Consider the following 115,343-nt stretch of genomic DNA (forward strand, 5'->3'; position numbering starts at 1 on the left):
AGTGCAGCGAACGTCGTTAAGTCAATAAAAAATCCTCATCTGCCGGCAAGTGATTGGGGATGGGTGATCGACCCTACTGGTCTTCGTATCACGATGAATACCCTATATGATCGTTACCAGAAACCGCTTTTCTTGGTTGAGAATGGCTTAGGCGCTCGTGACACGTTAGATGACAAGGGTGAGGTGAACGATGACTACCGTATCGATTATCTCCGTCAGCACATTGTTGCGATGCATGAAGCAATGGAAGATGGCGTGCCACTGATGGGCTATACGCCTTGGGGTTGTATTGATTTGGTCGCAGCGTCGACAGGGGAAATGAGTAAGCGTTACGGTTTCATTTATGTAGACAGAGACAACCTAGGTAATGGTACGTTAAATCGTATTCCTAAAAAGTCGTTCCATTGGTACAAAAAAGTGATCGCAAGCAACGGCAGCGACTTGTCTTAATTGGTCTGTTTGATAGTGAGAGAAATGAATAATGAAAACAATTGAACAGCGACTCAGAGACACTCGAATTGTTCCTGTTATCGCCATTAATGACGTTGCCCAAGCGGTACCTCTTGCCAAAGTACTGGTTGAAAATGGTTTACCTTGCGCAGAAGTGACGTTTCGTACTGAAGCGGCAGCAGAGTCGATTCGTTTGATGCGTGAAGCCTACCCTGAGTTATTGATTGGCGCTGGCACTGTATTAACAACAGAGCAGGTGGATATTGCGATTGACGTGGGTGTTGATTTTATTGTGAGCCCTGGCTTAAATCCAACAACGGTAAAATATTGTCAGCAGCGTGGCGTTGTGATTGTACCTGGGGTTAACAATCCGAGCCTAGTCGAGCAAGCAATGGAAATGGGGCTTAAAACACTTAAGTTCTTTCCTGCAGAGCCATCAGGTGGTGTTTCCATGTTGAAAGCATTTACGGCTGTTTATCCAGTTAACTTTATGCCGACAGGTGGCGTGAGCCCAGCTAACGTAGATTCTTACTTAGCGCTAAAATCAGTCGTTGCCTGCGGTGGAACTTGGATGGTTCCTACCGACAAAATGGATAAGGGTGATTGGGATGGAATTGCTGAATTAGTTAGAGCGATCGGCTCAAGATAGTTCGGTAGATAGCGTCATAGATAAAATATGAAAGGGCCAGTTGATACTGGCCCTTTTTGTGGCTGCTCTAAATGACTTAAAGGTACTGGTTACCAAGCAAAAGTCTGGATCACGTTCTGTTTGGTGATCGGGTTATGCGCAATGTCTTGGTTAATCTTATCAAGAAACGGCTTGCGAGCTTGCGGCAACATGCCACGCATTGGTGAAATGTTGTTGCCATGGTCGCCCCAGTAGTAGCAATCGAAGTCTTCTAGGTTTTCGAGTAAGTACTTCTCTTCTTCCAGAATTTGTAATGGCGTTGGTAAAACAAATTCGCCACGGTTAACTTCTTGTTCTAATACCGACCCAGGTTGAACCGCCAAAGCCATAGGTGCAATCGCATCTGGCTGCATGATGTTCAGCAGGCTGGTGGTATTGATCGCATGCTCTCTAGAGCGCTCTTTGCCACCAAGACCAAAGATAAATGAAGCCAATACTTTTATGTCTGCTTCACGAGCTAGGTTCATACCTTCAATCGCATGCTCACGTGTCATACGCTTCTTAATACGTTCAAGCACAATTGGGTCTCCGGACTCCAAACCTGAATACGCCATGCTTAAACCTGCTGATTTAATCTCTTTCAGTTCAGACAAGCTCTTGCGACGGAAGTCATTGAAACCTGAGTACAGCGAAATATTCTTGATCTCTGGGAAGGTGATTTTGATGTAATCCAGAATCGAAATCAGCATCTCGGTTCGGATTGCCATCACGTTACCATCGACTAAAAAGATAGACTCTACATGCGGGTAGATCTTTCTTGCTGCATCAATATCTTCAAAGATGTCTTTGATGTCTCTTACTTTGAAACGCTTATCATCAAACATCGTGCAGAAGGTACATTGGTTATTGCTGCAGCCTAATGTTGTCTGGATGAGTACGCTCTCTGCTTCCATCCAAGGACGATAAACTTTGCCTTCAAAACGCATAAATGCTCCTCGGCCTTAGCCTGTATTGTTTCGACGGGGACAAGTCTAACAATCTGCATCTTGGGTGATAATTGGGCAAAGCAGGGAATCAGTATTAAAGAAATTTTAATAATCGAATAAGCACACAATTCTTTATTGAAATGGAAGAACTGTGTGCTCGGATTCGGTGGTGTTCGAGGCTATTTGTTGGGGGCTATCTACTAATGTGTTAGCGGAGCATTACGAGTGCGCTACGCACAACTTCTCTTCGAGTAATTGGTCAAGCACCGCGACCAGTTGCCGGTTTTTGGCAGGATCTAAAGCATCAGCGTGAGGGTCTTTGAATAACCCAGAATCATTGTCAAAATATTTCCCAGAAGCGTTGGCAAATTCTTCTGACAGTGCAGCACGACAAAGAATATCTGCACCAATCGCCAGATCGTTACCATCAACGCCATAAGCATCTTTTACTAACTTACTGCCGAGAAAAGAGGCTGGGTTCACAGGGATAACGGAGGGGCCATTCTCTAATCGAGAGTTAGATAAGGAGTTGGCTAATTCGATAGACCACATCGTTAGTGCGAGCTTACTTTGGGCGTAAACCGGGCCATCCAGTTCGCCTGCATTTGGGCTGGTTAGCGCGTCTAAATCTACGGATGATTGGGCTGCTGAAGATAGGTTTACGATACGACCTGTCGCATCAAAAAGAGGGAGCAGCTTCTGTGTCAGTAGATAGGGCGCAATGGTGTTGACCACAAAACGCACATCAAGATTATCAGGAGTGGTGACGTCCGACACCTTGTAGACGCCAGCGTTGTTGATGAGTATATCGAGTCGCTTATGGTTGCTTTTGATTTGGGTCGCGAGCTTATCAACATCGGAGAGAGTCGATAGGTCGGCGACGTAGCTTTCGATGATGGCGTTCTTAGACAGGCGAGATAAAGCCGTCACGACTTTATGGACTTTGGCTGGGTTGCGGCCATGAATGAGAACGTGGTGTCCTTGCTGAGTCAGCGCTTTTGCGGTCTCTAAACCAATGCCATCTGTGGCTCCTGTGATCAGAATTATTTTTTGCATTTTTGATCCTTCAAAAAATAGTTTGAACAACGTTATAACAAAGATTAATGACACATAGTTGCATTTGGCTCACAGGCTGAAGACTCAAATGTGAGTCTATGGGACAAAAAATGGCTAATTTGAAGATAAATGGGTCAGCTTTTGGCTGACCCAAATAAGAGAAGTGAACGAGCTATTTGATGTCTTGAACGTTCATAACCAGAGTTTCCCAGTTACGTTGGTTTTCGATATCGTGCTCTAAGCCTTGTTCATCGGCAATTTGGAAACGCTTAACCGCTGGGGTTTTGCTGGTTGCTTGGTACAGCCAGTATGCTTCCGCTTTTAGTGCTTCTTCGATAGGCTTGTCGATGGATTCGTACACCGCTTGCTTACATGCGTTGATCGATTCAGCAGGGAATTTTGAAATTCGTTTCGCTAGCGTATCAACGTATTCACCGATCTCATCTGGCTCTAACGCCTTGTTGATGGTGCCGTACGCTTCCGCTTCATCTGCGTCAAAGTCTCGAGCACTCAGGATGATTTCGAGTGCGCGACCTAAGCCAACTTGGCGAGCCATACGTTATGCGCCACCACCACAAGGAAGGATGCCCATGCCTACTTCCATTTGCATGAATTTATACTTACCACGGGCAGCGAATCGCATGTCACACGCCAGTGCAAATTCGTGGCCTCCGCCTCGTGCGAATCCTTCAAGTTTGGCAATGGTAGCTTGCGGGAGTTTGCTGATGCGCTCTAACACAGATTGCAGGTCGAGCAGTTTTGCTTCTTCACGAGACACAGCTTCTGTCGACATGTCTTTTAATAAATTGGTGTCGTAGTGACAGACCCAAATTTCAGGGTTTGCTGATTGGAAAACCACAACCTTGATGTCGCGATCGCGCTCCAGTCTCATCGCTAAGCCATTTAAATCGGCAAGCATCTCTTGCCCTTGAACATTCACAGTACCGAAGTCAAAAGTGGCGGTAAGAATCCCATCTTCGGCTTGAGCTTTAAACGTTGTATAACCTTGATATGCCATTTCCATATTCCTTCTGAAAGATTTCATTTCAGCCTATTCGGTGGTGAATGCGGCCTAAATTCAGGCTAGCTAGGGATGCTCAAACCAACAATTAACCATTAAACGAAACACTATTAACGAATTATTAAGAGTGATTCGTTGACTGAAAAATATCTAAAATTCAATGGTTTATTTTGATATTGTTGTTTTGGTGATGCTTACCAATTCGATTGTTAACCAAAACTAAAAACTCATTCAGCCTTTAGCGCTCTTATTATTTCACTCTGGCTTCGTATACTGCTCAACTAGGCCATTAATGCCCCACACAACAGATGAGAGTGAACCGACCTATGTTGATGCGATCCGCGACTTTGAAAACCATTATTGATAAAACGCTGCCCCTGACGTTAGGTGTGTTTGCGATCATGATGGTGCAATTGGTCGACTCGATTTTTATCGGTCAACTAGGGGTGAATGAGCTAGCGGTTCACGGTATTACGTTGCCATTTCAGGCGGCATTTACGGGTGTTCAAGTTGGGATTGGTGTGGCGGCAACGTCTATTATTTCTCAGGCGGTGGGGGCAAAAGAACAGCGAAAATCTACCTCAATCGCCACGCTATCAGTTGGCTTTGGTGTCACTATCATTGCCTTGATTTGTATCGGATTGGTGGTTTTTGGCGACTCTGTTTTTGCATCGTTCGTTAATGATGTGTCTGAGGCGCAATACCAATCTATGTTGTCGATTTTTAATGTGTATTGGCCGCTGTGGTTGTTCAGTGCACTGACTGTCGCAGCGCTTTATTTGGCAACCTGTGTTTATCGAGCGAACGGCGATACCAAAACGACAGGCAGCATGTTTTTAGCTGCCAGTGTGATTAACCTGATTCTCGACCCTATTCTGATCTTTGGCTTGGATATGGGCATTGCAGGCGCAGCAATAGCGTCCAGCATTGGTTACGCATTCGGTGCGATTTACATGTTAGTTAAATCACGTGGTAAAGGGTGGTTTGACTTTAATGGTGCGTGCAATGACCAGATCAGAGGCTATAGCTTTGAGTTAATTAAGACGGTCATTCCTACCACCGCAAATCAGATTTTGCCTGCGGTAAGCGCATTCGTTTCTGTGCTTTTGATTGCTCGAATCGGAACAAGTGAGATGGCTTTTTGGAGCCTGTTAGCACGTGTCGAGAGCTTTATGTTGGTGTTCTCACTTGCTTTGACCATGTCGATTCCTCCAATGATAGGCCGTTACTTAGGTGCGCAGCAGCGATGTAAAATCCCGGAGTTATTGAATACCACCGCTAAATTCCTAGTGATTTTCCACACCGCGATGGCGGCATTATTAGCCATTTTTAGTAGCTGGATTATTCCTGTGATTTCAGAAGAGCAGAGCATTCGAAGCTGGTTTGAAGTGACCTTGCTGTTCATACCATTTAGCTATGGGCCACTGGGGCTTTGCATGTTGGTGGCTTCGGTGTTTAACGCATTGGGTGTGCCTCGCAAAGCGTTGAGTGTGTCCTTCTCTCGTCTGTTTGTGTTCTACATTCCTGCGATATGGCTAGGGGCGCTAACCGGAGATATGATCAATGCGGTTATCGCAGCGACCATCGCCAATGTTTTAGCGGGCGCTTTTGCATGGTTTAAGCTTAATGCCTATATTAAAACTCACATTATTCCTCGTGCCGCTGCAGCCAATAAGCAGTGTGCACTCAGCGCAGGCTAATAAATATTGATGAATATTGAACATCTAAAATTGTTTGTGCGACTCGCATCGACGCACAATATCAGTCAAGCAGGACAAGAGTTGGGCTTGTCGCCTCCGGTTACCAGTATTCATATTGGTAAGCTGGAAGAGAGCCTTGGTGCTCGTCTTGTGCATCGCACCACGCGAAAGGTGTCTCTTACTGAAGAGGGCATGGCCTTTCTCCCTCATGCTAAACAAATTTTGTTGAGTGTGGAGGCGGGTGTTGCGTCGGTCGGAACCGGTAACGAACTGCCAAAAGGTGTATTACGAATATCGGCTCCATCATCGTTTGGTCGAATGCATGTTATGCCCGCGTTGAAAGGCTTCTTAGCTAAGTATCCTGATTTGTCGGTCGATATTTCACTGAGTGATTCAATCGTCGACTTGGTTGATGGTGGTTTCGATGTAGCAATTCGTAACGCTGAACTACAAAACTCAAGTCTGATCGCGCGTAAGCTTTCTACCGACAAACGCATTCTGTGTGCGTCGCCAGAATATTTGGCAGCTCATGGTTATCCTGAAACGCCAGAAGATCTCAAGCAGCATCAATGCATTAATCAAACCGGTTTGGAAGGTTGGACATTCGATACGCCAGAAGGCGATGTCACCATCAAGAAAAAGGGTGCGATTCGCGTCGATCATGGTGAAGCGGTAAGGGATGTGTGTGTTGATGGTTTGGGCATTGCGATGTGCGCGTCATGGATTGCTTACAAACAGCTAGCTGAGGGTACATTGGTCGAGGTGCTGCCAGATTACCCGTTAAAAGATGCAGCTGCGATTTGGGCGGTATACCCAAGTGCTCAATTGCTTGCGCCTAAGGTGCGTGTCTTTATCGATTATTTTGTTCAGTATTATGGTTCGCCATCTTATTGGGACTGTGAAGTAAACGGTCAAACGCAGTAAATCACCCAACTACGATGCAATAAACAAGAAAGCCCCGACCAAAGGTTGGGGCTTGTTTTTATGTTCTTTATAGAACGTTTTTTCTAGCTAACTGCTTGTTGTTTTTATTAGGTTTAATGTATCGGGCGTTTAATGAGCGTGCACAGCAGAATCTTGGTATAGCTCAGCGTCTACTTCTTCGCCTTTATTCGGACGTGGGACAATCTCAAAAGAGGTGTCAGCTTCTGTTAGTGAAGACAACAGCTTGTTCAAAGACGACTTGTCACCTTTCACGCCTGCTTGTCCTTTTTCTAAAAGCTGATTGAGTGTGGTTTTCTTCAACACGATGTCAGACACGTCTGATTTATTGATGATCAGTGTGGTGTCAGCCTCTTGTAGTTCGCTCACTTGAATGTTGTTTAGGTTGCCGTTCGACATCTCTACATAGTAGAACTCTTTCACGTCAGGCAGCTGAATGTTCATGGTGAAGGGAGTGTCTTGCGCCTTCAATGAATCCACTTTTACTGCTAAATAGTCGAGTAGATTTTCGATGGTCATGTTCGCCAAGACATCTGGAGATGCTGTTTTCGGTGCGCCGGGTTGTGTGCCGATACGCAGCTCTTGTGCACCTGTCAGGTAGATGTTTCTCCAACCTGCACCTTCAGATTGATAACCCAGTTGCTCGTAAGTATCGGCCAGTAGGCCACGCGCGACTTTGTTTTCTGGCTCAGCTTGAACAACCTTGTTCAATGCCGTTGCGACAAAGCGGTATTCACCTTGTTTAAAGTCTTTTTGCGCTTTTTCAATCACAGCATCGCTGCCACCCATGTATTCCACAAACTTAACCGACTCCGGGTGAATTTGTAGCGGGTTCAGGTTCGCAGGGTTCATGTCGAAGTAGCCAAGGTACATGTTGTACACGGCGCGAGCGTTATGCGAATAAGTACCATGGTAACCATTGGTGTGCCAAGATTGTTGAATGCTGTCTGGCATCACTTTGTAGATCTCGTCACCGATGTCTTGCAAAACTACGCCATTATTCGCTAAACGAAGGGTTTGGTTGTGAGTAAAACCGTACGCGTCACGCTGCATCTTTAGGTAATCAGAGATCTCTTGCTCGCCCCAAATAGGGGATGAGTGAGAAGCAAACAACACCTCGGTTTCTTCGCCCCAAGTCACCAACATTTCGTTGATTTTCTTAGACCACTTCAAACCATCACGCACCTTTGCGCCGCGCAAAGTATAAAGGTTGTGCATGCCTTGGTAAGTCAGTTCGCCCGTCCAAAGTGCCTTCATGCTTGGGATATACGTCACCATTTCAGAGGCGGCTTCAGTGCCCGAGGCATCCATGAATTGCATCTCTAGGCCGTCGATAACCAGCGTCTCAATTTCTTCGTTATGGTTCAGTTCGTAATCTGGCAATACGTAAGTAATGGTGCCAGTTGACAAGCCTTTCGCGAGTGCTGCATCCACAATACCGTGTTCATGGCGATTCAGTGTCGCACCATATTGATAAGCAGTACGGCGAGACATTGCGTTACCTGCTAATACGTTTTCATCTACGATTTCTTTAGTGATGTTTTTAGAGCCATACACTTTTACATCTGGATAGGCTTCTTTGATCGCTCTCGCGCCGCCAAAGTGATCGGCGTGTGAGTGGGAATAGATCATCGCGACGATAGGTAAATTACCGCCCTCAGGGACATTCTTTTGGAAGAAATTGAGTGATTTCTCCGCCGACTCTTTAGTAAGTAGAACATCATAAGCGATCCAACCGTTATCACTGCGGATGAAAGAGATAGACGCTAAATCGGCACCGCGAACTTGGTAAACCTTACCTGGGACAACCTCATACAGGCCTTCGGCAGCTTGGTTCAATACCGCTTGTCGCCACAATGATGGGTTGACGGAGTCTGGCGCTTTGTCTGCGTTGGTGACACTGGGTTCGATAAAGTTGAAGCTGTTACGGATGATATCGCCAGTTTCTTGGTCGAAGCTTGCGATCAGACCTCTGTTGTTATTGTCGAAGGCGCGCGTGTCTGAGTAGTTCAGCGTTTTCGCAAACTCTTGGTTGGCTTGTGCCGTCATCTCGGTCGCGTCTTTGCCACCTTGATCGCCAATCTCACTAAAGTGTGCATGGTCATGATTCGCTGCAATGGATGGGAATGCAAGAGAGATTGCAAGGAACAGGGATGCGTTCTTGAAAGTACGTGAAGTTGTCATTAGCGCCTCTTCAATTCTAATTTCGTTTCGATGAGGAAATTGTATGACTAACACATATAGCAAAAAATAAAGTAAGCTTTATTTAACACATCACGAACTGTTATGTGTTGTACGCTTTATCAGTGACCTATTGAAAACCGAACCTTGTCGTATGCTCGATACGACCTCAAGCGAACATGGAGAGTAGCCGTGAGTGATGTTGAAAAGTTAGACCTGAATTTACTGAGCGTGTTCTTGGAAGTGTATCGATTAAAGTCGATTACCTTAGCCTCGGAATCCCTTGGTATGACTCAACCTGGAGTGAGCGGTGCATTGAAGAGACTGCAATCTCAACTGGATACCGATCTCTTTATTCGCGAAGGGCGCGGGATCACTCCGACCAATGCGGCAGTGCAATTGGCAATCCGAGTTGAACCTGCCTTAGAAGGGATAACCAGCGCGGTCAGTACGCTAAAGCAGTTCGATAATCAGCAGCATCATGTGTTTCGTATTCTGGTTAACGAGATCGGTCTCACCAAGCTTCAACCTCTTGTCGAGCAAGATGATACGCTGGGTAATATCTCAATCGAGTTCAATATGGTGCCAAATAACGAAGAAGAGTTATTGCAGAGCTTGAGCATGCAGCAGGCGGATTTAGCGATTGATGTTCACTACCCGCAAGTGAATGGCTACATGAAACAACCTGTGATTGAAGATGAACTGGTACTCATTGCGAGAAAAGGTCACCCTAGAATCAATGGCTCGGTCAACGAAGAGCAGTATTACAACGAGAAGCACATTACTTTTCGGATGCGTCGTACTCGTTTGTATACGGCGGATTACTTCACCAAGTCGCCACTCAAGCAACGTAAGGTCAGCGCCGAGTGTGACTCGCTGATGACCATGTGTGTATTGGTGTCGGGCTCAGATTGCGTAGGCAGTACATCGCGTGATTTTGCTAATCAGTTTGCAGAAGCCTTCCAACTGCAAGTGCTAGATCAGCCGTTTGAAATTCTTCCAATGCAGCAATATATGATTTGGCATAAGCGAACCGATGTGAACTCGGCTCATCAATGGTTGCGAAACAAAATTCAGCAGTACATGAACAAGTCTGCAATCAATTAAATCTCTAGATAACACTAATAAAAACGGCCTCGAAAATGAGGCCGTTTCTGTCTCTGATTGTTCCACTTTTATTGCTTTAAAGGCGGAATTGATTCGAGTCTAACTCGCTTTTTGTCGGCGTTTTTCACGCGCGTTTTTGATCATCTGAGCTGGCGATAAGCCCGTCACCAACATAGTACCTGTGATAACGAGAATTGAACCAACCACTGTGTTGATACCAATCGCTTCATCTAAGAATAAGTTCCCCCAAAGGATACCAAACACTGGAATCAAGAAGGTGACTGACAGTGCCGAAGGCGCACCAAGTTCATTGATGAGGTTGAAATAAAGTAGGTACGCTAGCCCGGTACAAACAGCACCCAACAAGATGACCGACGTGGTAATCGTGAGATCGGGGGCTTCTCTCATCGGAATGAAGAACACAAATGGCAATACGATTAATACCGCCGCCCACATACTGCCGTGCGCGTTATTGAAGGCTTCTACTTTTGGCGCTGTCTTGGTGTAGTTAGAGGCAATACCGTAACTAAACGCCGCCATAACTGCGGCAAAAATAGGAATAATTGCTTCCTGCCCAATGTTCATCGCATCCCAACCGACCAATACGCATACGCCTGTGACGCCGATACCTAATCCGAGTAATACCTTGCTTTCAAGCGCCGTTTTTGTCCAAATCGCCCCGATGATCGCTGCCCAAATTGGCGCTGTGGAGTTAAGAATGGCAAGGGTCGACGCATTGAGTGTTTGAGCCGCATAAGCGAAAAACAGAAAAGGAAGCGCGGTGTTAAACAACCCAAGAATGAAAAAGTGCTTAGCGTGGGCATTAAAAGAGAGCTTCCTTTTCAGATAAAAAGAAACCAAGAGTAGGGTGATTGCTGCGCACAAAACTCGCGCTTCAATAAGGACTGCTGGGCCTAAAGGGTTAGCCGCAATTCTCATGAAAAGGAACGAGCCTCCCCATATTGCAGCTAGCATGATCAGTTTTAAAAAGCTCACAGTGTAAATCTCGGATTGTGTAAAAACCCGACTATGGATCAAAGCTATGTATTACACAAACTTAGATGTTAATACTGTGCAGCTAATTGTTGTTATTTTGCTAATTCAACCGTTCCTTAAATAGGAACATCTTTGATGCATTCTGTTCTGTTTATCCTTCCTTATTTGGCGAGTAATCTAGTGTCATACGTAAACATTAGGTGATAATAATGAAGATTGAACATATCGCGATTTGGACCAAACAACTCGAAGTACTTAAACGCTTTTATGAAGATTACTTTGGTGCGACATCTAACCAGAAATACCACAACCCAACCAAAGGTTTCTCGTCTTACTTCTTGTCTTTTGAGAGTGGTAGCCGCTTAGAGATCATGGAAATGGATTCGGTTCCTGAATCGAAAGATGACATCTATGACCAATTCACTGGTTTCATTCATATGGCGATTTCATTGGGTTCAGAGCAAGCAGTCGATGAACTGACTAGCCGCTTAGTTGAAGAGGGTTATGAGCGCTTAGATGGGCCAAGAAGAACCGGTGATGGTTATTATGAGAGCTGTGTACTCGATCCTGATGGTAATCGCTTGGAACTTACCGTTTAATGTAGAGACTTAATGGAGTTACTCATCTAAGAACGGAACTGAGGTATTACTATGATGAAGCGTGCTGTGACTTTTCTTTTTAGTCTTGGGCTTATGGGATGTGCTACCTCAGAACCGGTTTATGAGCCAGAGACTGACCCTAAGCCTGAACCATCACAGCCAATAGGCTACCTCGGCTTTAAAGCTCATCAAGAGTGGGCGATTAAATTCAATGACTGCACCGTTTATGATTTAACAAGCGCACAGCCCTACCAATGGTTTGACCGTACTTCAGAGTCTGTCAGCTGTTATACGTTTAAGCCAAGCGACGCTATCGAGCCTATGCTGGTTTATTCCAATGCTGACTTCAACAGCAACAAACTTACCCCGATTAATCGTTTCCAAGAACTGCAAGTATCAGAATCAGGTTGGGGCAGCTTTCCTATCGTCTATGAGACAAGCGGTACTAATTGGCTGAGAGTCAAAGAGGGTTGGATTCACCTCACTTTAGCCGATCAAACGCTCGTACAGTTCTATCCTGGCACTCAAGACCAATCAGCTAAATCACAACACGACCAGTATTTCGAGCAGCATTGATGTTGGGATAACAAATAGCCCCTATCAAATGTGAAGGGGCAAATTAAGTCGTGAATTACTGAGCTTTCTTTCGCTTGATTACAAAGGGCATAACCGCACTGAAAACGATCACCGCTGCGCCAATCAACGCCAAGCTGTTTGGTAATTCTGCGAATAGCAGATACCCAAGAATCATTGAGTAGATCATTTGTGAATATTCGACATTCGATACCACGTTCGCTTCTCCCCACTTGTAGGCAGTGACGCCAAACCATTGGCCGATGGAAGAAATCACGCCGACCAACACCAATAAAGCGAGTTCAGACCATGTTGGCCATTGCCATTCAATGATCGCAGGGATAAGGGTGACGGCTCCAACAAAGATCGCTTGATAAGCCAGCACCACAACCTTAGATTCGATATTCGCCATTTTTCTTACGCAGATAACGGCAATTGCTGCGCCTAACGCAGCCACCAAGCCTGTTCCAACGTAGAACAGAGATTCGCTCTCTAGGGTCGGCTGCACAACCAACATCACCCCAGTAAATCCGACTAATATGGTTGTCATTCGTGTCCAACCAACGTTTTCTTGTAGGAACAGACGGGAAATGACCGCCACAAACAATACCTTCATGAAGCCTAACGCCGTCGCATCGGCAAATGGAATGTTACTCACGGTTAAGAAGCTAAAGTATAGCGCGATGAACGCTCCAGTGACGCGCCATACATGCATCGACACCATCTTAGGGTTGAGCATCGCATTCATATTACTGACGATAGAAGGCATCAGTAGGGTGACAAAAACCAACTGCCGGAATAACAATATTTGGAAAATATCGATGGTCTGGCTGAGCTCTCGCACAATCACGCCGACTAAAATAAACAGCGCGTTTGAGATTAAAGCGAGTGCAATTCCTTTTGCGGGATCGGATAGTCCGTCGAAAAATGAAAGCAGCGGACGAGGCACTGCGAAGGAACGATGAATAGACATAACACACCTCTTGATGAATGGGTGCTGAGCATAAAGCCTACACTGGTAGACGGGTCAAACACGGTTTTCACTTTTTCGAACGCGCCAAATTTATCTTTTGGATCAAAAAAAGATCAAAAAGGCATTGTTGAAACCGGTTTCAATGTGTATCTTTGCTTTTATTGAAATCGGTTTCAGAGTTGAGGTTGCTTCTCTAATCCCGATCTTTTCACGAACAACTTGTAGCGAGTAATGGTATGAATAACGAATTTCCAAACGATTTTTTATGGGGTGGTGCGGTTGCGGCGCATCAGCTAGAAGGCGGCTGGGATGCGAATGGTAAAGGTGTGAGTGTGGTTGATGTGTTAACGGCAGGCGCTCATGGTGTTCAACGTCGAATCACCGATGGTGTGATCGACGGTGAAAACTACCCAAACCAAGTGGCGGTTGATTTCTACCATCGTTACAAAGAAGACATTAAGTTATTTGCTGAGATGGGCTTTAAGTGTTTCCGCACTAGTATCGCGTGGACGCGCATTTTCCCGAATGGTGATGAAGCCGAGCCGTGTGAAGCGGGCTTAAAATTTTACGATGACCTGTTTGATGAGCTATTGAAATACGATATCCAACCTGTTGTCACGCTGAGCCACTTTGAAATGCCTTACCATCTAGCCAAAGAATACGGTGGCTGGATGAATCGCAAAGTGATCGACTTCTTCGTTAAGTACTCCACCACGGTGATGGAGCGTTATCAGCACAAAGTGAAGTACTGGATGACCTTTAACGAGATCAATAACCAAATGAATACATCAGCAGACATCTTCGGTTGGTTATGCTCTGGCGTGAAGTTCCCGCAATGCGAAAAGCCGCAAGAGGCTATGTATCAAGCGGTTCACCACCAGTTTGTTGCGAGTGCGTTGGTGGTGAAGAAAGGTCACGAGATCAACCCAGAGCTTCAGATCGGTGCAATGTGTGCGATGGTGCCTTTTTACCCTCGTTCTTCTAAGCCAGAAGATATCATGGCGGCACAGCAAGCGATGCGTGATCGCTACTTCTTCTCGGATGTGATGGTTCGTGGTCACTACCCGAGCTACGCAAAACGCGATTGGGCCATCAAAGGCTTTAATATTGAAATGCAGCCTGAAGATGAGCAGATCCTAAAAGAGGGTAAAGCCGATTACTTAGGCTTTAGTTACTACATGTCGAACACCTTGGACTCGTCTTCTCACCAATCTACTGATGAAGCGATGGACGGCGGCCATGAAAACTCGGTTGATAATCCGTTCATCCAGTCTAGCGACTGGGGCTGGCCGATTGATCCAACAGGTTTGCGTTTCTGTTTAGCTTCTCTTTATGAGCGTTATGAAGTGCCATTGTTCATCGTTGAAAATGGTTTTGGCGCGGTTGATACCATTGAAGAAGATGGCAGCATCAATGATGACTACCGCATTGCTTACCTTGGCGACCACATTAAAGAGATGAAAAAAGCGGTTGCGATTGATGGCGTTGACCTGATGGGTTATACCCCTTGGGGCTGTATCGATTTGGTGTCGTTCACCACTGGTGAGATGAAAAAGCGCTACGGATTCATTTACGTAGATAAGCACAACGATCAATCCGGTTCTTTAGAGCGCAAACGCAAGAAGTCGTTTGAGTGGTATAAAGGTGTGATTGCATCTAACGGTGCCACTATTTAGAATGCGTTGTGCTGCGTAGTTACACGTAATATAAAGTTATACGCAATATGAATTAGCATTAAATTAGTCGGCTTATGTCGGCTAATTTTTTATATGAGGAAAAGAAGTAAATGGTCACAATGCTTGATGTCGCGAACCGCGCGGGTGTATCAAAGTCGACGGTTTCTCGTGTCTTAAACGGCAAGAATATCGTGCGCCCAGATGTGGTGAAAAAGGTATTTGATGCGATTCAAGAAACAGGCTATCGACCAAACCTGCTAGCTCAGCAATTGGCGACCAAGAAGACCAATTTCATAGGCTTTGTTATCACTAATGAGCTATTCAACGGACCTTACTTCTCTTCCTTGATGTATCACGCCGCTTCTTACAGCGAAAAATCGAACCACCAATTGGTGATCACCGATGGTAAACACAGCGCTGAAGACGAAAGAAAGGCGATCAATTTCCTACTCGATATGAAATGCGCTGGCATCATCATTTATCCGCAATGTCTAACAGAAAGCGAGATAGCTCAGATCATCGAAAGTACTGATACGCCAATTCTTGTGCTTAACCGAGAAATGCCGTCGAAGCCCAATCATGCTATTACCACCGACCACTATCAGAGCGCTTGTTTGATGGTTGAACACATCATCGAGCAGGGTCATACCGATATTGCTGTGATTCGTGGTAAAGCCGGTTCTTCGACTGATGAGTTGCGTTACCAAGCCTATCAAAATGTGCTAACTAAACAGGGTATTGCATTGGATGAGTCCAAGGTTGTTCAAGGTGATTGGACGATGGAAAGCGGCTATCACACGGCTCAGGCTCTGGTAAAAAGCAAAGCAAGCTTCACTGCGATCTTGTCTGAAAACGATGACATGGCGATTGGTGCGATTAAGGCGTTAACTGAACTGGGATATTCACTGCCTGAAGACATCTCTATTGTCGGATTTGATAACAGCAAAGTCGGTGCATTTTTAACGCCAAGCCTTACTTCGGTGAGTGTTCCATTAGAGCAAATGACGCAAAAAGCGATTCTGCAAATCGTCGGTGAAACTGAGAAAGCACAAGCCTTAGATACGACGGGCAGTTTAGTGATTCGTGATTCAGTCGCTCAGCGTATTTAAGCTCAATTAACAGAGAGTAGATTTCATAGTTAGCCTACAAAAAGTGATGGGCTACACATCTCTGAAATCGAGCTCAAACCTTGCTTACTCCGTTTTATTAGATGTGCGATATTGCGTTTTTTGGTCGATGTGTTGACCATTATTAGGTAAGCAATGTGAAAGAGTAGGTAAGTAACGTGAAAACAGAAAAACAAAAAATGCTAGCAGGTGAACCATATCAGGCTTGGGATGAAGAGCTTTATTCAGCTCGTATCGAATGTCGTAAGGTGCTTCAAAGACTCAATAACAGTATTCCTGACACACCTGAGTGGGAAGCAGCAACTCAAGAGCTGATTCCGGGCTGTGAAAATGCGCATTTAGAACCTCCATTTCGTTGTGATTACGGCTCGAACATCAAGCTGGGCAAGAACTTCTACGCCAACTTTAACTGCGTGATTTTAGATGTGGCTGAAGTCTCCATTGGTGACAATGTGCTGCTTGGTCCTAATGTACAAATCCTTACCGCAGGCCACCCACTCGATGTGAAAGGCCGAGTTGAAGACGGCGTTGAGTTCGGTACTCCGATTAACGTTGGCGACAATGTTTGGCTTGGTGGTGGTGTCATCATTTGCCCCGGCGTCACCATTGGCAAGAACAGCGTGATTGGCGCTGGAAGTGTGGTGACCAAAGACATCCCAGATAATGTGGTTGCGGTCGGTAACCCGTGTAAGGTTCTGAAAGCGATCGATAACGAGTAAGCATCAGATTTAAATGATAAAGCCCGAACTTAGATTCGGGCTTTGTTTTTTCTATTCTTGTTAGATGTTAGATGTTAGATGTTAGATGTTAGATGTTAGATGTTAGATGTTAGATGTTAGATGTTAGATGTTAGATGTAGCGACTTGTTGAGTCTGCTTCTTGTCTAATAGACCACTGAATCGAGTCAATCCAAGAGCAATTAAAACAATCACAGCGCCGACCCACGGGGTGTTCATTAATCCAGATTCTGCAACAATCAAGCCTCCGCCCCAAGAGCCTACAGCGATACCGACATTGAAAGCTGCAATATTGAGTCCAGATGCCACATCTACTGCGTCTGGTGTGTATTTCGCTGCCAGTTTAACAACATACACTTGTAGCCCCGGTACGTTGCCAAATGCGAATGCACCCCAAACCAAAATGGTAGCCACTGATGCGTATGGGTTAACTGCCGTGAAGTTAAACACAACCAGTACCGCAGCTAGACCAGAAAAGATAACCGTCAGCGCTTTGATTGGTCCCATTTTGTCAGCCATCTTACCACCCCAGATGTTACCTACCGCGACGGAAACTCCGTAAACCAACATGATTAGGCTGATAGAGCTGGAATCAAAGCCCGACACGTTTTCAAGTATTGGAGCAAGGAAGGTAAAGGCTGTGAATGTGCCGCCATATCCCAGTGCTGTGATTGCATAAACCAATAACAGTCTTGGCTGAGTCAGAACTTTTAGTTGAGCTGATAACTTAGCCGCTGGTGGTTGTTTTAGGTTGTTAGGTACTAATAATGCACTGCCAATCAAAGCGATTAAGCCTAGTAGAGCAACGATCAAGAAGGTCGCTTGCCAGCCAAAAGTCTGGCCAATATAAGTACCTAGTGGCACGCCTGTTACTAGAGCAACCGTTAATCCAGTAAACATGATTGCTATTGCGCTCGCGGCTTTGTCTTTTGAAACCAATCCAGTCGCGATGGTTGAGCCAATCGAGAAGAATACACCGTGTGCAAGGCCGGTGAGAATACGTGCGGCAATCAAGGTGTTATAGCCAGGAGCCTGCCATGCCAGTAAGTTCCCGACAACAAACAGAGACATTACGGTTAGCAGCACTGCTTTGCGATTCCATTTTCCCGTTAACACAGTGAGTACTGGCGCGCCAATCGCAACGCCTAGAGCGTACAAGCTCACTAATAATCCCGCTGATGGCAGTGATACATTTAAGTCGGCCGCCATCGTTGGTATAAAGCCAACAATAACAAACTCTGTGGTTCCAATGGCAAAGGCGCTGAGCGTCAATGCAAGTAAAGCTAGAGGCATGATTATTTCTCTCAAAGGTTATTCTTAAAGTGGAGCCGATTTACTGGCTCGTTTTGTTGGCGAGGATTATGAGAGAAATATCCTTTGCCAAAAACAGTGTGATTAACAAATTACTTTTGTTATAAATGCAATAGTTATTCTGTTCTTGGTGTAGGAGATTCCCGTGTTAACGCGATCGGATGATTTAGAAATTATGCTTACTGTCGTTGATAGCGGTGGCTTTTCTGCAGCGGCGCAGACGCTCGATATCCAAGTGGCTCGCGTCTCTCGAAGTGTCAGTCGAATTGAGAGTCAGTTGGGTGTTTCTCTCTTCAATAGAACCACTCGTCGAGTTGAACTGACGGAAGAGGGGCGACAGTTTGTTGATTCTGTTAGGTTGGGTTTGCAGATGATCCAGAGTGCTGAAGAGGAAATCGTATCGCGCGGTGAATTACCAAAAGGACGTTTGCGAGTCGATGCCGCTAGCCCATTTGTGTTCCACCAGTTAGTGCCGATAGTGGGCGAGTTTAATGAGGCTTACCCTGATATCGAGCTCGAGCTAACCTCAAATGAAGGATTTGTGGATTTAATCGAGAAACGAACCGATGTCGCTATACGCATAGGAAAATTAACGGACTCCACACTCCACGCTCGGCCATTGGGGAAGAGTCTTCTCTATATGGTGGCTTCCCCTGAGTATCTTGCTAAGCGCGGAATCCCTCAAAAGTTCGAAGAGCTTTCTAGTCATCATACTGTTGGCTTTACTGGTGCCAAGGTGTTGAATCACTGGCCACTGCCAAACCAAAACTTCGTAGAACCAACCATGACAGCAAGCAACGGTGAGACTGTGCGCCAATTGGTATTAGCAGGTAATGGTATCGCTTGTTTATCTGGCTTTATGGTGCAGCAAGATATTGCTGAAGGGCGATTGATTCCGGTATTGGAACATTTGAAGCTGAATGATACAGACCGAGAGCGAGTCAATGCGGTGTTCTACAAATCATCGTCGGTATCTAAGCGTATCTCTGCGTTTATCGATTTTATTCAGCCTAGGCTAACCCTTTGATTCACAGTTAGACGAAGTTAATCTCGCCACTTATTATTACTAATACGTAATAATTATTTCCAAAAACAGGGGATTATCAAAGCTGATATCCCTACCTATACTAGCCCCGACAAAACGAGAGAGCGATAACCAACAAGCTCAACGTTGACTGGCTAATATAGGAAATATCACATGACTATCGAAATCAAACCTGGTCAAACTCATATCCAATCTAAAGCTATGGTTGCTTGGAAAGCGGGTGAGCCGCTAAAGCGTGAAACGGTTGACGTTGAACTGCCAAAGGCTGGCGAAGTACTTGTTCGTATCGTTGCTACTGGTGTTTGTCACACTGACGCATTCACTCTTTCAGGTGACGATCCAGAAGGTATCTTCCCTTCTATCCTTGGTCACGAAGGTGGCGGTATCGTTGAAATGGTTGGCGAAGGCGTAACAAGCGTTGAAGTTGGCGACCACGTTATCCCACTTTACACAGCTGAGTGTGGCGAATGTAAATTCTGTAAGTCTGGTAAAACTAACCTTTGCCAAGCAGTTCGTGAAACTCAAGGTAAAGGCCTAATGCCAGATGGCACAAGCCGTTTCTCTATCAACGGTGAGCCAATTTTCCACTACATGGGTTGTTCTACTTTCTCTGAGTACACAGTACTTCCAGAAATCTCATTAGCGAAAGTAAACAAAGAAGCACCTCTTGAGGAAGTTTGTCTTCTAGGTTGTGGCGTAACCACTGGTATGGGTGCGGTACTAAACACAGCTAAAGTTGAAAAAGGCGACACAGTTGCTGTATTCGGCCTAGGCGGTATCGGTCTTTCTGCAATCATCGGTGCTCGTATGGCTGGTGCAAGCAAAATCATCGGTGTTGATATCAACGAGAGCAAATTCGAGCTAGCAAAACAACTTGGCGCGACTGACTGCATCAACCCAATGAACTACGACAAGCCAATCCAAGACGTTATCGTTGAGATGACAGACGGTGGTGTTGATTACTCATTCGAATGTATCGGTAACGTAAACGTGATGCGTCAAGCTCTTGAATGTTGTCACAAAGGTTGGGGTGAATCAGTTGTGATTGGTGTTGCAGGTGCAGGTCAAGAGATCTCAACTCGTCCGTTCCAACTAGTAACAGGTCGTGTATGGCGAGGTTCTGCTTTCGGTGGTGTTAAAGGCCGCTCTGAACTTCCAGAAATCGTAAACCGTTACATGGCGGGTGAGTTCGGACTACAAGAGTTCATCACTCACACTATGGGTCTTGAAGACGTAAACGAAGCATTCGAACTAATGCACAAAGGCGAGTCTATCCGTACTGTTCTACACATGGATAAATAGCCTTAAATCTTAAACCTCATCTGGTTTTCTTAAAGTCCGTTAGATCAAATCTAGCGGACTTTATTTTTTCCTAGGCATGCTTTACCAAGGAATATTTTTATTAAAGGTTGTTCCCTTTAATAAAGGTATCTGAATTGTCCTACAGGGTTACTGGAATTGTCCTTATGTTGACTAAACTTCGCCACTCTTTACCTCTACAGTTAATGCTAGCAGCTTTGCTTGCATGGCTTTTTGCACAACTTATTGCTTCAACCTCTGGCATTACCCAAACGGGGTGGTATCAGTTCTTAATGCTTGGCAAAACTACCTATATCGGCTTGCTCAAAATGGTCGTTGGGTTAGTGGTTTTATTCTCGTTATTGCAGGGCATAACAAGCATTGGCTCGATAACTCGATTGAAGCAAATTGGCCGCAATACCGTACTTTTTTATAGCTTCACGACGTTGATAGCCATCTCTTTGGGCTTGGGTGCTTCACTGCTGTTGCCTGCTTGGGAGCCTTTAACCAGCGTTGCTACGATTGGAGACGACGTTCAGCTTATAAGCGAAGATGCGGCAGGTGGCGCTGCGATTGCCAGCAAGCTTTTTAGTATGGCACTCGTGAACCCAGTAGCGGCGTTAACCAATGGTAACTTGCTCGCGATTGTCGTGTTCTCATTTATGTTGGGTATTGCTCTACTTTCTTCATTACCAGAAAAACACCCGATTTTTGAAGTGCTTAATGGCTTGAACAAGAGCATCAATACCATTGTTGGTTGGATAATTCGTTTAGCTCCGCTAGCGGTTTTCGCCATTGTTCTCGATTTTACCGTTCGTGGTGGTGAATCACTGTTTGAGCAATTGGCACTGTTTGCTTTGCTCGTGTTTGTGCTGACTTTGATTCACGGAGCGATTGTCTTACCGACTATTGCGAAGGTGATGACTGGGATTCGCAATAGCACCCTATTTAAAGGTATCTCGGCACCGATGGCGATGGCGTTCGCAACGTCATCAAGCTCTGCTACTTTGCCACTGGCGATGCAGAGCGCAGAAGAAAAGCTCGGCGTATCGCAAAGTACAAGTAGCATGGTGTTGCCACTTGGCGCGGTGATGAACATGGATGGTACGGCACTTTTCGAAGGTGTTGCAGCAATCTTCTTGGCTCAACTGTTTGGTGTTGACCTCACGACTTCTGGCTTGGTGATGATCTTTATTATGGCGATGGTCTCTTCTGTGGGTGCACCGGGTATGCCATCTGGATCTATGTCTGGCATGCAGCTGGTGTTATTGGCCGCAGGTATACCACTGGAAGCGATCGCGATTCTGCTGATTATTGAACGTCCGTTAGATACATTCCGTACGGCAGTTAATGTTGAAGGTGACATGATTGCTGCACTGGTCGTGGATAAATGGCAGAAACAACAAAAGACAGTGCTTGAGCCTACACTGAGCGAGTCTGTAGCTTAGGAATATCAAGTTCAATGAAAAAGCCCGTTCAGGTATTCCGAACGGGCTTTTTGTTGTTTGTTAATGTGCGCAGTCAATGACTAACCGATTTTCGTCATCTCATTCAGTGTGAATGACGCCACACAACCTTCCGTTGCAGCCATGTACTCAGCAAGGTGAGTATTACCCATGTGTGTTTGCCAAAGTTCGCGAGACGTCCAGTTTTCGTAGAAAGTGAAATGCGCAGGGTTTTCGTTGTTTTGGTGAAGGTCGTAGTTGATGCAACCTTCTTCAGCACGAGTGATATCAATCAGCTTTAGCAGTTCTGCTTTAACCAATTCAATTTTGTCTTCGTTAGCGACGATGTTTGCGATGATAGTCAGTTGAGTCATGTTCATTACCTATATTATTTGATTCACCGAGGTGGTGCTGTTCTTTGCCACAGGGGTTATTAGCTCAAGAGCGGGTCTATGCTTGTTGAACCCTAGTCTGTGTCGATGGATAAATAATAGTAGGAATAGTCAAAACGATAAACCGCGCTACGTTTGAATTATTATCAAAAATTAATTGATAATAAATTGAGGTTTGTAGTCTATAGGGCGTAGGTGAATGAAGATTAAAACCCGCCAGCCCAAGCATCAAAGTCATCAATGTTGTCGAGTTCTTGCTGGCTTCTTGGGGCAGGGTAATAAGGTAGTGCTAATCTCACAACAGAAGGAAGCAGTTCCCATTCTGGCGTCATCTTTAGGCGTGTCAATTCGTCATTAAGGCGCACAAACATGTAGTAGCCATCGCTGTGAGTATTTGCATAACTTGCGACTGTGGCGATATCTCCAGAAGGTAACTTTACATCTCGGCCGAGTGGGTAGAGTTGGTGTAGCGCAAAGCTCACTTTCGGGTCTTGCAGCATGCCTTGTTTAAAGCGCTCAAGGCCAATGGCAGTTGAGGTGGTGCGAGGCTTCCAGCCTGTGAGGAACAAGCCACTCAAGCTATCTTGGAATGGCTTACCTTTTCGATTACCTTCATTGCTAATGAATTGAACCGTCAATTTGTCTCCTGATTCTTCCAGAATCTCTAAAAACTGTTCACCAGTGCGATCGACTAAAAGCTTCATAAGACCCAGATACCTTTAAGAATGAGATACGACAAATGCTACTACTTCAGGGGAGGTTTGTGTAGGGACGATAAAGGTTATCCAGCGTGAACAATGTTTTCGGTGTTGATCGCTACATAACCGTTATATGAACAGCAGCTTAACGCTTACGCAAGTAGTGAGTTTGTACAATCTCATCAAGGTAAGTCGTGACGCCTTTCAGTGTAAAGTCGAGAGGAGAAACTAAGTCACCAAACAAAGGGGAGCCGCCACCAAGAACGACAGGAATCGTCGAGATGATCAGCTCGTCAATCAGGTCTTCTTTCATGAAGTTTTGAATGGTAACGCCACCATCAATGTAAAGGTTGTTCATACCTTTGCCGTTCAGATCCTCGATGATCTGAGTGAGCTCACCCTTCACCAGGAACACTTTACCTTCCAGTTCCTTAGGCACTTCCGTTAAGGTGTTACTCAGCACATATACCGGTTTACTGTAAGGCCAATCAATACCGAAGCTCAACACCATATCCATCGTGTTACGGCCCATGACCAAAGCATCAATGCGATCAGTATGGGCATTGTAACCCATGTCATCGCTCTCTGGATTTGGGATCGCGTGTAACCAATCTAGGTCACCTTGTTTGTCTGCAATATAACCATCAAGACTCGCGCCGATAAAGACAATATTTGACATTTTTAACTCCGAAATTGAACAGGAACTTGGCAATCACACCGTAATAAATTAAAATATTCTACAGTGTAGAATATTGAGTTTAAGAGGTGGTGTTATGACTGTCAAGGATCAAAAGCGAGGTCGACCAAAGAGTGGAACAAGCCAACTCTGTGCAGAGAAGATCTTAGATACGGCCAAAAGTATGATGCGTGAAAGTGGCAAATTACCGAGTATTCGAGGGTTAGCGACAGAGCTCGGCGTGGATGCGATGGCGATATATCATTACTTCAAGAATAAAAATGATCTCTTGGAATCGATCACTGTGTCGTTGGTAGGAGAAGTTGCGCAGCCCCAACAAAACCAAGTGTGGCAAGAGAACCTTTATCAGCTCAGCGTGAGTTATCTGTCGGTATTGAATGACTATCGTGGGTTGCTCGAAACCCTGCTGACGATGAAATCTCTTGGGCCTGTTGAGGTGTTTAGCGAGCGCTTTGAAGCGGTAATGAGCCCTTTGAATCTCACATCAGAACAAACGGAAGACGCCCTTCATTTGCTGGTGGACTATCTGCATGGCTATGCGCTAGCACTCAACTGTAATCCAGATAGAACGGAAATTACGGTTGAGATGGTGAGAAAGCCGTTAGGCCTTTACTGCTTAGGTATCGAACAGCTGAGAGCGCAGTAATTTCAGAACAAAGATGAAGGTTTCAGGGCGCGGTTTAGTGATGTGCTGCTCACGATGAAGTACTGATGTTTCATTTATAGTGAACAATTACCTATAAATTTCAGGCTTTAGCAGTAATAATCTATGAATAGACCTGAACAGCTTGTGAGTCGAACAGCTTTCGGGACAGTTTCTAAAGACGTCATCGTGAAAAGGAAGTCAGACACATGCCTGTGCTCCAACGCATCAGTTTAACCTTAATTTTGGCCGCTATTTTGGGCGGCTGTTCTTCATTACCTGAAGGCATCGACCACCCTGCAGAACCGTACACCTCTTATGGACCAAGCACTTTGTCGGTTTTAGCGGATGAATATCAACCACAAGCATCAGAGCTGGCAACTACCGCCGTTCGTTTACAAGAGTCCGGCTGGGATGCACTAGCACAGCGTCTGGCATTGGTTGAAAGTGCAGAACACACCATCGATATTCAATATTACATCTGGAACTCTGACGAATCTGGTAGGTACTTAGCGAGCCGTTTGTTAGCCGCAGCTGATCGTGGTGTTAAGGTGCGAGTCATGCTCGACGACATTAACCTCAACGAGCGTGAAGGCCTATTATCGGCACTGGATGCACACCAAAACGTCGAGATCCGAATCTTCAACCCAACACCAACACGCCGTGGTTTTAGTAAATGGTTGAGCTTCCTTGGTGATTTCTCTCGCCTAAACCGCCGTATGCACAACAAGTCGTTTACCGTCGATGGCACCTTGTCTGTGGTTGGTGGGCGTAACATTGGTGATGAATACTTCGACCTCTCTGACGAGATAAACTTCCGAGATCGTGATGTATTGGTGATGGGCTCAGTTGTTACCACGATCCAAACCAGCTTTATTGAATATTGGGACAGCCGTTGGTCTTACCCTGTCGCTATGTTGGGTGACGATGAGCAACCGGATCTGTCAAAAATTGACGATATCACCGTTCCACAATACAAAAACTCTCCAGAGTTACCATTAAATTGTGAAGCAGCAGATAGCTTGCTGAAAGAGGCGCTTGATGAGATGACTTGGGTGAATGCTCGTTTCGCTTACGATCGCCCTGTGCCTGTCGATTCAGACAATACTGATGAACCTAAAGCAACGGCGGTTCTGTTAGGCCAGCTAGCCAGTGAATCGAAACAAGAGATCTTGCTTGAGTCGGCTTACTTGGTATTCGATGACGGTCAGCTAGACGAGTGGCAAACGTTGAATAACGAAGGCGTTGAGATAAAGGCACTGACCAACTCAATGGCCTCTAATGACTTGGTGACCAATCACTCTGCTTACGCGGGTCGACGCTACGATATGTTAGAGCATGGCATCGACTTGTTTGAGTTAAAGCCAGACTCCAAGTTGTGTGAAGCATCTACCCAAGACGTGTCTAAATGTGCACCAGAGACAGCTTATGGCTTGCATGCTAAATCTGTCGTGTTTGACCGCAGTATTGCGAGTATTGGCTCATTTAACTTCAACCTGCGTTCGACCTACCTAAACACGGAATCGGTGCTAATCATCGAGAACAAAGCGATTGCTGAAACGCTAGCTGAAACCATCGAACAGGCGATGAGTGAAGATAACAGTTGGCGCTTGGAGCTGGAAGACGGTGACGTGTATTGGTACTCAGGTGACCAAAGTTGGGACAGCGAACCAGAAACCGGCAAGTGGGAACGCATGCAATCAGGCTTCCTACAGCTTCTCCCGATAGAGAAATATCTCTAAGAGAATCGACCTTATAGAAAAGAAAAATGTCAGCGCATAATACGCTGACATTTTTGTTTGTGATGACGAAAACGGAGCTCGTTCATCGGAATCTTTTTCTGTCTTTAGATCTGCTCTCGATCTATCGCTTAGTCAGCTGTTTACTGTTCAGGTAAGGCAGAATATGAGGGCGAGATTCACCAGACAGCTTTTGTGTGATCTGCTGTGACCAGCTGCTTTGCTTTTGATTGCTTGAGCGGTTTGCGTAGTAGCTCTGCATTGAGTCGTCGTAGCGAGAAATTTCGTCTAGGCTCAGCGGTTGGTATTGGTTTTCGTGCATGACTACGTGAGCAGGAAGGCGAGGTTTAACCTCAGGCTGCTGCGCAGGGTGACCTAAACACATACCAAATAGCACGGCCGTGTGTTGTGGAAGTTCCAGTAGCTCATCGACTTGTTGCGCGCTGTTACGCAAGCCACCGATGTATACGCCACCTAAACCAAGAGACTCCGCAGCCAGCATACAGTTCTGCGCCATGATGCCAGAATCGACAGAGCCAATCAGGGTTAGCTCGGTAAAGTCGGTTTTTACTTCTGGGTTAATCTGAGCGTGGCGTTGATAGTCGATACAGAACACCAAAAACTCGGCTGCACTCTCCACATAAGCTTGGTTGCCTGCATATTCTGCTAACAGTTTACGCTTCTCTTTGTTTGTCACTCTCACGATAGAAACAGCCTGCAATAAGCTCGATGACGACGCGGCAAGGCCTGCCTGAACAATTAAGTCGAGGTGCTGTTGTTCTATTGGTTGGTCCGTATATTGGCGAATGGAGCGATGCCCCAAAATGGTCTCAATCGTACTGTTCATAGCTCTCAGACTGTCCTTGTTTTTATGATGTCTTACAAATCACCATAACGACATTTGAGGTTGGGGTAAACCTCTACCTCAACAACAAGTTTGTTTTTGAACTAACCCTTGATGTTGGCTTTGCGTCGTAATACCAAGAGCAACATAAACACTGGTTATAGTGTTCATAAGTGGAAAATCAGAGTAGACCAACTAGGATGAATTACATTAAACCCGGTAATTAATTCAACAACATGGTAGTGCTATGAAGAAAATAACCCTTTTGTCCGTCGCGATTTTATCCAGTCTCTCTTTCTTATCTTTTGCTAAAGATTGTGACCCCAATTTGCTGCCATCTTGGAAGGACAGTGAGAGTAAATCCGCCATCGTCGACTTTGTGGGTCAAGCCACCAAAGCTGAATCTGATACGTTTGTGGCAATTGAAGATCGTATCGCAGTATTTGATAACGACGGTACGCTTTGGTCAGAAAAGCCTTACTACTTCCAATTGGCGTTTGCGTTGGACCGTGTAAAAGAGATGGCGCCAGAGCACCCTGAATGGAAAACGGAAGCACCGTTTAAGTTTGTACTTGAAGGGGATATTGAGAGCGTACTGGGCAGCGGTGAAGAAGGGTTATTGAAAATCATCATGGCGACACATTCTGGTATGACAGTTGAACAATACCAGCAAGACGTTAAGCAATGGTTAGCGGTAGCAAAAGACGAACGCTTTAATAAAGCGTACACAGATCTGACTTATCAGCCAATGAAAGAGATGCTGACCTACCTGCAAGATCATGATTTTAAAACTTACATTGTGTCGGGTGGTGGCGTTGACTTCATGAGAGCGTGGGCTCCGCAAGCTTACAATATCCCGCCAGAGCAGATTATTGGTAGCGCGCTTAAATACAACTACAGCTATAACGATGGCAAACCGACAGTAACGAAAGATTCGTCCATTTTGACGATTGATGATAAAGCCGGAAAGGTCACTAATATTCAGCATATTATCGGCAAGAAACCTATTCTAGCGGTCGGTAATTCAGATGGTGACCAAGCGATGATGCAATGGGCAACGAGCCAACCGAACTCAATGGCTATGATTGTTCACCATACCGATGCCGAGCGTGAGTGGCAGTACGATCGTAAGTCTCATGTTGGTAAGTTGGATAAAGCGCTAGATGAGGCGAATTCCAGAGAGGATTGGACACTGATCGACATGAAATCAGATTGGTGTGAGGTGTACTAACGCCAAGTTTTCCTTTGATAAAAGCACAAAGGCTCGGATTTTTGATTCGAGCCTTTTTTGTGAACGGAGGTTGAGGCTCGCTTTAAGCAAGAACGTACTATAAATTTTCAACGCATGACGCTTTAATCGGGATAGTCAGAAATTAAAGGAATAGAAAAATGAAAACGATCGGATTGCTTGGCGGCATGAGTTGGGAATCGACAATGAGCTACTATAAATCCATTAACGAGGGTGTAAAAGCCGCGCTTGGCGGGCTCAATTCTGCAAAGGTTTGTATGTATAGTGTGAACTTCGATGAGATAGAAAAGCTGCAGCACCAAGGTCGTTGGGCAGAGACTGCTGATATCTTATCGGACGCGGCTTTATCGGTAGAGAAGGGCGGGGCTGATTTCATTCTGATTTGTACCAATACTATGCATAAGGTCGTTCCTGAGATCGAAGAGAAGATCACGATTCCTATCTTGCACATCGCTGATACCACGGCGCAGAAGTTGCTTGAGCAGGGCGTGAAGAAAGTCGGATTACTCGGTACCGCTTTCACAATGGAACAAGATTTCTACAAAGGGCGCCTTAGCAATGAATTTGGAATCGATGTTTTCATTCCTGATGAGAGTGACCGAAAGCAAGTCCACAACATCATTTATCAAGAGTTGTGTCGAGGTGAAGTAAAAGAAGAATCTCGAGATGTATATCGTCAAATCATTGAGAAGCTAAGCCAACAAGGGGCTTGATTCTAGGATGTACTGAAATCGCGCTACTGATTCAACAGCAACACACCGATGTGCCACTGTTTGATACCACTGCCATCCATGCAGAAGCGGCAGTGCGTTTGGCGACGAGTGACTAGCTTATAGCGACTCATTTTTTAAATCCTCGTCATGGCTCCACAGCTATTCTTCTTTTACTTTGTGCGATTTTTATTCAGTTGAGTGAAAGTTTTTTGTACAAAAGCAGGTCGTTAATTAATGAAGCGATGCTTTGTTCATTAACCAAGGCTTTATCGGCAGGTAAGGCTTTTAGTTAATGGCTGAGGTATCCGCGCTTTTAAGCGCTATGCTTTAGTCATGACCAAAAGAGGATTTATTATGAAATGGCTTATCTTATCTGTAACGCTATTATTCGTGGCAGGATGCCAATCGACAGGGTCTCAAGAAGCACAAGTCGGTGACGACATGAACCGAGTTCATACTCAAGGGTGTAGTAGTTAACTCAACCTTGCCTGTGAGTATTTAATCGAGCTCTGTAGTTTTACAGAGCTTTTTATTGCTTAAATGGTGATGTGATGTGATGTGATGTGATGTGATGTGATGTGATGTGATGTTCATGTGCTTGTGAATATTAGGTTGGTTGTTTTATGTTCTATGCTGTGTACTGGATCTCATTTGTTATTTGAGTCCCTTGCTAAGGTAAATAATGAATATGTTTAATACCAATCACTTTACTCAACTTAAGAGGTTTCTATGCTAGGTGAAAATCATTCTCTTGTTCACGAATTTCCTGAAATGAAAGATAAAATTGCTGAGCTTGTTAAAACTGACGATGGCTTTGCAGCAGATATGAAGACGTACGACAACCTTGATAAAGAGATTCGTAAGCTTGAGTTGAAAGATTCACCCATTGATGACGGCTCGATGCACCAACTGAAACACGATCGTTCTGTACTTAAAGACGCACTGCACGCTCGCTTAACTGCTTAGTCAGTTGGCATTTGGCTTATCAGCTAAATGGCGAATTGCAGATTTAGATACTAAAAACTCCTTCGGGAGTTTTTTTCGTTTGGGCTCAATAATATGTCGACAATTAAACAGCGCTAATACGTTGTATTGTTATTTTAATAACGCATAATGAGGGTTACTGGTACACGATTTTTAAGATTTTATTGGTAATCACATGAATATTGAACACCTCAAATTGTTTGTTCGTTTAGCTTCCACACATAACATCAGTATGGCTGGCCAAGAGCTGGGTTTGTCGCCTGCGGTCGCTAGTTCGCACATCAGTAAACTCGAAGATAATTTGGGCGTTCGCTTAGTACACCGCACCACTCGTAAAGTGTCTTTAACAGAGGAGGGGGAGGCATTCTTACCTCACGCTGAAGAAGTGTTATCGAGTGTTGATGCTGCTAAATCGGCGGTTGGTGTGGGCTGTGACTCTCCAACGGGAACATTGCGCGTTACGGCATCTGCTTCTTTTGGGCGTTTGCACCTTGTTCCAACGTTGCCTGGCTTTCTTGAACGTTACCCGGGATTAAAAGTCGATTTCAGGCTCTCAGATTCTATGGTCGATCTTGTGGAAGGAGGTTTCGATATTGCGATTCGAATCTCCGAACTGAAAGACTCGACGTTGATCGCCCGAAAGCTCGCAACAGATAAGCGAGTGGTCTGTGCATCTCCAGATTATCTAATTAAATATGGTAAACCAGTCACACCTCAAGATCTCAACGACCATCAGTGTATTAGCTTGATTGGTTTAGAAAACTGGACCTTCAATACCGAAAGTGGGCCTAAGACGATTAAGGCATCTGGATCGTTCAGGGCTGATAATGGAGAAGCGCTTCGTGATGCTGCTATTGGTGGGATGGGTATCACGGTGACATCAAATTGGTGTGCTTATGAGCAACTTAAAAGCGGTCAACTGATTCAAATATTGGAAGACTACTCTTTAACATCAGAACCTGCGATTTGGGCTGTGTACCCAAGCACAAGGTTGCTTGCACCAAAGGTAAGAGCCTTCATTGACTACTTCTCTGAGTATTATGGTAATCCGCCATATTGGGAACAAAAGTAGAGACAAATCGATTTAACGAAAAAGCCCTGCATGACTAACGTATAACATAGTCACGCAGGGCTTAATTATATGGTCCGCCTCACTCTCAAGCCCTTAAGCTTAGAGTAGGCTCTCAGAATGAGGTGAACCATATGTCTTCTATTCATATTTTAGGTATCGACCTAGGTAAACACTGCTTCCATGCTATCGCACATAACCGTTGTGGGGTGGAGGTGCTTCGTCGTAAATTTAATCGCAATCAACTCTTAATCTTTCTTAGTAAAATAGAACCAACAACTATTGCTTTCGAAGCTTGTGGCGGTGCTCATTGGCTTGCTCGAAAGTGTGGTGAGCTTGGTCATCAACCCCGACTTATTCCTCCTCAGTATGTAAAGCCTTATGTCAAAGGCAATAAAAACGATTTCATCGATGCTTCAGCGATCGCAGAGGCTGCGAGTCGACCGACCATGAGATTTGTGGCTGTAAAAGTGAAGAGGCTCAAGTCATCGCAGCGATTCATCGAGTCAGAGATAGTTATATCAAGGAGAGAACCGCCACTATGTCGCGGATCGGCGCGATCTTACTTGAGTTTGGCCTTAGCTTTCCCAAAGGGCATGCAAAGATGAAGTCTCTGTTTCAATGGTTAGCAGAACAAACAGTATCACTACCAAAAGCTTGCTATGTGAATTGATATCTATCCATGAACACTACAAGTACCTCAATGAACAAATCAAAACCCAAGATATCAAACTTCAAACTATTGTTGATAATAACGAAAGTGCTCAATTATTAAAAACTATCCCTGGAATTGGCGATCTTACCTCCACATTGTGTATTGCTGATGTAAGCTCTCCGAGTAACTTCACCAATGGCCGCGAGATGGCGGCTTGGTTGGGACTTGTACCAAGGCAATTCTCAACGGGAGGAAATACCAAGCTACTTGGTATGAGTAAACGAGGAAATAAGCACCTCAGAACTCTGTTTATCCATGGCGCAAGAGCTGTACTCTCTAGGCTAGAGACGACAGGGAAAGTGTTTGGAGAGTGGCTTGTGAACCTACGAGCCACCAAACCATTTAATGTAGTGGTAGTTGCATTAGCCAACAAGCTAGTGAGGATAGCTTGGGCGGTGTTATACCACCGCCAAGCTTTTAAGGCTGTTTAGCTATAACCAAGTTTGCAACGCCAATGAACGTGATGACAAAAACGGTCAATCGGCCAGATTAAGAACCTGACACAAAAAATAGCAATCAATGCTTTGGGCTTTTTAAGGATAATCTGGCGCGGATATCATCGTGGAGCTGGGAAGCTAGTGCTCCCAACAAGGACTCCGAATACATTAGCGCAAACCAACTCCGTTATTACTTAATTGTAGTTGCAATAACGGGGCGGACCATACATTTTTCTTGGAATCAGAAAATCAATTGAGCGTCGCTGTCATTAAGAAAGTGTTGCTGCGATGATCTCTTCAATTTTAGCGACAACTTGTTGTGACTTATCGCCGTAAATCGCATCTGGGTGCGGATTAGCAAAGGTGTTGTTGTCGTTATCAAAGTATTGACCACCTGCTTGTGCGAACTCGTCAGACAATGATGCGCGAACAAGAATGTCAGAACCAATGCTTAAGTCGCCGCCGGCAATGCCGTACGCGTCTTTCACCATTTTACTGCCCAGTAACGAAGCTGGGTTTACCGCAACAACCATTGGTCCAGCCGAGCCTAACTCTTTCGTCATTTCACGAGTCCACATGGTAATCGCAAGTTTGCTTTGTGCGTAAGCCTCACCATCGGAAAGTGGCTTCTTACCTTCTAGCGCTTCGATGTTCACGGCTGCTTGTGCCGCTGAAGATAGGTTTACCACTCGGCTAGATGCACCTAACACTGGTAGTAGGCGTTTAGTTATGTGGTAAGGTGAAATGGTATTCACAACAAAACGAACATCCAAACCATCTTTAGTTATTGGGTGCGGAGTGTTAAATACACCTGCGTTGTTTATCAGAACATCAATTTTATCGTGCTCAGCAATCACTTCGTCAGCTAACGCATCTACATCAGACAGAACAGACAAATCTGCCACGTAACTTTGGATTTTCGCTTCGGTAGATATGCCTACAAGTTGCTGCTCTACGTCTTTGAGTTTGCTTGGGTTACGTCCATGCAATAAAACGTGGTGACCTTGTTGGACAAGTACTTTGGCTGTTTCGAAGCCGATACCATCGGTAGAGCCCGTGATCAAAATAACTTTTTGCATGGAATAGATTCCTTATTAAAGCGCTGACATTGCGAGCGTTTTTAAATGTGTTGTTTCGTTGAGATAAAGAATAGCAACCTTTTGTGAAATTGATAATCAACCGGATTACTAAAACACTATTTAGTTTTTGTTGAAAATGGAGATGTGAACACAGTCCCAGTCACAGTGAAATAGCAGGCAATAAAAAAGCTTAGCGCGGGGGACACTAAGCTTGATTGTAAACTATGTTCTTGAACCATGTTTAGGCTAGTTGGGGTTAGCCTACTTGAGAAAAGCTCACTACTTTGCTTTGTAGCTTCTCTTTCAGGTAATTTGTCACTTCTTGCTGCTCTGATTCGCTCATGTACAGGCCAAGCTTGGTTCTGCGCCACAAGATGTCTTCGTCGGTCATCGCCATCTCTTCATTGATCAAGTAATCGATTTCAACTTGATAAACGCCATGTGCTTCGTTTGAGAATTGGATGCCAAGGTCAGCTTCGCTGTTTGCGCCATCCAGTAGTTTCCACGTGTAAGTACCAAATTGAGTCACATAGCGAAGCAATAACGCTTCAGAGGCCCAAGGGTATTTAGTGTGGATCATCTTCGCAAGTTGCTCTCTGCTGCAGCTAAAGTTACCGCCTGGAAGTGTGTCGTTCGCTGTCCATGGTGCACCCATGTTGCTTAAGTGTGGCTCAAGCTTCTTGAGTGCCGCTTCGCCTAGCTTACGGTAAGTGGTTAGTTTGCCACCGAAGATCGAAAGTAGTGGTGCTTGATCCAGCTCTGCGTCTAATTCCAAGGTGTAATCACGAGTGATCGCTTGTGGTGAATCAGATTCATCGTCACAAAGCGGTCTTACGCCACTGTATGTCCAAACCACGTCTTCACGACCAAGTTGTTTCACAAAGTGTTGGTTAACGATATCAATCAAGTAATCCACTTCGACATCATCAATGGCTACTTTACGAGGGTCGCCTTTGTATTCAAGGTCGGTAGTACCGATGATCGAGAACTTATCTAGGTAAGGGATCATGAACACAATGCGATTGTCTTTGTTTTGCAGAATGTACGCTTGTGGTTCGTCGTGAATACGCGGCACAACAATGTGAGAACCTTTGATCAAACGAATATTACGAGGCGAAGCCTGCTCTAATCCATCATCAAAGAATTGCTTAACCCAAGGGCCTGCTGCATTCACTAGCGCTTTTGCTTTACGTTCAAAACGTTGGTTTGTCATGACATCAAGGATCGTCACATGCCAGATACCGCCTTCACGGTGCGCTTTTTCAACTCGGCAGTAGTTACGAACTTCTGCGTTGTTCTCTTTCGCCGCTAACACGTTGAGCAATACCATGCGCGCATCATCTACCCAGCAATCTGAGTATTCGAAACCTGTTTTCATTTCTGGCTTCAGTAAACCTGATTTCGCCAAGTTCACGGTTTTACTGCCAGGAAGCGTGGTGCGTTTACCCAAGTTATCGTAAAGGAATAGGCCACAGCGGATCATCCAAGCTGGGCGTAAAAATGGTCGATGAGGTAAACGGAAACGCATTGGTTGAGCAACGTGAGGTGCTTTTCTTAGCAAGACTTCGCGTTCTGCAAGCGCTTCCGAAACCAAACGAAACTCGTAATGTTCAAGGTAACGTAAACCACCGTGGATCAGTTTTGAACTTGCAGATGAAGTAGCAGAAGCAAAGTCATTTGCTTCGTATAAGCCAACGTTGAGACCACGACCTGCTGCATCTGCCGCGATGCCTGCACCATTGATGCCGCCGCCAATCACGATCAAGTCTAAAGTGGAAGATGTACTGTTGTTTGAATTATTTTGTTGAGCACTCATGATTTTGACCTCTTTCTGAGCGAACGAGCATTTTAGAACATAAGTGAATCCTATCTTAACTTTCGTTTGCGGTCATTTATTATTTTCGTTTATGCGCGTTTTATGTGATTTGAGCATAAAAAAACCTCTGCTTATGAAAGCAGAGGTTCAAATAAAACTTATTCGAGCATAGAAGTGACACGAACAGGGATCAAGTATTGTTGGTTCAGTTACTAAAAAAGCCAGCTATCGATAAGTGTTTATCAATAGAACTGGCTTTTGATTGCTCACGAATGCGAGTGCTTACCTAGCTCGACTCAAACCAATTTAATCTAACTTGGCTTCATAGAGACTATTCACTGAGTGTTGAAGGCTGAGCGGTATCGATGACTTCTAATGGAATGTCTGAATCTTTAAGGATGTTGAGAATCTCTTCCGGAGGCTGCTTATTAGTAAATACCATGTGTGCCTGAGAGATATTACCAAGCTTAACCATCGCATTACGGCCAAACTTAGTGTGGTCGACAGCTAAGAAGATACTGCGGCTGTTTTCTATGATGGCTTGTTTCACTCGAACTTCGTGATAGTCAAAATCGAGCAGTGAGCCGTCAAAGTCGATACCACTGATCCCTAATATACCGAAATCAAGGCGGAATTGCTTTACGAAATCGAGTGTCGCTTCACCGACAATACCACCATCGCGGTTACGTACTTCACCGCCCGCCAAGATAACCTTGATCTCTGGGTTCGGTAGAAGGATGCTCGCCACGTTAATGTTGTTGGTGACAACTCTTAACTGTTTGTGATTTTTGTTGAGTGCACGGGCAACCGATTCTGGCGTGGTACCGATATCAACAAACAAAGTCGCGCCATCTGGGATGTGTTTGACCAGTTCATCGGCAATCACGTCTTTTTCGTTGAAATTAAGCGCTTTGCGCGTGTTATACGAGGTGTTTTCTGAGCTTAAAGGAATCGTAGCACCACCATGATAGCGACGGATTTTGTTGCTATCGGCCAGTTCGTTGAGGTCTCGTCTGATGGTTTGTGGGCTGACATCGAACTTTTCAACGAGCTCATCGGTACTCACATATCCTTGTGTTTTAACCAGGTCTACAATCTGCTGGTGTCTTGGTATCTGCTTCACTTAACTTACCACTCCCTGCACGCCAAAGGCTCTAGCGTGTCAAAATCGAAAATATAAACTCGCGCTATTGTGCTCGAATTGACGAAGAGAGAGAAGTAATGATGGTAAGGAATCATGTCTAAACCGCAAAAACGGTGCTCGTAACGTAAGATTTGAGCCTGAAACGCAAAAAAGAGCACAAAATAGTGCTCTTTTTAGTTTCGTTTACTGAGGTTCGAACAATCTAATCAACTATGAAGGGATTATTCGTGCTCCTCTGTTAACTCTCGCTTAAATTACTCTTCGTCGTCATCGTGCAGTTCAGACCAAACCTGAGCACACTTGATAGCACGCTTCCAGCCTTTGTAACGGCGGTTACGCTTCTCTTCGTCGTGGTGTGGCATGAAGGTACGGTCTAGAACGGCTTTGTCTTGAAGCTCGTCGATGCTGTCCCAGAAACCAACCGCTAAGCCTGCAAGGTAAGCCGCACCCAGAGCTGTTACTTCCGTTACTTCAGGGCGGTGAACTTCAGTATCCAGCACGTCTGATTGGAATTGCATTAGGAAGTTGTTCGCTACTGCGCCGCCATCAACACGTAGGTTTGCTAGCTTGATACCAGAGTCAGCTTGCATTGCGTCAAGTACGTCACGAGTTTGGTAAGCAATACCTTCCAGCGTTGCACGGATGATGTGGTTAGAGTTGACACCACGAGTTAGGCCGACAATCGTACCGCGAGCATAAGCATCCCAGTAGGGTGCGCCTAGGCCAGTAAATGCAGGAACCACGTAAACGCCGTTTGAAGAGTCTACTTTGGTTGCGAAGTACTCAGAGTCTTCTGCGCCAGCCAGCAGCTTCATTTCATCACGTAGCCATTGGATTGATGCACCGCCCATGAATACTGCACCTTCCAGTGCGTATGCAGGTTCACCTTTAGGGCCGCATGCCAGTGTTGTTAACAGGCCGTTTTTCGAGGTTACTTTCTCTTGACCAGTGTTCATTAGAAGGAAACAACCCGTGCCGTAAGTATTCTTCGCTTGGCCAGCTTCTACACACATTTGACCGTAAAGTGCAGCTTGTTGGTCACCCGCAATACCCGCGATTGGGATACGAGTACCGCCTTTACCACCAAGGTTCGTTTGACCGTATACTTCTGAAGAGCGTTTTACTTCTGGCATCATGACTGCTGGAATGCCCATTTCATCAAGCAGCTTCTGGTCCCAGCATAGGTCGTTGATGTTAAATAACATAGTACGAGACGCGTTAGTGTAATCCGTAACGTGTACACGTCCTTGAGTCATCTTCCAAACCAACCAAGTATCAACCGTACCGAATAGCAATTTGCCTGCTTCAGCGTCTTCGCGAGCACCTTCAACGTTGTCTAGAATCCATTTTACTTTTGTACCTGAGAAATACGGGTCAAGGACTAAGCCAGTATTGTCACGTACGTAGTCTTCTAGGCCACGTGCTTTTAGGTCTTCACAGATGTCTGCTGTACGGCGACACTGCCATACGATTGCGTTGTAAACCGGTTTGCCTGTTTCTTTGTTCCAAACAATGGTGGTTTCACGTTGGTTAGTGATACCAATACCCGCTAGTTCGTCGCTGCGAATGCCTGCTTTAGCAAGTGCTTCAACCAATGTAGAGCTTTGAGTTGCCCAGATTTCCATTGGATCATGCTCAACCCAGCCCGCTTTCGGGTAGATTTGAGTAAATTCTCGTTGAGAAGAGCTTACGATGTTTGCATCGTGGTCGAGGATTACAGCGCGAGAGCTTGTGGTGCCTTGGTCTAGGGCAACAATGTATTTTTGCTCGGTCATGGTAAGAATCCTTTTTCTTTTGTTATTTATATTTTAGTAAATGTAGGGTCGCTTAGCGATTAAGCTTGAGCTTGTTCAGCTTCTTCTGTTGTTTCACATTGGTTTGGAATTGTGCAGCCTTGGCCTTCTACTGGTAGGTAAGCACCGATAACACGTGGGTACAACCAACCGCCAAAACACGCACCAGCAATTGGAGCAAGAATTGGAACGATGAAGTAAGGAATATCACGAGCACCGCTCAATGCGAAATCCCAACCTGCAAAGTAAGCGAAAAGTTTTGGTCCGAAGTCACGAGCAGGGTTCATTGCGAAGCCAGTTAGTGGACCTAAAGAACCACCAATTACCGCGATAAGAATACCGATCAGCAGTGGGTTCATCGCGCCGCGAGATGCGCCATTGTTCTCATCACCTAGCGCTAAAATGGCAAACATCAACACAGCTGTAATCACGAATTCCACAGCAAAAGCGCCGAAGAAAGAGAGTGAAGCATGTGGGTAAGTCGAGAAGATACCAGCGGTTGATAGTGCGTCTTGGCTGCTACGAACGAAGTTATGTGCGATTTCGTAGTCAGTGAATAGGTTGCTGTACAGGCTATAAACCAATGCCGCAGAACAGAATGCGCCAAGTAGCTGAGAAATGATGTAAGGCACAACTTTCGCCTTATCAAAGCCATGGAACATGGCCAGTGCGATGGTAACTGCAGGGTTTATGTGTGCGCCAGAAACGCCAGCTGTACAGTAAATTGCGATAGCGACACCGAAGCCCCAGATGATGCTGATTTCCCATTGCCCGAATGTTGCACCAGTGAGTACCAGTGCTGCCACACAGCCAACGCCAAAAAATATGAGTAGTCCTGTTCCTATAAATTCGGCCAAGCATTGCCCAAATAAAGAGGGGTGTTTGTTTGTTGTCATGTTCGAGTCCTTGTTAGTTTGCTTATCTAGCACATGTATTGTGCATAAATTTGCGAACTCGAAAATAAACGAACATTAAAAGTGAGCGTTTGAGCATAAAATTGTTAACTAAAGTCACTTGAAATGTTAATCCGAACACTTTTGTTCGAAAAAGAAGCTCGCATGAACGTCATTGCTCGAATTGATGTGTTTCGAGGCCGCTAAAATTACCTGTATGTAAACGGATGCACAACTGGTACGAGGAGTTTCTGTTTAGATTTGTGATGCTACTTCGTGAGTGGTTGATTATTAGACTTAATTAGGACGGGTTGTGTGATGTTTTTGCTATGTAACAAGGGCGTTAATCAATGAGCTTATATGCATAAATGAATAAACTGCCAACTAAGTTGTAGTTTGGCAGTTTCAATTTAGGTGTTTGTTCTAGTTACATGCTACGAACTGGAGCTCTAAACCAGAGCTGCAACCTTTCCTCTCGCAACCAACTGAGCTCGGATTGAGTCATATACCCAGTTGAACGCAATTGCGTAAAGCACGAAGAAGATAACAATCCCGATATCCATCATTAATACTGTCCAGAAATCGAGTTGAAGTACCCACATCAGTAGTGGGAACGACACCAACATCAAGCCTAATTCGAAACCTAAGCCGTGCAGAATACGTGTTTTCTTGGTTCGTTTGCTGCGGTCAGCGCCGTAAATCTTGTCGTAACCGTAGTTGTAGACGTAGTTCCATGTCATCGCAATCAGCGATAAAGACAGCGCCAAGCCTGCCATTTTTACTGCTCCGCCACCGACAATGTAAGTTGCCGCCACGGCCATCAAAATCAAAGCTGCTAATTCAAATAGCACCATGTGTAACATGCGTTCTTTATGTGACATCTCTTTACTCTCTTTATGTTTTTCTAGCCTCTATGGGCTAATGACTTGGCTAGATAATATCTATTTAAGTGATAATATAAAGATATTTAGCATCACATATAGTGATAGTAAGTGTTGGGAGACACCGAATGTACAACATTGAACAGCTAAAAATGTTTGTGTATGCCGTTGAATTAGGGTCATTTTCTGCCAGTGCTCGTCAACTGGGCAAAGTGCAATCGGCGGTGAGCCAAGGTATCAGTAATCTTGAAATAGATTTTAATGTTGAGCTTTTTGATCGTTCGACTCGAAAGCCTTCACTAACCAAAGCTGGCGAGCAGTTATTTAAACAGGTGAAAGCGATCGTGCTTCAGGTTGAAGATCTGAATGTGACGGTTAATGCGATGGGTAGCGGTGAAGAAGGGCTCATCAAAATTGCATTAGATGATTCATTATTGGTCCCGAACCTATCTAAAATCCTGAGTGAGTTCAGTCAACAATTCCCTGCGACCGAAGTAGAACTGGTTGCGTGTACCACGACAGAGGTCAATCCGTTAATTGTAGAAGAGAGGGCCGACATTGGATTGATGTTTACCAATTTGGCTTTTGATGTCGGTTCTGAGCCATGCTTTATCGGTCACTTACCGTTTATTGCTGTGTGTCATCCAAGTCATGCGCTCGCAAAAACAGGTGTTGCGAAACTCTCTGACTTACTCCCGCATCGTCAGTTAATGTTGAGGGGAGACAAAGGTAAGGTGATGGATCAGTTTCCGCTGATTGCCGGAAAGGTATGGTGGTCGAACAGCTTTATTGTTATCAAAGAGGTAGTGCTCGGCAGTGATATTGGTTGGGCATATTTACCTAAACACCTTGTCGAAGAGGAGTTGGATAAGCAACGTTTAGTGGAGATTAATGTCTCATTCGATCACAAAACATGGTCGCCACCCGTTGATCTTGTATTGTCTAAAACACGCTCAAAAGGACCTGCGCTACTTTGGCTTGAACAAGCTTTGAAAGGCTTATTGGACGAAACGTAAACTGGACGAAACTTAAATTGTACGAGATTTTATAAAGAAAAGGCTCACCGTTTAACGTGTGAGCCTTTCTATTTCAAGTGATGCCACTTTTTGTTCGCTGTAGCTCTAGATGCTAGGCTTTACGGTTTGACCGTTGTAATACTTGTCTTTCATCTTAAGCGCAACGTTCACTAGGTAGATCAGTACAGGTACTTCAATCAGTGGACCGATAACGCCTGCAAACGCTTGGTCTGAGTTGATACCGAATACAGAGATTGCTACGGCAATAGCTAACTCAAAGTTGTTACCTGTCGCTGTGAAGGCAATAGATGCGTTCTTGTCGTATTCAATGCCCATCTTTTTACTAATGAAGAAGCTGATGAAGAACATCGCTGTGAAGTAGATAGTCAGTGGAACAGCAATCAACAGTACGTCCATTGGCAGTTCAACAATCATCTCGCCTTTTAGGCTGAACATCAAAACGATAGTCGCCAGTAGAGCTATCAGTGTGATTGGTGAGATGCGTGGAATGAACACATCGTTGTACCACTGCTCGCCTTTCATCGACACAAGGATCTTACGGCTTAGGAAGCCCGCTAGGAATGGGATACCTAGATAGATAAGAACACTATGTGCAATATCGATCATCGAGATATCAACCATCATGCCTTCGTAACCAAATACTGGTGGAAGAACGCTGATGAATAGCCACGCCATGAAGCTGTAGCTCACTACTTGGAATGCACTATTTAGAGCAACCAATGCCGCACCGTACTCTTTGTTACCGCCGCCAATGTCGTTCCAAACCAGTACCATAGCCACACAACGAGCTAGACCAATCAGAATCACACCGACCATGTAACCGGGGTGATCACCCAAGAAAGTCAGTGCCAACACGAACATCAGAATAGGGCCAACAAGCCAGTTCAGGATCAAAGATAGCTTGATCGCTTTCTTATCTTTTACCACGGTGCCTAGCAGGTTGTAGTTAACCTTTGCCAGAGGTGGGTACATCATTAAGATAAGACCAATTGCCAGTGGAATGTTGGTTGTGCCAACAGACATTGATTCGTTCCACTGTTCGATTTGTGGGAACAAGGTGCCAAGTAATACACCAAGCCCCATCGCAATAAAGATCCACAGTGTTAAGTAGCGATCTAGAAAACCTAACTTTGGTTTCATGATATTTTCTCTTTAGCTGATATCGTCAATCGTCGAAAAACGATATTGAAGAATAAAAAAATACGCTTAGTTTATCCTGTATTCGACAAACTAAGCGCGATGAATCTATTTCAAAATGGTGTCGATTAGCGTCTCAAATTGCTGAATATTATCTCGATTAATGCGGTAGCACATTTTCGGTGGTATTGATTCAGCAGTGATGAAACCAGAGGTTTTCAAGATTCTTAGGTGCTCGGATACTGTTGATTGCGCCAAACCCAATTCACTCACCAAGTCGCTGTTCAAACAACCGCCCGATTTTTCTAACGTTGAAAGGATACTCAATATACGTACTCTTGCCGGGTGAGCGAGCGCTTTCGCTAACGCAGCCATTTCTTTTTCTGCTTCAGCGTTACTCGGCGGAAGAGGTAGAGAACAGCTTTCTGTTGCTTGGCATGTTGCAGTCATACTTAGGTGGCTCACTTACTATTAATCGTTAAAAGACGATTAATAGTAAGCCTATTTCTTTTGACGGTCAACGCGAATTTTAAAAGTCGTAAAACTTAAACATCAAGTATTCGATATTCACACCTATGATTAAGACCAATTTAGTGATCACTGCGCGAGTTAGAAATAAGTGCTCAGTTCTACTTTCCTACCCAATACAGCGGCCACCGTTGTTGTGTCGAGGTGTTATTGAGCATAGCGCCAACCAAAACGAGCGCGACACTGCCTACTAGAACGGGCGTAAACAAGAAGGTCCAATCGACCAGCGATGTGCCTGCTAACGCGATAACGATCGGGTTAGCGCCTGCTGGTGGATGAACCGCTCGAAAGTACAGCATCAAAAATATCGCGCTACCCACTGCTACCGACATCACTAAAAAGAATCACCGAAGCCATACAACGCCGCGAGCCCGACTGCGGCTGAAATGAAATGGCCCGCAATGATGTTGCGTGGTTGAGCAAGCGGCGAGGTTGGTACTGCAAACAACAGCACACAAGTCGCGCCGAACGGTGCCATCAACCAAGGCACTTGTGACTGTTCAGCCAGTAAACACAAGATCAATATACCTACCGAACCACCGATAAAGGCCTTCATTAGTTGGTTCAATGTTGCTTTTGGAGGTAGCTCTCCTCCACCGATCAGTTTTTTTATCATCACGAACTCCTCGCCTGTGAGTAGAAAATAAAAGTGTACAGATCTGTACTGTTTGATTTGAATGATACAGATCTGTACACTCTTTACAACGTGAAATTTTGCGACCCTAATTGAACGAGTGGATAGGATGAGTAAGAAAGAACTAATCTTGGATGTGGCTGAATCTTTGTTTAACCAGTTTGGCTATACCGCTGTTGGGGTGGATATGATCCGAGATGAGGCAGCGGTTTCTAAGACATCCATGTATCGTCACTTTGGTTCTAAAACCAAGCTGATTGAAGCGGTGTTGGAAAGGCGTCATCAGCGTTTTGAGTCGAGTTTAGAGGCGGCACTTGCATCCATTTCTGGATTGCAAAACCAATTGGATGCGCTGTTAGATTGGCATTTTGCATGGTTTGAACAACCCGACTTCAAAGGTTGCATGTTCATGCATGCACTCGCCGAATTTAAAGAATCGGAAGATGACATTGCGATGCTTGCACAACAGCACAAATCATGGCTCAAGAGCATTATTCTAAAGGTCGTTAGCGGTGGTGGAGAGGTAGGTACTGCAACATCTGATCTGCGCAGTGAATCGGTCATTACTTTCATTGAAGGTTTAATCGTAAGGAGTGAATTTGGTGTATTAGATTTAAGCTTAGATTCAACCAAAGAAGCTTACCGAAAAGCATTGCACTCACTGGCTACTCTAGCGATATAATCGAACGCAGAACCGTTACCCAAGATAACGAAAAATCATAATTTACAATTTTATTTATATTTATAGGTAAGCTCTGAAATGCCACAACAGAACATCAAATTTATCGCTGCTGATATGGACGGCACTCTGCTTAATGAACACGGAAAATTAGACCCGGAATTTTTTAACCTCTACGAGCGACTAGAAGTTCAAGACATTATCTTTGCTGCAGCGTCGGGTCGTCAGTATTACAGCTTAATGGAAACTTTTGCCCCTATTAAAGATCGCATGATATTTGTTGCTGAAAACGGCACATTAGTGATGCATAAAGGTGAAGAACTCTACAGCTGTTTACTAGATACAGATGCAATTAAAGACATTATCAAAGAAGCGCGTGCCATTGAAGGCGCTCATGTTGTGCTGTGTGGTAAGAAGTCGGCATACATCGAAACCAAAGACGAGCGTGCCCTAGAAGAGATCTCTAAGTACTATCATCGCCGCGAGCAAGTAGAAGATCTGTTGGCGGTCGAAGATGAGTTTATTAAGGTTGCTATTTGCCACTTTGACGGCTCACAAGAGAAAGTAAACCCAAGCATTGACGCTAAGTTTGGTGAAAATTACCAAGTGGTTGTAAGCGCAAAAATTTGGTTGGATGTAATGAATGCTGAGGCTTCAAAAGGGGCGGCAATCAAACATCTACAAAACACATTAGGTTTCACTTACGAACAGACCATGAGCTTTGGCGACTACCTAAATGATTACGAGATGCTTAAAGAAAGTTACCACTCATATGCGATGGAAAATGCACATCCAAAACTAAAAGAGATAGCTCGTTTTGGCGCGCCAAGTAATGTTGATGCGGGCGTATTCCAAGTGTTGGAGAAGCTTCTCGCGTAACGTTTGAAATCCTTTTTAGATTTTTATCAAAGCCGACTCACTAACATGAGCCGGCTTTTTTATTGGAAATTCCGAATTTGAAAACTCGCCTTAACATTGATTCGTGAAGGTACATTCAGGCTTGATTTGTTTGCTAAGTTTACCCATCCAAAATGTGGCAGCCAGAACCACGGCTCCAGCAATGGTAAAACCATAAATAATCGCATCGGCTTGCGCCAATACAGCAATCAACACATAACTTAAGCTCTGAGTTAAGGTAGCGAATAGCGCAAGCCCTCCATCTACTCTTCCTCTTTGTTTTATTGCTACCGCATGGTGCATCCAGTTGGTTCGGGCGATTCTATTGAGCGCGTTGAATGCACCGAAAATGAAAGTAAGAACAATAAGATATGCGGGATTCTCTGCTTGGCTCATCAACAATAGAGAGAGTCCGATGATGTACATCGCTATTTGGATGATTGTTTTGTGAGATGCGGACTTCAGGATCAGTGGTAAAGATACCCCAATAATCAGTGCCCCCATGCCGAGAGAGATATTGTAAAGTGCAAGCCAGTCTCCGGTGATATTCAGTTCTGAAAACCAAATCGGAATTAAGCGGCTTAAAAAGGTCACCATCGGATATGAGAGACAAGAAACAATCAGGAAACCATAAAATTGATGCGATTGAGAGAACACATCTTTAATTTCGATCAATTGCTGCTTGAATGGTGTATTCACACTCTCCGTGATTTGTCTTCTGTAAGGTGTCATCAAGTAACTTATCGCTGAAATACTCGAGGCAATACCTGCAAAAATCGCAAATTCAATAATGCTCCACTGCTCGAGTAATACAACGCCAAGAGCGCCAGCACCCAAAGTTGTCGACTGCAAAATAATCTCTTGATGACTCGAGATCTTGGCATATTCATGGTGATCGTAATTTTCTTGCGTAAAGGCATTGTTGGTGTGCCAGGCGAGGCTACTTGAAACCCAAAAAATGACTTGAGCAGCACCCAAGACGACAATAGAACCGACGCCAAACCAGTAAATTGCAGCGACAATAAATGCGGTTGAAGCCTGGATTACTTGCGCGATGATCAAAATATTTTTACGAGAATGGCGGTCGATCAACGCTGAAAAATAGGGCGTAGCGAGAAAAGTGGTGATCGTACAAACTAGGGCGGTGAGCGCAACAAAAGTCCCCATATTGGGCGTTGCTAGCATTAACCACGGAAGTGCTAGCATAAATAGCCCTGAGCTAATGCCATCAAAGAAGCGTCCGGTAAGGTAGGGTGGTGTTTTTCTTTTCATATATCTGTCTCATCGTCTCTGTTTCGTATCACTCTACAACTTAAAGTTAACTTTAAGTCAAAGGCTAATTGAGAGAAATCTGAGTTATTTGAGAGCGAATATGTTGATATTTGAACGAGTGTTCATTTTGTTGTAGTCTAATCCGAAAGATGGGTATTCACTGCGAATTGGATACGCCTTAGCAACGAGATTTGGAAAGATTATGAGCAAGAAACTTCAACTCGATATTATTTCTGACGTAATGTGCCCTTGGTGCGTGGTCGGCTACAAAAATCTAGAGCAAGCCGTCTCAGAACTTGGCTTAGAACAACCGATTGAACTTGAATGGCAGCCGTTTGAGTTGAATCCCGATATGCCGCAAGAGGGTGAAAACCTGCGTGAGCATATCATGAGAAAATACGGTTCTAGTGCAGAAGAAAGTCAGCGCTCACGTGAGCAACTGGCGGCTCGTGGTCAAGCGGTTGGGTTCGATTTCAATTTCTATGACAGTATGAGAATGGTGAATTCACGTCACCTACATGTGCTGCTTGATTTTGCTCTCGCTCACGGCAAACAAACTGAGTTAAAACTACGCTTCTTTACAGCTCACTTTTCAGAGCAGAAAGATCTGTCTGATCTTGAGGTTATCGCGCAAGAACTTGAAGCGGTTGGTTTAGACTCAACCAAGGCACTGAAACGCTTGGAGAACATCGACAACTTAAAGCAAATTGAAGCGCAAGAGTTTGAATGGCAACGCATGGGCATCTCTGCGGTTCCTACTGTGGTGTTTAACCGTAAGAGTGCAGTGACAGGCGCGCAAACGGTCGAAACGTATAAGCAAATCCTTCAAGAGCTTATTGCGGAATCATAAGCTGATCATTGCTATCAATTAGAGTCTGAATTTCATGGAATCACTTTCACTCGCTCAAGCACAAAAAATTGTACTGCTTTCGCAAAAATTGCCGCCCAAAAAGCAACGTAATGGGGGCGCTTTGGCGAATACTCTGTCTGCGATTGAAAACCTTGGCTATGTACAAATTGATACCATTTCCGTGATTCAGCGAGCTCACCACCACACGCTTTGGAATCGCAATCAAGACTACCAACTGAATCATCTGGATAAGCTGTTAGAGCGTCGAGAGGTGTTTGAGTATTGGTCGCACGCCGCCGCGTATTTACCCATGCGAGATTACCGGTTCAGCCTGCATCGAAAGAATGGGTTTGCGAGCGGTAAGCTCAAGCATTGGTATAAAAAAGACGATGCCCTCATGGCGCATGTTCTCAAGCGTATTGAGAGCGAAGGGCCATTGATGGCGAAAGACTTCGAAGGGTATAGACCCAACCCCGGCGGATGGGGGGGTAAACCTGCCAAACAGGCGCTAGAGACTTTGTTTATGCAAGGTGACTTAATGGTGCCAAGCAGAGTGAACTTTCATAAGGTGTATGACCTAACCGAGCGAGTTTTGCCGAGTGGCATTGATACCTCTGAACCAACGGAACAAAAGTATATCGAGCATCTGATCACGCGTTATTTAGAAGCGAACGGTGTGGGAATCGCATCGGAAATGAGCTATCTCCTTAAGAACACCAAACCACTGATACAGAAGACACTCCAGCAGATGTTTGAAGACAAACAAGTGATGAAAGTGAGTGTTCAAGGTTCTGATTACTACGTGTTACCTAATGCGTTTGAACTGCTAAATCAGCCTTTATCTCGAACCAAGTTAAAGATACTGTCTCCGTTCGATAACCTGTTGATTCAACGTAAGCGAATGCAATCACTGTTCAACTTTGATTATCTTCTTGAGTGTTATGTTCCAGAAGCCAAGCGCCAGTTTGGTTACTTTAGTTTGCCGATTTTGTGGCAGGGTGAGCTGGTGGCGCGAATGGATTGCAAAGTTGATAGGAAGAGTGGGCTACTCAATATTCGCAACTTGGTTGTGGAAGATCGAATCAAAAAACATGAATCATTCGTTCATGCCTTATGCGATGAACTTAAGCACTTCATGGTATTCAACCAATGCGATGAGATGGTCGTCCATAACACCACGCCCTCTGATCTTGGCAAGCGCCTGATGAGTCATTGGCAAATGATTTAACGTTCATCGCTGCTTAAACATAAACCATCCTGTTATTCAGCAAGCTCGGCCAACAAGAATTCGACAAAGGTTCTGTTCTTCAACGACAATTGCTTGGTTTTGTAGAGCAAGTGAATCGGCTTAGGCAAAGGTGCCATACCGGGTAGGATTTCTAATAGTGCTCCACGCTCTATCTCTTCTGACACTAAAATAGTTGGCTGCAATAACACGCCCACGCCTTGCAGGGCGGCATATCGCAACACATCCCCATTATTCGATATCAAACGCACTTGCCCTTTATTCACCGCGCTATGCGTTGCTTGGTGGTTCTGAGAGGTTAGGTGTTGCGTTTCAATGCTTTGCGCACTCCGCGTTTGTGCATCTCGGCCACTCACATCACGACGGCTGCTATAACTGAACCCAAGCGATGGGTGCTGTGTAAGGTCTTCCAATACGCGGATTTCTGTGTGTTGGTTAAGGTACTCTGGAGCTGCGCAGTAACACATCTCGTAATCCCCTAAATATCTGGCGACTAAACTGGAGTCAGACAGGTCACCAATTCGCACAATCAAATCAATATCGGAGGAATAAGGATCGACAAGATCGTTATTCAGCACGAGTTCGACATTAATCGTCGGATTATTGGCAAGGAACTTCGCCACGATTGGCGCAAGCACCTTGTTCCCATAGGTGACTGGGCAGTTTATTTTTACCGTGCCTTGAGGTTGGTTTTCTAAGGTTTGAATCAGGTTTTCAGCATTGCTGATGTCTTCGAGAATTCGCTTACATTCTCGATAATAAAGCTGCCCCGAGTCGGTTAGAGACTGCTTACGTGTAGTGCGATGAATCAGTTGAGAGTTCAGGCTCGCTTCAAGATGATGGACATGCTTACTGATCATGGTCGCCGACAGGTTGAAGTGGTTGGCGGCGCTACGAAAGCTGCCTTGTTCCACTACGTAAACGAAGACCTTCATGCTGGTTAACTTATCCATTGAACACTCTAGGTTGACAAATAATAAACAAAAGGTGAGTTTATCAATTATTAGGGGTTAATTATATTAATGACAAACCGATAATTAACTAAAATTAGAGCGCGAAATGCCTCAAACAAACGAAACCATCTTTGTTACTGCCGAACTTAAGATTAAAACCAACATTGAACGTGAGGCTGCAGTTGAAGCCATCGAACAGTTTTGCTTAGACATGCAGAGCGAATCGGGCTGCCTACAAGCAATAGCAACCTATGCTCAAAACCAAAGCGATCGCGTGATCTTGCTCGAGCAATACGTTAACCGCGAAGCGATTAATCAGCACTTTGTAATGCCTCATACGCAAGCGTTTATCGAGCGTGATATTACCGAGTTAGTTCAAGCGTTCGAAACGCAGCTTGAATCAAAAGAGCAGGAGAAGTAAGCCATGAAATGGGGAATCCTAGGAACCAGCTTTATCTCAGGCGTAATGGCGGATGCGATTAAAGGCGATGATCAAAGTGAACTGTATGCCGTTGCTGGTCGCACAGAGAAAACTCTCAATGAGTTTGCCGCGCAGTATCAACCAACACGAACTTTCAACAGCTATGAAGCCTTGATTGAAGACGAGTCGGTCGACATTATCTACATCGCTCTACCTAACCACGTTCACCACGAATACGTGATTAAAGCCGCTCAAAAAGGCAAAGCGATTCTGTGTGAAAAATCGTTATCGGTTGATATGGAAAAAACCGAACAAGCTCTACAAGCCGTAGAAGAAGCGGGTGTATTTTTTGCAGAAGGTTTGATGTACTTAAATCACCCATTGATCGCCAAGCTTCATCAAGAATTAGCTACAGGTGAGATTGGTGAAGTACGTTCAATTCAAGGCTCATACGTGGCGGCGATAGATCAGTTCGTGAACCCTGCGAGCAAAGGTGCACTGTACAACTTGGGTTGTTACCCAATGTCGCTGATTCACTCTGTCGCACAACACCAGTTTGGTGAAAGTGTGTTTAATGATCTGCAGATCTCAGCAATCGGTCGACGTGGTCAAGATAGCAATATCTGTGAATCATCGGCGATGATGCGCTTCAATGGCCAGTTCACTGCGCAAATCCATACTGCAGAAGACCACGGCTTAAAGCATGGCTTTACCATTTTAGGTAGCAAAGGCTGCATCACGCTCGACACCAACCCATGGCTACCGACCGAAGACAATACATTCACGGTTGAGATTTACGAAACGTCGACACGTGAAGTGAAAGTCGAAGCGCAAGGCGATGGATTTCATTATCAAGTGCGTAATATTCGCCAAGCAGTTGAGCGAGGTGACACACAACTGGCAACACCCATGGCGACTCACCAATACTCTCGCGTAATCATGAAGTTACTGACGGATTGGGAACAAGCGGCTAGCTAGTTTCTTTGCTAAATCCTGTACACACCTCATACTTGGTAGCCTCGTAAACTATCAAGCATGAGGCGTTTCTCTAACCCCTCTAGCCTATCATCCTCAATAAATACTTTGCATTTGAAACAGCCACAGTGTCCAATATCGGTTAAGACAACATTGACTGAAAAAAACCTTATTTTTTAAGGTGTTAAATAGGATTCTACTTCATGCGTAAATCAGATAAGAAGATCGAAAATCAGATCAGAGACGTGCTAACTGACGTGTGTGAAGATACGTTGAAAGGCTACGATGGTTTTCTTTGGGTAACTCATACGGTCAATTTATCTTCTTTTCCACAAAGCTTAAAAATCGTTTGTGTATTCGATTCCAATCAAGACAGGACGAATTTCCTGGAGGGAGAAGGCCAACAAGAAGTCTCTATGACCATCCAAAAGGCGTTCAGTAAGGTAGGAATTACACTGAAGAATGTCGATAAACACATCAGCTACGATACACAAGAAAATTGCGACCGTGACCATCAAGGGAAGTGGAACCATAGACTTTAAGAAGCTTTAGTTAACCAAAGGACGAAAGCCTACACGAGGTAGGCTTTGTTACTGTATTTACTCTTATTATTTAATTGCAGTGCAGAAGCTAACGTCTGAATGTTGAGTCTGTTGATCGTAGCTGTGGTAAAGCTCAAAGCAAGGTCGGTCTTCGGTTTCTAGGCCGGACTCTATAACCTTACTCATTAGGTCATCCCACGCTTTAGCATATTGGCTTGACTCGGTGATGGTTTGGCGCATTACGGCATATTGTCCGCCGGGAAAATCTTTCAATTCGATCCCACTTGGTACTTCAGTGTCTTCTGACACCATCAAGCAGATGTCAGTACGACATTTATCGTTTGGAGTGATTTCTGGATTGTCATGATAGATAAAGATGCAGCTGTTACCTGCTAACCCTTTCATTTCGGCCCATTGGTAAAGACGACCGCTTGGCTCTTCATAACCTTGTCCGTAAGGGCCAGTCACTCGTACATACGCTAGTTTTGATGGTTCGAATTGTTGCGTTTTCATTGTCATACTCCATGTTGTTCGTTCGGAGTCAGTATATGAATTGCTTGCCACTGCATCGTTTCCATTCTTGCGCAACGTGTGTCCAATCTTGCTATTTCGAGTGAGCTCGCTGAACGCTTGGTAATCTTCACAATCACGGAAGGCACTCGGTGTGACACCAAAGTGTTGTTTGAATGCTTTGGCAAAACTTTGAGAAGACGAGAACCCATAGTCCAATGCGATATTAATAATGGGTTGCTTGGATTTGAAGAGATCATTCGCTGCCGCTTCTAGCCTCAATCGCCGAATGAAATCAGCAAGGGTCTCGCCTTGAACGGCCTTAAAAGTGCGATGAAAGTGGTAGGGTGAAAAGTTGGCTAATGCCGCGACTTCGATTAGGTTGAGCGGCTCGTTAAAGTGCTTTTCTAGATAACGGACAACGGGAATTAGCCGCTTATGATAGTCAACGTACATTGCTTTATTTACCACTCTTTATTGCCATTAATCTTATATAGCTTCAGAGACTAACCTATCCCAATTGAGTTTCAATAGAGTGGCATTGAAACTGAGATTAGATGCAGTAAATCCAATTCCCGCTTTCCATTTTCCTTCGATCAATAAGATTAACTTCTCCCAAACTGAATTGCCTTTTTAGTCATCGTGCGTTCACTGTTCGTTCGATTTAATTCTCATAATGAGAAAAAGTGAAGCCGAGAATCGTGACTCTGGAATACTTAGCTTGTCAGCAAAATTAAGATTATAAGTTTTTAGCTTTCGTTCTAACGTGCTGACTTTACATATGTATTAGGAGGTATTTTTAGAGGTAAGAGACACTGAACCGATGAGGGCTTGATCAATACATGTTTCTAACCGATACTTTTTTCGTATTTTGATTCCTAAATTGACACGTAAGTTGGCTGACTTTTCGTCTCGTATTTTTGAGAAACGACAGTATCGATTAGGAAAACTGAATGATGAACCCCTACATTTTATGGTTACTAGCACTCATTCCATTCTACCTAACTGCTAGTAACGCTTTTGCTGCTGGTAAAGCGATTGTATTGCCCGGATCACATCAGCAAGGTGTCGACTTAAGCGATTCGCCAATGTCGGCAACGGATGTCATTGATTGGGAAATCACAAACAATGACATCGTGTTTGGCTCTTATGCAGACAAAACCGACAATGAGCGAATTACTGCGATTGGTTATATGTACAACCAAAAGTTGGAGATGAACTCTGGCTGGTTAGAAAACGATCTTCGCAATAACGCAGCGCTAAACGGTGCTAATTATGAAGACTTCTTTCTGCATTTCGCTGAAGACACGGTGATTGCTGAAGTCGACAAAAGCCACGGTGAAAATACCCTTCTTAATCGAAAACCTATGATCGTCGGTTACACAGCAAGTGAAGATCATGCCGGGTTTTGGCTCTATCAAGAACCGCCTTGGGATGCGGATGTGTTTGAAAACTTCGAGCAAGGTGGTGCGCTTTATGTGTATCACGCAGAGCAGTTCGATAGGCTGACATTGAAGTTCTCTCAGTTTGCCTCTGGTGGTCAATTTTGGCTTGAGTATCCAACAGAAGTTGATGCCCATGGGCAGGTATCACAATGGTCTACGTTGGAGCTGAAGAAAGACAAAACCCTCAATATGACCAAGAATCAATCTGTGTTGTGGAACCTTCCATCTGATTGGGTAAGGGCGACAACCCATGACGGCAGTGGCGCTAGCTATGGCGGAGGCCAATATTTCGGTTCTACTTTTGTGCGTGACGGTGGGCGTTTGTATGTGATGAGAATTCGTTGGCAAGGTGATAACGCCAATGACAGACCGCGCCTCAAAGAAGTGAAGCATAGAAACAGCTTTCCTGTGGTGAAGTTAACCGATGCACCTGAAACAACGCCTGATGGGAATGCTATCAGCCAGTGGCGTAAGATCCGTGGTTTTGATGTGTCTGCCGATTTGAATCAAGACAACTACTTGTCACAAAGTGAGTATAAAAATCGCACCAATAAAAATGCCACCGCTCGATTTCGTTGGGAGTCGCGCGTGGTGCCATTTGGCCGAATGTGGAGTCAGAGCTCGTCATGGGCGCTGGCTAATGTTGCCGATCTCAATTACCTATCGGCGGTTCACGCTTATTATCAGAAGAACTGGGCAGAGCAGGGGCTGAATGGTGCTTATAACGATGACACCAACAAGCTGCTTGGTGCAAATCAGTTTTATGTTCATTCTGGTGGCACGGTGCAAGAGCTAGGATTGGTGGCGGGTTCTACTGATGCCGATGACCTTTATAAAGCGCAATTCTCTGCTTTCTTAAAAAGCCTCGCAACTCTCAATCGTGATGCCTTGATAGGCTTGAATATTGGGACCGCCAATTTACTTGGGCGTAATGGTCAATCTCACCTTGTGGAGGCGGGTTCTTTATATTTCAGGGAGCACTACGTGTTCCCATCGACTGGTTTTAGCGGCTATTCGGGTATCTCAAAATTTTGGGATAACTCGGCATTGGCGTATGCCGATCAAAGCGTGATCTTTCAAGCGACAACGCGTTTCGGTCGTGTTCAGTTCTTTGGTGGTTCTGAACAAAACTGGCGACAAGACCAATACTCAGCATTGGCGATTTATTACTTGAATCATCATTCGCAACACAGCTATTTCTACCAGTGGAACAATGGTTATGTTTATGGGAGTGACAACACCACACAGGATAATTTCTGGAAGAGTGGCGTACCGAAAAATGTCGCTTATCAACCAAGTGCGTTATTGGCGGTCGATTTGGGCGAACCCAGCAATTTTATTCCCGAAGGCTTCGAAGCCATTCCCTTGATGCTTTCGACAACTACGCCTGTACCTGCGGATTACACCATTGTGGGTGATTCCTCGATGAATGAAATGGTACATGCAGACTTACCCGATGGAATCACACACGTATTGCCTACGTATACCTATTTCTTACATCAGTCTGAGCGAACAGTTGTGGCTGGTGGCCCTGAAGATATGGTGTTGGCGAGAGAGTTTGATAAGGGGCGAGTGTTGTACCGTACGGATTTCAACGGTAAGAACGCGAGTTATTATGAGGCAGAGAAACTGACGATTGTATTAGACGTACCGATGAAGCCTGTCGATGCAAACGGCAACATCGGAGAGTATGTCACGCAAATAGAGATAGGTGGCTATGAAGGGCTGTTCTTACTTTATTAGGCGGATATTGAAAGTGATTGCACTTGTTAAAAGGGCTTCTTTTCGGGGAAGCCCTGACCATCAAATCTAAGCTAGGTTCTTGAGATTAGCTTATTGTTTTTGCACTGCTTGAACTCTTTGGCGATCCATGACTTTTCATTCAAACCATTGTCGATTAGGGCAAAGAGATAACCATCAACCTTGCTTGAAGCGGTTGGGTATTCTTGAAATACATGCTTGGGATAGCCCGGGTAATTCGTCTCATATTTGCTGTCTAGTTTCTTGCCTAGCTCTCGCCATTTAACGAATAGTTCAGAAGATGAGGTTGGCTTTTTGTATTGGCCTAAAATCCGATGATGATGGACTAATGCTACTTTGGCGCAATGGTTGGTTTGTACTACCTTCTGTATGAGCTCAGCCTGTGTCTCGCTGATTGTTTTCGCTAATGCATTTTCTTGCTCGATGCGCTCTATTCGCTCACCAAAGGTTTCAGCGTGCGTAGAAAAGATAACAGAAATGGGTAAAACCAATGCCAAAAGGCGCTTGCAGAACATAACCTAACTCGTTGAATGGATTCGTGACTATTATGCCGTTGAGTAACAATATTATTAACGAATAAACACGCTTAATTGTAAGAATTATTTTTATCGAGTGGATTAATAAATGCTTTCTGTTTTGTTTTATTCGTTAGGTCAATGGTTTGCTTGTTCCGCTGGAATAACGGTTTTCAACGACCTTAATTTAATCGGAATATTATCGGTTAGAGATGTTGGATATCGATCGAGTGGTAAGGAAAACCGATCGCTTTTGCCGCATTCAACAGCGCCTGTTGAGTCTTAAATACTCTGGGTTGCATCTTTCTATCAGATTCAAGAAAACTGTTCACACCCCACTGATTGCTTTTCACCATTAAGTAATAGCCATTCGCACAAGGTGAAACAACCCCAATGGCTGCTTTCAAATCGCCACGACTGAAATGTTTTTTGAACTCACGTAATACCATATCAATATCCTTATTCGATGATAAAAAAAGGGAGCGCATTGCTCCCTAGTTAGTGCTTTTCTTAATGTTTATAAGAATGCGCGATATGGCAGTTCTGGGTCATTTGTGAAGATGTCAGCAAAGCCACGGAAGTGCTGGTAGTGCATGCGGCCTTTATCTGTTGGGTATGTGTATTTACCACCGACTTGCCAGAAGAAAGGTGCGAAGCCGTATTGAAGACGTTCTTTCTTCATGTTCCACAGCATTTCGATTTCACGCGGGTCATTTTGGAAGTTAGCCCAAATGTCGTGGTGGAACGGAACCACGACTTCACAGTTCAAAGACTCAGCAGCACGAAGAATATCTGAAGATGTCATTTTGTCTGTTACGCCACGTGGGTTCTCACCGTAAGAAAGCAGTGCAACGTCGATCTTGTGGTCATTACCGTGTTTAGCGTAGTAGTTAGAGTAGTGAGAGTCACCAGAGTGGTAAACTGAACCGCCGGTAGTTTCTACTAGGTAGTTCACTGCTCGGTCGTCCATTCCGTCTAGAATTTCTTTGTCTAGGGAAGACGTTCCTTCAGGAAGTGTCACTAGTGCAGTACGATCGAATGCGTCAAGAACCTTGATGTTGACGTCTTTGATCTTAATTTCGTCGCCAACTTTCGCGATAACACAACGATCTTCTGGTACACCCCATTTCATCCATAGATCAACACATGCTTTAGGACCGATAAACCTAACGTGCTCGCCACAGTTTTGTAGAACGGCTGCTGCAACATTGATGTCAATGTGGTCGCCGTGATCGTGAGATGCCATCACTGCATCGATCTCTTTAATAGCGAAAGGGTCCAGTGGGAAGATTGCTGTGCGTAGGTTTGGTTGAAGTGCTTCAACGCCACCCATACGCATCATTTGGTGCTGGTTTTTCATTTTTTGAACAGCTTGTGTTTTTTTACCAGTACCACACCAGAAGTCCATTGATAGGTTTGCACCACCTTCTGATTTTAGCCAAATACCCGTACAGCCAAGCCACCACATAGAAAATGTATTCGGTTGCACGACAGTTTGCTCGATCTCTTCATTTAACCATGTGCCCCACTCAGGGAATGTATTTAGGATCCAAGACTCGCGAGTGATTTCGTTTACGTTGCTCATGATAATACCTTTTATTTCAATAATTTGATTAATTTTGGATGTAGGGAGCCGAGCGCCTTAATTTTGATTAAGGCACTGAGCTTAATTTATTATTATTTGTGGGCTAGTCTGCCCTGAGATTTAAACTAGGATGACTTGCGTCCCTTGAGCTTCAATCCGCTTGACGACTTCGGGATTGGCATCTTTACCGGTGATGACGATGTCTATTTGCTTGGTGCTGCAAAAGAGCATTCCGGTACGTTGTCCAACTTTTGAACTATCGACCACTACGACAAGCTTATCGACCTGTTCTAGCATTTGTTGTTCGGCTACGGCCGTTAACATGTCGGCCTTGTATAGCCCGGCATCCGTTAAGCCTTTACCTGAGGTGAACATCCAGTTTCCCGCATAGCCGCCTAATGAATTAGGGGCAGGGTTTAGAAAGATGTTCTGCGCTTTGTTGTATTGACCACCAATGATGATGACATCGTCATGATCTTCGTTGATCAAGTAGCTTGCGAGTGGAAAGTAGTTCGTTACGATCTGAACATCTTCCCCACATAACTGTTGTCCAAGTAGGAACGCAGTAGAACCACAGTTGATCACAACTGTATCTCCAGCCTCGCAAAGTCCAGCTGCTGCTTGCGCAATCTCAGCTTTCTCTTCATAAAACTCAGTGCTGTTGATATTGAGTGGTGACCACTTTCTCTTCTGATTCTCTACTCGTTCAGCGCCATTTCGAACTTTTCTAAGTCGGCCAACTTCATCTAATTTAGCGATGTCACGTCTTGCAGTAGCAGGTGAAACACTAAATTTATCAATAATATGTGAGACGTTTATTGTCTGCATATCTTCTAATAGCGACACGATGCCGTTATGTCTTTGTACTTCATTCATATTTATCACTCTTTATGTCGTTGTGACAATTTGATGATTACTTTTGATTTGTTTTGATTCTAATAATCACCATCATGATTGTCAAACTACATTGCTATAAAAACTAGAGCTTAATCACAATGATTTATAAGTTATTGATTTTATTTAATTTGTTGTTTTTTGGTGTGATCCGAAGCTCAATTAGGCACATTCTGGGTGTGGTTAATTGATATAAATCAAAGTAATCACAAGTGAGCATTGAATGATTACTTTTGATTGGTAAAGTCTAGTTCGTGAGCAAAACTAGACATCATCACATCCTACATACCATTAAAATTAAAAATTAATCAGGGGTAAAGATATGGAATTCTTATATGATATTTTCTATATTTTTTACAGTCAGGTAATGACCAAAGCACCGTTGCTACTCGGTCTTGTTACTTGTCTGGGTTACATTCTACTCAAGCGTGACGCAACAACTATTATCTCCGGCTCTATTAAAACCATCGTTGGTTTCATGATAGTGCAGGTAGGTGCAGGAACATTGGTAGCGGGTTTTAAACCGGTTATCGAGAAAATGAGTGAAATACATGGATTGACAGGGTCGGTGATTGACCCGTACACATCCATGATGTCCACCATGGAAACTATGGGCGACAATTACTCTTGGGTTGGTTATGCCGTATTAATGGCACTTGGGCTCAACATTCTACTGGTTGCCTTCCGCCGTATTACTGGTATCAGAACCATCATGCTGACGGGACATATCATGTTCCAGCAAGCTGGCCTCATTGCTGTTTTCTACTTCGTGCTTGGCGCAGGTATGTGGGAAACCATTATCTATTCTGCAATATTGATGGCGTTGTACTGGGGTATCTCGTCAAACATCATGTTCAAGCCTACTCAAGAAGTGACTGGCGGAGCGGGTTTCTCTATAGGTCACCAACAACAGTTTGCATCATGGATAGCAACCAAGGTTGCTCCTAAGCTTGGCGACAAGAATGACAGTGTCGACCACATTAAACTGCCTAAATGGCTACACATTTTCCACGATAGCATTGCAGCGACAACGCTCGTAATGACGGCTTTCTTTGGCATCATTCTTCTTTCGTTTGGTCTTGATAACCTTCAAGACATGGCAGGTAAAACACACTGGTTTATCTACATTTTCGAAACTGGTTTGAAATTCGCAGTAGCGATTCAAGTTATCGTCACCGGCGTTCGTATGTTCGTAGCGGAATTGTCCGAGGCCTTTAACGGTATTTCTCAACGTCTTATTCCTAACGCTGTGTTAGCAATCGATTGTGCGGCTATTTACGCATACTCTCCAAACGCAATGGTGTTCGGATTCATGTGGGGTGCGGTTGGTCAATTCACCGCTGTTCTTGCAATGTTAGCGTTTGACGCACCAATCATGATCATCCCTGGCTTTATTCCAATGTTCTTCTCGAACGCAACCATTGGCGTGTTTGCTAACCACTTTGGTGGCTGGAAAGCGGTAATGAAGATTTGTTTCGTGATGGGCATCATCGAAGTGGTTGGTTCTGCTTGGGCAATCCACATCTTTGCTCAATCTGGTACTGAGTTTAACGGCTGGATGGGTATGGCTGACTGGGCTCTGGTATTCCCACCTATCATGCAAGGTATCTCAAGCTCTAGCATGTTCTTCTTTGTGATTTTGGCTATGGCTGGTGTCTATATGTTCTTCGCTTCTAAGCAACTACGAGCTGAAGAAGACGCAGAAGCTGCCGCTGAAACAATGACCGCAGTAACACCTGAGGGCATTGAGGTTGAAGTCGCGGTACCACAACAATCGACAGCAACAGCTCAAGCTCCATCTGCTTCTACAACGACAGCTTCTACAACATCCGAAAATCGAGTCTCACCAGCAGCTGATCAGAAACCAGTCCGTGTCTTAGTGTGCTGTGGTTCAGGGCAAGGTTCTTCAATGATGTGCTCTAAGAAAATCAAAGAGTACTTAGACAAGAAAGGCATCCCAAGCTCGACCTTTAACAGCGCTATCACCGATTACAAATCGCACCTTGGTTCATTCGACATCATCGTTACTTCAGTTGCTCTTGCAGCGAAGATCACGGGTCTGCCGGAAGGTAAGCAACAGTTAGCGGTTAAGAACATGATTATGGTGAAAACTTTCGGCGACGAGCTTGTTTCCATCATCGAGAACAACTTCCACAAATAATGAAAATGGCTCAGTGGCATAGCGCTACTGAGCCAATAAAAACAATTATATAAGTGAGCAATAACATGAACTTAAAAGAATCTCTTATCAAAAATAACTCTATCCTACTCAACGCAAAAGCCGCTGACTGGAAAGCGGCGATCAAGCTTGGTACTGATGCATTGGTGAAAGCGGGTATTGCGGAAGAGCGTTACTACGACGCGATTACCAAAGCGATTGGTGAAGAAGGCCCTTATATCTGTATTCACGATGCGTTCGCACTGCCGCATTGCCGCCCTGAAGATGGTGTGATTCGTACTGGGTTTGCTTTAACTGTGCTTGAAACACCAATCATGTTTGAAGGTGTTGATGAGCCTGTTGATGTGTTGATCACGTTAGCGGGTAAAGATTCAGAAGAGCACATCGAAGGCACCATGCAAGTGGCGAACTTGATTGAATTTGATGAAGACTTCTCAAAACTTCGCGCATGCAAAAGCCCAGAAGAAGTGGCGCGTTTAATTGATGCTGCGTTACTGCAAGCGGAAGCAGCGTAAGGAGACAACTATGTCTAAATATAGCCAACTGAAACAACGCGTCTTAGAAGCCAATTTGCAGCTTCCGAAGTATGGTTTGGTGACATTCACTTGGGGCAATGTCTCTGAGTTTGACCGTACTAATGGCGTGATAGCGATTAAGCCATCAGGTGTCGAATACTGCGATATGACAGCTGAAGATATGGTGGTCGTCGATCTAGAAGGCAACATTGTTGAAGGGAAACTGAATCCTTCAAGTGATACCGCAACTCATTTAGAGCTTTACAAAGCTTTCCCTGAGGTCAGTGGCATTGTTCACACGCATTCACGCAGTGCCACTATTTGGGCGCAAGCCGGCATCGATATTCCAGCCTTGGGCACCACTCATGCTGACTATTTCTACGGTGACATCCCATGTACACGTCGATTGTCTCACTCTGAAATTGCTGAAGAGTACGAGAAAAATACCGGCTTGGTGATCATTGAAGAGTTCAAGCAGCGTCGAATTGATCCAATGGCCGTTCCCAGCGTGATTGTTGCAGGACATGCGCCTTTCTCTTGGGGCAAAGACGCCAACGATGCGGTTCACAACGCGGTGGTATTAGAAGAAGTGTCTGCAATGGCGTTGGCAACGCGCACCTTGAATAGCGGCATCAAAATTCAGCCAGAACTATCCGACAAACACTACTTACGTAAGCACGGTGAAAATGCTTATTACGGCCAACAGTAAATCGGCTTTTCGTTTAAGTAGGCCGTTTAACGAGCTTCGGCTCTAAGTAGTTTCAATATTGATTAGGCCCGACTTCAGGGAATAAGTGAGAGGACTCTATGTATAAAGTGCTGGCGTTAGATCTCGATGGAACCGTGTTAAAGGATGATCACACGATTCATCCAGAACTGAAAAAGGCGATCCAAGAAGCCAAACAAAGTTGTCATGTCGTGATTGTGACTGGTCGACACCACACAGCAGCACGACCTTATTACTACGAATTGGGGTTAGATACGCCAATCATCTGCTGTAACGGCACTTATGTTTATGACTATCAAACTGAAACGGTACTGACTCAAAACTCGATAGATAAAGACAAAGCGCTGACCTTCATCGATATGGCAGATGAGTTTCAGCTCAAAATGGTCATGTACATCACGCATGCCATGACGTACTCACACTACAACCCATTTGCCTACATGTTGGCATTGGAAAGTTGGGCAGAAACGGCACCAGAGCAACATCGCCCTCAAATTTACCAAGTGGAATCATTCATTGAAACGGCTCAGCAAGCCGAACACGTTTGGAAGTTTGTGGTGGAAGGTAGCCAAGACTCAGTAGACCGTTTAATGCAACACCCATGGATAGAAGAGAACTTCAACGGTGAACGTTCTTGGTCAAACCGAATCGACTTTGCTGCAAAAGGTAACAGTAAGGGCCTACGCCTTGCTGAATACATCGCAGAACTGGGTTATCAAGCCGATGACGTGATTGCCGTCGGTGATAACCACAACGACATATCCATGCTTAAGTACGCCGGGTTAGGCGTAGCGATGCTCAATGCTGATGACATCGTCAAGTCATACGTTCAACGCGTGTGCTCAACAGATAACAACCATGATGGCTTAGCCCGTCTAATACGTGAACAAATTAAAGGATAACAACATGACTAAACCAATGATTCAGATCGCCCTAGACCAAACAAACCTTCCTGCTGCCATTGAAGTGGCAAACAACGTTGAAAGCTTTGTTGATGTGATTGAAGTGGGCACTATTTTGGCGTTTGCAGAAGGGATGACGGCGGTTTCTACGCTTCGTAAGAATCACCCAGACCATATCCTTGTGTGCGACATGAAAACAACAGATGGTGGCGCTATTTTGGCTCGTATGGCATTCGAAGCGGGCGCTGATTGGATTACCGTTTCTGCTGCTGCACACATCGCAACCATTGGTGCATGTAAGAAAGTCGCTGATGAATTTAACGGTGAAATCCAAATCGAAATTTATGGTAACTGGACAATGGACGATGCTCAATCTTGGGTCGACCTAGGTATCTCTCAAGCTATCTATCACCGTTCTCGTGACGCTGAACTAGCCGGTGTAGGCTGGACTGAAGAAGATCTAGTGAAGATGCGTGCCTTGTCTGAAATGGGTATCGAGCTTTCTATCACGGGCGGTATCGTGCCTGAAGACCTTTACCTATTTGAAGGCATTAAAGCGAAAACCTTTATCGCAGGCCGCGCACTTGCAGGCGATAAAGGTAAAGAGACAGCAGAAGCGCTAAAAGCTCAGATCGACCGTTACTGGAACTAGGAGGCGTTATGTATCAAAACCTGTTACGCCACCGTGTAGGGCTTTATGAAAAGGCCCTACCTAACGAACTCAGCTGGGAAGATAAACTTAAGCAAACCAAAGAACTCGGCTTTGATTTTCTTGAGATATCGGTAGACGAATCAGATGAGCGTCGCAGTCGACTAGATTGGAATGACGAAGAAGTGTATGCCTTGCGTCGCCTGTGTGAAAAGCATGGTGTACCGCTGCAATCTATGTGTTTAAGCGCGCATCGTAAGTTCCCATTTGGATCTGCAGATCCTGTGATTCGAGAACAAGCTGTCATCCATATGGAGAAAGCGATCTCGTTGGCTTACAAGTTGGGTATTCGTACCATCCAACTCGCTGGGTATGACGTCTACTATGAGCCAGCCGATAAAGTGACTCACCAGAGGTTTATTGAAGGCATGAAGCTTTCCGCGCAGTTGGCGGAAAGGTCGGGCGTTATGCTTGCTGTCGAGATCATGGATACCGATTACTTGAACTCTTTGAGCAAGTTTGAAGTACTGAGTCGTGAAGTCAATTCACCGTATTTCACGGCGTATCCAGATGTGGGCAATATCTCTGGTTGGAATTACGACATAGTGACTGAGCTCAAACTGAGTAAGCCTCATATCACTCAAATTCACCTCAAAGACACTTATAAAGTGACTGACGAGTACAAAGGGCAGTTTCGAGACTTAGTGATTGGTGATGGTGAGGTTGACTTCAATGCCATTTTTGAAACGTTGAAAGAGACTGAGTGCGTTGTACCACTCGTGATCGAGATGTGGGCTCAAGATGAACGCTGGAAAGATAATATACTCACGGCACAAAAACGCTTGAATGAAGTGTGTGTTCAAACGAGTGTTCCGATGCTGTTTGACCACTAGCTCTACTTAGAATGCTTAACGAGTTTCTCTTTGCGTTCTCCATGCTCCTAACGAAAAGAGAAAATGCAGCATATTGCCCCCAATATGCTGCATTTTTATATCAATATGTCGCTCTAAACTTTTGAAGCTGAGGTTATGTCAATTTTGAAATAGTGGCTGTGCTTAAACAGCGATCGTTACATGATCACGGCCCACTTCAGCCATCTGAATCAGGTAGTCCGTATGGTACTTCTTCTTGATGATGATTTGGCTACCGATTTCAGCAATAATCTTTACCACTTCCAACGCATCAGAAGGATGTAATGAAGAGTCTTTTGAAATTTCGATATTAACGCCTAAATTTGCCAATTTGATGATGTCGCTAGAATGCATGGTCGTGTCCAAGGTATTTGATTTTCGTGGACTATATCATCTTCAATTTATGCAACTCTACTTGGTTTAAGTAAAAATGGGTGAGATGTGCTCAAAATATGATTTCAATAGTAAAACAACGGCTTTTATTGCATCACTTCGGTTAATTGTCGGATTGTTGAATAAGATCATATTAAGAGGATCATGAATAGGTTTTATCTAGTGCGATTAGTACTATGAGTCTCAAAACAGACGAGAGATTGACGATGCCAAAGTTAGATAAATATAAAGGAATTATTTTTGATCTCGATGGGACTCTGGTCAATTCTATGGTGGCACATGCTCATGCATGGCAACAAACTTGTGAGAAGTTCGGTATTCCTTACGACAAAGAATGGTTAGACCAACTTGGTGGAATGCCATCGAGAAAAGTCACACAAGAGATCCTAAAGCGTTACGACCTAAAGCTAGATGCTCAGGAAATTACCTCGGATAAAATCGCCAACTTTGAAGCCATTGAGCACAAAGGTGACGTTATCCCAGAAACCTATGCGATCTTGCAGCAACAGTATCAATTGAAAAAAATTGGAATTGGCACTGGTGCGCAGGCAAAGCATGCAAGGGCGATTCTCAAGATGACGGACATCCCGTCAATGATACGCACAATAGTGACTTCGGATGACGTAGAAAATCATAAACCTAACCCAGATACTTTTCTGAAAGTCGCTAGGCAGTTAGAACTTGATCCTACGGATTGTGTGGTATTTGAAGATACGATCATTGGGCAATACGCTGCAACGGCTGCAGGTATGGATTGTTACATGGTCGAGGATGGGCGCATAACCCAGTTTGTTCCAGCGAGCTAAACAGAATTTAACGATACAAAAATAACTAGGAAAACAATGAAACAATATCTTATCGCACCTTCGATTCTTTCTGCTGATTTGGCTCGCCTTGGTGAGGACGTAGAACGCGTTCTGGCGGCTGGGGCTGATGTTATTCATTTTGACGTTATGGATAACCATTATGTACCCAACCTGACTTTTGGTGCGCCAGTATTAAAAGCACTACGAGATTATGGCATTACAGCGCCGATTGACGTGCATTTAATGGCGAAGCCTGTTGATCAACTGGTGCCTCAATTTGCAGAGGCGGGTGCGACGATGATTACGTTTCATGTAGAAGCCTCTGAGCATGTTGACCGTACTTTACAGTTAATTAAAGAGCACGGTTGCCAAGCCGGAGTGGTATTAAACCCTGCAACACCGTTGAGTCATCTTGATTACATCATGGATAAAGTCGACTTGATATTAGTGATGTCGGTGAACCCTGGTTTTGGTGGTCAATCTTTCATCCCAGCTACGCTCGATAAGCTGCGTTCAATCCGATCACGCATTAATGAATCTGGGCGTGATATTCGCTTAGAAGTCGATGGCGGTGTGAAAGTTAACAACATAAAAGAGATTGCTGAAGCGGGGGCGGATATGTTTGTTGCTGGCTCAGCTATTTTTGATAGTGAAGATTACGGACAAGTTATCGATTCAATGCGATCGGAGTTGGCTCAATTGAATTAAGTTGTGTATCTATTGCAGTACAAAGGCTCGAAGTGTTCTGTGTATCAGGCTTCGGGCTTTTTTTGTATCTAATGGATGTTGATTGAATGAAAAATCACGTGGAGTAAGCAGAGGTTTCGAGGCGTTGTTTGGTTGGTGTGCTCTTCAGTTGGCGTTTATATTTGTGTAATAAAAATACAGTTATTATTGACTTTGGTCACATAACGGCGCAAAATTGACCTCAGATCACACAACGATGAGAACACAGTATGAACGCTACAGTAATCACAAATGAAAACAACGCATCACTAGCAAAACCTTCAGTAATGAATGAAGTTCTATTTTTTGCTAAGTCTACCGTTATCATGGGTGCAATTATCCTACTTGTTGCTTCTGCTTGGGTTTAATTTCTTAAATAAACCCGCGTTAAGTGTGATCAGTGGTGGTGATTAGCCACTCACTGACACAAACTAACATCAGAAGCATTACATCCATTCTCTGTATTTTTTCACTTCTAGGCTAATCAGGCCGAATTTCTCGCTATCGATAACCCCTAAACTTCTTTACTTCTTCAAGCCAAGCGACGTATCTAACCGATGGTTCAAATACGATGTTTTAAGCTCGACCAATACAAAACCACCATTAATAGATACGCAAGTGTAGGCGCAATATAACTCGTGCTCAGCGATATCTCATCAATCAAGCTCGCCTGTGCGAATGGCAAAATAACCCCTCCAATTGAACACATGATTAGAATCGCTGCCCCTTGTGAGTTTTGTTTACCGGATGCATGTAGCGCTTGTGCGTAAATGATAGGGTAGAGAGCTGAATTACATAGCCCGATGAAAAGCATCAAATAGCCTATCCAAACATGATTTTGATACATCGCAATGGCACTAATCAAAGCCGCTATTGTGCAAGACAGTGAGAATAGATAATGCTTGTTTACTGTGTTGCCGAACTTTGCGAATAGCACTCTGCCAATAAACATGAATACCCAATAAAGAGCGATGATCTGTGTTGCGGATACCAAACCAAGGCCGCCATATTGCTGGTCGGCAAGGTACGTAATAGTAAAGGTTCCAAAACTGACCTCGACACCTATGTACAGCAAGAGTACCAACGCTAACTTCATAAACTGCTGATTTTTAATTAAAAGCGTTAACCCTCGCCAAAAGCCTGTCATCTGCTTTGGTTTGATATCTGGGAGCGTCATTTTGCTAAAAAATATCAGCAAGCCGAAAAAGAACAGGGCGATGAGTAAGAACAGATACGAAACTTGATGGGCGGTGTTGTCAACGTTAAAACTTGTCGCCACGAGGATCACAGCAGTAAGTACCAACGGGCCAAGCACAGTGCCAACCGAGTTCGATGCTGTCGCCACACTTTGACGTATAACGCTCTTATCAGGTGTCGAGAGTAGTGATACGTAAGGTGAACTCACAACTTGAATGGCCGATACTCCTGAGGCCATCAATAAGATACCAAGCAGGGTTGAAATCAGTTGTTCTCCTCGGACCAAATATGCCATGACTAGGCAGCCGAAAAGGCACCACATCAAGCAGAACTTCAATGTACTTCTATAACCCACTTTCGCCATCACAAATGACGTTGGAAGCGACACCGTTATTCGCGTAATAAAAAAGGCCATGGGAAAGAGCATTGCCATTTTATAGTCGAGAGCGAAAGCTTCTTTGTAATAGGGAATTAGGGGGTTACTTGAAACGGTAATGAGCCCCCAGATAAAAAAGATCAAAGACAGTAAAACCAGTGGGGCATCTTTTAACGGGAATACTTTCATAGTGATTCCTTATCAATAGCGATAAAAAAAGCAGAAGATGATCTTCTGCTTTTCGATTGAGACTTTACGGTGTATTGCCTATTCAGCCGTTAATCACGTACAAAATTGATGTGATGAACATGAATGTTGTATTTCTCAATAATCACTTTGGTCGCATGCATACTTTTGATTCGTTGCTCAGAATCTAAAGCAGCAGCCATTGCTGACTCGTGCTCGTAACTGTGTTGCATCATAAGCAGCAGGTTCTTATGGCTTTCAGCTTCAATCGCTTCAGGCTTATTCAGCGTTAACCCTTGGTTATTCGGAAATGTGCGAATAATAGGCGCGACTTCGTTTTCCATGTATTGGTAGAAGTCTTGTTTTTGATCTTCAGTTAAATCAGCTTCGAAAAAAGCGGTGCGAAAAATTGTCATGGTCGTTTCCTTACAGTTCAAAGCCAGATTGGTTAGCGATAGATTTCAACGTTGCTTTTGCTTGTTTGATATCGTCTAACCAGTTGTCATTTTGAGCCCACATTTCAATCACTAATGGTGCGCTGTAATCAATTTCAGCGAGTGTTTTGAAAATAGCAGGGAAGTCGACTTGACCTTCACCAATAACCAGATCTCGGAACTGACCTTTACAGGTTTCTGAAACTCGTAACGTGTCTTTAAGGTGAACTTGTACTAGGTGATCGCGGCTCAATTTTAGCTCGGTACACACGTCGTAGTTCCAACCAGAAATATTACCTACGTCTGGGTAAGCCATGAAGTAAGGTGATGGGATTTCACGCTTAAGTACTTCAAACTTGCTCAGAGAGTTAAGGTACGGGGTGTCCATGATCTCCAAACCTAACATGATGCCTGCACGCTCCGCCATTTTGGTGGCTTGTTGCATGCCTTCAATAAAGCGAGCGTGAGTTTCAGCTGATTGCGGCTCGTAATACACGTCGTAGCCCGCCATTTGAATGCAACGAATACCCAGTTTGTATGCTAATGAGATCGCTTTTTCCATGATGATCAGCGATTCCGTACGAATAGCTTCGTCCATAGAGCCAAACGGGAATTTACGATGCGCGCTTAAACACATCGATTGGAAAGGCATTTGGTGCTTTTCACAAAGGCGACGAAGTTCGTAGATTTCTTCATCAGACCAATCCAAACGAGCGCGTCGCTCATCGGTTTCATCGACAGAAATTTCCACAAAGTCGAAGCCCGCTTCTTTCGCGTGAATCAGGCGCTCTTCCCAAGTAAGGGAAGTTGGCATCGCTTTTTCGTAAATACCTAATCTGAATTTGTTTTTAGAATCAAACATTCTTTTTCCTTAAAAGAGTTGTTGTTCTATACGCGTTGTAATGTCTTGAATTCTGCTAGCAATTTCTTCGTAGCCGAGTGCTTTCATTTTGGGCGTAAGCGACGAGACACTTACCGCGTATACAGGAGATTTGTTCTTGTCAAAAATAGGGACAGCAACACAAGAGATACCCGCTTCGTTCTCTTCATCATCGAGCGCATAACCACGCGCTTTGATTTTATCGAGAACATCAAAAAACTGAGACTTATCGAGAATCGTATTCTCAGTTAACGGTTTCATCGTGCTGACATTGCGTTGCCAGTAGGTCTCTCGAACGCTCTCTGAGCTGAATGCGAGGTAACATTTACCTGCAGCAGAGCAGTACATTGGTGAATGTAGCCCTACGTAGGTTCGAGTTCTAAAGGCAGAGTTAACAGGTTCGAACTTGTCTTTAAAAATGATGTTGTCAGCATCAAAAGAGAGAAAGTTTACCGTTTCATTCACATCGTCGAGCAGTTCAGATAGATATGGCTTAACCGTGCCAGTGACATCAGAGTTGATAGCAGCATGTCCTAGCTGAACCAACTTCATTGTTAAGCGATATTCTTTACCTGAACACATTTGAGCAACATAACCAGAGGCTTCAAACGTCGCTAAAATACGATGGACAGAAGACTTGTTGAAGCCTGTCCCTTCAGACACTTTTTGTAGAGAAACGCCATTCGGGTAGTTCCCAAGGAATTCCAATACGGTCAGTGCTTTAGACAACGATTTAATTTGCTCACTCATATATGTGCTACCAGTGTTTACCTATTTCAGTATGGAAGTTTTCTGCGATGTCACGGCCATTGCTACCGGCTAATGCACGACCAGCAATAAATGACTTTGCAGACAGATTCTTAAACAAATGCAGATCGTCTGGCACAATACCACCAGTTATGGATAGTTCAATTCCAATATCCGATAATTTCTGCATTTTTATCAAATCTTCTTCGGTCCAGCTCACACCTGCGAGCTCGGCATCACGTGATCGGTGATAAATTGCTTGTTTAATACCCATGTCGACCCATGCTCTTGCGTCGTCTAGAGTCCAGTGTCCATAGAGCTCAATTTGTACTTCGCCACCAAATTCGTCCGTCACTTTTTTGGCTGAGCGTATTGTTTCGATATGAGCCGCTGCACTTACGGTTACCCAGTTGGCACCCGCTTCCATTGCTAGACGCGTTAAAATAGCGCTGGCATCGGTGATTTTCATATCACACACAATGATGTGGCTGGGGTATTTTTCTCGTAGGATTCTTACGCTATCTACGCCGTGGGCGAAGGCTAAAATCGTCCCGATTTCAATCACATCTAACTTATCTGCAACATGCTCTATTGAGGCTAATGCAGTGTCGATATCAGTGGCATCAAGTGCCATTTGTAATAAGGGCTTAGACATTCATTTCATCCTCAAATTGTTTGAACAACTGCACCAGTCTTTGATAGTGCTTATATTTTGTTTGGTATAGGTCGTAATGTTCAGGGTTTGGTTCAACACGTGATGCAGAATTGGTAATGGCTTGCGTGCATTCTTCTAGTGATGTGAATTCGCCTGCTCCCACCATCGCCATCATGGCTGCGCCTAATGAGCCAGTTTCATCAACGTCTGATATTTCAACCGTCATACCGGTTAGGTCAGCCAGCATTTGCATCCATACAGGACTAGACGCAGGGCCGCCGGTCACTTTCAATACGTTTGCTTTCGGGAAACGCTGGCGCATACGTTCAAGATGTATGTTGTGACAGAACAAAATACCTTCCCAAATCGCTTGAATCAGGTGACCTTTTGTATGGTGCGATTGCAGCCCGTAGAAGCCTGACTTCAAGCCGAGACCTTGGTTAGAACCGTAAAGAAATGGCACGAAATAGAGGCTGCTTGATGCCGTGTCTAATGCTTCAACTAATGCTTGGTTTTGCTGGTGGTCGAGTTGACCATTGTCACCAAGGTAATCGGCGAACCATTCGTAATTGCCCGCAGAGGTAGGGCTTGCTTCATGAATGATGTATTCACCATCGACAGCGTAATGGCCATAGACAAAGTTGTGCGCTTCTTGAGTCACTTGCTTTGAGATGCCAGACGTGACCGCCCAAGTGCCCATTACGTAATTCAGAGTGTCTTCAGAAGAGTTGATTCCAGAACAGATCGCGGTTGATACCACATCAAACAACCCGCCAAATACAGGTGTTCCAAGTGCAAGGCCTGTCTCTTTTGCGACTGCTGCTGTGATTTTCCCTGCTTGTTGCTGAGGTTTCACTACCGGAGGGAGCGCATCCCAAATTTCTTCGATACCAAATGTTTTTAGAAGGGCTTTGTCATACTCACCAGTGATCGAGTTGAAAAAGTTACTCTCTGAAATATTGGTCAGTTCCGCGGCCACTTCGCCCGTTAAACGATAGCGAAGATAGTCGTGAGACATCATTACTGCGCCAATGTTGTTATAGCGCTCTGCATCGTTGTCTTTGATCCAACGAATGATAGAAACCGGGTGACCTGTCCAAAGTGTTTGCAGTGTGGTTGGGTAGATCCCTTGTGCTTTACCTTGTTCTAGCCACTCTTTAACAATGGGCAGCGAACGCGAGTCTGAAGACATAATGCCATGACCAAGATTTTGTCCCTTTTTATCAAGTAGGTAAACGCCTTTGCCTTGGGCTGAAATGCTTAAGCCTTTGATGTCTAATGGATCGACTTTTGTTGTATCTAGAAGCTGTTTAATGACGTCGACCGCGTTCCCCCATAAGGCATCGAGGTCACGCTCTACCCAGCCTTGCTTCTCGTTGATGACGCTCGCCGATACGCGAGCAAGGCCTTGTTGCTCACCTTTTGCGTTAAATAACGCGGCTTTCATAAAAGTGCCGCCAGAATCAATTCCGATGTAGTAATTCATTATTTGGCATCCAGTAAGTCATTGTGAATCTTCACCACCAGTTTTCTTACCGGTTGGCTGTCATCATTTTCAATGTTGGTGATGTGCACGATATTTGGCGTGAACAAATAAAATTGATTGCGTTTTGCATGGATGAAGCTCAGTTCAATTCCCGGATATTCGTAGAATTGAAGGTCACGTTCTTGGTTATAAGGCTGCGCGTTGCTGTGTTCGCCTGTGTCTACTGCCCAAGCCATCACTTCAGAACCTTCCAGAATGATCTGCAGGTCAGAATGGTATTTATGGACTTCAGGTTGGAAGTTACCTAGTGGTTCTTTGTCGTATTCCAACACAACAAACCATGCTTGTTTTGAATCAAAACCAGGCAGTTCATGGCGACCTAGAGCAAGTTGTTCTTTGTCTATGCTGTTCAAGTACTCAAGCACGTTTTGAATAACGACAGGATACGATTTACTGATTTGAGTAAGTTGAGTATTTCCGACTAACATAAAATTCTCTTATAAAATAAACGGCTATCAAGAAACGAGCAGGGTTAGGTAAATAAGCGGTGTAAGAGTTCAGCTAGCCCTGTCTCATCATCGTTATTTTTTTGTGTGATCAGGTCTGCAGAACTTTTTACCGTATCGTCGGCATTTTGCATCGCAACGCCGAGACCAACGGCCTTAAGCATTGAGATATCGTTATGGTTGTCTCCTACGGCGATGCACTCGTCTAGACTGATGCCTAGAGGTTCGATGTAGCGAGTCAACGCATTACCTTTGCTGTTTCCCGTTGCGGCGAAATCGACCCGGTCAATCCAAGACCGTTCGCCATTGAAGTTCTCTTTTACGAAAGGAATCTCGGCAAATGTGTTTACTTCGCCTTCCACAACAAATTTCCACACATAGTCAGAGCTTTGAGCCTCATGCTGGAAATCGTCGACCTTTTGAATATTAGGGCGTTGGCTTTCCGGAAAGGTTTGAGACCACGTCAACAGCGCTTCCATGTATTCAATTGGACGAGCTCTTGAGTAGAGCATGGCATCACGAACGTACATCACCATCTTCAAGTTATGTGCTTGAGAAAGCTTAATAAATTCGGCAGCGATGTCTTTGTCTATGGCGTTTTCTTGAATGACTGTATCGTTCTGGTAATCAAAGATGTAAGTGCCGTTGCAACAAATTATTGGGGTCGATAAGCCAAGCTGGTCGTAATAAGGCTTCGCCGCAACATGGTGGCGCCCGGTAACGACAACCACATGAGTGTGCTGAGCGATCTGTTTGATCGTCTCGACTAACTCTTGGCTAATCGTGTGCTCTGAATTAAGAACGGTACCATCGAGATCGAGAGCCAATAGCTTGTGCTTAGACGACTGATGCGTAAACAGCTGATCCATGTGTGAAACCTTACTTCTGTCCGTAGTATGAGTTCTTACCGTGCTTACGGTTGTAGTGCTTATCGAGCAGCTCTGGTTGAATAGCGACTTCTGGGCTGATTGAGCGAGTGGCTGTTGCCATAGCTGCAATCTCTTCCATTACTACCGCGTTGTGCACTGCGTCTGAACCATCTTTGCCCCATGTGAATGGCGCATGGCCCGCGATGATCACGCCTGGCATTGCTTGTGGGTCGATGTCACGTTGGTTGAATTCTTCAATGATCACTAAGCCTGTATTTTTCTCGTACTCAGACTCAATTTCAGATTTAGTGAGTAATCGAGTACAAGGGACATCGCCGTAGAAGTAATCGGCGTGTGTTGTTCCCAACGCTGGAATATCTCGGCCTGCTTGTGCCCAAATAGTGGCGTTGCGAGAGTGCGTATGAACAATGCCGCCAATGTTTGGGAAGGCTTTGTAAAGCTCAACGTGGGTTGCTGTGTCACTTGAAGGGTTTAACTTGCCTTCAATACGGTTGCCTTCTAAATCCAGCACCACAATGTCGTCTGCCGTCATTACATCGTATTCCACACCAGATGGTTTGATGGCAATAACGCCGCGTTCGCGGTCAATCTCAGAGACATTGCCCCATGTGAAAGTAACTAAGCCATATTTAGGAAGTTGTAAGTTTGCTGCGAACACTCGTTCTTTTAATTCTTGATACGCGTTTGGTTCTTGAGACATGGTATTTGCCTATGTTGTATTGAGTTGAAGTACGAGTTGATTGCCTAGCTAAATTCTTAGCCAAAAACGCGCTAGGCAATCGCACTCAATCGCGTTACTTAGTGGCTAGCTTGATCTTGTTAATCATGACATCGCCATTTTTCTCGATGTAAGCGCTCCATACTGGCTGAATCGCCTGTTGGAAAGCCGCACCATCAACATCACGGTTTACTTGCATACCGTTTGCTTCTAGTTGAGCAATCATCTTGTCTTCTTTCTGGATGCTTAGCTCACGCTGCATTGCCACGGCTTCAGCGGAAACCTCTTCGATGATTTTTTGCTCTTCTTCAGTTAGCTTGTCGAACTTACGTAGGTTCATAGTAAGAACCAGTGGTGAGTAAGCGTGCTGTGTAAGGCTTAGGTACTTTTGTACTTCATCAAACTTGAAAGACAGCGTTACAGAAATTGGGTGGTCTTGAGAGTCAACAACGCCTGTTTCAAGTGCAGTATAAAGTTCAGATACTGGAAGTTGCTGAGGGTTCGCTCCTAGCTCATTGAACATGTCATTCAGTGCTTTCGAGCCGTTAACACGCATCTGTAGGCCTTTGACATCTGAAGGTAGACGAATCGGTTTCTCGTTATTGGTCATGTTGCGGTAACCGTTTTCTGGGAAACCAAGACCTTTAAGACCGAATTTCTCGAAGTTCTCTAACACTTCTTTACCCGGTTCGCCGTCTAGTACTTTGTATGCTGTTTGACGATCTGGAAACATGAATGGCAGGGTGAATGCTGCTGATTCAGGCATTAGACCGTTGTAGTTGTTTAGGCCAACCATCGCTAAATCAACGATGCCAGCGCGTGAACCGTCGATCATCTGCTTATCACTGCCCAGTTGACCTTGTGGGTATACGTTTACTTTGATTTCGCCGTTTGAACGAGCTTCTACTTCTTTCTTAAAGAACAAAGATAGGTCTTGTTGCAAATCTGACTCTGGTGCAGCGTGCGCCAGTTTTAGAGTGGTTGTTGCAAGCGCGTTTGAGCTCAATGCAATCGTTGAAGCAAGTAACGTAAGTTTTAGTAGGGTTTTCATTATTATTTTCTCCGTCGAGGATTAACCAATGACAAACGACATTGGCACAGTGATAATGCTTGGGAAGATGACAAACAGTGTGAGCAGAGCCATGTACGCAGCTATGAATGGCAATACACCTTTCACAGCCGTAGACATAGGAACTCTAGCTACACCACACACTACGTTCAGTACGGTGCCTACAGGAGGCGTAATCAGACCAATTGAACAGTTAATAACGAACAATAGTCCGAAGTACGTTGGGTCAATCCCAGCCATCTTGATGACAGGCATTAATAGAGGTACAAGAATCAGAATTGTTGGGCTCAAGTCCATAACCATGCCAACACACAGCACAAGCAACATAATCACTGCCATGAGTAGACGAGGGCTATCCACTAGTGGACCTAACATTTCTGCGAGTTGTTGAGGAAGTTGAGCAACAGTAATTAGCCAAGCTGCAACCATTGCACAACCTACTAAGAACATTACCATTGCGGTCGAACGACCTGCGTTCAGTACGATGTGATAGAACTTCTTAATGGTGAGTTCTTTGTACACAAACGTAGAGATAAAGATTGCGTATGCCGCCGCAACGACTGCCGCTTCTGTTGGCGTAAAAATGCCAAAGCGAATACCAACTATGATGATGACTGGCAGCATCAATGCCCAAACACCATCTTTCAGTGCTGCGCGCTTTTCTGCTTTTGTCGCTTTTTCTGACGTCGCTAGATTTTCTTTACGAACCGTCCAGCGCCAAACAAACATCAATGTCATACCCATCAACAAGCCTGGAACAATACCGCCTAGGAACAGGTTTTTAATTGAGATACCGCCAGCAACACCAACCAGAATCAGAGGGATTGAAGGTGGAATAACAGGTGCGATGATACCGCCGGATGCCAATAGACCCATTGAAGGTGCTTCTGGATATTTTGCTGCTTTCATCATTGGGTAAAGAATACTTACCAAGGCTGCGGCATCTGCTACCGCTGAGCCAGAAAGGCCTGCAAGTAAAACCGAAGTCATGATGGCTACGTAACCCAAACCACCTTGGCGGTGACCGACATACGTAGTCGCTAGTCGAACAATACGCTGCGACAAACCACCCGATGCCATTACTTCGCCTGCAATAAGGAAGAATGGGATGGCAAGTAGAGTGAAGCTGTCGACACCATTAATTAAAGACTGCGCAAGAATGTCTGCACTAAAGAAGTCCATATGAAGCATCAACGCCATTGAAGATAACAACAGTGCAAATGCGACAGGAAGACCAAGTAAGATTGAGACAATCAATACCGATAAGAAAATGGCTAACGTCATTATTCTTTCTCCTCTTCTAAGCTATCTAGCTGCCAGTCTGGTTTGAAGATTCGCACAAAGGCAATCACACCCATTAACACGCCTGACACCACGCCAGCTAAGTAAAATAACGCTGAAGGAAGCCCTGTTAGTTGAGAAATATCTGACCAGTTAGACATCATTTGACGGTATGAACCGACGTAAAGCATGCCGACTGATATCAATACAATTACCCAACAAATACGTCTTAGTACGGGTACTGCTTTAGGGAATAGTCGTTCAGAAAATTCCGAAACCGCGAGGTGTTCACCTCGGCGTAGCACAACGGCTGCACCGAGCATGACAATCCATACAAGACCAAGGCGAGATAGTTCTACAGAGGGACGAAGACCAGAAGAAAAGCCGTAGCGTAAAACTACGTTTGTAAATACCAGTACAATCATACAAGTCAGAATGACCGCCATGATGACATCGATACTTTTCCAAATACTCTTAAATACACTTTGCATAAAGCTTTCCCTACCTTTGGCTAATTACAGAGACGTAATCTGTTCCCAAATTCCATCGTTGATTTCAATGCCGCCAGCTGCTTCGTGTTTCTTGATGAAGTTTTCAATTTCAGAACCAGCAATCATCACTGAGCCCGTTTCTGCTGGCTCTGATTCAAGTACGTAGTCACGAATGCGCTTCATTTCTTGTGCGTAAGTGCTTTCGTCCATTGTCTTGCTTAGGTCGATAGCGATAAGGAATTGAGATACACCAAACTCACCACCCATATCTTCAGTTAGTGCGGGTACTGAGTGGCCGCCAGTAATAGCTGTTAGCATCATGTCTAGCACGATTGCCATTGATGAACCTTTCCAAAAGCCCATTGGAAGCAGACGTTTATTTTCCCAAAGTACATGTGGGTCTTTGGTTAGTTCACCGTTGTCATCAAAGCCACCTACGACAGGTAGTTCTTTGTCAGCAAGCACGAAGTTTTGTAGCTGGCCGTAAGAGAATTGAGTCATTGAGCAATCAACAACAACAGGTGGATCGCCAGCTACTGCCATGATTAGAGGGTTCGAGCCAACACGGTGATCTTTACCACCCCAAGCTGGCATTACTGCGATTGAGTTTGTTGATGCAATCCCCGCAAAACCTTCACGAGCCATTTTTAATACGTAAGCTCCGCCGCGCATCCAGTGGTTTGAATTACGCATGCCGACCATGCCAATACCGTAGTCACGTGCTAATTCCATTGCTCGTTCTGCACAGATAAGACCGTTAAGAACACCAGGTCCGTAGTTGCAATCCCATTGCTCTAATGCACCCATGCTGTTAACGCATTCTGGTTCAGCATTTAATTTGATTTGGCCCTTGTCTACTTGGTCAATGAATACCGGAAAACGGTTGATGCCATGTGAGTAAGTGCCTTCGTTTGCCATTTCAACAAAACCCGCTGCAAGCTTGGTTGCCATCTCTGGTTTCATGTCGCGAGCCAAAAGGATTCGTTCATATTCTTGTTGTAGTTTTTCTGTAGATACTAAAGGCATCAGTGCTCTCCGATAAGTTAAATTCCATAATGCGGAATAAATTATTGTTGTTATTCCGAAAATATTCTGTGAGCAAAGTTGCGAAATATTTCCTTATTAAGTTTTTCTCTAATAAGTGTTAAGCGGTTAAAAAAACGGGACAAAAAGATTTTATAATTCCGCAATGCGAAACAAAAAGCGTGTTCAGGATCTGGTTTCTAAGACTAAATCGAATGAAATTCGATAATTTCGCGGGAGTAAAATTGTCAAATTATGGAATTCGAGCAAACAGTAACTTTACTGAATATAAAATAGTGGCGCTGAAATCTGAGGCAGTGGTCAAATTCAGAGAGCGAAATACGCACAGTTGAGCTGTCTTCTATATAGTGGTTTTGTTGTTTTGGAATTATTTCTTGGTAGATCTCGTTCAGTTTTGGAGCCAACGTCTATGAAAATTGTTATTGCACCAGACTCGTTTAAAGAATCTTTATCGGCGGTATCGGTGGCGGCGTGTATTGAAAAGGGCTTTCGTGAAATCTTCCCTGACGCTGACTATGTGACCTTACCTCTGGCCGATGGAGGAGAGGGAACAGTAGATGTGTTGCTGCAAGGTTTAGTGGGGCAGAAGCGAACCCACCAAGTAGAAGGGCCGCTGGGTGAACTTGTAAACGCAGAATTGGCAATGCTTGAACCGTCAGAGCGTAATCCAAACAAAACCGCACTGATTGAAATTGCTGCTGCATCTGGATTGGATTTACTGACTCCAGCCCAACGAGCTCCTTTGGTTGCCTCTTCTTTCGGTACTGGGCAACTGATATTAGAAGCGATAGAGCAGGGTGCTCAAACCATTATTCTTGGGTTAGGTGGCAGTGCGACCAACGATGGTGGAGCGGGTATTGTTCAAGCGTTAGGCGGGACACTGTTAGATAATGCAGGGCAAGAGCTTAGCCGAGGTGGTGCTGCGCTAGCGGAGTTAGCATCTATTGACCTAACAGGTCTAGATTCACGCTGTGCTGATATAAAGTTGATTGTCGCGTGTGATGTGGATAATCCGCTGTGTGGTGAAAACGGTGCCAGCCATATATTCGGCCCACAAAAAGGGGCAAGCCCAGAACAAGTTGTAACGCTGGATAAGGCGCTTGCTAACTTTGCTCAAGTCGCTGAAGCGCAAGGTTGTGTTAGTGGCGATGAACCTGTTCACAAGCACGCTGGTTATGGCGCGGCTGGTGGTACGCCGATGGGGCTGGGTTTGCTATTCAATATGCAGATTAAACCTGGAATTGAGATGGTTCTCGATGTTTTACAAGCCGATGAAGTGTTGAAAGGCGCAGACCTCGTGATTACCGGCGAAGGCCAAATGGACAACCAAACCCTGCAAGGTAAAACACCTTATGGCATTGCTAAACGTGCGAGCTTGCAAGGTATTCCGACTATAGGGATTGCCGGGTCATTAGGCACTGAAGTCGAAGCGCTTTACGGTGAAATGAGCAGCTTGTTCGGGACCGTAAGATCGCCACAAACTTTAGGAAAAGTATTACAAGAGGCAGAGCTTAACTTAACGAGAACGGCAAGAAATATCGCTGCGACTTTACGGTTAGGTCACAAAATATCGCAAAATTAGTGAGTTATGATGAGAAAGGGAGAACCTTAGAACTAGTTCATGAAGTCATGTAAGTTCATGATTATTATATTCTAAATATTATTATCAATATTGAATGATTATGATTTAGATCATTAATTCGATAGGTTTTATCCATGATAACGATAATTACAAACGATTATATTTTACTTTGAGTCAGGCTTATTCTATATCCTTAATTGCTGCGTGGTTTTGTGTGATGAATAACCACCATACAGAAGTGAAGGTGCAGCAAAGATGCTGTACCTAAATGGTAATAAGGAATTGATGATGAGTAAAAAACTAACTACAGCTGCGGGTTGTCCTGTTGCTCATAACCAGAATGTTCAAACTGCGGGCAAACGTGGCCCACAACTTCTTCAAGATGTTTGGTTTTTGGAGAAATTGGCCCACTTTGACCGCGAAGTGATTCCAGAGCGTCGTATGCACGCGAAAGGCTCAGGTGCTTATGGCACATTTACCGTTACACACGACATCACAAAATACACCAAGGCAAAACTGTTCTCTGAAGTAGGCAAAAAAACCGACTTGTTTGCACGTTTTACGACAGTAGCGGGCGAGCGTGGCGCGGCTGATGCAGAGCGTGATATTCGTGGTTTTGCATTAAAGTTCTATACCGAAGAAGGTAACTGGGACATGGTAGGTAACAACACGCCCGTGTTCTTCTTACGTGACCCTCTTAAATTCCCAGATCTAAACCACGCCGTGAAACGCGACCCGCGCACTAATATGCGCAGCGCAAAGAACAACTGGGATTTCTGGACCTCTCTACCTGAAGCGCTTCACCAAATCACCATCGTGATGAGTGATCGTGGTATCCCTGCGACTTACCGTCATATGCATGGTTTTGGTAGCCACACATTCAGCTTTATTAACGCAGACAACGAACGTTTCTGGGTTAAGTTCCACTTCAAATCTCAGCAAGGTATCAAGAACTTGTCTGATGCAGAAGCGGCACAAGTGATCGGCGATGACCGCGAAAGCCACCAACGTGATCTGCTAGACAGCATCGATAACCAAGACTTCCCTAAATGGACACTAAAAGTACAAGTGATGCCAGAAGCGGACGCGGCGAGAGTACCATACAACCCATTCGATCTAACTAAGATCTGGCCACACGCAGATTACCCATTGATTGAAGTGGGTGAGTTTGAATTGAACCGTAACCCGCAAAACTTCTTCGCTGAAGTTGAGCAGTCTGCATTCAACCCTGCAAACGTGGTACCGGGTATCAGTTTCTCACCAGACAAGATGCTACAAGGTCGCTTGTTTGCTTACGGTGATGCGCAGCGTTACCGTTTGGGTGTTAACCATCAGCATATCCCAGTGAACGCACCTCGCTGCCCTGTACACAGCTACCACCGCGATGGTGCAATGCGTGTTGATGGTAACTTTGGTAGCACATTAGGCTATGAGCCGAACAATGAAGGTCAGTGGGCAGAGCAACCAGATTTCGCTGAACCAGCATTGAACCTCGATGGCGCAGCAGCACATTGGGATCACCGTGAAGATGAAGATTACTTCTCTCAACCGGGTGACTTGTTCCGCCTAATGACACCAGAGAAGCAAGCGATTCTGTTTGATAACACTGCTCGTAACCTAGGCGGCGTACCTAAAGAAATTCAACTGCGTCACCTAAGACACTGTTACAAAGCCGACCCTGCATACGGTGAAGGCATTGGTAAACTGCTTGAAATCGATGTGAGCGAATTTAAGTCGTAGTTAATCATCTTGATTAGTTAATCGAAAGGCCGTTGAGTGAATCACTCGATGGCCTTTTTTGATCTCGCTGTTCATCAAGCAATGCTAGCTCATTGAAAAATTGAACTATCTATATTGATAGTTTTTACCTATCGAATTGATAAACATATCCCATTATCTTTATAAGATGGATGGGATTATTCTACAGCTATCAGTTTATAAAGTAATAGAGTTTGAGATGAGTAAAAGCGCATTAATCGTTGAAGGTGGGGCAATGAGAGGCATCTTCGCTGCCGGAGTTTTGGACGCCTTTATGCAAGACGATTTCCGTCCTTATGACTTTGCCATTGGTGTATCTGCGGGTGTGTCGAATCTGGTTGGTTACTTATCTCATGCACCAAAACGCAGTTATGATGTGATCACCACGATGGCGACGGATAAGACCTTCTTTAACCCTGCTCGCTTTGCCAAAGGTGGTAACTTAGTGGACGTTAAATGGTTATGGAACGAATCCAATCAGCGTTATCCGCTAGATTGTGGTGAGCTGTTTTCAAGTATCCCACTCATTGCTGCTGTCACAAATGTCGATACGGGCAGTGCAGACTACTATCATATCAAGCCAGAAAACCTTTCTAACGTGGTTGAAGCAACAACGGCTCTACCTATCGCTTATCGTGAAACACCGTGCTTCTCTGGTGGTTGCTATACCGATGGTGGTGTGGCTGATTCGATTCCGGTTCGCGAAGCATACCGTCGTGGTGCACGCGATATTACGGTGATTCTTTCTCATCCTTTGAGTTACCGAATGAAGCCTCAAAAGCACCAATGGATGCTGAAAAAACTACTAAAGAAATTTCCAAATATTGCTGAGTCGATGGCGGTACGTGCTGAAAACTACAACCAATCTTTGGAGTTCATTCGTAATCCACCAAAAGATGCGACCATCAAGGTGATAGCGCCGCCAGAAGCCTTCGCAGTGAAGCGTTTAACTATGGATAAAAGCACTCTGAATGCAGGTTATGAGATGGGCGTAAAAGCTGGTGAAGAGCACCTTGCGATTCGAAAAGGCGTGTATGGTTTAGACACCGAAGATTGTCATTTCTGCTTCTAGGGACGGTTTTAGAGTACTGGATAAACGACAAAGCCACGCTGTTCACTTAAGAATAGCGTGGCTTTGTATTTGTAGAGTTAGTTTGTTTGTAACTCAGTCTGCTATTAACTCAATCAACGTTTAAACGAGTTCGTTGCCGCTGGTGTTGCCAGCAAAGAAGGCATCAACACTGGTGAGCGTTGTATTGGCGATGTTGAACAGAGCATCTTTGGTCAAGAAAGCTTGGTGGCCGGTGAACAGCACGTTGTGACAAGCAGATAAGCGACGGAATACGTCATCCACGATCACATCGTTAGATTTGTCTTGGAAGAACAGTTCTTTCTCGTTGTCGTAAACATCAAGGCCAAGCGCGCCAATCTTGCTTTGTTTGAGCGCTTCAATTGCGGCTGTGGAATCAAGTAACTCACCACGGCTGGTGTTGACGATCATCACGCCATCTTTCATTTTGCCAAATGCCGTTGCATCTAATAAGTGGTAGTTCTCTTTACTCATCGGGCAGTGCAGAGAAATTACGTCAGACTCTTGATAAAGCTCATCCAGTTCCACGTATTTAGCACCCAGTTCAATGGCTAATGGATTTGGATATGGGTCGTAGCATAAGATGTTCATGCCTAAACCTTTCAGAATACGCATCGTCGCTAAGCCAATTTTTCCTGAACCAATTACACCGACAGTTTTACCGTGGAAGTTGAAGCCTACTAAGCCTTCAAGGGAGAAGTTCGCATCACGAGTACGTTGGTATGCTTTGTGTAGCTTGCGGTTCAAACACATCATCATGCCGACGGTGTGTTCTGCTACAGACTCGGGAGAGTAAGCAGGGACACGAACGACTTGCAGACCAAACTCTTTGGCTGCGTCTAGGTCGACTTTATCAAAGCCCGCACAGCGCATTGCAATCAGTTTGGTGCCGCCTTGTGCAAGAATCTCTAGTACGTCTCGTGATAGGTCGTCGTTTACAAATGCACACACCACTTCATTGTCGTGCGCCATTTTTGCTGTGGTTGTAGTGAGTCGAAAATCGTGAAAATGGAACTCGGCGTTGAGTTCGCCTTTTGCAAGTTCAAATGATTTTTCGTCGTATGATTTTGAGCTAAAAAAAGCAATGTTGAGCATGGCTTCCTCTCTTACCTAAAAAATGAATACCCCAATTATGTTTATTTGATAAGGGGTTAAAATTAACAACTTTGTTCAGTGTGCTAGAGTTTTTTTCTCTTGTCTATCACCATTAGTCATTGTAATTAATATGGTTACTTGGTCTTTTATCTTCACTTATTGAACATTAAAAATCATATCACGAAGTAGCTTGCTTATAAGTTCATCAGTATCGAATGGATCTTACTTTCGAGCATTGAACATCTTTTTGGTCTCTTTTTCTGACCAGAAGTTAATGTTGAATTGTGCGTCGTCACTCAGTTCCACTCGATGCCAATATTGAGGTGGACTGGTGGCAAATTGTCCTGCTTGGATTGTGATAACATTTTCTGGTTCTGTCGCTTCTGCATCAGCAAAACCATAGAAGGTGACAGTGCCTTCCATTACGCAGATCTGACCAAACACGCCTTCCGCGGTGTTGTGATGGTTGAGGAGTGCTGCTGGGATGTTGTCTTTAGTGAAAAAGGGTGTTGAACGTTGGATTTTCCAGTGTGACGGAATACGTAAATGACTCATATATAACCTCTTCTCTAGCTGTTCTTTGAAATGGGTACTTCTATGTCGTAGGTGAGCAATCTTTACCAATAGTTCTCACTGCTGAATTGACCCGGCTTTCTACGTAAGTGCTTCTCGAAACCCAAGCTAGTTAGTGCTTCGCTCGTGTCACGAACCATTTGCGGATTGCCACAAAGGTAGAAAAAACTGCGGGTCTGATTGAAAGCGACAGACGCGGTTTGCTCAAGGTCGCCTCCAAGTAACAAGCTTGGGATTCGTCCGCGCAAAGTTCCGGTGACTGATTCTCTAGAAATAATTGGCACATATTTAAGTTTCCCTTGAAAGTGATCGACGAGTTGAGTAATACGGTCTCGATAAGTCAGGTCTTGTTCTGTTCTTACGGCATGAACCAATACAAGGTTTTTGAATGAGGCGGCTTTTTCAGATTCAGAGCCGTTTTGCTCCTGTATCTGCATACTTTCGAGCATTGAGATAAATGGGCCCACCGCAGTTCCAGTTGAAAGCATCCATAGATCGTCTGCGATCTCTGGGATCTCATCCAATGTCATAAATCCACTAGGGTCTTTGCCAACAAAGATGTCGTCGCCTACCTTCAACTGATGAAGTTGAGGAGAGAGTTGACCGTTTTGATCCTTAACAATCAAAAACTCTAAATGCTGATGGCCTTTTGTGTGTTCTGGCGCATTCACCATTGAATAAGCACGTCTCACAAACTCATCCTCACTATTGAGTAAGCCGAGCTTAGTAAACTGACCCGCCTGATAAGGGGAGACAGGAGCACTGACTTGGAGTGAGAACAATTGATCTGTCCACTCTGTCTTGTGTGTTACTTTTCCTGTTACCAAACCATGAGGAATATCTGTCATATCATCACCTTTGTGTAGAGAAGTTATCTCATTAAGGATACTCAACTATCTTACTTTTTGGAGTTGCATGTACCATGCCAATGATGAGAATGCTTATCAATACTGAGTTTCTGAGAGGAATTACTCTTAATCGAGTCAAAAACACACACCGTGCATTGAGTCTTAATGACTTGTAGTGGTCTTTTTGTTTCATTAAAAGTTGGACTATGGTGGCTTTGCTATGGCTAATTTTGAACTGAGCTTGATTAAACTCAACGAGTGGTTTGACCCTTGAACGAATCCACCAATAACTAAAGAGAATAATTTACAGATGAGTATAATGGCGGCTTTCGATCTCAATATAGCCGTGTTTTATGCTTGATAATCTTCGTATGGCCTTGAATGTGTTGTTCGTGACCATTAATACTGCAATGACTGCGTTTACCGTAAGCTTCTTTGGCCTCATCAAACTGATTCTTCCAATCTCTGTTGTACAGAAGTCGTGTACTCGTCTCGCTAACTTCACATTTTGGTGTTGGGCTTCGCTCAATCTTTGGATGCTGAATATTAATAATGATATCGAATGGCAAGTCGAAGGAGGAGAGGACATCTCGACCAAACAGTGGTACTTGATGATGTCTAATCACCTGAGCTGGGCGGATATTGTGATTTTGTCTTCTATCTTGAAAGATAAGATGCCGATGACTAAGTTCTTCCTTAAGCACGAACTGTTGTACGTGCCTTTTGTTGGCTTAGCCTGCTGGGGCTTAGATATGCCGTTCATGCGACGTCACTCCCGCGAGTTTTTGTTACGCAACCCAGAGCGCCGTAATGATGATTTCGATGCCATCAACAAGGCGTGTACCAAGTTCAAGCTAGCGCCGACAACATTGGTTAACTTTGTGGAAGGAACGCGTGCTAACCACGACAAACTGGCGACAGCGAAAACCCCTTACCGACACCTATTGAAGCCAAAAACTGGCGGTGTGGCGTTTGCTCTATCTGCAATGGGCCCAATCTTAGATGGTATTGTTGATGTGACTCTGGCTTACCCTGAAAACCAAGTATCTCCGTTTGAAGATATGCTAAAAGGCAAAATGACCAAGGTGGTGGTGCGTATTAAATTGCACCCGATGGACGAGAACGTAAACGGTAATTACTTTGAAGATAAAGCATTTAAACGTCGCTTCCACAGTTGGTTAAACAACACGTGGAAAGAGAAAGACGAATATCTTGATACGGTTTACGGGGTTGATACGCCCTCTGAGGTTGAAACGATTGAGCAGCCTGATGCGGTTCATAAGAAACAAGAGCAGTAAGCTCAAACCAAAATGACAACATTAAAAAAAAGCCGATAGCTCATTTGAACTATCGGCTTTTTTATTGAATTAGGTTTTTCAGAAGTAAGCGGGATAGTTAGTGCTTACTACTGTTAAATGGCTTGGTACGCATCGATGATGTGTTTAACTTCACTAGGCTTACCTTGCTTTTCTTGGCCTTGATGAATACGTAAGTAGTGCTGCAGCGTTTTGGCTTTGTACTGCTGAGATACCTTCATTTTTTCATCACAACTCGATGTCCAAATCTTGTCACCCACGTTTGATATCTCGCTAACGGTTTGGGTCTTTTCTGAATCACCGCGGCTATTACTCACCAATAAAATCTCGTAATAACGATGGTTCTCTTCAATCAACACTTCATCAATAAGGCCAAAATTGAGCGCCTTTAAATGACTTCTCAACTCGAATTGTTGATGTACCGGACAAAGCAAGAAATCGATCGCTTTGTCTGGGTGTTGACGATGAATATCATCAACGAGCTTTTGAGTAAGATCACCACCGACGCCCGCAATAATAACTAGGTGTTTGCCAGTATGTTTCTCAAGAGGGATAGCGGCGACATCCATACAATAGACTTGCCATTGGCTGGTAACCGTTTGTTCGGCTTTATTATCTTGTGGAAAGTAGCGCGCTAGCTTGCCTTCAAGCTCACACATTAGAGACGGGACAATATCGACAAAGTGAATTTGAGGCGATTTGTTATCCGACAGCAATTGAACACCCAAGAAGCCGTGATCACAGCAACAGTCCCAAATATGTTGGTAGTCATTGCTGACAAGGGAATAGAGAGTTTGCAGTCGGTTACTTAGCTTCATAAGGCTCGTGTCGTTAGAAAAGGGGTATCGTCGTGTTGAACGCGCATTGTAATGACTTTCCATAAAAACAAAAGCACCTAGAGTATGAATCCTAGGTGCTTTGTTGTTATTGGTATCGCACCAATTACGATACGAGTGTGTTAGCTCATGTCTATGACGCTTTAGCGAAAGCTCTGATATGGCCTTCCACTCGGTTCTTACCAAGTTGTTGCGCGATAAGCTTTGCCTGTTCCGCCAGCGCTAAAGCTGAGTCTGTTTCGCCTTCTATTTGTGAGTACCCCACGCTAACCCCTAGTGACAAGGTGATATCTGGAGTGACGATGGCTTTCTCCGCGATTGCTATTCGGCACTGGTCTAGTTGGAATTTGGCATCTTTCACGTCATTGGCCTTGAACAATACAGCGAACTCTTTTCCTCCAACACGCGCCAAGCAAAGACCTTTCGGCTTAGGGAAGTAAGAACGCAGTGATTCTGCAGTCAGCTTGATCATCTGATCTCCCACCGCTTCACCGTAGGCACGGTTTACATGGTCGAAGTTATCGATATCAATCAGTGAGACGTAGGTGTCGGGCTCGCTCGCGTAGTTTTCGATGGCGATACTGAAACTGCTCTTATTGTCTAACTGCGTCATCAGGTCTTTGCTGCTCAATTGATGTTGAAGCAGTAAGTTAGACAAAGAGACCTCAGTGTAATCACGGATCATTCGTAAAATACTCTGACTGATCGGCAAGTTGGCGTTGAGGTAGATCACTGCTATCAACTGTTTGCGAGAATACATAGGAATACAGTAATGACGTTGGTGTATTTTGAGTTTACGAGCCAATGGATCGGCGTATTTCCCGTTTCTGTAAGCCATGGAGTCCGGGACAAAGCGTTCCGCTAAGAGATCGTCACAATGTACTGTTGATTTGTTTCCGTGGTAGTCGATGGTACTGAATGAGTGGCTCTCAGGCTGATACAGACAGAATTGGATACCTTTATGATAGGTAAAGCTATTCAAGATGGATTTCAATTTGCGCTTAAAGCTAGCAAGGTCTTCAACTTTGTTCAGTTCAGACAAAGATACGTTTAAGCGGTAAGCCAGATAGTTTGCGCTAATCCACAACAGAAGCGGTGAGCCAAGCACCACGCCCGTTAATGTAAATTGGTGCGAACTGGTTAGGATGTCATGGCGATCAGTGCCTGCGATGAACACCCAGTTCAAACTGTTATCTGCGTCAAATACCGATATTTTGAAGTTATCTTGATAGTAGTATTCGTGCTTACCAACAGTTTCACCTTGTGAGAGTTGATGGCTGATACCAGCATGATAGCTGACAGATTTAGAGCCGATACGTTTTGGATCTGGGTGAAAGACCAGTCGTTCTGTTGCTCGGTCAACCACAAATACATAGCCGTGATTAAGCGTTTTTAAGTCTCTTAATCCTTGTGTAGTGTGTAGAAGGTCAAACTCAATCCATATTTCTTCATTCAATCTTTCCGCCGTGTGTTTAACTGCGAATACCCAACGACCATCTGCTTTTTGGTAAATCGAAGAAATGTAGAAATCTTCAACCACACTGTCTATTGAGTTCCATCTTATGGAATCGATTTGTTCATGGGAAAGAGGTAATCTACGACTTGATATATATTGTTGGGATTGTGGTTGGTATCGAACGATATCGGAGAAGTTTGGCGTTCTTTTTAGAATATTATCGCTCAACTCTCTGAATTTTTTATCACCGAATGGATCCGTTTTAGGTAAGCCTAGACTGGTTTCTAAAAAATAGAGTTTACCGAATGTGGCTTCGATGTTGGAACGAATAGTGGAGCTTGCGATACGAATGTTTGATGATGATTGTTCAGTTGCTGCTGTTTCTACTTTTTCAAGCTGAGCCACAGCAAGGTAGAGCATCCCTCCGGTTAATAAAATAATGTATGGTTTGAAAAGCCGAATAAGTGTTTTAGGTAAAGCCATGATATCCAAGACGTTATAGATTCATTTTTATAGTACGGCAATACTAAACAGTTTTATTAACCACATCAATGCAAATGATTCCATATGCGTGAATGAGTTTTGTGATATTCAGCTAACAAAAAAGCCAGTCATAAACATAACTGGCCTCTATGGTTTTCGGTGTTTTATTAAGCTGGCTTAGCTTTTACTTCAATCAAATCAGTCTTATCTGGCGAGTAGTGCAAAATTGCCATCGAAGTTGGCGATAACAGCATTTCACTTTCTGCATGGCCAGGTTTTACGTTTCGCGAGTTGGTATCACAAATGGTGACCCAGTTTTGATCGCGATCCGTCGGTAATGAGAAGCGAGCGGGTGCGTTGGTTTGGTTTATCAGATAAATCAATTCGTCACCGTCTTTGCCAATACCCAAGTGCAGCGCAACAGAGCTTAAACGATTCCAATCATCATGTTCCATGAGTGTGCCATCGACACGACTCCAGAAGATGCGATTAGAGTTGCGTTTTTCTCCACTGAACGCCTTAATAAAAGGCACCATGTATTGCTGACGTGCGGATATCATTTCAGCTAACCAACTCTTGAAATAAGCTTTTCGCTCAGAATCTTCCCAGTTAATCCAGCTAATTACACTGTCTTGACAGTAAGCATTGTTGTTGCCTTTTTGAGTATGAGATAACACATCAGCTGTCATGATGTGCGGAATACCAAAAGCAAACAATAGACTCGCCATGAAGTTACGTTTCTGTTTTTCACGTGTGGCAACGACTAACAGGTTTTCGGTTTCCCCTTCAACACCGTAGTTATCAGAGCGATTATCACCGTGTCCATCTCGGTTGTTCTCACCGTTATCTTCATTGTGCTTGTGCTTGTAAGAGACAAGATCTTGCATCGTGAAGCCGTCGTGATACGTGATGTAGTTTACGGTTAGTCTGTATGGCCAGTGGGCTGCGCTGTAGATATCACGAGACCCCATTAAGCGCGTCGCAAACTCTTTTAGATAGCCTTGATCACCGCGCCAGAAACTACGTGTAATATCGCGCAGTTTGTCGTTACATTCATTCCAGCCTAGTGGGAAGTTACCTACTTGATAACCGTTAGGGCCAATATCCCACGGTTCTGCAATTAATTTGGTCTCTTTGAGCACAGGATCTTGAGCAACGGCTTTGAAAAAAGCCGCTTCAGGGTTGTAATTATCGCCTTCGCGTCCCAGTGTCGCAGCCAAATCAAAACGGAAGCCGTCGACTTTGAATTCACTCACCCAGTAACGAAGCGTATCCATGACCAAGTTTAGTGCTGGTTGGTGAGTCAGGTCGACGGTGTTACCGCAGCCTGTGAAGTTCGCATAATGACAACCATGCTTAATGTAGTAGCGGCTATCGAGTGCTTTTAGGTTGAAGGTTGTACCACCTTCACCGCCTTCTGCTGTGTGGTTGTACACCACGTCTAGAATGACCTCGATGCCATTACGGTGCAGTTCGCGAATCGCAGTCTTTAACTCATTTACGGCATCTTTCTCTGCGTAGCGAGGGTCTGGCACCATGAACAAATATGGGTTGTAGCCCCAATAGTTCACTTTCCCCATATCCAATAGATGAGGTTCGTGCATACATGCCGCAATAGGTAAAAGTTGTAGAGAGTTGATATTTTGTTGTTTGTAGAACGCAAGCATTTCAGGGCTAACCAACCCTAAATAACGGCCCTTGGTGTTGGTCTCTACTTCTGGATGAAGTTGAGATAAGCCTTTTACATGGGTTTCAAATAGAACGGTCTCTTCGCGGCTAATACGTGGCTTCTCTACGTCTTGCCAATCAAAGGCGTCATCGACAACAACACATTTTGCCATCGAGAAGCTTTTTTCATTGGTATATGGAGTGACGTAATCGAGCGGTTCGCTGATTGCTTTCGCATAGGGGTCGGACAGCAGGATCGGGCCTTCATCAGTTTCAGCAATGAAGCCGTATTTTTGTCCAGCTTTAATGCCTTCGATAAACACATATCTGATATCGGCGTATTCATCTTCCAACGTGTAAGTGGTGAATTCATCGTTCTCATCAAAGAGCGCGAGAGATAGAGATTTACAGTCAGGAGAAAAAATAGAAAAGTTACAGCCAGTGTTACCTAGCGTTGCGCCTAGCGGATAAGGGCGAGCGAGCGTTCTAGTCATTGCTTGATTTCTTGTTCGTTTATCGACATCAGTGAACTATAAGTAAAAAGCTTTGTCACAATAAGGTCAAGCAACTTCACAGATTAATTACTGTTAAAAAAATAATTCATCGATGAAGTTCAAATTATATATTTGAACTAGATCTCACTTATGCTGAATAATTAGATCTGTGTGCTGTCTACTCCTCCTAGATTAAGTGATCTACCTCTTTAAAACACCGTTCTGTATATTTCCTACTCCCTTCTCATCCCCCTTAATTTAGTTCAGGGCGGAGGAAGTCAAACTTGTCATCCCCTCTTAATATTGACCCCGTTGAAACGAATCAGGGGAAACCCTAAACCTCTCTATCTTACGACTACCATTACTGCCTTTGGTTGCCGCAAGAGAGCAAAAATATAAAAACCTAAAATAAATCGTCCTTAATGGAGTTAAGAATGAAAAAAGTAAGTTTGATTGCTGCTGCAGTGGCAACTACATTAGCTGCTGGTTCTGCGTTCGCTGTAGATTTTAATGGTTACATGCGTGCTGGCACTGGTATCAGTGGTAACGGTAATGGCGATGTATCAGTTAACAAAGCCGGTGTTGGTCGTCTAGGTAACGAAAATGACAACTACTACGAGTTCGGTCTAGCTGAAGAATTGAAAACTGGCGAGCAAACGTGGCGCGTAGAATCTATGATTGCTCAAGGCAACAATGGTTCAAATGGTTGGGAAGACGGTGATTTCAACGTTGCACAATTCGCTGTTAAAGCTAAAGGTGTTCTATCTTTCGACAACGAAGCAACACTTTGGGCTGGTAAAACATACTATCAACGTAAAGATATCCACATTACTGATTTCTACTTCCTAGACACATCAGGTACTGGTGGCGGTATTGAAAACCTTTCGATTGGTGACCAGAAGCTATCTGTTGCACTGATTCAAGATGGTGACCATGACGAGTCTACTGGCTACAAATTTGATGCCCGTTTAGCGAACATCGGCCTTTGGCAGGATGCTTCTCTAGAGCTAGGATTATTATACAACTTTGCAACTGACTCTGATGACAAGAGTGAAGAAGCGGATGATGGCCTACTAGCTTCTGCAATCATTCACCAAGGTATGGACAACGGTTTCCATCAAACTATCCTACAATATGGTACTAACGGTTACGGTGTTCAAGCTGCAAACTTATGGGGTGCAGGTTCTTACTACGCACGTGGTACTGAAGCAAACAATGATGCATCTGGTTTCCGTTTGATCAACTGGGGTGTAATGAACCTTGGTGAGTCTTGGGAAATGGGTCACCAACTAGCATACCTAGCCGGTAGCGACGTTGGTGGTAGCGACGTAAATGGCGCGTATACCAATAAAAACTTTGATGTTGATCAGTATTCGGTAGTAGTTCGTCCTATGTACAAGTGGAATGACACTATGCGTACGATCTTCGAAGCAGGCTACAATGCTGGTGAGCGTATCATTGGTGATGACCAAAATCCTTTAAAAGGCCTAGCTACTGAAGACTTCGGTAACGCTAAATTCACGGTAGCCCAAGCTTGGGCTATGGGTGACAGCTTCTGGGCTCGTCCTGAAATCCGTGTTTACGGTTCTTACATCCTAGATACTGAAAACAAAGAAGCATTCAATGGCGACGATACAGAATACGTATTCGGTATTCAAGCTGAAGCTTGGTGGTAAACACCTAGCGTAACAAATCCTAAACTGTCCTAATTCATAGCCGGCTCGCGTCGGCTATTTTTTTAAGGAATGTACGATTAAGTTGATCGTTCCCTAGGTGAATAGTTCTCTTTGTGGTAATTAAAGTTAGTAAATTTCTTAAAAAAATAACAAGAAGGAAGGGTTATGTATTTTAAAGCTCTAATGTTGAGTGGCTGTGTTGCGTTGGCCGGTTGTCAATCTGCACAAGTAGTTGAGCAAGTACAAGTGGCACAGGCTGAACAAGTTAACTCTATTGCTGGTCTTCAATTTGCCCCTATGAAGCTTCCAAGCTCGGCAATTTTCGATGTAACACCAGACAGTCAAATTTTAAACTATCAGGGTATAAACAGCCCTGTAGTAGCGATCGAACTACCAGCGGATCGTGGTGAATACTCTATTAAGATCACTAGCATGATCGGTGAGACTGCATTTGTTCCTAATGCGGTTATCTATGATAAGAACGGTCGTGAGTTGGAGCGTTACGGTAAAGACAGCTTTGAATACGCGAAGCCTAGGTTGCATTTGGGCAACCGTCTTGTTGCAGAAAACGATTTCTACCCACCGACAACTGCTGAGTCTGTGTACTTAGTTATCTATACAGAGCAAGAAGATCTTGGTGGTTTTACTGATGTAATTCACCCTGCACGTCTAGATGCGGAAGGCCGTGGTAACTATTTGCCAGAAGTAGAAGATATTCTAGTTCCAAATGCGAATGTCGGTAAGATAGAAGTAACGATTGATAGAGTGGGCTTCTTCTCATTCGGGGCTAGCAGTGAATCTAACGCTAAACCAGCGGCAGCAGCTACGGTTGAGACAATTCAACCAGAAACACAAACTTACTACCATAATGCAATTCAAGCAGCAGTAGACGCAGACAATATTCCAAAAGCTCTGAGCCTGCTAGATGAAGCAAAAGCATTGGGTATTGAAGGCGCACAAGAAGTTTTTGTAAAAGCAGTCAATAAAAAGTAGTCGACGAGTTTGTCAATACCGATAGATATAAAGAGAAGGGCTCCTAACTAGGAGCCTTTTTTATTGCCGGTAATAAATTAAAATCAATACTGATATTCACAGAATACTTGATTGTAAATAACCACAGACTTACACATAATAACCAATGCTAATATAAATTCGCGTGTATGGTTTTTATTTACTATTAGTTAAAACACTCTCGTCTATTTTACTCCCCTCAAACAGTTTAATACGAACTCTATTGACGTATCACCATTTCACCTACCGACCTAAGCTCGGCTTCCTAAATTTTACGTAAACTGGAATTATACGTTTACACGAAGTCGTTATGCTTTCTACTAAGAACTAAGAACTAAGAACTAAGAACTAAGAACTAAGAACTAAGAACTAAGGTGGTTCATTTATCTCTTAACATTGGAGTTAATGGAGGCAATGGAATGATGTGGTGTATTGGGAATGGTGTTTGTTGAGGACAAAAAAAGGGAGACAGACGTCTCCCAAAGGCTAGCTTTCGCTGGTTTTTATTATCTGTTACTTCGCTTCGATACTTTAAGCTTTACTGCTTAGTGACCGAAACAACTGGACCATCTACGTCGTCATCCAGCTCGTGAATCGCATTCAGAGTGAATGTATAGCTGCCAGCTTCTGTTACGCTTAGTTGGCAGTTACCATCAGTTCCTAGGTCGATTGACCCATCAGCAAGTTCAACGGAATCACAACCAAAGTTAGGTGATACCCAATCAGCATCAGCAAACTTGAAGCCATAGTTACCCGCTTCCAAGTTGCCTGTTACAGAATAAACCCCATTAGCAACAAAGTTCATCGCCCAATCATCAACAGGATTCCATCCATTCATGTCACCACGAACGTAAACTGTTGTTTGGCCGTATGGTGGAATACTAGACACATCCTTGTCTGAATTATCAACTGGCAGACCAGCACCTTGTGCACCGTCTTGAGCTTGCACGAACACAGCGGTGGTTAGTGCTGGTACTGTGAAGGTTTCAGTAGCAAAGGTTGCGTCTTTAACGGTGTCGTCAGCTGAGTTTTGTTGAACTGTGTGAAGTGTAAAGTCTGTTGCTCCTGTGATTTTGAACGATTGAGTTTCATTGGTTGAGTTTACAACCGCGACAATCGCATCGTTCTCTGGGTCGAGGTCTGTGCCTGCGGATACACCATCATCGATAGACATGACAATCAGGCCTTCGACTTGGTCTTCGCCAACGTTATGGAAATCGACTCGTTTCATGACTTCGTCAGCTGTATCTAAGCGGAACAGTTCACTTGAGCTACGGATCTTTAATAGATCAAGGAACTGCTGCTTCGTTAATTCAATGTCGTCTGCGTCTGGTTTCGCCGTTGGGTCAGCAATGATGGTTTTGATCAGATCCCAGTTTGCACCATCTTTGTCTTCACGAGGTAAGCCGACGTTCCAGTTGTTGTCAGTACCATCAAACATTACGCGGTTGTACCAGTCACCAGAGTCGTAAGAATCACGCTGCATCGACTTAGAACGAAGCAGTTCAGAACCCATATGGATGAATGGTATACCTTGACCTAACATCACGGTAGAGAGCGATACAGACTGCATACGAGCACGCTCTGCAGAGCTAGTCCCTTCTGCGATTTTGTAAGCGTTGTTGTCCCAAAGTGTTTGGTTATCGTGTTTTGAAACGTAGGAGATGTTCTCTGAAGGCATCTTGGTGTAACCAGCCGGTGCTCCGTTGTAGTCGACGTTTTTACCCAGTTTTGTATCGCCTTTGTAATCAATCAACACGTATTCTGCGAGGTTACCCGCCATGCCTAGGCGGACAAGATCTTGGTTGTGTAAACGACCGTTAATAGAGTCTTGATCGACTTTGGTTTCATCGTTAGCAATCGCAGCGTTACCGAAGCCTTGGTTGAAGCGAAGTGGGTGGTTACCTTCTGAATCGACGCCACCATCGAACGGACTACCGCCACGAACTGCATCGCGTAAACGGTCTGAGAAGGTGCCGATTTCTGTACCTGCCATGTTGATTTGGTTTGCTTGGTCGAAGCGTGCGTTGTTTGCTACCTCGCCAAAATCCCAACCTTCACCGTAGAACAGCGTGTTCTCGTCGATTTTACGTACTTCAGCAAGCGCTTCTACCATTATGTCTTTTGGTTGGTGACCCATTAAATCAAAACGGAACCCATCCACTTTATAGTCGTCAGCCCATACCTTAAGTGAGTCGACCATCAATTTACCCATCATCAGGTTTTCGGTCGCGGTGTTGTCACAACATGTTGAATTCTCTACGCCACCTGTGTTCATGTTAAGACGGTGGTAGTACCCAGGAACAATCTTATCCAATACTGATTTATCGTTCACACCAGACGCGTTGGTGTGGTTGTATACCACGTCCATGATCAGCTTAAGATCCATGTCGTGTGTGGCTTTTACCATTTGACGGAACTCTAGAATACGCTTCGAACCGTTAGGATCTGTCGCGTAGCTCCCCTCTGGAACCGTGTAGTGGAATGGGTCGTAGCCCCAGTTGAAACTGTCGAGCATTCGCAGGTCGTTCATTAGCGCTTGGGCATCGCCTGTAGAAGGGTCATAACCATCGAGTACATCCTCGATGACCTTATTTTCGTCTTCGTTTCCACACAAGGCGGCAGCAGGTTTTACATCACATAGCTTACCAACGGTGTCCGTAATATCGACACGGCTCGCTTCATCTTCATCGACGGTAGCGATATCAAATGCCGGTAAGATATGCAGCGTAGTTAAACCTGCTTCTTGCAGAGCTTGTAGGTGTTTGACCGACTCACGCTCTGCTTCTGTGAGAGCGAGGTATTTTCCATTTAGGTTTGGTGTACCTAGCTTGTCGCTGAAACTAAAGTCACGAAGGTGAGATTCGTAAAGTACATGGTCTTCGTCTTTCTCTACGGTTGGTCGTTCGTAGTCGTCCCAGTTCGCTGGTTTCAAGGTTGAATCATTCAGGTCAATCACTTGAGAGTATGCTGAGTTCTTTGACAAACTGAGAGAGTAAGGGTCTGTCACAAGGCGAGTTTCGATATTGCCTGTGGTTGGGTGATAAACCTTAACTTGGTAGCGGTAATAACTGTTCACTGCGTTAGCAACTGCGTCAGTTACCCAAATACCTGTCTCAGTGTTTTCCGTCATCGGGATTACTTGTGAACTTAGCAGATCTTCACTGTACAGAACGAGTTCTACATCTTGCGCTGTTGGTGCCCAAAGTTTGAAGGTAGCCGCACTGCCTTCAACAATCGCACCGAGTTCTTCAGCCATCGCATTACCAGCATCTTCACTGGCAAATACCGCATCAAGCACACCCGGCTTTTGAACCTCAGTTGAAGAGGTAACGTCGCCATTTGAGTTGTAGGCAACAAGGATTATCTGAGACTTCAAAATGGTGCGCAGTGTTGTGTCATCAACATCAATTGCCACTGCTGGTAAGCTTGCTAGGTGTCGGAAACGCTCTTTTAATTCAGAAGACAGTTCTCCGTCTTTGCTCAGTTCAATCGCAGTTCCGCCGACAATCTCTTTGTCATCGTTCATTGTGATGCTGTTGTCTAGTGCATAGAAGAGCTTCACAGAGTCTGCATTGCTAGCCGCTTCCCAACCAATTGTGGTGGCATCTAGCCAATGTGCTTTTTGGCCATCAATATTGACTGGTCGCTCTGAAATAGGGTCGTAGTACAATTCGCTGCTGCCATGGAAACCAAATACGCCTTGTGAATCGCCAAGCTTAGTTAACTCGACTTTTGAGTTAGCACTGCCAAATGCTTTCTCATCACCATTGTGCAAGATGAAGTTCATGCATTTGTGCGGGTCTGAGGCATCTGGGTCAACTTTCAATACGTAATAGGCGCCGTAAGTATCGCTAATGCCGTCGTATTCGTAAGGGCTGTTCCAGTCGGTTCCGGTTTCACTTAATCCCATGCCGACTAAATCTGTGCTGGTACAGCCTTCACCATTCCAAAGGTGCAGCCCCCAACCGTCGTAAGTTGAGCCAGATGAGCTTGCAGCGGCAACATCGCGTTTGTAGTAAATAACGACTTCGTTTTCAGCTGCAGGGTATAAACCACTGTTGCCAGGGTCTGTACCGTTGTCGCTCTCATTATCACTACCACAACCCGCGATCAAAGTAGCGGTGAAGAGCGGTAAAATTGCTTTGGCCAATGTAGAGCGTTTGAAGCTCTTCTTTTTGGTGTTGTTGAAGGTATTTCGTAGAGAGATAATTTTATTAATATTTATGTTGTTCACGTTTTAATATCCATATTTCACTTTTTATGAAGATGAATATCCTAGTCTTAACGATGGTCAACTATTTGTGATGGCTATGTATAAAGTTATTTTTAATGTGTAAAAATAGGAAACCTAGTGTCAATATCACGCTTTGTATTTGGTTTAAGTTAAATTAATTGGATCAATAACTCATATGTTTAATATCAATAGTAGAAGGCGTAGAGGATGGGAGTAGATAATAAGGATGAGAGTTCATCCTTATTAATGTGAGGAAGGTATCGAATTGAGGTGACGTTAATTTAATGTGGGAATTAAGTTATTTGTCAATTAATTAAAGCTCAGATTGTTTGGGAATTAATAATGATAAATATCCTATTCAGATAAGGGGAATACCCAAACCAACGAAGCTAGTGGCTTTAGCTCAAGACTAAAACTGCCAATACTTTTCTCAACTTTTAATACCTGTTGTTGAATGCCTTCAATATGTTCATCTAACAAGTAACTGCTATCAGCGATTGTGAGCGCTTGTATAACATCACTTGGAACGGTTAAGTGAATATTCTCGGTGATATGTTGGCTGAAATTCGCAGCAATTAAGGTCATTTCTTGGTCGTCATAGCGCAGAAATGCGTAAACCGAATCATTCAAATTATTGCTCTGGTGTAAGTCTAGGTACTGTCCCGTCATTGAAGAATGCTCAAGCGAAAAGTTCATTACCTTCTGATAGAAATGACGTAGTTGTTTTTCGTTATCGTCTAATAGCCCACCATCAAATGCACCTTGGTTCATCCATTTTTGGTGCTGTGGGACGCCGATGTAGTCAAAGATGGATGTACGTGAGGGCTGTCCAAAGCCTGCATTTTCTGCCCCCGGTTCGCCGACTTCTTGTCCGAAGTAAATCATGGTTGGTGAACTGCTCAATAAGGCGCTGACGAGCATTGCAGGCTTAGCAATATTAGGATTACCAACAAACTCAGGAGACGCGATGCGCTGCTCATCGTGGTTATCCAAGAAGTGCATCATGTGATGTTCAATATCCATCATCTGATGTTGGATATCGGGGATGATAGCTGTTGAAGCTTTGCCTTGCATGATGTCTTTAAGTCCATCGTATAGATCCACTTTATCGTATAGATAATCCATTTTTCCGAGATGTATGTAGTCACGGTACAAGTTTGGTTGGTATACCTCTGCCATCAAAAAGGCACTGGGATTTTTCATCTTTATTGATGAGTTGAGGTAGCTCCAAAACTCAACAGGCACCATTTCAGCCATGTCGTATCGGAAACCATCAACGCCTTTGTCTAACCAGAACAAGGCGATATCTCGGAACTTCACCCAAGAGTTAGGCACATCGACAGATTTCCAGAAATGGTAGTGTTCATGGTAATCACGTTGAGTATAGTCACTCGGTAAGTCTGGAAAGTCCTTTGAACCGTCAGGGCGTACACCGTAATTGATCTTCACGGTTTCATACCAATCGTCGAAATCAGGTTTAGCCAAGCGTGAGCCGTTGCCTGTCCATTTTGCGGGCTTTTCGATAAACGGAGAACTTAGATTTGGGTGCTGCTCACCACCAAGTGGCGTAAAGGCGGGCTCGATATCTGGCAGTTCAAAGTCGCTGTTCGGGATGTAGTAAAAGTTGTTATCTAGATGGTATTCGAGTGTTATGTCATCATCCGCACCAAAGTCACTGATGCCTTGTGGGTTATTTAGCCCCTCATAATGACGCGCAACGTGATTAGGGACGATATCGATGATTACCTTTAAGCCGTTGTCGTGGCTTCTTTTGATTAATGCCTCAAACTCTTCCTGACGGTGCTCGGGGGTGTCGGCGAGATCTGGGTTTACAGAGTAATAATCTTTGACGGCATAAGGTGAGCCTGCACGGCCTTTTACCACGCTTGGGTGATCGTCTGAAATACCAAGGTGTTTGTAATCATTGATGAGCGCATGATGTGGAACTCCGGTATACCAGATGTGAGTCATTCCGAGTTTGCGGATTTCTGACAGCGCTTTATCTGTAAAATCACTGAACTTGCCGACGCCGTTTTGTTCGATTGTGCCCCATGGAACATGTTGGGTGTTTTTATTGCCAAATAAACGCGTAAAAACTTGGTAGATGGCGTACTTTTGGTTGTACATATTTATAATTCCTTTAACTTCCATCATGTTATGTAGGGATGAAAGGGCTTGTTTATTACTTGGCAGACTAACTGAATTACAATATGCCTTACTCATCCTTATCAAAATCTACAGGGCGTAATTGCTACAGTATGTGAGCCATTACCCAAAAGGAGTTGATGTTGTCTTCATCTATTCAAATCGTTATTACTTATCTGGTTCTGGTGGCGGTATCTGCGTTGTTTGTAGAAAGTTCTAAAGCGCTGTTGGTGTGGTATCTGGCTATCGGATTGGTGACGTTTTTTGTGTACGCGAAAGACAAGCGAGCAGCGATCAATGGCAATTGGCGCGTACCTGAGAAAACTTTGCATATCTTTTCTGTTGTTGGTGGTTGGTTGGGGGCTTTGATCGCACAAGATAAGCTCCGTCATAAAACGCAAAAGCAGCCGTTCAGAGCGATTTATTGGCTGACGGTGGCAATAAATATAGCAGTGTTTATATGGACGTTAACGCCGAGCGGGCAGGCGATATTTGGTCGTTGGGTGAGTGAAATTATTGGGTTTCTTTAACGACAATGATGGTTAGTAACTGTGTACTAACCATCAATAGCTATAGTGAGTCGATTAGAGCATTGGAATCGTTGATGCTAACAGCAACCCGGCCATACCGTAATTAAAGCTTTTGATGCGTACTGGTGTTGTTAGCCAGTGTTGCAGTTGTTTGCCTGCTGCCGTCCAGAAGGTCACTGATGGCAAGTTAGCTAGCGTAAAAATGGCTGCGATGATCGCAAGTTCCCACCATGAGCTGCCGCTGCTATAAACGGAAATCGCCGTTAGTGCCATCGACCAACCTTTCGGGTTCACCCATTGAAAACTTGCCGCGCCGAGAAAGGTCATCGGCTTATACGCTTCGGTACTTTTGGCTTTGCCGCTCAATGCTATCTTAATCGCAAGGTAGACGAGGTAAGCAAGGCTCAGGTATTTCAAAACTTGGTGCGTCATTGGGTACGCGTTGAAAATCCCCATCAAGCCGAAGCCAACCAACAGCAACATGGCTGCAAACCCTAGAGCAATGCCAAGCATATGCGGAATCGTGCGGGCAAAGCCAACATTCGCACCTGATGTCATGAGCATGATGTTATTTGGACCCGGCGTGAAGGTCGAGACAAACGCAAACAAGGCAAGTGCGCTAAGTTGTTCTAAAGGCATAATGGTTCTCCAGCAATAAAATGAACGAAGTGACTGACCGGTCATGACTTTCACGTGTTGAGAAACATAGTAGGTGGAAAGTGAGGCAATTATGTGCTTTTATTTCCTCTATTATCACTAAATGCACAATAATAAGTACCTATGGATAGATTTGACGAAAGGATATTGCAAGAGCTTAAATTGGACGGCAGAATCTCCAACATTGAGCTTTCAGAACGAATTGGTTTGTCGGCTTCAGCGACCTTAAGACGAGTACAAGATCTTGAGCGCAAAGGCATTATCCAAGGTTACCGTGCGGTTCTCGATAATGGCTTGATGGGCGTGGGTTTTATTGCCTACGTTTCGATTGGCTTATCGAGCCACAGCAAAGCGGCTCAGTTAGAGTTTGAACAACACGTCAGCATGGAAAAAGAGGTGGTGGAATGCCACAACATTACCGGTGCTAATGAGTACTTGTTGAGAGTCGAAACTAAAGATCTGCCGGGCTATAAGAAGTTTCATGCCGATGTGCTTGGGGAATGTGCTCAGGTTCAATCCATAACGACTATGGTTGTGATGGATACCCCTAAAGATGAACGCTAATCGAGTTTTATTGTAGGAGAGGCGCAGTGCCCAATACTAATCAGTTGTTATTGTTCTTAGATGTGGTTCAACAAGGGTCGTTTACCAAAGCGGCGACCTTGCATGATATGGACAATTCGTCACTCTCTAAACAGATCAAAAAGCTTGAGCAAGACTTAGGTGTTCAGTTGCTCAACCGTTCTACGCGCTCGTTTTCTTTGACGTCTGCAGGGGAAGATATTCTTGCGCAAACTTATGTGTTGAAAGACACCATCAATCAGATCCAAGGCATTGCAGACTCGTACCAGTCTGAACCTAAAGGTGTGCTGCGAATTACGTCACCGATCTATTTTGGTCAGCAGTACCTGCAACCTATCATCACTCAGTTTATGAGAAAGTACCCTGATGTTCAGATCGTACTTTCACTAGACGATAAGATCGCCAACATCATTGCTGGGCAGTTTGATATCGCCTTTCGATTCAGTAAGCTCGTTGAATCGAATTTGATTGCGAAGAAGATTGCTGACAGTAACTTCATGCTGGTCGCGTCGAACGACTTTGTGAAAGAGCATGGTGAGCCTAAGACGCCGCAAGATCTACTCGCACTACCTGCCGTGATTTATACCAATGGCGATATGACGGTGGATCATCTGCGTATCAGTGAAGAACCGCATGGCAATACTTTCCAAAGCCTGACGATTCGTGGTAACTATAAGGTGAGTGATGTTCGTACTATGGTATCTTGCGTGAAAGATGGCTTGGGTTATGGCTTCCTTGATCAGTCAAACCTGTATGCCTCAATGAAGGAACTTGGCTTAGTCACCTTGCTACCGGATTACCCGATTTCTACAATCGATACCGCGATTTATGCTGTCTATCCGCACCGAAAGCAGACCAAACTGGTGAAAGAATTCATTACTACGGTTCAAGACTATATTGGCTCTCCGACCATTTGGGAGAAGATGCAGCAAGGTTAGCTGTTTCTCTGCCATATCAAATCAAAAAGGAGCCAGAACGTCATACGAACTGGCTCCTTTTTACTTTCCGGCAGTCACTAATTTACAATGTAAAGCTTAGCTATATCTGGTGTGATAGGCTCTTTTCTCGAAAAAATACCTATTTAATCGAGGCTAGTGGTTGTGAATGACTTCTTTGCCACTTGGATAAGTTTTTGTACCTAGCACGTGGCCATCAACTTCTTTGCCATAGTAGCCTTGGTGGTTGTGATAGCGTTCTGCATTAGCAGCCACATCGCCTTTGTATCTCGGATCTTGTGGGCGTTCATGACTGTTGACGAAAGCGGCCACATCCCATGCATCCTGAATGGAAAGCTGTTGGCTCTTTCCAAGCGGCATGTTTTCGTAGATGAAGTACGCGGCGGTGTTCACTCGGTGCATACCTGCGCCCCAGTTGAACGAATTCTCGCCCCAAAGTGGCGGTAGGTATGAGCGACCATCCGCCCCTTTAATACCTTCGCTATTTTGACCATGACAGGTTTGGCAGCTGGTTTGGTAAACCTTTTCACCACGCGCTATCGACGGTTCTTGTTTAGGGTTATCAATCTTAGGGTAGCCACGACCTGCCAGTTTGCTGCGGTCATCAATTGGGTATTTGCTTAGCAGCTCTTCAGGAAGAGGGAAGCTTTCCGCTTTACCACCGACTTGTAAATCCGCATCGCTGATCTCAGGGACGGGCGTGTCTTGCATGCCGTTCTTATCTAAGATGCCACCCATCGCCAACCAATATGAGTATGCCGTGAGCGCGACCATCTCTTTTGAGCCAACTGCTGGTGGTAAGCCATTCATTGAGTAAGTGAAACAGCCTTGGATACGTTCTGCGTAGCTGTTTACCTTGTCGTTTTTCTTACGGTAAGCAGGGTAGGCCATGTAAGCGCCCCAAAGAGGTGCTGCGTTTGCTTTCATGCCTGCTTGCATGTGGCAGTTTACACAGTTTTGTTCATTGCCTACGAACGTCCCACGCATCTGCTGAGAGTCGACAAACAGCGAATAGCCCAGTTTGACTTTGTCACCAAATTCCCCAGCAGGGATATCAACCAAGCCTCGTGGCACCAGATATTTGTTATCTTGAGGTTTCTCAACTGCTGGCAGTTCGGTTTGGCGATCAGGCAACTCTGCTTCGGCATAAGCGATTCCAGAGGCAAGGGTTGCGGTAATTAAAAGTAATGTTTTCATACGAGCCCTTTAGTATCGGAAAGATGCGAAGTAGTAAGACAGGTTTTTGATTTCATCGTCAGTTAACTTACCGGCGATGTTGCCCATCATGTTCAAATCATCACCCTTACGAGTGCCGTTTTTCCAAGCATTGAGCTGAGTTTGAATGTAGTCGGCGTGCTGGCTCGCTAGGCGTGGGAATTTGTCTACGCCCATACCACTTGGGCCGTGGCAGGTTGCACAAGCAGGAATGTTTCTGTCCCAATCGCCTTGGAATACAAGCTTACGGTAGGGGTTATCAATATCAGCTTGTGAGCCGCGCTGTTCTAAATCGCTGAATTCGTATGAAGGTAGTGAAGCAAAGTACTCTGCTACTTCACGACGAACGGTAGGATCAGACACACCATCCGCCATGCCCTTCATGATCGCGCTTTGACGCTCACCACTAGAGAATAGAACCAGTTGATGTTCAAGGTAGTCAGCATTGAGCCCTGCTAGCATAGGGGCAATGTTGGGCATGCCTTTACCGTCAGCTTGGTGGCAGCCACTACAGGTTTCTGCAGCTTCTGGCATTGGATTAGGCGCTGCTTGTGCAAAACCAGATAAAGAAAGGCTTCCCAGAGCTGCGATACAAAGCGTTAATGTTTGAGTTTTAATTTTCAGCTTAGTCATGAGGCGTCGCTATTGGTTGTAGTGCACGCATTTTCGACATAATTGATTGTTCGCGCTATTGTGGATTTCCACATTAATTCACTTTGAATTTGAGGTGAGTCTCACATTAATAACCTCAACCACCATAATGGTATTGATGTGAATTCCGTCAGGCTAATCCAATCGCTGTTTACGAAATGCAAGGGAACTGCCATGTTCGCCTCGGTGTAACTGCTTGTTAAGGCTCTTTTATGGCACCGATTGTATAAGCATAGCTGCTTTATAGATGCGGGCTTAAAAAGTTGTGATGAAGAGAAGAAAAGAGAAGTGAAGAGTGTTTGGTTGTTGTGGGTTGAATGTTGCGAATTGAATGCTGTCGATGTAGTGGCTGCTAAAAAAAAGAGCAACCTCGAATGGCGAAGTTGCTCTGTTGTATCCCTATTCAGGAATGACTAGGGATATATGTTGGATCACTGATTAGACTTTGTAGATTTTAGCTGGAAGCGCTTGTCTTGCTGCTGCGCCCACCACCCAATCGAGCATGACGCCTTTGCCTTCTCTCGTCGGGTCAATCAAGCCTATATCATTGATGTTAACGCCATCGTTCGACTTCATCTTCACTGGTTGTTGTGTGTCACCAATCCAGTGTGCACGTTCACCGAGCTCTTTGTGTCCAAAGCCGTGTTCAAAGCCTAATGTGCCTTGTTTGATGCCATCTATCACCATCGCCAACGCGTGTGTGGTTGAACTCGGTGTTTCAATAGCAAATACATCACCAGTTTTGATACCTGCCGAAGAGGCGTCTTGCGGATGAATGTACACCGGATTCACGCCCTTGATGGATTCCAAGCGAGGCGACAAGTTAGATACTGCACTGTGAATGTTGGATTTAAAGTTGGTCAGAGTAAATGGCCATTCTTTTGCTGGGAACTGCTCTGCCAATGGCGTGCCGTCTGCCAGCTTCTGTGGATACCATGTCGGGCAACCCATGTACTGTTCGCCACTGATGGTGTTGCGAGAGGTCCCCAGCTTCTCATTCCAGATAGCCAAAGGTTTGGTCCATTTGTACTTCATGGTTTCATTGGTGTAGGCATTGGTTGCGTCTTCAAAACGACCGCCACGCGCAAAGATATACGCCACTTTGAGCATCTCTTCTGGCTTAAGCGTTTTGTTCATCACAGGCACTAGGCGCTCTAGACCAGACCAAACGATATCTTCGGCATCTACATTCGGTACTCCGCCTTTAACAAACGCTAGATTAGCCGCAGAACGTAGGTAGAAATCTTCCGCACTATGAATGCCGTGCCAGTTACCTTGGCTATCTTTAATTACGTTATCGCCAAAGCCGCCTAAGCCAAGTGTTTTCGCCAGATCAATAAAGAAGTTCTCTAGGTTGATGGCACGTCCGTCTTGAGAGCGTGAGGTTTTAGGCTCAACTATCGGCCAACGAGCAGTAATCGCCTTAGTCGCAACGCCATGCCACGGTGTTGCCATACCCCAGCTCTCGTAGGTTACTGTGTCTGGCACAAGGTAATCTGATAGTGCCGTGGTTTCGTTGATGAAGGCATCGATAGAGACGATCAAGCCAAGCTGTTTTGGATCTTTAAGCTTCTCACCTAGCAAGTTATCTAACCCCGGAACGCCATAAAGTGGATTTGCCATGTGGTTGATCCACGCTTTTGCACGGTAAGGATAGCCATCAATCGCAGCTGATAAGTGCTCGGTTAAAAGCGGTGCTGAGATTGGGTACCACGGCGCGCGTGTCGGGTAAGGTGATTCACCTGCCGCAACACGACGTTTGTATTCACTGGTCTTGTGATACGGGAATTTGCTGCGAGACAAGAATACACCTTGCGGCTTGGTCTTACCCTTGAACTTGGTAAAGTCGTAACGAGGGCCGGCAGCAGAAGTTGGGTAGCCGCCTGCTTTCGCCATCGCCCCGCCTTTTGCATTGATGTTACCGATCAGCGCGTTCAGCATTAGGATAGAGAACGAGTTGTAGAAGCCGTTGGTGTGCATGTTGCCACCGTGAGTATCAACAACGGCTTTCGTTCCGTAGCTGGTGAAGCGTTTCGCCAGGGCAATAATCTGGTCTTGTGGAATTTCACACTGCTCACTGTAGTAAGCAAGGTCATATTTGAAGGCTTCTTCCTTCAATCTTTGCAGAGAAGACTTCACACGAACGGTCTGACCATCGATTTCTACGTCCTGATCGACGAACAGAGCCGCTTCATTCACCTGAATATGCGATGATAATAGTGACGTTGTCACATCTAGTGCGATAAATCCATCATCGTCAGATAGTGGCTCACCCGTTTCTAGCAAACCCATATCCGATGCACGAAGCATGCGCCCGTTTTGTGGGTGTGCTTCCTCACTGATCACAAGGTGAGATGCATTACACCAATGCGTGGTGCCTGCTTTTTGCATCGCTTGTGCGCTTGGGCGAGACAAGAAGTCGTGATTGTAGCGTTGGTTTTCGATGATCCATTGGACCATGCCCAGTACTAATGCTGAATCGGTGCCCGGTTTGATCGGAAGCCAGTTGTTGCGATCGCCCGCAGCAAGGCTTGATGAACCTGCAGGAAGGCTTGGTGTCACTATGGTGTAGCTCAGTTTTCCATTAGTACGAGCCTCAGCAAGTTGTCGTGCTTGGCGCTTAAACGGGTTACCCGCTTGAGCCGGAGACATACCGATGAACAGAATGAATTCCGCATTGTTGAAATCGGGCTTTAAGTGCGAGAATTTGTCTAGATCATTCATGATCGCACCTGAACCTGCGCGGAACGCGTAGCCACAGTAAGAACCGTGGTGACCAAAGTTGCGAGTACCGTAGCTGTTAAATGCAAAACGCTTCAAGATGTCATCACGACCTTCATTACCGGCATTGGTCACAAGCAGTTGGTTGGCTTTTGGTCCGTATTCAGGGTTGTTTGGATCGAGTGGCGTTTCGATGTCGCGAATCGATCGTAAGCCTTCAACGTCACCTTCACCAAATAAGTCACCCCCCTCGGTGATCTCAGAGATGAGTTGTTCGTAGCTGATTGGCTCCCACTTGCCTTCACCTCGTTTACCAACACGTTTTAACGGTTGAGTGATTCGGTATGGGCTGTTTTGAATCTCCAACATGCCGTTACCACGGGCACAGGCTGTCGAGCGGTTATTGATACCGGATTCACCAGACAAGCCAATGTAGGCATCTTTTACAGGCGTTTTGAACGGGATCTGTTGGTCGCTTGATAGCGGGTGGTAAGGGTTGCCCGAGATGCGCAAAATCTCGTCATTGCGATTATCGATACGCACACGTAAGCCACACAATGTCCAGCAGCCAAAACACATAGATGGCGCAACACGTTGGTTTGGATTCGGCGAGATCTTACCTTGTTCATCAACACTGTATTCCGTCTCTAACGAATTACCGTGATGGATGTGATTGGTTTTCTTGCCCGCGGTGCCATCGATAGCACCGTGAACCATGTGTTTTGTGGTTGTCGCATAACCTGCAGCAAAAGCTCCAACACCACCGGCAGCAAGGCCTGTTTTCAAAAATTGACGACGTTTGTTATCCATGATGATTCCTCAGACTACAAGCTATGTGAGCGGTTAAGTGGTGATGGTGTGTTTTGGTTTGGCTTAGATGTTGTCTTTTGTGCAGAACCAGTTGTTCTTTTAGATCCAGTAGACACGATTTCCGAAGCGAACAGCGCAAGCGCAAGCCACAGGCCACACATGCCAATGATGCCGAGAAGCCCTGCGCTCCCCATAGGCAGTTCATAAGGGAATGGGCCTATATCAAAACGTGGAATGGTTTGAACTTCCATCATGGTGACCCAGCGTACCGCCCATGCTGAAATCATGGTCGCAAGTGCTACACAGATAATTCCTAGCGTGCTTTGCGATAAGCGTTGTAGGGGGAGCACTAAGATCATGCACAGCAAAATACTGGTGGTCATGATGCCTAGATTGACTCCCCAAGCGTTGTTCTCATAGAGATTGAAGTGACCATGGTTAGATGCCCAAATCGACGTAAGAATGATGGCAAGGCCACCTGTCAAGGTAATGGTTCTTTGTATTAGAGCTAGGTCTGTTGGTTTTAAGCTTGGTTTGCTTGAAGGCAGCAGAGCCGAAATCAACAGCGTTAAACCTGTTGCAGCAAAGAATGCGGTCGTGAACCAAAGTAGTGGAGAAGCCGGTTGATGCCAAAGCGGGCGGCTCGCCAAAATTGCAATCTCTGCGCCTGTATAAAGTGCGATGCTTAGGCCCGAAATAGCCGTCACAGCAGCGAGTGCAATCATCAGCTTTGACGATATTTTCCATTGACCTAGCGTCAGCCAAGCCAAACGTTTTAGAAGTGGGTTTTCACTTTCTTTAAGCTGTGCGATGTCGTCACGCAGGTAAACCCAAGCTGTCGCAACAGCCAGACCAGAGAACAAAGGTAGGAATAGAGAGCCTAACGACATCCATGACCAAGGCGTAATGTGAGCATAGAAGTGCCAAGCACGTCCCGGTTGGTGCAAATCACCGGTTAATGCTAATGGCCCAACAATCGCGCCGATGGCCATCACAAGCACAAGGGCAGAACGGAATTGATGGCTGGTTGAGTTTTTGAATATCAGTGCAATCAAAAACAGAATAGCCGCTGCGTAAGCTGAACCAATATAGAAGAAATATTGAACCGCCCACGGTAGCCAAGCGATCTCTTGAGCGGGGACTAACACCTCAGTGATATTCATGCTGTCTCTCCTTGTTTGCCTTGTGTCGCGATTGCCAATTCTTGTTTGCTAGAGGATGAGTTATCGATGGCGGCTGGATCATAAATCGCAGGTTGGCCTTCAATGTGGCTAACGAATCGCTCGTTCATGCCGATATAGAAAACATGGGGGTTGGTATTCTGCTCTGGCTTAAGCACCTTGATGTCGTCTTGGTTTTCATTAAGCAGATGGTTGATCTCGCTGTTTGGATCTTTAAGGTCGCCAATGACACGCGCGCCACCGACACAGGTTTCTACACAAGCGGGCAGCAAGCCGTCTTCAAGGCGGTGTGCACAGAAGGTACATTTATCAGCGGTAAGGGTGTCGTTATTGATGAAGCGAGCATCGTAAGGGCAAGCTTGGACACAATAAGCACAGGCTACGCAGCGTTCGTTGTCGACCATCACAATGCCGTCTTCACGTTGGAAGGTCGCTTGAACAGGACAAACCTTGATGCAGGGTGCGTTGTCACAGTGATTACATAGGCGAGGTAACATGAAAGATTTCACCTCTTGTTGAGCTGTCGAACCATCATCAAGGGAGACTTCATACTGTTTTACAGTGGTTCTGAACTGGCCAATCGGCGCTTGGTTTTCAACGCTACAGCCAACAGTACATGCCTGACAACCAACGCATTTACGTAAATCAATCGCCATTGCGTAGCGTTTACCTACTTCGCCTTTGCGGTCAGGTTGGTTGTTATTGCGAATGGCTGTGCTCGCGACTGCGGTGTTGATTCCGGTAATGGGAATGAGCGCAGCACCGGCGGAAACTTTCCCGAATTGGCTGAGAAACCGTCTTTTCAATGAGTCCATATTGGTACCTATAAATGGGTATTCGTTCTGTTGGGCTCATTGTCAGATTTTGACCGTACACGGGGTATTGTGGATTTCCACATACCCAGATTAAAGTTGATCTAGAACAAATGCGGTTTTAGCAATCTAGCTGTTATGCTTTGTTTTAAAGACTTGTTTAAGGCGATCTAAAGCATGAGTTAGGCGTTAAACATGTCGTCAGCGTAAAGACGAAGTGAAATGAATAAACAGTCCGTTTGGAGAAAGAGATTTTAGTGACAGTCCGAAACCTAATGACAATCGTTGGCCTTTGTTGGTTGAGTCTAACTGCTGGTGTGTGTGTCGCTGCTCAATCTGAACAAGCGATAGCAGCTCCAAGCCCAAGCCCAAACCAAAACCAAAACACAGATGAACCCGACCAGATTATCGAGGTTGGTGTGTTGGCGACTCGAGGCAAGCTTTCGGCGCTGCAACGCTGGCAGCCAACAATGGATTGGTTGTCTGAACGCATTCCGGGTAAGCATTTTGTTCTCAAGCCTTTTAATTTGGAAGAGATGGCGGAAGCAGTAAAAGATGTCACGGTCGATTTTGTTGTCACCAACCCCGGTCAAGCAGTGCGTTTAGGACGTCAATACGCGCTCTCTTGGATGGCGACCATGACCAGTCACAATTACGACGATCAAGGTGTGAGCAGCACGCGCAGTATCGGTTCGGCATTGGTGGTCAGAAGGATGTCACCGTATATCTCGTTTGAACAACTGAGCGGAAAGCCAATCGCGGCTGTCTCTGAAAATGCGTTTGGCGGCTACCTGACTATGCGCTACCAAGTAATGCAAGAAGGGCTCAATCCCAATCACTTTTTCTCTAATACTCAGTTCTTGGGTTTCCCGATTGATGCCAGTTTGTACCAACTGCGAGAAGGATATATTGAGGCGGCAGTCGTCCCTGCTTGTCTGGTTGAAAACATGATCAGTGAAGGTTTGCTGGTGGCTGGGCAATATCGAGTCATCGGTAATCAAGCGCCTGAAGGCTTCCGATGCCAAGTGTCTACACCGCTGTATTCCAACTGGTCGTTTGCTAAGACAGAGCGGGCTTCTTCGGCACTGGCCAAACAGATGAGTCAGGTGTTATTTGCGATGCCAAAAAGCAGTGCGCCCGCGATTGCAGCCAATGCTTCGGGTTGGACGTCACCAACTAGTCTGCTCTCCATCGACAAGCTCTATCAGCAGCTCGACATGCACCCACTGCAACAGCCATGGTGGAAGGAAGCGTTAATCTGGCTTAAGTACAATCAGCAATGGGCATGGGCGTTCTTCATTCTTGTGGTGTTACTGAATGCTTACCACTTCTGGTTGGAATACAAATTCAGTCGAAGTAAAAAGCACTTGGAAGCCACGTTGCACAAGCTAAAAAGTAAGAGTGAGCAACTCGAGCACTCTCAACGCATTGCAGTCGTGGGCGAGTTGGGAAGCAGTTTGGCGCACGAGATCAATCAGCCCTTGGCAGCGATTCGTAACTACAGCGAAGGCGGCTTATTGCGGATTTCCAAAAACAAACCAATCACCGATATTGAACCTGTCTTTAAGAAGATCCAATCACAAGTGGATCGTGCAGACGCGATCATTCAACGCTTAAGAAACATGATAAAGAAACGCTCATCGGAAAAATCTCAGACTGACATCGAACAGTTACTCACCGACACCATTGAGTTGCTGCAATTTCGATTACAGAAACACAAGATAACCATTGAGCGTCATGCCATAGGTAAGCCTATCCAACTGCATGTCGATCCTGTGGGATTGCAGCAAGTGATTGTAAACCTGATCAACAATGCTACTGACGCGTGTAACGCACAACAGCACCGCGAACAAAGCGCTGCGTCTGATATTGATAACAAAAACAGCGAGCCACCAACAATTAAAGTGATTACCGAGTATCAACCGGATAAAATGATGCTGTCGGTTATCGATAACGGCACGGGTTTAGATTTCACCGAACAACAAGTCACTCAAGCCTTTGTGAGTAGCAAAGAAAATGGCTTGGGTTTAGGGCTTGCGATTTGTCAAGACGTGATTGAAGACCACAGCGGTCAAATGACCATTAAGTCACTGATTCCTCATGGCTGTCACGTTGCAGTGACGTTACCTTTTTCTCTTTCAAATGATTCATAAGGAATCTTGTTATGCCTGAACTTCATCAAACGTTGCCGGTTTATGTGGTTGATGACGATGAGTCGATGCGTGACTCACTGGTGTTCTTATTGGAAGAGCATGATTTTACGGTGTCAGCCTATGAAGATGGACCAAGCTTTTTAGATTCAGTGGATCTCACAAAGCCGGGCTGTGTAGTGCTAGACAGCAGAATGCCAGAAATGAGAGGACAACAAGTTCATGAGTTGATGGTGAAAGCACAGAGCCCACTGTCGGTGATCTATTTGACAGGGCATGGCGACGTGCCAATGGCAGTTGAAGCCTTACAAGCCGGCGCGGTGAATTTCTTCCAAAAACCAGTGAAAGGCAATGAGTTAGCTGAGGCAATCAAACAAGGTTTGGACGCTTCTGAAAAGCACTTACACATGAATGTGTATCGCCAAGCGTATGCATCATTGACTGAACGCGAAATCGACATTCTTAAGCAGATCATCGACGGAAAACGCAACCAAAAAATTGCCGATGAATTATGTATCGCGATGAGAACGGTGGAAGTACACCGAGCGAGTTTGATGAAGAAATTCTCAGCGAAGACGGTAGCGGAACTGGCTTACATATACGGACAATTGACTTAACTATCATTGTGAGAAATTCCTGATGGAAACCCATCAATTTTGTCACCGACATTTAGGTTTTTTCTAATGAAAGGTGGTCTTCCTAAGTAATCGATATTGAAGCAAGATCACACCATTTATGGCGTGCATACGGATAGGTCTAAGTAGACTTTTTATCGTTATGTATTCCTGAGATACTGAACTGAGTTCATTTTAGGGCAGAACGTTTTAATAACGGCGCTTTTCCCTGTAATTAGAAACATTCGCTATAGGTTGATGACTCCTCGACACCGAGATTTGTATCAGCCGAGTTAGGTTAAATAATTTATGAGTACAATGGGAATCGCAATTGGTGCGACGGCTCTTTCGTTAATACTTGTGGCCGTGTGGCTGATTTCTTTATCGCTAAGAAAACAGCGCTTGGAACAAGAACGCAAAGCTCGTGCGGTCGCCTACCGAAAAGCGATTGAAAAAGCACGCATCCAAGAGCAAAAAGAGCGCCATTTCAAAGCCGAAACCGGACATGTTCCATCGATTCTATATTTGGCGAAGGAGGCCGAACGTAACAATATCAAGGAAGCCTTGTATTGGTACGATAAAGCCGCGCATTTAGATAATATCAATGGCATGTACGGTATTGTGCGCCTAAGCATGAAGCGTAAAGAAGACCTGATTTTAAGAGAGAAAGCCAACTTTTGGCAGCTGGCAATCTCTGCTTTAGACAATGACGTATCAGCGAAATTCGAGATGGGTAAAGCGCTCGTCTATGGTCGTGGAACCGATAAAAACATCCCTAAGGGTTATACCTATATTGAAGAGTCAGCGGCTGGTGGTAATACCGAAGCGATGCTGTTTATCGGTGACTGGTGTCTAGACAAAGAAAACCCAGATTACTCCGCCGAAAGCTCGTTTGAGTGGTACCACAAGGCCGCTGAAAAAAATAACCTAGACGGCAAGATCAAACTCGGTATGAGCTATTTGAACGGTGTTGGTGTCGAGCCTAACCATGGTGAGGCGGTTTATTGGTTTGAGACGGCCGCAGAAAAGAACAGTGCAGAAGCGATGTTTAGAGCGGGTGAGGCTTGGATCGACCATGGCGAGCACGGCAATGCCATTGCTTATATCTGGCTATTTCTATCGGCTCATTTTGGATACTCAGAAGCCAAGCATTTGAGGGATAAAGTAGGCGGGGAGCTTGGTGTGGATGCAGTCGTGGGCTTACAGGCTCTGACTAAGCCAATAATGACTAAGCTGACCCAAGAAGCAATCACTAAGCATTCAATCATTAAAGCGCTTAACAAGCTCTACAAACGCAATATACCTGTTCCTAAGAAAATAAAAGAAGTGCTCGATGAAGAAGGTAATGAGTTGAATGTAGATGAGAGCCACATAGCGACTCAAGCGCCGAATGCTCAAGATACTAATGTTGATTACAGCCAGCAACCTAACACCGAACAAGCTTCAACAGAGAGACAAGCGACACCAAATAGTGATCCTCTAGATTTCAGTCAGTCTGCGGTTGAGTCTAACTGGAACAGAAACCAGTAAGCCCGGCTCATTGACTTGATAGGTTCTCCTATGGAGCAAATGGCTGAGAGCTATTAAGTGATGTCGTTTCAGCTTTAACCACGAAAATTAGACAACAAAAAAGGGAAGCAGATGCTTCCCTTTTTATTTGTGTGTTGTTTGCTTTAAGAGCTAAGAGCTAAGAGCTAAGAGCTAAGAGCTAAGAGCTTATGACGCTTTGTTTTGCTCAGCTTTACATACTGCAGCAGTGAACACTACGTCAGTTGAGCTGTTAAGTGCTGTTTCAGCCGAATCTTGAATCACACCGATAATGAAACCTACCGCAACAACCTGCATCGCTACATCGTTAGAAATACCGAATAGGCCACATGCTAGTGGGATAAGCAGCAGTGAACCGCCTGCAACACCCGATGCGCCACATGCCGAAATTGCAGCAACAAGGCTTAGTAGAATCGCAGTGAAGATATCAATCTCAATACCCATTGTGTGTACAGCAGCAAGTGTTAACACAGTGATAGTGATTGCAGCACCCGCCATGTTGATCGTTGCACCTAGAGGGATAGATACAGAGTAAGTATCTTCGTCTAGGTTTAGCTTCTTACAAAGGTTCATGTTCACTGGGATGTTTGCAGCACTTGAACGAGTGAAGAACGCCGTTACACCAGATTCACGGATACATTGCAGCACAAGTGGGTATGGGTTCTGTTTTGTTTTTGCAAATACAAGCAGTGGGTTAACCACAAGTGCAATGATCAGCATTGAGCTAAGTAGAACTGCTAGCAGTTGACCGTAGCTTGCTAGAGCATCGAAGCCCGTTGTTGCGAATGTCGTTGAAACAAGACCAAAGATACCAAATGGCGCAAGACGGATAATGAAGCGAACAATGTGTGAAACACTGTGGCTGAGGTCTTCGAAAACCGCTTTGGTTGTTGCAGATGCGTGGTGCAGTGCAAGACCAAGACCGATTGCCCAAGCAAGAATGCCGATGTAGTTCGCGTTCATTAGCGCGCTAACTGGGTTATCTACAAGCTTGAATAGAAGGGTATGAAGAACTTCCGCGATACCTTGAGGAGGGTTAGCACCTTCAGCGCCAGCAACCAGTGTCAAAGTGGTTGGGAACATGAAGCTCAGTACTACAGCTGTCAGTGCAGCAGAGAACGTACCAATCAGGTAAAGCACAATGATTGGACGCATATGAGTATGCTGACCTTTCTTTTGGTTTGCGATAGAAGCTGCAACAAGAATGAATACTAAAATTGGGGCAACAGCTTTCAGAGCACCAACAAACAGACTACCTAGTAGGCCTGCGTCTTGAGCTGCTGAAGGAGAAACCATGGCGAGAACGACACCGAAAACAATACCAGCAAGGATCTGTAGGACAAGGTTCCCACGAGCGATGC

At 44.7% G+C, this 115,343-nt stretch carries 103 protein-coding genes and 4 pseudogenes (2 of these 107 cut by a window edge); 51 read left to right on the forward strand and 56 right to left on the reverse strand.

Annotation, left to right across the window (positions count from 1 at the left end):
• Positions 1-450: the end of a 6-phospho-beta-glucosidase gene (gene ascB, locus ITG10_RS19365; protein ID WP_017631477.1), read on the forward strand. Its footprint begins 981 nt before the window's first position; the window shows 450 of its 1,431 coding nt (coding positions 982-1,431); its start codon lies beyond the left edge, outside the window; it ends in the stop codon at positions 448-450.
• A 31-nt stretch (positions 451-481) separates the two neighbouring features.
• Entirely contained in the window at positions 482-1,099 is a 618-nt protein-coding gene (locus ITG10_RS19370) for a bifunctional 4-hydroxy-2-oxoglutarate aldolase/2-dehydro-3-deoxy-phosphogluconate aldolase (RefSeq protein ID WP_017631478.1), read from the forward strand.
• An 89-nt stretch (positions 1,100-1,188) separates the two neighbouring features.
• Here ITG10_RS19370 and ITG10_RS19375 read toward each other — a convergent pair whose 3' ends face one another.
• The 3 genes and pseudogenes from ITG10_RS19375 to ITG10_RS19385 all read right to left on the reverse strand — a co-directional run bounded on the left by ITG10_RS19375 (position 1,189) and on the right by ITG10_RS19385 (position 4,138).
• Positions 1,189-2,064, reverse strand: a complete 876-nt coding sequence (locus ITG10_RS19375; RefSeq protein WP_017631479.1) for a radical SAM protein — start codon at positions 2,062-2,064, stop codon at positions 1,189-1,191.
• 219 nt (positions 2,065-2,283) lie between these two features.
• Positions 2,284-3,120, reverse strand: a complete 837-nt coding sequence (locus ITG10_RS19380; RefSeq protein ID WP_017631480.1) for an SDR family NAD(P)-dependent oxidoreductase — start codon at positions 3,118-3,120, stop codon at positions 2,284-2,286.
• 172 nt (positions 3,121-3,292) lie between these two features.
• Positions 3,293-4,138 (reverse strand): annotated as a pseudogene (locus ITG10_RS19385) (enoyl-CoA hydratase/isomerase family protein).
• 329 nt (positions 4,139-4,467) lie between these two features.
• On the opposite strand from ITG10_RS19385, the gene ITG10_RS19390 reads away from it, so the two are divergent.
• Positions 4,468-5,841: an MATE family efflux transporter gene (locus ITG10_RS19390; protein WP_017631483.1), complete on the forward strand. Its 1,374-nt coding sequence runs from the start codon at positions 4,468-4,470 to the stop codon at positions 5,839-5,841.
• 9 nt (positions 5,842-5,850) lie between these two features.
• Positions 5,851-6,765: a LysR family transcriptional regulator gene (locus ITG10_RS19395; RefSeq protein ID WP_017631484.1), complete on the forward strand. Its 915-nt coding sequence runs from the start codon at positions 5,851-5,853 to the stop codon at positions 6,763-6,765.
• A gap of 129 nt (positions 6,766-6,894) precedes the next feature.
• Here ITG10_RS19395 and ITG10_RS19400 read toward each other — a convergent pair whose 3' ends face one another.
• Entirely contained in the window at positions 6,895-8,967 is a 2,073-nt protein-coding gene (locus ITG10_RS19400) for an alkyl sulfatase dimerization domain-containing protein (protein WP_017631485.1), read from the reverse strand.
• Between the two features lie 189 nt (positions 8,968-9,156).
• Between ITG10_RS19400 and ITG10_RS19405 the strand changes: the two genes are divergently transcribed.
• Positions 9,157-10,071 carry a LysR family transcriptional regulator gene (locus tag ITG10_RS19405; protein WP_017631486.1) on the forward strand — a complete coding sequence of 305 codons (915 nt, stop codon included), beginning with the start codon at positions 9,157-9,159 and terminating at the stop codon, positions 10,069-10,071.
• 99 nt (positions 10,072-10,170) lie between these two features.
• Here the strand turns inward: ITG10_RS19405 and ITG10_RS19410 are convergent, their stop codons facing one another.
• On the reverse strand, positions 10,171-11,010 hold the full coding sequence (locus ITG10_RS19410; protein WP_017631487.1) for a DMT family transporter: 840 nt from the start codon (positions 11,008-11,010) through the stop codon (positions 10,171-10,173).
• A gap of 266 nt (positions 11,011-11,276) precedes the next feature.
• Here ITG10_RS19410 and ITG10_RS19415 point away from each other — a divergent pair, with 266 nt between their 5' ends.
• Positions 11,277-11,666: a VOC family protein gene (locus ITG10_RS19415; RefSeq protein ID WP_017631488.1), complete on the forward strand. Its 390-nt coding sequence runs from the start codon at positions 11,277-11,279 to the stop codon at positions 11,664-11,666.
• A gap of 51 nt (positions 11,667-11,717) precedes the next feature.
• Positions 11,718-12,242, forward strand: a complete 525-nt coding sequence (locus ITG10_RS19420) for a hypothetical protein (protein WP_017631489.1) — start codon at positions 11,718-11,720, stop codon at positions 12,240-12,242.
• Between the two features lie 55 nt (positions 12,243-12,297).
• Here the strand turns inward: ITG10_RS19420 and ITG10_RS19425 are convergent, their stop codons facing one another.
• Positions 12,298-13,212: a DMT family transporter gene (locus ITG10_RS19425; RefSeq protein ID WP_017631490.1), complete on the reverse strand. Its 915-nt coding sequence runs from the start codon at positions 13,210-13,212 to the stop codon at positions 12,298-12,300.
• A gap of 236 nt (positions 13,213-13,448) precedes the next feature.
• Between ITG10_RS19425 and ITG10_RS19430 the strand changes: the two genes are divergently transcribed.
• The 3 genes from ITG10_RS19430 to ITG10_RS19440 all read left to right on the forward strand — a co-directional run bounded on the left by ITG10_RS19430 (position 13,449) and on the right by ITG10_RS19440 (position 16,734).
• Positions 13,449-14,888, forward strand: a complete 1,440-nt coding sequence (locus ITG10_RS19430; RefSeq protein WP_017631491.1) for a 6-phospho-beta-glucosidase — start codon at positions 13,449-13,451, stop codon at positions 14,886-14,888.
• Between the two features lie 110 nt (positions 14,889-14,998).
• Positions 14,999-15,997, forward strand: coding sequence for a substrate-binding domain-containing protein (locus ITG10_RS19435; protein ID WP_017631492.1), 999 nt, complete (start codon positions 14,999-15,001; stop codon positions 15,995-15,997).
• A 176-nt stretch (positions 15,998-16,173) separates the two neighbouring features.
• Positions 16,174-16,734, forward strand: a complete 561-nt coding sequence (locus ITG10_RS19440) for a sugar O-acetyltransferase (RefSeq protein WP_017631493.1) — start codon at positions 16,174-16,176, stop codon at positions 16,732-16,734.
• A gap of 123 nt (positions 16,735-16,857) precedes the next feature.
• Here the strand turns inward: ITG10_RS19440 and ITG10_RS19445 are convergent, their stop codons facing one another.
• Positions 16,858-18,045 carry an MFS transporter gene (locus ITG10_RS19445; RefSeq protein WP_017631494.1) on the reverse strand — a complete coding sequence of 396 codons (1,188 nt, stop codon included), beginning with the start codon at positions 18,043-18,045 and terminating at the stop codon, positions 16,858-16,860.
• A 163-nt stretch (positions 18,046-18,208) separates the two neighbouring features.
• Between ITG10_RS19445 and ITG10_RS19450 the strand changes: the two genes are divergently transcribed.
• From ITG10_RS19450 to ITG10_RS19460, 3 genes are all read left to right on the forward strand, one after another.
• Positions 18,209-19,090: a LysR family transcriptional regulator gene (locus tag ITG10_RS19450; RefSeq protein ID WP_017631495.1), complete on the forward strand. Its 882-nt coding sequence runs from the start codon at positions 18,209-18,211 to the stop codon at positions 19,088-19,090.
• Between the two features lie 171 nt (positions 19,091-19,261).
• Entirely contained in the window at positions 19,262-20,410 is a 1,149-nt protein-coding gene (locus ITG10_RS19455; protein WP_017631496.1) for an S-(hydroxymethyl)glutathione dehydrogenase/class III alcohol dehydrogenase, read from the forward strand.
• 164 nt (positions 20,411-20,574) lie between these two features.
• Complete coding sequence (locus ITG10_RS19460; RefSeq protein WP_017631497.1) at positions 20,575-21,855, forward strand: dicarboxylate/amino acid:cation symporter; 1,281 nt, start codon at positions 20,575-20,577, stop codon at positions 21,853-21,855.
• 80 nt (positions 21,856-21,935) lie between these two features.
• Here the strand turns inward: ITG10_RS19460 and ITG10_RS19465 are convergent, their stop codons facing one another.
• From ITG10_RS19465 to ITG10_RS19475, 3 genes are all read right to left on the reverse strand, one after another.
• Positions 21,936-22,226 carry a putative quinol monooxygenase gene (locus ITG10_RS19465; RefSeq protein WP_026084316.1) on the reverse strand — a complete coding sequence of 97 codons (291 nt, stop codon included), beginning with the start codon at positions 22,224-22,226 and terminating at the stop codon, positions 21,936-21,938.
• 224 nt (positions 22,227-22,450) lie between these two features.
• Entirely contained in the window at positions 22,451-22,948 is a 498-nt protein-coding gene (locus tag ITG10_RS19470) for a hypothetical protein (RefSeq protein ID WP_017631499.1), read from the reverse strand.
• Positions 22,949-23,087: 139 nt separating this feature from the next.
• Positions 23,088-23,621: a dihydrofolate reductase family protein gene (locus tag ITG10_RS19475; protein ID WP_017631500.1), complete on the reverse strand. Its 534-nt coding sequence runs from the start codon at positions 23,619-23,621 to the stop codon at positions 23,088-23,090.
• A gap of 94 nt (positions 23,622-23,715) precedes the next feature.
• Between ITG10_RS19475 and ITG10_RS19480 the strand changes: the two genes are divergently transcribed.
• Both ITG10_RS19480 and ITG10_RS19485 read left to right on the forward strand, forming a co-directional pair.
• Complete coding sequence (locus ITG10_RS19480) at positions 23,716-24,285, forward strand: TetR/AcrR family transcriptional regulator (RefSeq protein WP_017631501.1); 570 nt, start codon at positions 23,716-23,718, stop codon at positions 24,283-24,285.
• Between the two features lie 206 nt (positions 24,286-24,491).
• The gene (locus ITG10_RS19485; RefSeq protein WP_017631502.1) at positions 24,492-26,024 is read left to right on the forward strand and encodes a phospholipase D family protein; all 1,533 of its coding nucleotides are present in this window, start codon (positions 24,492-24,494) and stop codon (positions 26,022-26,024) included.
• A gap of 121 nt (positions 26,025-26,145) precedes the next feature.
• On the opposite strand, the gene nfsA is transcribed toward ITG10_RS19485, so the two are convergent.
• Positions 26,146-26,868: an oxygen-insensitive NADPH nitroreductase gene (nfsA, locus tag ITG10_RS19490; protein ID WP_017631503.1), complete on the reverse strand. Its 723-nt coding sequence runs from the start codon at positions 26,866-26,868 to the stop codon at positions 26,146-26,148.
• 244 nt (positions 26,869-27,112) lie between these two features.
• On the opposite strand from nfsA, the gene ITG10_RS19495 reads away from it, so the two are divergent.
• The 6 genes and pseudogenes from ITG10_RS19495 (at position 27,113) to ITG10_RS19515 (ending at position 32,026) form a co-directional block, all read left to right on the forward strand.
• Positions 27,113-28,096 carry an HAD family hydrolase gene (locus tag ITG10_RS19495; protein WP_026084317.1) on the forward strand — a complete coding sequence of 328 codons (984 nt, stop codon included), beginning with the start codon at positions 27,113-27,115 and terminating at the stop codon, positions 28,094-28,096.
• 158 nt (positions 28,097-28,254) lie between these two features.
• Positions 28,255-28,943, forward strand: a pseudogene (locus tag ITG10_RS19500) (aspartate/glutamate racemase family protein).
• Positions 28,944-29,181: 238 nt separating this feature from the next.
• On the forward strand, positions 29,182-29,304 hold the full coding sequence (locus ITG10_RS26370) for a hypothetical protein (RefSeq protein WP_258182976.1): 123 nt from the start codon (positions 29,182-29,184) through the stop codon (positions 29,302-29,304).
• A 252-nt stretch (positions 29,305-29,556) separates the two neighbouring features.
• Positions 29,557-29,793 carry a YdcH family protein gene (locus ITG10_RS19505; protein WP_017631507.1) on the forward strand — a complete coding sequence of 79 codons (237 nt, stop codon included), beginning with the start codon at positions 29,557-29,559 and terminating at the stop codon, positions 29,791-29,793.
• Positions 29,794-29,986: 193 nt separating this feature from the next.
• Positions 29,987-30,883, forward strand: coding sequence for a LysR family transcriptional regulator (locus ITG10_RS19510; RefSeq protein WP_017631508.1), 897 nt, complete (start codon positions 29,987-29,989; stop codon positions 30,881-30,883).
• A 131-nt stretch (positions 30,884-31,014) separates the two neighbouring features.
• Positions 31,015-32,026 (forward strand): annotated as a pseudogene (locus tag ITG10_RS19515) (IS110 family transposase).
• Between the two features lie 275 nt (positions 32,027-32,301).
• Here the strand turns inward: ITG10_RS19515 and ITG10_RS19520 are convergent.
• The 6 genes from ITG10_RS19520 to ITG10_RS19545 form a co-directional block, all read right to left on the reverse strand.
• Entirely contained in the window at positions 32,302-33,111 is an 810-nt protein-coding gene (locus tag ITG10_RS19520; protein WP_017629437.1) for an SDR family NAD(P)-dependent oxidoreductase, read from the reverse strand.
• 256 nt (positions 33,112-33,367) lie between these two features.
• Entirely contained in the window at positions 33,368-34,927 is a 1,560-nt protein-coding gene (glpD, locus tag ITG10_RS19525; protein ID WP_248387084.1) for a glycerol-3-phosphate dehydrogenase, read from the reverse strand.
• A gap of 331 nt (positions 34,928-35,258) precedes the next feature.
• Positions 35,259-36,050 (reverse strand): DeoR/GlpR family transcriptional regulator, encoded by a 792-nt coding sequence (locus tag ITG10_RS19530; RefSeq protein WP_017630138.1) that lies wholly within the window; start codon positions 36,048-36,050, stop codon positions 35,259-35,261.
• Between the two features lie 275 nt (positions 36,051-36,325).
• The gene (glpK, locus tag ITG10_RS19535; RefSeq protein ID WP_248387085.1) at positions 36,326-37,846 is read right to left on the reverse strand and encodes a glycerol kinase GlpK; all 1,521 of its coding nucleotides are present in this window, start codon (positions 37,844-37,846) and stop codon (positions 36,326-36,328) included.
• Positions 37,847-37,905: 59 nt separating this feature from the next.
• Positions 37,906-38,760: an MIP/aquaporin family protein gene (locus ITG10_RS19540; protein ID WP_026084170.1), complete on the reverse strand. Its 855-nt coding sequence runs from the start codon at positions 38,758-38,760 to the stop codon at positions 37,906-37,908.
• Positions 38,761-39,206: 446 nt separating this feature from the next.
• Positions 39,207-39,638: a PACE efflux transporter gene (locus ITG10_RS19545; protein ID WP_017630140.1), complete on the reverse strand. Its 432-nt coding sequence runs from the start codon at positions 39,636-39,638 to the stop codon at positions 39,207-39,209.
• A 128-nt stretch (positions 39,639-39,766) separates the two neighbouring features.
• On the opposite strand from ITG10_RS19545, the gene ITG10_RS19550 reads away from it, so the two are divergent.
• Positions 39,767-40,654, forward strand: coding sequence for a LysR family transcriptional regulator (locus ITG10_RS19550; RefSeq protein ID WP_017630141.1), 888 nt, complete (start codon positions 39,767-39,769; stop codon positions 40,652-40,654).
• Positions 40,655-40,759: 105 nt separating this feature from the next.
• Here ITG10_RS19550 and arsB read toward each other — a convergent pair whose 3' ends face one another.
• From arsB to ITG10_RS19565, 3 genes and pseudogenes are all read right to left on the reverse strand, one after another.
• The gene (arsB, locus tag ITG10_RS19555) at positions 40,760-41,815 is read right to left on the reverse strand and encodes an ACR3 family arsenite efflux transporter (RefSeq protein WP_017630142.1); all 1,056 of its coding nucleotides are present in this window, start codon (positions 41,813-41,815) and stop codon (positions 40,760-40,762) included.
• Positions 41,816-41,920: 105 nt separating this feature from the next.
• Positions 41,921-42,262, reverse strand: a complete 342-nt coding sequence (locus ITG10_RS19560; RefSeq protein WP_017630143.1) for a winged helix-turn-helix domain-containing protein — start codon at positions 42,260-42,262, stop codon at positions 41,921-41,923.
• A 179-nt stretch (positions 42,263-42,441) separates the two neighbouring features.
• Positions 42,442-42,956 (reverse strand): annotated as a pseudogene (locus ITG10_RS19565) (HPP family protein).
• A gap of 127 nt (positions 42,957-43,083) precedes the next feature.
• Between ITG10_RS19565 and ITG10_RS19570 the strand changes: the two are divergent.
• On the forward strand, positions 43,084-43,656 hold the full coding sequence (locus tag ITG10_RS19570; RefSeq protein WP_017630144.1) for a TetR/AcrR family transcriptional regulator: 573 nt from the start codon (positions 43,084-43,086) through the stop codon (positions 43,654-43,656).
• A 78-nt stretch (positions 43,657-43,734) separates the two neighbouring features.
• Positions 43,735-44,532, forward strand: a complete 798-nt coding sequence (locus tag ITG10_RS19575; RefSeq protein ID WP_017630145.1) for a Cof-type HAD-IIB family hydrolase — start codon at positions 43,735-43,737, stop codon at positions 44,530-44,532.
• Between the two features lie 90 nt (positions 44,533-44,622).
• Here the strand turns inward: ITG10_RS19575 and ITG10_RS19580 are convergent, their stop codons facing one another.
• Positions 44,623-45,822, reverse strand: coding sequence for an MFS transporter (locus ITG10_RS19580; protein WP_017630146.1), 1,200 nt, complete (start codon positions 45,820-45,822; stop codon positions 44,623-44,625).
• A 202-nt stretch (positions 45,823-46,024) separates the two neighbouring features.
• On the opposite strand from ITG10_RS19580, the gene ITG10_RS19585 reads away from it, so the two are divergent.
• Complete coding sequence (locus tag ITG10_RS19585; RefSeq protein WP_017630147.1) at positions 46,025-46,672, forward strand: DsbA family oxidoreductase; 648 nt, start codon at positions 46,025-46,027, stop codon at positions 46,670-46,672.
• 34 nt (positions 46,673-46,706) lie between these two features.
• Positions 46,707-47,900, forward strand: coding sequence for a crosslink repair DNA glycosylase YcaQ family protein (locus ITG10_RS19590; protein ID WP_017630148.1), 1,194 nt, complete (start codon positions 46,707-46,709; stop codon positions 47,898-47,900).
• 32 nt (positions 47,901-47,932) lie between these two features.
• Here the strand turns inward: ITG10_RS19590 and ITG10_RS19595 are convergent, their stop codons facing one another.
• Positions 47,933-48,871 (reverse strand): LysR family transcriptional regulator, encoded by a 939-nt coding sequence (locus tag ITG10_RS19595; protein WP_248387086.1) that lies wholly within the window; start codon positions 48,869-48,871, stop codon positions 47,933-47,935.
• Between the two features lie 106 nt (positions 48,872-48,977).
• Here ITG10_RS19595 and ITG10_RS19600 point away from each other — a divergent pair, with 106 nt between their 5' ends.
• From ITG10_RS19600 to ITG10_RS19610, 3 genes are all read left to right on the forward strand, one after another.
• Positions 48,978-49,292, forward strand: coding sequence for an antibiotic biosynthesis monooxygenase (locus ITG10_RS19600; RefSeq protein ID WP_017630149.1), 315 nt, complete (start codon positions 48,978-48,980; stop codon positions 49,290-49,292).
• A 3-nt stretch (positions 49,293-49,295) separates the two neighbouring features.
• Positions 49,296-50,270, forward strand: a complete 975-nt coding sequence (locus tag ITG10_RS19605) for a Gfo/Idh/MocA family oxidoreductase (RefSeq protein WP_248387087.1) — start codon at positions 49,296-49,298, stop codon at positions 50,268-50,270.
• A 200-nt stretch (positions 50,271-50,470) separates the two neighbouring features.
• Positions 50,471-50,809, forward strand: coding sequence for a hypothetical protein (locus ITG10_RS19610; RefSeq protein ID WP_017630150.1), 339 nt, complete (start codon positions 50,471-50,473; stop codon positions 50,807-50,809).
• A 66-nt stretch (positions 50,810-50,875) separates the two neighbouring features.
• Here the strand turns inward: ITG10_RS19610 and ITG10_RS19615 are convergent, their stop codons facing one another.
• Positions 50,876-51,775, reverse strand: a complete 900-nt coding sequence (locus ITG10_RS19615; RefSeq protein ID WP_017630151.1) for a GyrI-like domain-containing protein — start codon at positions 51,773-51,775, stop codon at positions 50,876-50,878.
• A gap of 500 nt (positions 51,776-52,275) precedes the next feature.
• Between ITG10_RS19615 and ITG10_RS19620 the strand changes: the two genes are divergently transcribed.
• Entirely contained in the window at positions 52,276-54,507 is a 2,232-nt protein-coding gene (locus tag ITG10_RS19620; protein ID WP_026084171.1) for a hypothetical protein, read from the forward strand.
• A gap of 71 nt (positions 54,508-54,578) precedes the next feature.
• On the opposite strand, the gene ITG10_RS19625 is transcribed toward ITG10_RS19620, so the two are convergent.
• The 4 genes from ITG10_RS19625 to ulaR all read right to left on the reverse strand — a co-directional run bounded on the left by ITG10_RS19625 (position 54,579) and on the right by ulaR (position 57,501).
• On the reverse strand, positions 54,579-55,040 hold the full coding sequence (locus ITG10_RS19625; RefSeq protein ID WP_017630153.1) for a hypothetical protein: 462 nt from the start codon (positions 55,038-55,040) through the stop codon (positions 54,579-54,581).
• Between the two features lie 206 nt (positions 55,041-55,246).
• Positions 55,247-55,489: a hypothetical protein gene (locus ITG10_RS19630; protein WP_017630154.1), complete on the reverse strand. Its 243-nt coding sequence runs from the start codon at positions 55,487-55,489 to the stop codon at positions 55,247-55,249.
• Positions 55,490-55,557: 68 nt separating this feature from the next.
• Positions 55,558-56,625, reverse strand: a complete 1,068-nt coding sequence (ulaG, locus tag ITG10_RS19635) for an L-ascorbate 6-phosphate lactonase (RefSeq protein WP_248387088.1) — start codon at positions 56,623-56,625, stop codon at positions 55,558-55,560.
• 120 nt (positions 56,626-56,745) lie between these two features.
• Entirely contained in the window at positions 56,746-57,501 is a 756-nt protein-coding gene (gene ulaR / locus ITG10_RS19640; protein ID WP_009845902.1) for an HTH-type transcriptional regulator UlaR, read from the reverse strand.
• A gap of 340 nt (positions 57,502-57,841) precedes the next feature.
• Here ulaR and ITG10_RS19645 point away from each other — a divergent pair, with 340 nt between their 5' ends.
• The 6 genes from ITG10_RS19645 to ITG10_RS19670 all read left to right on the forward strand — a co-directional run bounded on the left by ITG10_RS19645 (position 57,842) and on the right by ITG10_RS19670 (position 63,384).
• Positions 57,842-59,680, forward strand: coding sequence for a PTS ascorbate-specific subunit IIBC (locus ITG10_RS19645; RefSeq protein WP_017630155.1), 1,839 nt, complete (start codon positions 57,842-57,844; stop codon positions 59,678-59,680).
• A gap of 65 nt (positions 59,681-59,745) precedes the next feature.
• A complete protein-coding gene (locus tag ITG10_RS19650) occupies positions 59,746-60,213 on the forward strand; it encodes a PTS sugar transporter subunit IIA (protein WP_017630156.1) in 468 nt (155 codons plus the stop codon).
• Positions 60,214-60,223: 10 nt separating this feature from the next.
• Positions 60,224-60,922: an L-ribulose-5-phosphate 4-epimerase gene (locus ITG10_RS19655; protein WP_016787381.1), complete on the forward strand. Its 699-nt coding sequence runs from the start codon at positions 60,224-60,226 to the stop codon at positions 60,920-60,922.
• A 98-nt stretch (positions 60,923-61,020) separates the two neighbouring features.
• Entirely contained in the window at positions 61,021-61,842 is an 822-nt protein-coding gene (locus ITG10_RS19660; protein ID WP_017630157.1) for a pyridoxal phosphatase, read from the forward strand.
• 4 nt (positions 61,843-61,846) lie between these two features.
• Positions 61,847-62,494, forward strand: coding sequence for a 3-keto-L-gulonate-6-phosphate decarboxylase UlaD (locus tag ITG10_RS19665; protein WP_009845897.1), 648 nt, complete (start codon positions 61,847-61,849; stop codon positions 62,492-62,494).
• Between the two features lie 8 nt (positions 62,495-62,502).
• Positions 62,503-63,384, forward strand: coding sequence for an L-ribulose-5-phosphate 3-epimerase (locus tag ITG10_RS19670; protein WP_017630161.1), 882 nt, complete (start codon positions 62,503-62,505; stop codon positions 63,382-63,384).
• A 162-nt stretch (positions 63,385-63,546) separates the two neighbouring features.
• Here ITG10_RS19670 and ITG10_RS19675 read toward each other — a convergent pair whose 3' ends face one another.
• Positions 63,547-63,756: a hypothetical protein gene (locus ITG10_RS19675; RefSeq protein WP_017630162.1), complete on the reverse strand. Its 210-nt coding sequence runs from the start codon at positions 63,754-63,756 to the stop codon at positions 63,547-63,549.
• A 245-nt stretch (positions 63,757-64,001) separates the two neighbouring features.
• On the opposite strand from ITG10_RS19675, the gene ITG10_RS19680 reads away from it, so the two are divergent.
• The 3 genes from ITG10_RS19680 to ITG10_RS19690 all read left to right on the forward strand — a co-directional run bounded on the left by ITG10_RS19680 (position 64,002) and on the right by ITG10_RS19690 (position 65,695).
• Positions 64,002-64,601: a beta-phosphoglucomutase family hydrolase gene (locus ITG10_RS19680; protein WP_248387089.1), complete on the forward strand. Its 600-nt coding sequence runs from the start codon at positions 64,002-64,004 to the stop codon at positions 64,599-64,601.
• Positions 64,602-64,637: 36 nt separating this feature from the next.
• Positions 64,638-65,309: a ribulose-phosphate 3-epimerase gene (gene rpe, locus ITG10_RS19685; protein WP_017630164.1), complete on the forward strand. Its 672-nt coding sequence runs from the start codon at positions 64,638-64,640 to the stop codon at positions 65,307-65,309.
• A gap of 248 nt (positions 65,310-65,557) precedes the next feature.
• Positions 65,558-65,695 carry a hypothetical protein gene (locus ITG10_RS19690; RefSeq protein ID WP_009845892.1) on the forward strand — a complete coding sequence of 46 codons (138 nt, stop codon included), beginning with the start codon at positions 65,558-65,560 and terminating at the stop codon, positions 65,693-65,695.
• Between the two features lie 194 nt (positions 65,696-65,889).
• On the opposite strand, the gene ITG10_RS19695 is transcribed toward ITG10_RS19690, so the two are convergent.
• The 13 genes from ITG10_RS19695 to yiaK all read right to left on the reverse strand — a co-directional run bounded on the left by ITG10_RS19695 (position 65,890) and on the right by yiaK (position 77,269).
• A complete protein-coding gene (locus ITG10_RS19695) occupies positions 65,890-67,089 on the reverse strand; it encodes an MFS transporter (RefSeq protein ID WP_017630165.1) in 1,200 nt (399 codons plus the stop codon).
• A gap of 89 nt (positions 67,090-67,178) precedes the next feature.
• Positions 67,179-67,502 carry a hypothetical protein gene (locus ITG10_RS19700; RefSeq protein WP_017630166.1) on the reverse strand — a complete coding sequence of 108 codons (324 nt, stop codon included), beginning with the start codon at positions 67,500-67,502 and terminating at the stop codon, positions 67,179-67,181.
• A gap of 10 nt (positions 67,503-67,512) precedes the next feature.
• A complete protein-coding gene (locus ITG10_RS19705) occupies positions 67,513-68,382 on the reverse strand; it encodes an L-ribulose-5-phosphate 3-epimerase (protein WP_017630167.1) in 870 nt (289 codons plus the stop codon).
• 9 nt (positions 68,383-68,391) lie between these two features.
• On the reverse strand, positions 68,392-69,150 hold the full coding sequence (locus ITG10_RS19710) for an IclR family transcriptional regulator (RefSeq protein ID WP_017058872.1): 759 nt from the start codon (positions 69,148-69,150) through the stop codon (positions 68,392-68,394).
• A 7-nt stretch (positions 69,151-69,157) separates the two neighbouring features.
• Entirely contained in the window at positions 69,158-69,802 is a 645-nt protein-coding gene (locus ITG10_RS19715; RefSeq protein ID WP_017630168.1) for a 3-keto-L-gulonate-6-phosphate decarboxylase UlaD, read from the reverse strand.
• On the reverse strand, positions 69,795-71,288 hold the full coding sequence (locus ITG10_RS19720; RefSeq protein ID WP_248387090.1) for an FGGY-family carbohydrate kinase: 1,494 nt from the start codon (positions 71,286-71,288) through the stop codon (positions 69,795-69,797). Before ITG10_RS19720 ends, ITG10_RS19715 begins: the two co-directional genes overlap by 8 nt.
• The gene (locus ITG10_RS19725; RefSeq protein WP_017630169.1) at positions 71,288-71,776 is read right to left on the reverse strand and encodes a YhcH/YjgK/YiaL family protein; all 489 of its coding nucleotides are present in this window, start codon (positions 71,774-71,776) and stop codon (positions 71,288-71,290) included. The genes ITG10_RS19720 and ITG10_RS19725 overlap by 1 nt, the downstream gene beginning before the upstream one ends.
• A gap of 44 nt (positions 71,777-71,820) precedes the next feature.
• Positions 71,821-72,663, reverse strand: a complete 843-nt coding sequence (locus ITG10_RS19730) for a Cof-type HAD-IIB family hydrolase (RefSeq protein ID WP_017630170.1) — start codon at positions 72,661-72,663, stop codon at positions 71,821-71,823.
• A 10-nt stretch (positions 72,664-72,673) separates the two neighbouring features.
• On the reverse strand, positions 72,674-73,384 hold the full coding sequence (locus tag ITG10_RS19735; protein WP_017058867.1) for an L-ribulose-5-phosphate 4-epimerase: 711 nt from the start codon (positions 73,382-73,384) through the stop codon (positions 72,674-72,676).
• Positions 73,385-73,478: 94 nt separating this feature from the next.
• Positions 73,479-74,453, reverse strand: coding sequence for a DctP family TRAP transporter solute-binding subunit (locus tag ITG10_RS19740; protein ID WP_017630171.1), 975 nt, complete (start codon positions 74,451-74,453; stop codon positions 73,479-73,481).
• Positions 74,454-74,474: 21 nt separating this feature from the next.
• A complete protein-coding gene (locus ITG10_RS19745; RefSeq protein WP_017058865.1) occupies positions 74,475-75,755 on the reverse strand; it encodes a TRAP transporter large permease subunit in 1,281 nt (426 codons plus the stop codon).
• Positions 75,755-76,243 (reverse strand): TRAP transporter small permease, encoded by a 489-nt coding sequence (locus tag ITG10_RS19750; RefSeq protein ID WP_017630172.1) that lies wholly within the window; start codon positions 76,241-76,243, stop codon positions 75,755-75,757. Before ITG10_RS19750 ends, ITG10_RS19745 begins: the two co-directional genes overlap by 1 nt.
• A gap of 24 nt (positions 76,244-76,267) precedes the next feature.
• Positions 76,268-77,269, reverse strand: coding sequence for a 3-dehydro-L-gulonate 2-dehydrogenase (gene yiaK, locus ITG10_RS19755; RefSeq protein WP_017630173.1), 1,002 nt, complete (start codon positions 77,267-77,269; stop codon positions 76,268-76,270).
• 427 nt (positions 77,270-77,696) lie between these two features.
• Between yiaK and ITG10_RS19760 the strand changes: the two genes are divergently transcribed.
• The 3 genes from ITG10_RS19760 (at position 77,697) to ITG10_RS19770 (ending at position 81,699) form a co-directional block, all read left to right on the forward strand.
• The gene (locus ITG10_RS19760; RefSeq protein WP_017630174.1) at positions 77,697-78,869 is read left to right on the forward strand and encodes a glycerate kinase; all 1,173 of its coding nucleotides are present in this window, start codon (positions 77,697-77,699) and stop codon (positions 78,867-78,869) included.
• A 288-nt stretch (positions 78,870-79,157) separates the two neighbouring features.
• Positions 79,158-80,609, forward strand: coding sequence for a catalase (locus ITG10_RS19765; protein ID WP_248387091.1), 1,452 nt, complete (start codon positions 79,158-79,160; stop codon positions 80,607-80,609).
• A 217-nt stretch (positions 80,610-80,826) separates the two neighbouring features.
• The gene (locus ITG10_RS19770) at positions 80,827-81,699 is read left to right on the forward strand and encodes a patatin family protein (RefSeq protein ID WP_017630176.1); all 873 of its coding nucleotides are present in this window, start codon (positions 80,827-80,829) and stop codon (positions 81,697-81,699) included.
• A gap of 120 nt (positions 81,700-81,819) precedes the next feature.
• On the opposite strand, the gene ITG10_RS19775 is transcribed toward ITG10_RS19770, so the two are convergent.
• The 3 genes from ITG10_RS19775 to ITG10_RS19785 all read right to left on the reverse strand — a co-directional run bounded on the left by ITG10_RS19775 (position 81,820) and on the right by ITG10_RS19785 (position 84,233).
• Complete coding sequence (locus tag ITG10_RS19775; RefSeq protein WP_017630177.1) at positions 81,820-82,812, reverse strand: 2-hydroxyacid dehydrogenase; 993 nt, start codon at positions 82,810-82,812, stop codon at positions 81,820-81,822.
• Between the two features lie 222 nt (positions 82,813-83,034).
• Positions 83,035-83,367, reverse strand: a complete 333-nt coding sequence (locus tag ITG10_RS19780; RefSeq protein WP_017630178.1) for a DUF1971 domain-containing protein — start codon at positions 83,365-83,367, stop codon at positions 83,035-83,037.
• Positions 83,368-83,429: 62 nt separating this feature from the next.
• A complete protein-coding gene (locus ITG10_RS19785; protein WP_017630179.1) occupies positions 83,430-84,233 on the reverse strand; it encodes a ferredoxin--NADP reductase in 804 nt (267 codons plus the stop codon).
• 353 nt (positions 84,234-84,586) lie between these two features.
• Here ITG10_RS19785 and ITG10_RS19790 point away from each other — a divergent pair, with 353 nt between their 5' ends.
• Entirely contained in the window at positions 84,587-85,531 is a 945-nt protein-coding gene (locus tag ITG10_RS19790) for an acyltransferase (RefSeq protein WP_017630180.1), read from the forward strand.
• A 113-nt stretch (positions 85,532-85,644) separates the two neighbouring features.
• Here ITG10_RS19790 and ITG10_RS19795 read toward each other — a convergent pair whose 3' ends face one another.
• The 3 genes from ITG10_RS19795 to glgX form a co-directional block, all read right to left on the reverse strand.
• The gene (locus ITG10_RS19795) at positions 85,645-86,367 is read right to left on the reverse strand and encodes a tRNA (adenine(22)-N(1))-methyltransferase TrmK (protein WP_026084172.1); all 723 of its coding nucleotides are present in this window, start codon (positions 86,365-86,367) and stop codon (positions 85,645-85,647) included.
• A 151-nt stretch (positions 86,368-86,518) separates the two neighbouring features.
• Positions 86,519-88,261, reverse strand: a complete 1,743-nt coding sequence (locus ITG10_RS19800; RefSeq protein ID WP_248387171.1) for a diguanylate cyclase — start codon at positions 88,259-88,261, stop codon at positions 86,519-86,521.
• A 230-nt stretch (positions 88,262-88,491) separates the two neighbouring features.
• On the reverse strand, positions 88,492-90,486 hold the full coding sequence (glgX, locus tag ITG10_RS19805; protein WP_017630183.1) for a glycogen debranching protein GlgX: 1,995 nt from the start codon (positions 90,484-90,486) through the stop codon (positions 88,492-88,494).
• A gap of 434 nt (positions 90,487-90,920) precedes the next feature.
• Between glgX and lamB the strand changes: the two genes are divergently transcribed.
• Both lamB and ITG10_RS19815 read left to right on the forward strand, forming a co-directional pair.
• Positions 90,921-92,162 (forward strand): maltoporin LamB, encoded by a 1,242-nt coding sequence (gene lamB, locus ITG10_RS19810; RefSeq protein WP_017630184.1) that lies wholly within the window; start codon positions 90,921-90,923, stop codon positions 92,160-92,162.
• Between the two features lie 165 nt (positions 92,163-92,327).
• On the forward strand, positions 92,328-93,155 hold the full coding sequence (locus ITG10_RS19815) for a MalM family protein (RefSeq protein ID WP_017630185.1): 828 nt from the start codon (positions 92,328-92,330) through the stop codon (positions 93,153-93,155).
• Positions 93,156-93,711: 556 nt separating this feature from the next.
• Here the strand turns inward: ITG10_RS19815 and pulA are convergent.
• Both pulA and ITG10_RS19825 read right to left on the reverse strand, forming a co-directional pair.
• Positions 93,712-97,410 (reverse strand): pullulanase-type alpha-1,6-glucosidase, encoded by a 3,699-nt coding sequence (gene pulA, locus ITG10_RS19820; RefSeq protein ID WP_017630186.1) that lies wholly within the window; start codon positions 97,408-97,410, stop codon positions 93,712-93,714.
• Positions 97,411-97,764: 354 nt separating this feature from the next.
• Positions 97,765-99,537 carry an alpha-amylase family protein gene (locus tag ITG10_RS19825; protein WP_248387093.1) on the reverse strand — a complete coding sequence of 591 codons (1,773 nt, stop codon included), beginning with the start codon at positions 99,535-99,537 and terminating at the stop codon, positions 97,765-97,767.
• Between the two features lie 158 nt (positions 99,538-99,695).
• Here ITG10_RS19825 and ITG10_RS19830 point away from each other — a divergent pair, with 158 nt between their 5' ends.
• Positions 99,696-100,085 carry a DUF1294 domain-containing protein gene (locus ITG10_RS19830; RefSeq protein ID WP_017630187.1) on the forward strand — a complete coding sequence of 130 codons (390 nt, stop codon included), beginning with the start codon at positions 99,696-99,698 and terminating at the stop codon, positions 100,083-100,085.
• Positions 100,086-100,139: 54 nt separating this feature from the next.
• On the opposite strand, the gene ITG10_RS19835 is transcribed toward ITG10_RS19830, so the two are convergent.
• Complete coding sequence (locus ITG10_RS19835) at positions 100,140-100,724, reverse strand: LysE family translocator (protein WP_017630188.1); 585 nt, start codon at positions 100,722-100,724, stop codon at positions 100,140-100,142.
• Positions 100,725-100,865: 141 nt separating this feature from the next.
• On the opposite strand from ITG10_RS19835, the gene ITG10_RS19840 reads away from it, so the two are divergent.
• Positions 100,866-101,306, forward strand: a complete 441-nt coding sequence (locus ITG10_RS19840; RefSeq protein WP_009845852.1) for an Lrp/AsnC family transcriptional regulator — start codon at positions 100,866-100,868, stop codon at positions 101,304-101,306.
• A 26-nt stretch (positions 101,307-101,332) separates the two neighbouring features.
• Complete coding sequence (locus ITG10_RS19845) at positions 101,333-102,262, forward strand: LysR family transcriptional regulator (RefSeq protein WP_017630189.1); 930 nt, start codon at positions 101,333-101,335, stop codon at positions 102,260-102,262.
• A 153-nt stretch (positions 102,263-102,415) separates the two neighbouring features.
• On the opposite strand, the gene ITG10_RS19850 is transcribed toward ITG10_RS19845, so the two are convergent.
• The 5 genes from ITG10_RS19850 to dsrO all read right to left on the reverse strand — a co-directional run bounded on the left by ITG10_RS19850 (position 102,416) and on the right by dsrO (position 109,673).
• On the reverse strand, positions 102,416-103,477 hold the full coding sequence (locus ITG10_RS19850) for a c-type cytochrome (RefSeq protein WP_017630190.1): 1,062 nt from the start codon (positions 103,475-103,477) through the stop codon (positions 102,416-102,418).
• A 9-nt stretch (positions 103,478-103,486) separates the two neighbouring features.
• Positions 103,487-104,128, reverse strand: coding sequence for a c-type cytochrome (locus ITG10_RS19855; protein ID WP_017106530.1), 642 nt, complete (start codon positions 104,126-104,128; stop codon positions 103,487-103,489).
• 456 nt (positions 104,129-104,584) lie between these two features.
• Positions 104,585-107,677: a tetrathionate reductase subunit A gene (locus tag ITG10_RS19860; protein ID WP_017630191.1), complete on the reverse strand. Its 3,093-nt coding sequence runs from the start codon at positions 107,675-107,677 to the stop codon at positions 104,585-104,587.
• A 14-nt stretch (positions 107,678-107,691) separates the two neighbouring features.
• On the reverse strand, positions 107,692-108,840 hold the full coding sequence (gene nrfD / locus ITG10_RS19865) for an NrfD/PsrC family molybdoenzyme membrane anchor subunit (protein ID WP_017630192.1): 1,149 nt from the start codon (positions 108,838-108,840) through the stop codon (positions 107,692-107,694).
• A complete protein-coding gene (dsrO, locus tag ITG10_RS19870) occupies positions 108,837-109,673 on the reverse strand; it encodes a sulfate reduction electron transfer complex DsrMKJOP subunit DsrO (protein ID WP_017630193.1) in 837 nt (278 codons plus the stop codon). Before dsrO ends, nrfD begins: the two co-directional genes overlap by 4 nt.
• Before the next feature lie 254 nt (positions 109,674-109,927).
• Between dsrO and ITG10_RS19875 the strand changes: the two genes are divergently transcribed.
• The 3 genes from ITG10_RS19875 to ITG10_RS19885 all read left to right on the forward strand — a co-directional run bounded on the left by ITG10_RS19875 (position 109,928) and on the right by ITG10_RS19885 (position 113,964).
• On the forward strand, positions 109,928-111,823 hold the full coding sequence (locus ITG10_RS19875; protein ID WP_026084174.1) for a sensor histidine kinase: 1,896 nt from the start codon (positions 109,928-109,930) through the stop codon (positions 111,821-111,823).
• Positions 111,824-111,834: 11 nt separating this feature from the next.
• Positions 111,835-112,437, forward strand: coding sequence for a response regulator (locus tag ITG10_RS19880; protein ID WP_017630195.1), 603 nt, complete (start codon positions 111,835-111,837; stop codon positions 112,435-112,437).
• Between the two features lie 306 nt (positions 112,438-112,743).
• On the forward strand, positions 112,744-113,964 hold the full coding sequence (locus tag ITG10_RS19885; RefSeq protein ID WP_128644349.1) for a tetratricopeptide repeat protein: 1,221 nt from the start codon (positions 112,744-112,746) through the stop codon (positions 113,962-113,964).
• 186 nt (positions 113,965-114,150) lie between these two features.
• On the opposite strand, the gene sstT is transcribed toward ITG10_RS19885, so the two are convergent.
• Positions 114,151-115,343: the 3' portion of a serine/threonine transporter SstT gene (sstT, locus tag ITG10_RS19890; protein WP_017630197.1), read on the reverse strand. Its footprint extends 25 nt past the window's final position; 1,193 of the gene's 1,218 nt are visible here — the last part of the coding sequence; its start codon lies beyond the right edge, outside the window; its stop codon occupies positions 114,151-114,153.

It is taken from the genome of Vibrio sp. ED004, from assembly GCF_023206395.1.
Taxonomy (GTDB): domain Bacteria; phylum Pseudomonadota; class Gammaproteobacteria; order Enterobacterales; family Vibrionaceae; genus Vibrio.

What these genes read in the sequence shown, in the direction of transcription:
- ITG10_RS19370 (WP_017631478.1), top strand. Translation starts at nt 482, where the DNA reads ATGAAAACAATTGAACAGCGACTCAGAGACACTCGAATTGTTCCTGTT.
- ITG10_RS19375 (WP_017631479.1), bottom strand. Translation starts at nt 2,064, where the DNA reads ATGCGTTTTGAAGGCAAAGTTTATCGTCCTTGGATGGAAGCAGAGAGC.
- ITG10_RS19380 (WP_017631480.1), bottom strand. Translation starts at nt 3,120, where the DNA reads ATGCAAAAAATAATTCTGATCACAGGAGCCACAGATGGCATTGGTTTA.
- ITG10_RS19390 (WP_017631483.1), top strand. Translation starts at nt 4,468, where the DNA reads ATGTTGATGCGATCCGCGACTTTGAAAACCATTATTGATAAAACGCTG.
- ITG10_RS19395 (WP_017631484.1), top strand. Translation starts at nt 5,851, where the DNA reads ATGAATATTGAACATCTAAAATTGTTTGTGCGACTCGCATCGACGCAC.
- ITG10_RS19400 (WP_017631485.1), bottom strand. Translation starts at nt 8,967, where the DNA reads ATGACAACTTCACGTACTTTCAAGAACGCATCCCTGTTCCTTGCAATC.
- ITG10_RS19410 (WP_017631487.1), bottom strand. Translation starts at nt 11,010, where the DNA reads ATGAGAATTGCGGCTAACCCTTTAGGCCCAGCAGTCCTTATTGAAGCG.
- ITG10_RS19415 (WP_017631488.1), top strand. Translation starts at nt 11,277, where the DNA reads ATGAAGATTGAACATATCGCGATTTGGACCAAACAACTCGAAGTACTT.
- ITG10_RS19420 (WP_017631489.1), top strand. Translation starts at nt 11,718, where the DNA reads ATGATGAAGCGTGCTGTGACTTTTCTTTTTAGTCTTGGGCTTATGGGA.
- ITG10_RS19425 (WP_017631490.1), bottom strand. Translation starts at nt 13,212, where the DNA reads ATGTCTATTCATCGTTCCTTCGCAGTGCCTCGTCCGCTGCTTTCATTT.
- ITG10_RS19430 (WP_017631491.1), top strand. Translation starts at nt 13,449, where the DNA reads ATGAATAACGAATTTCCAAACGATTTTTTATGGGGTGGTGCGGTTGCG.
- ITG10_RS19435 (WP_017631492.1), top strand. Translation starts at nt 14,999, where the DNA reads ATGGTCACAATGCTTGATGTCGCGAACCGCGCGGGTGTATCAAAGTCG.
- ITG10_RS19445 (WP_017631494.1), bottom strand. Translation starts at nt 18,045, where the DNA reads ATGCCTCTAGCTTTACTTGCATTGACGCTCAGCGCCTTTGCCATTGGA.
- ITG10_RS19455 (WP_017631496.1), top strand. Translation starts at nt 19,262, where the DNA reads ATGACTATCGAAATCAAACCTGGTCAAACTCATATCCAATCTAAAGCT.
- ITG10_RS19460 (WP_017631497.1), top strand. Translation starts at nt 20,575, where the DNA reads ATGTTGACTAAACTTCGCCACTCTTTACCTCTACAGTTAATGCTAGCA.
- ITG10_RS19465 (WP_026084316.1), bottom strand. Translation starts at nt 22,226, where the DNA reads ATGACTCAACTGACTATCATCGCAAACATCGTCGCTAACGAAGACAAA.
- ITG10_RS19470 (WP_017631499.1), bottom strand. Translation starts at nt 22,948, where the DNA reads ATGAAGCTTTTAGTCGATCGCACTGGTGAACAGTTTTTAGAGATTCTG.
- ITG10_RS19475 (WP_017631500.1), bottom strand. Translation starts at nt 23,621, where the DNA reads ATGTCAAATATTGTCTTTATCGGCGCGAGTCTTGATGGTTATATTGCA.
- ITG10_RS19480 (WP_017631501.1), top strand. Translation starts at nt 23,716, where the DNA reads ATGACTGTCAAGGATCAAAAGCGAGGTCGACCAAAGAGTGGAACAAGC.
- ITG10_RS19485 (WP_017631502.1), top strand. Translation starts at nt 24,492, where the DNA reads ATGCCTGTGCTCCAACGCATCAGTTTAACCTTAATTTTGGCCGCTATT.
- nfsA (WP_017631503.1), bottom strand. Translation starts at nt 26,868, where the DNA reads ATGAACAGTACGATTGAGACCATTTTGGGGCATCGCTCCATTCGCCAA.
- ITG10_RS19495 (WP_026084317.1), top strand. Translation starts at nt 27,113, where the DNA reads ATGAAGAAAATAACCCTTTTGTCCGTCGCGATTTTATCCAGTCTCTCT.
- ITG10_RS26370 (WP_258182976.1), top strand. Translation starts at nt 29,182, where the DNA reads ATGAAATGGCTTATCTTATCTGTAACGCTATTATTCGTGGCAGGATGC.
- ITG10_RS19505 (WP_017631507.1), top strand. Translation starts at nt 29,557, where the DNA reads ATGCTAGGTGAAAATCATTCTCTTGTTCACGAATTTCCTGAAATGAAA.
- ITG10_RS19510 (WP_017631508.1), top strand. Translation starts at nt 29,987, where the DNA reads ATGAATATTGAACACCTCAAATTGTTTGTTCGTTTAGCTTCCACACAT.
- ITG10_RS19520 (WP_017629437.1), bottom strand. Translation starts at nt 33,111, where the DNA reads ATGCAAAAAGTTATTTTGATCACGGGCTCTACCGATGGTATCGGCTTC.
- glpD (WP_248387084.1), bottom strand. Translation starts at nt 34,927, where the DNA reads ATGAGTGCTCAACAAAATAATTCAAACAACAGTACATCTTCCACTTTA.
- glpK (WP_248387085.1), bottom strand. Translation starts at nt 37,846, where the DNA reads ATGACCGAGCAAAAATACATTGTTGCCCTAGACCAAGGCACCACAAGC.
- ITG10_RS19540 (WP_026084170.1), bottom strand. Translation starts at nt 38,760, where the DNA reads ATGACAACAAACAAACACCCCTCTTTATTTGGGCAATGCTTGGCCGAA.
- ITG10_RS19545 (WP_017630140.1), bottom strand. Translation starts at nt 39,638, where the DNA reads ATGTCACATAAAGAACGCATGTTACACATGGTGCTATTTGAATTAGCA.
- ITG10_RS19550 (WP_017630141.1), top strand. Translation starts at nt 39,767, where the DNA reads ATGTACAACATTGAACAGCTAAAAATGTTTGTGTATGCCGTTGAATTA.
- arsB (WP_017630142.1), bottom strand. Translation starts at nt 41,815, where the DNA reads ATGAAACCAAAGTTAGGTTTTCTAGATCGCTACTTAACACTGTGGATC.
- ITG10_RS19560 (WP_017630143.1), bottom strand. Translation starts at nt 42,262, where the DNA reads ATGACTGCAACATGCCAAGCAACAGAAAGCTGTTCTCTACCTCTTCCG.
- ITG10_RS19570 (WP_017630144.1), top strand. Translation starts at nt 43,084, where the DNA reads ATGAGTAAGAAAGAACTAATCTTGGATGTGGCTGAATCTTTGTTTAAC.
- ITG10_RS19575 (WP_017630145.1), top strand. Translation starts at nt 43,735, where the DNA reads ATGCCACAACAGAACATCAAATTTATCGCTGCTGATATGGACGGCACT.
- ITG10_RS19580 (WP_017630146.1), bottom strand. Translation starts at nt 45,822, where the DNA reads ATGAAAAGAAAAACACCACCCTACCTTACCGGACGCTTCTTTGATGGC.
- ITG10_RS19585 (WP_017630147.1), top strand. Translation starts at nt 46,025, where the DNA reads ATGAGCAAGAAACTTCAACTCGATATTATTTCTGACGTAATGTGCCCT.
- ITG10_RS19590 (WP_017630148.1), top strand. Translation starts at nt 46,707, where the DNA reads ATGGAATCACTTTCACTCGCTCAAGCACAAAAAATTGTACTGCTTTCG.
- ITG10_RS19595 (WP_248387086.1), bottom strand. Translation starts at nt 48,871, where the DNA reads ATGGATAAGTTAACCAGCATGAAGGTCTTCGTTTACGTAGTGGAACAA.
- ITG10_RS19600 (WP_017630149.1), top strand. Translation starts at nt 48,978, where the DNA reads ATGCCTCAAACAAACGAAACCATCTTTGTTACTGCCGAACTTAAGATT.
- ITG10_RS19605 (WP_248387087.1), top strand. Translation starts at nt 49,296, where the DNA reads ATGAAATGGGGAATCCTAGGAACCAGCTTTATCTCAGGCGTAATGGCG.
- ITG10_RS19610 (WP_017630150.1), top strand. Translation starts at nt 50,471, where the DNA reads ATGCGTAAATCAGATAAGAAGATCGAAAATCAGATCAGAGACGTGCTA.
- ITG10_RS19615 (WP_017630151.1), bottom strand. Translation starts at nt 51,775, where the DNA reads ATGTACGTTGACTATCATAAGCGGCTAATTCCCGTTGTCCGTTATCTA.
- ITG10_RS19620 (WP_026084171.1), top strand. Translation starts at nt 52,276, where the DNA reads ATGAACCCCTACATTTTATGGTTACTAGCACTCATTCCATTCTACCTA.
- ITG10_RS19625 (WP_017630153.1), bottom strand. Translation starts at nt 55,040, where the DNA reads ATGTTCTGCAAGCGCCTTTTGGCATTGGTTTTACCCATTTCTGTTATC.
- ITG10_RS19630 (WP_017630154.1), bottom strand. Translation starts at nt 55,489, where the DNA reads ATGGTATTACGTGAGTTCAAAAAACATTTCAGTCGTGGCGATTTGAAA.
- ulaG (WP_248387088.1), bottom strand. Translation starts at nt 56,625, where the DNA reads ATGAGCAACGTAAACGAAATCACTCGCGAGTCTTGGATCCTAAATACA.
- ulaR (WP_009845902.1), bottom strand. Translation starts at nt 57,501, where the DNA reads ATGAATGAAGTACAAAGACATAACGGCATCGTGTCGCTATTAGAAGAT.
- ITG10_RS19645 (WP_017630155.1), top strand. Translation starts at nt 57,842, where the DNA reads ATGGAATTCTTATATGATATTTTCTATATTTTTTACAGTCAGGTAATG.
- ITG10_RS19650 (WP_017630156.1), top strand. Translation starts at nt 59,746, where the DNA reads ATGAACTTAAAAGAATCTCTTATCAAAAATAACTCTATCCTACTCAAC.
- ITG10_RS19655 (WP_016787381.1), top strand. Translation starts at nt 60,224, where the DNA reads ATGTCTAAATATAGCCAACTGAAACAACGCGTCTTAGAAGCCAATTTG.
- ITG10_RS19660 (WP_017630157.1), top strand. Translation starts at nt 61,021, where the DNA reads ATGTATAAAGTGCTGGCGTTAGATCTCGATGGAACCGTGTTAAAGGAT.
- ITG10_RS19665 (WP_009845897.1), top strand. Translation starts at nt 61,847, where the DNA reads ATGACTAAACCAATGATTCAGATCGCCCTAGACCAAACAAACCTTCCT.
- ITG10_RS19670 (WP_017630161.1), top strand. Translation starts at nt 62,503, where the DNA reads ATGTATCAAAACCTGTTACGCCACCGTGTAGGGCTTTATGAAAAGGCC.
- ITG10_RS19675 (WP_017630162.1), bottom strand. Translation starts at nt 63,756, where the DNA reads ATGCATTCTAGCGACATCATCAAATTGGCAAATTTAGGCGTTAATATC.
- ITG10_RS19680 (WP_248387089.1), top strand. Translation starts at nt 64,002, where the DNA reads ATGCCAAAGTTAGATAAATATAAAGGAATTATTTTTGATCTCGATGGG.
- rpe (WP_017630164.1), top strand. Translation starts at nt 64,638, where the DNA reads ATGAAACAATATCTTATCGCACCTTCGATTCTTTCTGCTGATTTGGCT.
- ITG10_RS19690 (WP_009845892.1), top strand. Translation starts at nt 65,558, where the DNA reads ATGAACGCTACAGTAATCACAAATGAAAACAACGCATCACTAGCAAAA.
- ITG10_RS19695 (WP_017630165.1), bottom strand. Translation starts at nt 67,089, where the DNA reads ATGAAAGTATTCCCGTTAAAAGATGCCCCACTGGTTTTACTGTCTTTG.
- ITG10_RS19700 (WP_017630166.1), bottom strand. Translation starts at nt 67,502, where the DNA reads ATGACAATTTTTCGCACCGCTTTTTTCGAAGCTGATTTAACTGAAGAT.
- ITG10_RS19705 (WP_017630167.1), bottom strand. Translation starts at nt 68,382, where the DNA reads ATGTTTGATTCTAAAAACAAATTCAGATTAGGTATTTACGAAAAAGCG.
- ITG10_RS19710 (WP_017058872.1), bottom strand. Translation starts at nt 69,150, where the DNA reads ATGAGTGAGCAAATTAAATCGTTGTCTAAAGCACTGACCGTATTGGAA.
- ITG10_RS19715 (WP_017630168.1), bottom strand. Translation starts at nt 69,802, where the DNA reads ATGTCTAAGCCCTTATTACAAATGGCACTTGATGCCACTGATATCGAC.
- ITG10_RS19720 (WP_248387090.1), bottom strand. Translation starts at nt 71,288, where the DNA reads ATGAATTACTACATCGGAATTGATTCTGGCGGCACTTTTATGAAAGCC.
- ITG10_RS19725 (WP_017630169.1), bottom strand. Translation starts at nt 71,776, where the DNA reads ATGTTAGTCGGAAATACTCAACTTACTCAAATCAGTAAATCGTATCCT.
- ITG10_RS19730 (WP_017630170.1), bottom strand. Translation starts at nt 72,663, where the DNA reads ATGGATCAGCTGTTTACGCATCAGTCGTCTAAGCACAAGCTATTGGCT.
- ITG10_RS19735 (WP_017058867.1), bottom strand. Translation starts at nt 73,384, where the DNA reads ATGTCTCAAGAACCAAACGCGTATCAAGAATTAAAAGAACGAGTGTTC.
- ITG10_RS19740 (WP_017630171.1), bottom strand. Translation starts at nt 74,453, where the DNA reads ATGAAAACCCTACTAAAACTTACGTTACTTGCTTCAACGATTGCATTG.
- ITG10_RS19745 (WP_017058865.1), bottom strand. Translation starts at nt 75,755, where the DNA reads ATGACGTTAGCCATTTTCTTATCGGTATTGATTGTCTCAATCTTACTT.
- ITG10_RS19750 (WP_017630172.1), bottom strand. Translation starts at nt 76,243, where the DNA reads ATGCAAAGTGTATTTAAGAGTATTTGGAAAAGTATCGATGTCATCATG.
- yiaK (WP_017630173.1), bottom strand. Translation starts at nt 77,269, where the DNA reads ATGCCTTTAGTATCTACAGAAAAACTACAACAAGAATATGAACGAATC.
- ITG10_RS19760 (WP_017630174.1), top strand. Translation starts at nt 77,697, where the DNA reads ATGAAAATTGTTATTGCACCAGACTCGTTTAAAGAATCTTTATCGGCG.
- ITG10_RS19765 (WP_248387091.1), top strand. Translation starts at nt 79,158, where the DNA reads ATGAGTAAAAAACTAACTACAGCTGCGGGTTGTCCTGTTGCTCATAAC.
- ITG10_RS19770 (WP_017630176.1), top strand. Translation starts at nt 80,827, where the DNA reads ATGAGTAAAAGCGCATTAATCGTTGAAGGTGGGGCAATGAGAGGCATC.
- ITG10_RS19775 (WP_017630177.1), bottom strand. Translation starts at nt 82,812, where the DNA reads ATGCTCAACATTGCTTTTTTTAGCTCAAAATCATACGACGAAAAATCA.
- ITG10_RS19780 (WP_017630178.1), bottom strand. Translation starts at nt 83,367, where the DNA reads ATGAGTCATTTACGTATTCCGTCACACTGGAAAATCCAACGTTCAACA.
- ITG10_RS19785 (WP_017630179.1), bottom strand. Translation starts at nt 84,233, where the DNA reads ATGACAGATATTCCTCATGGTTTGGTAACAGGAAAAGTAACACACAAG.
- ITG10_RS19790 (WP_017630180.1), top strand. Translation starts at nt 84,587, where the DNA reads ATGCTTGATAATCTTCGTATGGCCTTGAATGTGTTGTTCGTGACCATT.
- ITG10_RS19795 (WP_026084172.1), bottom strand. Translation starts at nt 86,367, where the DNA reads ATGAAGCTAAGTAACCGACTGCAAACTCTCTATTCCCTTGTCAGCAAT.
- ITG10_RS19800 (WP_248387171.1), bottom strand. Translation starts at nt 88,261, where the DNA reads ATGCTCTACCTTGCTGTGGCTCAGCTTGAAAAAGTAGAAACAGCAGCA.
- glgX (WP_017630183.1), bottom strand. Translation starts at nt 90,486, where the DNA reads ATGACTAGAACGCTCGCTCGCCCTTATCCGCTAGGCGCAACGCTAGGT.
- lamB (WP_017630184.1), top strand. Translation starts at nt 90,921, where the DNA reads ATGAAAAAAGTAAGTTTGATTGCTGCTGCAGTGGCAACTACATTAGCT.
- ITG10_RS19815 (WP_017630185.1), top strand. Translation starts at nt 92,328, where the DNA reads ATGTATTTTAAAGCTCTAATGTTGAGTGGCTGTGTTGCGTTGGCCGGT.
- ITG10_RS19825 (WP_248387093.1), bottom strand. Translation starts at nt 99,537, where the DNA reads ATGTACAACCAAAAGTACGCCATCTACCAAGTTTTTACGCGTTTATTT.
- ITG10_RS19830 (WP_017630187.1), top strand. Translation starts at nt 99,696, where the DNA reads ATGTTGTCTTCATCTATTCAAATCGTTATTACTTATCTGGTTCTGGTG.
- ITG10_RS19835 (WP_017630188.1), bottom strand. Translation starts at nt 100,724, where the DNA reads ATGCCTTTAGAACAACTTAGCGCACTTGCCTTGTTTGCGTTTGTCTCG.
- ITG10_RS19840 (WP_009845852.1), top strand. Translation starts at nt 100,866, where the DNA reads ATGGATAGATTTGACGAAAGGATATTGCAAGAGCTTAAATTGGACGGC.
- ITG10_RS19850 (WP_017630190.1), bottom strand. Translation starts at nt 103,477, where the DNA reads ATGAAAACATTACTTTTAATTACCGCAACCCTTGCCTCTGGAATCGCT.
- ITG10_RS19855 (WP_017106530.1), bottom strand. Translation starts at nt 104,128, where the DNA reads ATGACTAAGCTGAAAATTAAAACTCAAACATTAACGCTTTGTATCGCA.
- ITG10_RS19860 (WP_017630191.1), bottom strand. Translation starts at nt 107,677, where the DNA reads ATGGATAACAAACGTCGTCAATTTTTGAAAACAGGCCTTGCTGCCGGT.
- nrfD (WP_017630192.1), bottom strand. Translation starts at nt 108,840, where the DNA reads ATGAATATCACTGAGGTGTTAGTCCCCGCTCAAGAGATCGCTTGGCTA.
- dsrO (WP_017630193.1), bottom strand. Translation starts at nt 109,673, where the DNA reads ATGGACTCATTGAAAAGACGGTTTCTCAGCCAATTCGGGAAAGTTTCC.
- ITG10_RS19880 (WP_017630195.1), top strand. Translation starts at nt 111,835, where the DNA reads ATGCCTGAACTTCATCAAACGTTGCCGGTTTATGTGGTTGATGACGAT.
- ITG10_RS19885 (WP_128644349.1), top strand. Translation starts at nt 112,744, where the DNA reads ATGAGTACAATGGGAATCGCAATTGGTGCGACGGCTCTTTCGTTAATA.